At 36.8% G+C, this 80,959-nt stretch carries 91 protein-coding genes, 2 pseudogenes, 1 riboswitch and 1 other annotated feature (1 of these 95 only partly in view); of the genes and pseudogenes, 66 read left to right on the top strand and 27 right to left on the bottom strand.

Features of this window, described 5'->3' with window-relative positions:
* Positions 1-171: 171 nt before the first annotated feature.
* Positions 172-309, top strand: a complete 138-nt coding sequence (locus J4P91_RS05260; protein WP_207993155.1) for a hypothetical protein — start codon at positions 172-174, stop codon at positions 307-309.
* Positions 306-698 carry a hypothetical protein gene (locus tag J4P91_RS05255; RefSeq protein WP_207993154.1) on the top strand — a complete coding sequence of 131 codons (393 nt, stop codon included), beginning with the start codon at positions 306-308 and terminating at the stop codon, positions 696-698. The genes J4P91_RS05260 and J4P91_RS05255 overlap by 4 nt, the downstream gene beginning before the upstream one ends.
* A 215-nt stretch (positions 699-913) precedes the next feature.
* Here the strand turns inward: J4P91_RS05255 and J4P91_RS05250 are convergent, their stop codons facing one another.
* Positions 914-1,060, bottom strand: coding sequence for a YycC family protein (locus J4P91_RS05250; RefSeq protein ID WP_017150920.1), 147 nt, complete (start codon positions 1,058-1,060; stop codon positions 914-916).
* A gap of 54 nt (positions 1,061-1,114) precedes the next feature.
* On the opposite strand from J4P91_RS05250, the gene J4P91_RS05245 reads away from it, so the two are divergent.
* Complete coding sequence (locus J4P91_RS05245) at positions 1,115-1,843, top strand: glycerophosphodiester phosphodiesterase (RefSeq protein WP_207993153.1); 729 nt, start codon at positions 1,115-1,117, stop codon at positions 1,841-1,843.
* Positions 1,844-1,880: 37 nt separating this feature from the next.
* Here J4P91_RS05245 and J4P91_RS05240 read toward each other — a convergent pair whose 3' ends face one another.
* On the bottom strand, positions 1,881-2,114 hold the full coding sequence (locus J4P91_RS05240) for a DUF2627 domain-containing protein (RefSeq protein ID WP_017150922.1): 234 nt from the start codon (positions 2,112-2,114) through the stop codon (positions 1,881-1,883).
* Between the two features lie 138 nt (positions 2,115-2,252).
* On the opposite strand from J4P91_RS05240, the gene J4P91_RS05235 reads away from it, so the two are divergent.
* The 19 genes from J4P91_RS05235 (at position 2,253) to J4P91_RS05145 (ending at position 21,539) form a co-directional block, all read left to right on the top strand.
* The gene (locus tag J4P91_RS05235; protein ID WP_207993152.1) at positions 2,253-4,325 is read left to right on the top strand and encodes a sigma 54-interacting transcriptional regulator; all 2,073 of its coding nucleotides are present in this window, start codon (positions 2,253-2,255) and stop codon (positions 4,323-4,325) included.
* A gap of 195 nt (positions 4,326-4,520) precedes the next feature.
* A complete protein-coding gene (gene yqiS / locus J4P91_RS05230) occupies positions 4,521-5,420 on the top strand; it encodes a phosphate butyryltransferase (RefSeq protein WP_207993151.1) in 900 nt (299 codons plus the stop codon).
* Positions 5,421-5,454: 34 nt separating this feature from the next.
* Positions 5,455-6,555 (top strand): leucine dehydrogenase, encoded by a 1,101-nt coding sequence (locus tag J4P91_RS05225; RefSeq protein WP_207993150.1) that lies wholly within the window; start codon positions 5,455-5,457, stop codon positions 6,553-6,555.
* An 89-nt stretch (positions 6,556-6,644) separates the two neighbouring features.
* Positions 6,645-7,748 carry a butyrate kinase gene (gene buk / locus J4P91_RS05220; RefSeq protein WP_017150926.1) on the top strand — a complete coding sequence of 368 codons (1,104 nt, stop codon included), beginning with the start codon at positions 6,645-6,647 and terminating at the stop codon, positions 7,746-7,748.
* Between the two features lie 4 nt (positions 7,749-7,752).
* A complete protein-coding gene (lpdA, locus tag J4P91_RS05215; protein WP_207993149.1) occupies positions 7,753-9,174 on the top strand; it encodes a dihydrolipoyl dehydrogenase in 1,422 nt (473 codons plus the stop codon).
* A gap of 26 nt (positions 9,175-9,200) precedes the next feature.
* Complete coding sequence (gene bfmBAA, locus J4P91_RS05210; protein ID WP_017150928.1) at positions 9,201-10,202, top strand: 3-methyl-2-oxobutanoate dehydrogenase subunit alpha; 1,002 nt, start codon at positions 9,201-9,203, stop codon at positions 10,200-10,202.
* Positions 10,203-10,215: 13 nt separating this feature from the next.
* Positions 10,216-11,199, top strand: a complete 984-nt coding sequence (gene bfmBAB, locus J4P91_RS05205; protein ID WP_016133247.1) for a 3-methyl-2-oxobutanoate dehydrogenase subunit beta — start codon at positions 10,216-10,218, stop codon at positions 11,197-11,199.
* 15 nt (positions 11,200-11,214) lie between these two features.
* Positions 11,215-12,537, top strand: coding sequence for a dihydrolipoamide acetyltransferase family protein (locus tag J4P91_RS05200; RefSeq protein ID WP_207993148.1), 1,323 nt, complete (start codon positions 11,215-11,217; stop codon positions 12,535-12,537).
* A gap of 116 nt (positions 12,538-12,653) precedes the next feature.
* Positions 12,654-13,355, top strand: coding sequence for a DUF421 domain-containing protein (locus J4P91_RS05195; RefSeq protein WP_207993147.1), 702 nt, complete (start codon positions 12,654-12,656; stop codon positions 13,353-13,355).
* Between the two features lie 363 nt (positions 13,356-13,718).
* Entirely contained in the window at positions 13,719-14,897 is a 1,179-nt protein-coding gene (locus tag J4P91_RS05190; protein WP_207993146.1) for an FtsW/RodA/SpoVE family cell cycle protein, read from the top strand.
* 354 nt (positions 14,898-15,251) lie between these two features.
* Positions 15,252-15,725, top strand: a complete 474-nt coding sequence (locus J4P91_RS05185; protein WP_243763726.1) for an NUDIX hydrolase — start codon at positions 15,252-15,254, stop codon at positions 15,723-15,725.
* 120 nt (positions 15,726-15,845) lie between these two features.
* Positions 15,846-16,253: a YjdF family protein gene (locus tag J4P91_RS05180; protein WP_207993144.1), complete on the top strand. Its 408-nt coding sequence runs from the start codon at positions 15,846-15,848 to the stop codon at positions 16,251-16,253.
* A gap of 140 nt (positions 16,254-16,393) precedes the next feature.
* On the top strand, positions 16,394-16,807 hold the full coding sequence (locus J4P91_RS05175; RefSeq protein ID WP_207993162.1) for a BrxA/BrxB family bacilliredoxin: 414 nt from the start codon (positions 16,394-16,396) through the stop codon (positions 16,805-16,807).
* A gap of 397 nt (positions 16,808-17,204) precedes the next feature.
* The gene (locus J4P91_RS05170) at positions 17,205-17,984 is read left to right on the top strand and encodes a transporter substrate-binding domain-containing protein (RefSeq protein ID WP_207993143.1); all 780 of its coding nucleotides are present in this window, start codon (positions 17,205-17,207) and stop codon (positions 17,982-17,984) included.
* Positions 17,985-18,021: 37 nt separating this feature from the next.
* On the top strand, positions 18,022-18,681 hold the full coding sequence (locus J4P91_RS05165) for an amino acid ABC transporter permease (RefSeq protein ID WP_207993142.1): 660 nt from the start codon (positions 18,022-18,024) through the stop codon (positions 18,679-18,681).
* A complete protein-coding gene (locus tag J4P91_RS05160) occupies positions 18,674-19,396 on the top strand; it encodes an amino acid ABC transporter ATP-binding protein (RefSeq protein ID WP_207993141.1) in 723 nt (240 codons plus the stop codon). Before J4P91_RS05165 ends, J4P91_RS05160 begins: the two co-directional genes overlap by 8 nt.
* 100 nt (positions 19,397-19,496) lie before the next feature.
* Positions 19,497-20,465: an aromatic acid exporter family protein gene (locus tag J4P91_RS05155; RefSeq protein WP_207993140.1), complete on the top strand. Its 969-nt coding sequence runs from the start codon at positions 19,497-19,499 to the stop codon at positions 20,463-20,465.
* Positions 20,466-20,675: 210 nt separating this feature from the next.
* Positions 20,676-21,203, top strand: coding sequence for a L,D-transpeptidase (locus tag J4P91_RS05150; protein ID WP_207993139.1), 528 nt, complete (start codon positions 20,676-20,678; stop codon positions 21,201-21,203).
* Positions 21,204-21,299: 96 nt separating this feature from the next.
* Complete coding sequence (locus J4P91_RS05145; protein WP_207993138.1) at positions 21,300-21,539, top strand: DUF3894 domain-containing protein; 240 nt, start codon at positions 21,300-21,302, stop codon at positions 21,537-21,539.
* A gap of 119 nt (positions 21,540-21,658) precedes the next feature.
* On the opposite strand, the gene prli42 is transcribed toward J4P91_RS05145, so the two are convergent.
* Positions 21,659-21,751, bottom strand: coding sequence for a stressosome-associated protein Prli42 (gene prli42, locus J4P91_RS05140; RefSeq protein ID WP_153019474.1), 93 nt, complete (start codon positions 21,749-21,751; stop codon positions 21,659-21,661).
* Positions 21,752-21,951: 200 nt separating this feature from the next.
* Between prli42 and J4P91_RS05135 the strand changes: the two genes are divergently transcribed.
* Both J4P91_RS05135 and J4P91_RS05130 read left to right on the top strand, forming a co-directional pair.
* Positions 21,952-22,497, top strand: a complete 546-nt coding sequence (locus J4P91_RS05135) for a GNAT family N-acetyltransferase (RefSeq protein ID WP_026049154.1) — start codon at positions 21,952-21,954, stop codon at positions 22,495-22,497.
* A gap of 126 nt (positions 22,498-22,623) precedes the next feature.
* The gene (locus J4P91_RS05130; RefSeq protein WP_017150943.1) at positions 22,624-23,742 is read left to right on the top strand and encodes a tripeptidase T; all 1,119 of its coding nucleotides are present in this window, start codon (positions 22,624-22,626) and stop codon (positions 23,740-23,742) included.
* A gap of 55 nt (positions 23,743-23,797) precedes the next feature.
* Here the strand turns inward: J4P91_RS05130 and J4P91_RS05125 are convergent, their stop codons facing one another.
* Positions 23,798-24,001 carry a hypothetical protein gene (locus J4P91_RS05125; RefSeq protein WP_207993137.1) on the bottom strand — a complete coding sequence of 68 codons (204 nt, stop codon included), beginning with the start codon at positions 23,999-24,001 and terminating at the stop codon, positions 23,798-23,800.
* A gap of 157 nt (positions 24,002-24,158) precedes the next feature.
* Between J4P91_RS05125 and J4P91_RS05120 the strand changes: the two genes are divergently transcribed.
* Complete coding sequence (locus tag J4P91_RS05120; RefSeq protein ID WP_207993136.1) at positions 24,159-25,397, top strand: DNA polymerase IV; 1,239 nt, start codon at positions 24,159-24,161, stop codon at positions 25,395-25,397.
* A 41-nt stretch (positions 25,398-25,438) separates the two neighbouring features.
* On the opposite strand, the pseudogene J4P91_RS28750 reads toward J4P91_RS05120, so the two are convergent.
* Both J4P91_RS28750 and J4P91_RS05115 read right to left on the bottom strand, forming a co-directional pair.
* Positions 25,439-25,596, bottom strand: a pseudogene (locus J4P91_RS28750) (MgtC/SapB family protein); the annotation flags it as partial.
* 64 nt (positions 25,597-25,660) lie between these two features.
* Positions 25,661-26,179: a YhcN/YlaJ family sporulation lipoprotein gene (locus J4P91_RS05115; RefSeq protein ID WP_207993135.1), complete on the bottom strand. Its 519-nt coding sequence runs from the start codon at positions 26,177-26,179 to the stop codon at positions 25,661-25,663.
* A 115-nt stretch (positions 26,180-26,294) separates the two neighbouring features.
* Between J4P91_RS05115 and J4P91_RS05110 the strand changes: the two genes are divergently transcribed.
* Positions 26,295-26,729, top strand: a complete 435-nt coding sequence (locus tag J4P91_RS05110) for a hypothetical protein (RefSeq protein WP_207993134.1) — start codon at positions 26,295-26,297, stop codon at positions 26,727-26,729.
* Positions 26,730-26,793: 64 nt separating this feature from the next.
* On the opposite strand, the gene J4P91_RS05105 is transcribed toward J4P91_RS05110, so the two are convergent.
* Complete coding sequence (locus J4P91_RS05105; protein WP_207993133.1) at positions 26,794-27,045, bottom strand: DUF3932 family protein; 252 nt, start codon at positions 27,043-27,045, stop codon at positions 26,794-26,796.
* Between the two features lie 188 nt (positions 27,046-27,233).
* Here J4P91_RS05105 and rnz point away from each other — a divergent pair, with 188 nt between their 5' ends.
* The 4 genes and pseudogenes from rnz (at position 27,234) to sdaAA (ending at position 30,892) form a co-directional block, all read left to right on the top strand.
* Positions 27,234-28,157, top strand: a complete 924-nt coding sequence (gene rnz, locus J4P91_RS05100; RefSeq protein ID WP_017150948.1) for a ribonuclease Z — start codon at positions 27,234-27,236, stop codon at positions 28,155-28,157.
* Positions 28,158-28,538: 381 nt separating this feature from the next.
* A pseudogene (locus tag J4P91_RS05095) lies at positions 28,539-29,315 on the top strand (PTS sugar transporter subunit IIC).
* Positions 29,316-29,335: 20 nt separating this feature from the next.
* Positions 29,336-29,995 (top strand): L-serine ammonia-lyase, iron-sulfur-dependent subunit beta, encoded by a 660-nt coding sequence (sdaAB, locus tag J4P91_RS05090; RefSeq protein ID WP_207993132.1) that lies wholly within the window; start codon positions 29,336-29,338, stop codon positions 29,993-29,995.
* Positions 29,996-30,013: 18 nt separating this feature from the next.
* Complete coding sequence (gene sdaAA / locus J4P91_RS05085) at positions 30,014-30,892, top strand: L-serine ammonia-lyase, iron-sulfur-dependent, subunit alpha (protein ID WP_017150951.1); 879 nt, start codon at positions 30,014-30,016, stop codon at positions 30,890-30,892.
* Between the two features lie 53 nt (positions 30,893-30,945).
* On the opposite strand, the gene proI is transcribed toward sdaAA, so the two are convergent.
* Positions 30,946-31,785: a pyrroline-5-carboxylate reductase ProI gene (gene proI, locus J4P91_RS05080; RefSeq protein ID WP_207993131.1), complete on the bottom strand. Its 840-nt coding sequence runs from the start codon at positions 31,783-31,785 to the stop codon at positions 30,946-30,948.
* A gap of 166 nt (positions 31,786-31,951) precedes the next feature.
* Here proI and J4P91_RS05075 point away from each other — a divergent pair, with 166 nt between their 5' ends.
* Complete coding sequence (locus J4P91_RS05075) at positions 31,952-32,905, top strand: MBL fold metallo-hydrolase (protein WP_207993130.1); 954 nt, start codon at positions 31,952-31,954, stop codon at positions 32,903-32,905.
* A gap of 9 nt (positions 32,906-32,914) precedes the next feature.
* The gene (locus J4P91_RS05070; RefSeq protein WP_017150954.1) at positions 32,915-33,709 is read left to right on the top strand and encodes an SDR family oxidoreductase; all 795 of its coding nucleotides are present in this window, start codon (positions 32,915-32,917) and stop codon (positions 33,707-33,709) included.
* A gap of 29 nt (positions 33,710-33,738) precedes the next feature.
* On the opposite strand, the gene J4P91_RS05065 is transcribed toward J4P91_RS05070, so the two are convergent.
* Positions 33,739-33,924: a YqzH family protein gene (locus tag J4P91_RS05065; protein WP_207993129.1), complete on the bottom strand. Its 186-nt coding sequence runs from the start codon at positions 33,922-33,924 to the stop codon at positions 33,739-33,741.
* A gap of 225 nt (positions 33,925-34,149) precedes the next feature.
* Between J4P91_RS05065 and argC the strand changes: the two genes are divergently transcribed.
* The 6 genes from argC to J4P91_RS05035 all read left to right on the top strand — a co-directional run bounded on the left by argC (position 34,150) and on the right by J4P91_RS05035 (position 39,612).
* Positions 34,150-35,187 carry an N-acetyl-gamma-glutamyl-phosphate reductase gene (gene argC / locus J4P91_RS05060; protein ID WP_207993128.1) on the top strand — a complete coding sequence of 346 codons (1,038 nt, stop codon included), beginning with the start codon at positions 34,150-34,152 and terminating at the stop codon, positions 35,185-35,187.
* 10 nt (positions 35,188-35,197) lie between these two features.
* A complete protein-coding gene (argJ, locus tag J4P91_RS05055) occupies positions 35,198-36,424 on the top strand; it encodes a bifunctional glutamate N-acetyltransferase/amino-acid acetyltransferase ArgJ (RefSeq protein WP_243763713.1) in 1,227 nt (408 codons plus the stop codon).
* An 11-nt stretch (positions 36,425-36,435) separates the two neighbouring features.
* Positions 36,436-37,203, top strand: a complete 768-nt coding sequence (gene argB, locus J4P91_RS05050) for an acetylglutamate kinase (RefSeq protein WP_207993127.1) — start codon at positions 36,436-36,438, stop codon at positions 37,201-37,203.
* On the top strand, positions 37,200-38,360 hold the full coding sequence (locus J4P91_RS05045; protein WP_207993126.1) for an acetylornithine transaminase: 1,161 nt from the start codon (positions 37,200-37,202) through the stop codon (positions 38,358-38,360). Before argB ends, J4P91_RS05045 begins: the two co-directional genes overlap by 4 nt.
* A gap of 12 nt (positions 38,361-38,372) precedes the next feature.
* A complete protein-coding gene (gene argF, locus J4P91_RS05040; RefSeq protein ID WP_207993125.1) occupies positions 38,373-39,326 on the top strand; it encodes an ornithine carbamoyltransferase in 954 nt (317 codons plus the stop codon).
* Between the two features lie 115 nt (positions 39,327-39,441).
* Positions 39,442-39,612: a hypothetical protein gene (locus tag J4P91_RS05035; protein WP_207993124.1), complete on the top strand. Its 171-nt coding sequence runs from the start codon at positions 39,442-39,444 to the stop codon at positions 39,610-39,612.
* A 23-nt stretch (positions 39,613-39,635) separates the two neighbouring features.
* Here the strand turns inward: J4P91_RS05035 and J4P91_RS05030 are convergent, their stop codons facing one another.
* Together J4P91_RS05030 and J4P91_RS05025 are read right to left on the bottom strand one after the other, a co-directional pair.
* Complete coding sequence (locus J4P91_RS05030; RefSeq protein ID WP_207993123.1) at positions 39,636-40,082, bottom strand: MarR family winged helix-turn-helix transcriptional regulator; 447 nt, start codon at positions 40,080-40,082, stop codon at positions 39,636-39,638.
* Positions 40,083-40,157: 75 nt separating this feature from the next.
* Positions 40,158-40,925 carry a GDSL-type esterase/lipase family protein gene (locus J4P91_RS05025; protein WP_207993122.1) on the bottom strand — a complete coding sequence of 256 codons (768 nt, stop codon included), beginning with the start codon at positions 40,923-40,925 and terminating at the stop codon, positions 40,158-40,160.
* Positions 40,926-41,375: 450 nt separating this feature from the next.
* Between J4P91_RS05025 and cpdB the strand changes: the two genes are divergently transcribed.
* The gene (cpdB, locus tag J4P91_RS05020) at positions 41,376-43,748 is read left to right on the top strand and encodes a bifunctional 2',3'-cyclic-nucleotide 2'-phosphodiesterase/3'-nucleotidase (protein WP_207993121.1); all 2,373 of its coding nucleotides are present in this window, start codon (positions 41,376-41,378) and stop codon (positions 43,746-43,748) included.
* Positions 43,749-43,865: 117 nt separating this feature from the next.
* On the opposite strand, the gene nhaC is transcribed toward cpdB, so the two are convergent.
* Positions 43,866-45,236, bottom strand: a complete 1,371-nt coding sequence (gene nhaC, locus J4P91_RS05015) for a Na+/H+ antiporter NhaC (RefSeq protein WP_207993120.1) — start codon at positions 45,234-45,236, stop codon at positions 43,866-43,868.
* 256 nt (positions 45,237-45,492) lie between these two features.
* Positions 45,493-45,712 (bottom strand) — a binding site (T-box leader).
* 119 nt (positions 45,713-45,831) lie between these two features.
* On the opposite strand from nhaC, the gene J4P91_RS05010 reads away from it, so the two are divergent.
* The 8 genes from J4P91_RS05010 (at position 45,832) to J4P91_RS04975 (ending at position 52,614) form a co-directional block, all read left to right on the top strand.
* A complete protein-coding gene (locus J4P91_RS05010) occupies positions 45,832-46,212 on the top strand; it encodes a hypothetical protein (RefSeq protein WP_374192010.1) in 381 nt (126 codons plus the stop codon).
* Positions 46,213-46,289: 77 nt separating this feature from the next.
* The gene (bioA, locus tag J4P91_RS05005) at positions 46,290-47,723 is read left to right on the top strand and encodes an adenosylmethionine--8-amino-7-oxononanoate transaminase (RefSeq protein ID WP_207993118.1); all 1,434 of its coding nucleotides are present in this window, start codon (positions 46,290-46,292) and stop codon (positions 47,721-47,723) included.
* Positions 47,723-48,451, top strand: a complete 729-nt coding sequence (gene bioD, locus J4P91_RS05000; RefSeq protein WP_207993117.1) for a dethiobiotin synthase — start codon at positions 47,723-47,725, stop codon at positions 48,449-48,451. Before bioA ends, bioD begins: the two co-directional genes overlap by 1 nt.
* Complete coding sequence (bioF, locus tag J4P91_RS04995; RefSeq protein WP_207993116.1) at positions 48,417-49,604, top strand: 8-amino-7-oxononanoate synthase; 1,188 nt, start codon at positions 48,417-48,419, stop codon at positions 49,602-49,604. Before bioD ends, bioF begins: the two co-directional genes overlap by 35 nt.
* Positions 49,601-50,341, top strand: a complete 741-nt coding sequence (locus J4P91_RS04990; protein ID WP_207993115.1) for an alpha/beta fold hydrolase — start codon at positions 49,601-49,603, stop codon at positions 50,339-50,341. The genes bioF and J4P91_RS04990 overlap by 4 nt, the downstream gene beginning before the upstream one ends.
* Entirely contained in the window at positions 50,307-51,164 is an 858-nt protein-coding gene (gene bioC, locus J4P91_RS04985; protein WP_207993114.1) for a malonyl-ACP O-methyltransferase BioC, read from the top strand. Before J4P91_RS04990 ends, bioC begins: the two co-directional genes overlap by 35 nt.
* Entirely contained in the window at positions 51,118-52,116 is a 999-nt protein-coding gene (gene bioB / locus J4P91_RS04980; protein ID WP_207993113.1) for a biotin synthase, read from the top strand. Before bioC ends, bioB begins: the two co-directional genes overlap by 47 nt.
* Before the next feature lie 177 nt (positions 52,117-52,293).
* A complete protein-coding gene (locus J4P91_RS04975) occupies positions 52,294-52,614 on the top strand; it encodes a hypothetical protein (RefSeq protein WP_017150973.1) in 321 nt (106 codons plus the stop codon).
* Between the two features lie 24 nt (positions 52,615-52,638).
* Here J4P91_RS04975 and ribH read toward each other — a convergent pair whose 3' ends face one another.
* From ribH to ribD, 4 genes are read right to left on the bottom strand one after another with little or no spacing between them, the layout of a single operon-like run.
* Entirely contained in the window at positions 52,639-53,100 is a 462-nt protein-coding gene (ribH, locus tag J4P91_RS04970) for a 6,7-dimethyl-8-ribityllumazine synthase (RefSeq protein ID WP_017150974.1), read from the bottom strand.
* A 22-nt stretch (positions 53,101-53,122) separates the two neighbouring features.
* The gene (locus tag J4P91_RS04965) at positions 53,123-54,316 is read right to left on the bottom strand and encodes a bifunctional 3,4-dihydroxy-2-butanone-4-phosphate synthase/GTP cyclohydrolase II (protein WP_207993112.1); all 1,194 of its coding nucleotides are present in this window, start codon (positions 54,314-54,316) and stop codon (positions 53,123-53,125) included.
* Between the two features lie 12 nt (positions 54,317-54,328).
* Complete coding sequence (ribE, locus tag J4P91_RS04960) at positions 54,329-54,973, bottom strand: riboflavin synthase (RefSeq protein ID WP_207993111.1); 645 nt, start codon at positions 54,971-54,973, stop codon at positions 54,329-54,331.
* A complete protein-coding gene (gene ribD, locus J4P91_RS04955; protein ID WP_207993110.1) occupies positions 54,955-56,067 on the bottom strand; it encodes a bifunctional diaminohydroxyphosphoribosylaminopyrimidine deaminase/5-amino-6-(5-phosphoribosylamino)uracil reductase RibD in 1,113 nt (370 codons plus the stop codon). The genes ribE and ribD overlap by 19 nt, the downstream gene beginning before the upstream one ends.
* Before the next feature lie 309 nt (positions 56,068-56,376).
* A riboswitch (FMN riboswitch) is annotated at positions 56,377-56,521 on the bottom strand.
* Positions 56,522-56,802: 281 nt separating this feature from the next.
* Between ribD and crcB (J4P91_RS04950) the strand changes: the two genes are divergently transcribed.
* Positions 56,803-57,207, top strand: coding sequence for a fluoride efflux transporter CrcB (crcB, locus tag J4P91_RS04950; protein WP_207993109.1), 405 nt, complete (start codon positions 56,803-56,805; stop codon positions 57,205-57,207).
* Entirely contained in the window at positions 57,204-57,557 is a 354-nt protein-coding gene (gene crcB / locus J4P91_RS04945; RefSeq protein ID WP_207993108.1) for a fluoride efflux transporter CrcB, read from the top strand. Before crcB (J4P91_RS04950) ends, crcB (J4P91_RS04945) begins: the two co-directional genes overlap by 4 nt.
* Positions 57,558-57,749: 192 nt before the next feature.
* Here crcB (J4P91_RS04945) and J4P91_RS04940 read toward each other — a convergent pair whose 3' ends face one another.
* Positions 57,750-57,992 carry a CDGSH iron-sulfur domain-containing protein gene (locus J4P91_RS04940; RefSeq protein WP_207993107.1) on the bottom strand — a complete coding sequence of 81 codons (243 nt, stop codon included), beginning with the start codon at positions 57,990-57,992 and terminating at the stop codon, positions 57,750-57,752.
* Positions 57,993-58,095: 103 nt separating this feature from the next.
* On the opposite strand from J4P91_RS04940, the gene J4P91_RS04935 reads away from it, so the two are divergent.
* A complete protein-coding gene (locus J4P91_RS04935; protein ID WP_017150981.1) occupies positions 58,096-58,341 on the top strand; it encodes a DUF2552 family protein in 246 nt (81 codons plus the stop codon).
* 14 nt (positions 58,342-58,355) lie between these two features.
* On the opposite strand, the gene J4P91_RS04930 is transcribed toward J4P91_RS04935, so the two are convergent.
* The gene (locus tag J4P91_RS04930) at positions 58,356-59,279 is read right to left on the bottom strand and encodes an alpha/beta hydrolase (protein WP_207993106.1); all 924 of its coding nucleotides are present in this window, start codon (positions 59,277-59,279) and stop codon (positions 58,356-58,358) included.
* 82 nt (positions 59,280-59,361) lie between these two features.
* Here J4P91_RS04930 and J4P91_RS04925 point away from each other — a divergent pair, with 82 nt between their 5' ends.
* Positions 59,362-59,841: a GNAT family N-acetyltransferase gene (locus J4P91_RS04925; protein WP_207993105.1), complete on the top strand. Its 480-nt coding sequence runs from the start codon at positions 59,362-59,364 to the stop codon at positions 59,839-59,841.
* 146 nt (positions 59,842-59,987) lie between these two features.
* Positions 59,988-60,917, top strand: coding sequence for a LacI family DNA-binding transcriptional regulator (locus J4P91_RS04920; protein ID WP_207993104.1), 930 nt, complete (start codon positions 59,988-59,990; stop codon positions 60,915-60,917).
* Between the two features lie 182 nt (positions 60,918-61,099).
* Here the strand turns inward: J4P91_RS04920 and J4P91_RS04915 are convergent, their stop codons facing one another.
* Together J4P91_RS04915 and J4P91_RS04910 are read right to left on the bottom strand one after the other, a co-directional pair.
* Positions 61,100-62,419 carry a Na+/H+ antiporter family protein gene (locus tag J4P91_RS04915; protein WP_207993103.1) on the bottom strand — a complete coding sequence of 440 codons (1,320 nt, stop codon included), beginning with the start codon at positions 62,417-62,419 and terminating at the stop codon, positions 61,100-61,102.
* A gap of 131 nt (positions 62,420-62,550) precedes the next feature.
* Positions 62,551-63,552, bottom strand: a complete 1,002-nt coding sequence (locus J4P91_RS04910; RefSeq protein WP_207993102.1) for an alpha/beta fold hydrolase — start codon at positions 63,550-63,552, stop codon at positions 62,551-62,553.
* Between the two features lie 133 nt (positions 63,553-63,685).
* On the opposite strand from J4P91_RS04910, the gene J4P91_RS04905 reads away from it, so the two are divergent.
* The gene (locus J4P91_RS04905; protein WP_017150987.1) at positions 63,686-64,162 is read left to right on the top strand and encodes a ribbon-helix-helix domain-containing protein; all 477 of its coding nucleotides are present in this window, start codon (positions 63,686-63,688) and stop codon (positions 64,160-64,162) included.
* Between the two features lie 110 nt (positions 64,163-64,272).
* On the opposite strand, the gene J4P91_RS04900 is transcribed toward J4P91_RS04905, so the two are convergent.
* Both J4P91_RS04900 and J4P91_RS04895 read right to left on the bottom strand, forming a co-directional pair.
* Positions 64,273-64,716, bottom strand: a complete 444-nt coding sequence (locus tag J4P91_RS04900; RefSeq protein ID WP_017150988.1) for a ferritin-like domain-containing protein — start codon at positions 64,714-64,716, stop codon at positions 64,273-64,275.
* 242 nt (positions 64,717-64,958) lie between these two features.
* The gene (locus J4P91_RS04895) at positions 64,959-66,548 is read right to left on the bottom strand and encodes a bifunctional metallophosphatase/5'-nucleotidase (protein ID WP_207993101.1); all 1,590 of its coding nucleotides are present in this window, start codon (positions 66,546-66,548) and stop codon (positions 64,959-64,961) included.
* A 231-nt stretch (positions 66,549-66,779) separates the two neighbouring features.
* Between J4P91_RS04895 and J4P91_RS04890 the strand changes: the two genes are divergently transcribed.
* The 3 genes from J4P91_RS04890 (at position 66,780) to J4P91_RS04880 (ending at position 68,602) form a co-directional block, all read left to right on the top strand.
* Positions 66,780-67,031, top strand: a complete 252-nt coding sequence (locus J4P91_RS04890; RefSeq protein WP_017150990.1) for a YqkE family protein — start codon at positions 66,780-66,782, stop codon at positions 67,029-67,031.
* Positions 67,032-67,101: 70 nt separating this feature from the next.
* Complete coding sequence (locus J4P91_RS04885) at positions 67,102-67,626, top strand: GrpB family protein (RefSeq protein WP_207993100.1); 525 nt, start codon at positions 67,102-67,104, stop codon at positions 67,624-67,626.
* Positions 67,627-67,774: 148 nt separating this feature from the next.
* On the top strand, positions 67,775-68,602 hold the full coding sequence (locus J4P91_RS04880) for an aldo/keto reductase (protein ID WP_017150992.1): 828 nt from the start codon (positions 67,775-67,777) through the stop codon (positions 68,600-68,602).
* 29 nt (positions 68,603-68,631) lie between these two features.
* On the opposite strand, the gene J4P91_RS04875 is transcribed toward J4P91_RS04880, so the two are convergent.
* Together J4P91_RS04875 and mciZ are read right to left on the bottom strand one after the other, a co-directional pair.
* Positions 68,632-69,546, bottom strand: coding sequence for an aldo/keto reductase (locus J4P91_RS04875; RefSeq protein ID WP_207993099.1), 915 nt, complete (start codon positions 69,544-69,546; stop codon positions 68,632-68,634).
* A 53-nt stretch (positions 69,547-69,599) separates the two neighbouring features.
* On the bottom strand, positions 69,600-69,728 hold the full coding sequence (gene mciZ, locus J4P91_RS04870) for a Z-ring formation inhibitor MciZ (RefSeq protein WP_017150994.1): 129 nt from the start codon (positions 69,726-69,728) through the stop codon (positions 69,600-69,602).
* A gap of 74 nt (positions 69,729-69,802) precedes the next feature.
* Between mciZ and J4P91_RS04865 the strand changes: the two genes are divergently transcribed.
* Positions 69,803-70,342, top strand: a complete 540-nt coding sequence (locus J4P91_RS04865) for an NUDIX hydrolase (protein WP_207993098.1) — start codon at positions 69,803-69,805, stop codon at positions 70,340-70,342.
* A 22-nt stretch (positions 70,343-70,364) separates the two neighbouring features.
* Here the strand turns inward: J4P91_RS04865 and J4P91_RS04860 are convergent, their stop codons facing one another.
* A complete protein-coding gene (locus J4P91_RS04860) occupies positions 70,365-70,916 on the bottom strand; it encodes a GNAT family N-acetyltransferase (protein WP_207993097.1) in 552 nt (183 codons plus the stop codon).
* 124 nt (positions 70,917-71,040) lie between these two features.
* Here J4P91_RS04860 and spoIIM point away from each other — a divergent pair, with 124 nt between their 5' ends.
* The 9 genes from spoIIM to corA all read left to right on the top strand — a co-directional run bounded on the left by spoIIM (position 71,041) and on the right by corA (position 79,419).
* Positions 71,041-71,688 (top strand): stage II sporulation protein M, encoded by a 648-nt coding sequence (gene spoIIM, locus J4P91_RS04855; RefSeq protein WP_017150997.1) that lies wholly within the window; start codon positions 71,041-71,043, stop codon positions 71,686-71,688.
* 107 nt (positions 71,689-71,795) lie between these two features.
* Positions 71,796-72,251, top strand: coding sequence for a ferric iron uptake transcriptional regulator (gene fur, locus J4P91_RS04850; RefSeq protein WP_017150998.1), 456 nt, complete (start codon positions 71,796-71,798; stop codon positions 72,249-72,251).
* A 104-nt stretch (positions 72,252-72,355) separates the two neighbouring features.
* Positions 72,356-72,586: a YqzK family protein gene (locus J4P91_RS04845; protein ID WP_017150999.1), complete on the top strand. Its 231-nt coding sequence runs from the start codon at positions 72,356-72,358 to the stop codon at positions 72,584-72,586.
* Between the two features lie 6 nt (positions 72,587-72,592).
* The gene (xerD, locus tag J4P91_RS04840; RefSeq protein ID WP_017151000.1) at positions 72,593-73,483 is read left to right on the top strand and encodes a site-specific tyrosine recombinase XerD; all 891 of its coding nucleotides are present in this window, start codon (positions 72,593-72,595) and stop codon (positions 73,481-73,483) included.
* 484 nt (positions 73,484-73,967) lie between these two features.
* Positions 73,968-74,696, top strand: a complete 729-nt coding sequence (locus J4P91_RS04835) for a FixH family protein (RefSeq protein ID WP_207993096.1) — start codon at positions 73,968-73,970, stop codon at positions 74,694-74,696.
* A 367-nt stretch (positions 74,697-75,063) separates the two neighbouring features.
* Positions 75,064-76,248 carry a phosphopentomutase gene (deoB, locus tag J4P91_RS04830; protein WP_017151003.1) on the top strand — a complete coding sequence of 395 codons (1,185 nt, stop codon included), beginning with the start codon at positions 75,064-75,066 and terminating at the stop codon, positions 76,246-76,248.
* A 13-nt stretch (positions 76,249-76,261) separates the two neighbouring features.
* Complete coding sequence (locus J4P91_RS04825; protein WP_017151004.1) at positions 76,262-77,083, top strand: purine-nucleoside phosphorylase; 822 nt, start codon at positions 76,262-76,264, stop codon at positions 77,081-77,083.
* A gap of 7 nt (positions 77,084-77,090) precedes the next feature.
* Complete coding sequence (locus J4P91_RS04820; RefSeq protein WP_207993095.1) at positions 77,091-78,395, top strand: pyrimidine-nucleoside phosphorylase; 1,305 nt, start codon at positions 77,091-77,093, stop codon at positions 78,393-78,395.
* A 61-nt stretch (positions 78,396-78,456) separates the two neighbouring features.
* The gene (gene corA / locus J4P91_RS04815; protein WP_207993094.1) at positions 78,457-79,419 is read left to right on the top strand and encodes a magnesium/cobalt transporter CorA; all 963 of its coding nucleotides are present in this window, start codon (positions 78,457-78,459) and stop codon (positions 79,417-79,419) included.
* 32 nt (positions 79,420-79,451) lie between these two features.
* On the opposite strand, the gene J4P91_RS04810 is transcribed toward corA, so the two are convergent.
* Positions 79,452-80,741 (bottom strand): NCS2 family permease, encoded by a 1,290-nt coding sequence (locus J4P91_RS04810; protein ID WP_017151007.1) that lies wholly within the window; start codon positions 80,739-80,741, stop codon positions 79,452-79,454.
* A 136-nt stretch (positions 80,742-80,877) separates the two neighbouring features.
* Positions 80,878-80,959, bottom strand: partial view of an SIMPL domain-containing protein gene (locus tag J4P91_RS04805; protein WP_207993093.1) — the 3' end only. 581 nt of this gene lie beyond the right edge of the window; the window shows 82 of its 663 coding nt (coding positions 582-663); its start codon lies beyond the right edge, outside the window; the stop codon is at positions 80,878-80,880.

Here is an 80,959-nt window from a genome sequence, read left to right as displayed (position 1 = left end):
ACTTCTAATGAAAACTTTGCCATAAAAAAACTACACCTCCAATTGTTAATTGTGTCTAACAATTGGGGTGCAGTTCAATAGATAGGAGGTTTTTTATTGTGTTACGCTGGAAATAAGAGGGGGAAGAGAGGGATATTTTTAGAAAATAGAAAAAGGAGTAGGAGGACTGATATGGAATTTGTGGTTATTAATGAAAATACAGAAGAGGGATTTCAAGATTTAACGTTTAATATCACACATTATTGGAGGGAGGGTATCATGTTGTTAAAGTTTTTGGTCAATTTGAAGGAGAAATTGTTGGATTCATGATTGCTTTTAAAGATAATATGATAAGGGGTATGACTACTGCAGGGGAAATAAATTATAATGCTTTTCATCAAAACGGTATTGTATTTTATTCTTTGGGGAATGATTCTGATTATTTAGTAAACGTTATATCATATTTATATTTATCGAAAAGTAGTAATTTTAAAATGAATAATATAGTACCTTTTACGTGTTTCGCATTGGCGGGAAATCCATCGAATTTTGAAAATGAAATTCTAAAATTCAAACTGTTTTTTGATGAAGATGAGGAATTAAATCGTTATTGTGAGTTATATGTGGATATTGATTTGAGACGCAAGATTCTTGAATTGAAGGAAAAGGATGAGGGGTATAGAGAGAATATCTTAATGGCTTTAACGTTGCCAGTTTAAATAAGTTTACTATTGAGATTATAAAATAAAAAATGGTCTTCTTTCGTATTAAAAGATGTTTGTTAATGATGGGTAGCTGTGCAATCACCTTATATCACTGAGCCATTTAAACAATGAGGTTATATGTAAAATGACTCAGTGATATAATTGTAAGATGAGATAAACGAGTGGAATGACTCGAGGATAATAAAAAGCCCTGCAAAAACAGGACTATATTATTCTTCATCTTTACTTTGTTTTTCTAATTCAACTAACTTTTGAACTAAAATGTGCTGCGGCATATGCATAATTTGCTCAAGTGGAACACCAAGAGCTTTTGATAAGCGGATTGCAGTGTCCGGAGAAATTTGTAATGGTCTCATAGAAAGAAGTACCTCCTTTTTCGTATAGTATAGCATAAGATTGGGGGAGTGAGGATGACTCTTATATTTGCGCACCGCGGTGCGGCGGGGACGTATCCAGAAAATACAATGATTTCCTTTGAAGCTGCGGAATCGTTTCAGGCAGATGGGATAGAATTAGATGTACAATTTACGAAGGATGGAAAAGTTGTTGTGATTCATGATGAAACTGTCAATCGTACAACGAATGGAAAGGGTGCGGTTCGTAATTATCTGTATGAAGACTTGAGAAAATTAGATGCGAGTCACAAGTTTTCGGAAAAGGTAGGCTTTTGCCGAATTCCTTTATTAGAGGAAGTATTAGAGTGGTTGCAGTCCAATCGATTGCTTCTGAATATTGAATTTAAAAATAATAAAATTCCATATCGTGGTTTAGAAGAAGAGGTTATAACACTTGTACGAAAGTTCGGTCTTGAAGAGCGGGTTATCTTTTCTTCTTTTAATCATTACAGTATGAAAAGATGTCATATGATGGCTCCAGATATTCAAACGGCGATTTTATACCGTGAAGGTTTACATAGCCCATGGGCCTATGCGCAAAAAATGGGGGCTACTGCGGTCCATCCAAACCATCGTTACTTTCCTGATGCAATCGCTGAATTAACAATGGAAAGCGGAGTCGAGGTTCGTCCTTATACGATAAATGAAGAGACGGTCATGCGTAAATATTTCGATATGAATATATCGGCAATTATTACCGATTATCCAGAAACTGCTAGAGTGTTATTGCAAGTGAAAAAGTGAGACCTTTAATTAAGAAAGGTCTCACTTTTTTGTTTACTTACCTTCGAAAACGAGCTTGTACTTTATTTCGCTTACGATCGCGGTATAATACGAAGCTACCAAAGATATAAAAACCGATTGCAAAGCAGAATACCCCCATTAAAAATTGTAACCATAATACAGGAATTGGAGATAAAAGAATACCGAATACAGTATCTCTCATTAATTTTATACCTAGCACTGCTAATGAAATGGGAATAAGGGCTAATAGAAGAGCGAGGTAACGCTGCATAGATAACGCTCCTTTTCAGATAATTTCGTATATATTAAATGATGTTATATAGAAAGGACATTTGTCAAGTGATTGCTGAACGAGTAAGATAAAGGTGTGAAAAATTTTGCAGAGATACTTCGAGAGGAAGTGTAATGTGTGAAACAAAAAGTATTAATTATTGGAGCGGGCGAAGGTGGAAGTACGATTCTTGGTTTGCTGCAAAATTCGAATATATTTAAAGTCGTTGGCGTTATCGATATAAATCCGAATGCAAAAGGATTACAGATTGCGCAAGAACAAGGTATTGCAATTGGAGAAGATTTAGATTCGTTTCTTACGTTGGGTGTGGATGTAATTTTTGATATGAGTGGTGATTACCATTTACATAAGGTTCTATTAGCAAAAAAGCAAGAAAATACACTTCTTATACCAGGGGATGTTGCGAAAATCGTTACGAAGTTGGCACATGAGAAAGAGGGTTTAATTGAAAAGTTAAAAGAACAAACGCAGCAAGGGAATTTGATTTTAAACTCCACTCATGATGGAATGATCGTCATTGATTCAGAAGGTTATGTAAAATTATTTAATAAAAGTGCAGAACGTATAACAGGTTATAAAACAGGAGAAGCGGTAGGTAAATATATTTTAGAAGTAATCCCGACTAGTAAATTACTTCGTATTATACGAACGAAACAAATAGAAGTGAATCATGAGTTGACGTTAGGGAATGAAAAAAAGATTATTACAACTCGTATTCCTATTTTAAAAGAAGATGGAGAGGTTCAAGGAGCTTTTGCCATTTTTAAAGATATTACAGAAGTTGTAGATTTAGCAGAAGAAGTTACGGATTTAAAAGAAATCCAAACCTTATTGGAAGCGATTATTCATTCATCTGAGGAAGCGATTTCTGTTGTAGATGAGAAGGGGAGAGGTCTTGTTATAAACCCCGCTTATACGAAGTTAACAGGTCTTACAGAGGATGACATAATTGGAAAACCTGCAACGACTGATATTGTAGAGGGTGAAAGTATGCATATGAAAGTACTTCGGACGCGTAGAGCGGTACGAGGGATTCATATGAAAATCGGTCAGAAAAAACGTGATGTAATTGTAAATGTAGCACCGATTATTGTTGATGGCATATTGAAAGGTAGCGTGGGTGTTATTCGTGATGTGTCAGAAATTCAAAAGTTAACACATGAATTAAATCGGGCAAGACAAATTATTCGGACGCTAGAGGCAAAATATTCTTTTGAGGATATTGTAGGAACGTCTGATGAAATGATGGCAGCGATTGAACAAGCGAAACTTGGAGCAAATACGCCGGCAACAGTATTACTTCGCGGGGAGTCAGGGACTGGTAAAGAGTTATTTGCACATGCTATTCATAACGGGAGTAACCGGAAGTACAATAAATTTGTGCGTGTGAATTGTGCTGCTATTTCAGAGACTCTATTAGAGAGTGAATTATTTGGTTATGAAGAAGGGGCTTTCTCTGGAGCAAGAAGAGGTGGCAAACGAGGTTTCTTTGAAGAAGCAAACAATGGAAGTGTTTTTTTAGATGAGATTGGTGAGTTGTCTGCCAATACGCAAGCGAAATTATTACGTGTACTGCAGGAGAAAGAAATTGTAAAAGTAGGCGGAACGAAAGCGATTCCTATTAACGTTCGGGTTATTGCAGCGACGCATGTGAATTTAGAAAAAGCAATTTTGGAAGGTGAATTCCGGGAAGATTTATATTATCGCTTAAATAAAATTCCGATTCAAATTCCTTCTCTTCGTCAACGAAAGGAAGATATTCCAGTTATATCAGAACGATTGATTCAAAAAATTAATCAAGATTATGGTCGGAATGTAGAAGGGTTAACGGAATCGGCTATTGAATATTTGCAATCGTATGATTGGCCGGGGAATGTCAGAGAGCTTGAAAATATTTTGGGGCGAGCCATTATTTTTATGAACTATAATGAGATGTATATTGATGTGCATCATTTGCCCTCTTTGCATAAGGAAGATCAAGTGGAGTTAAAAGGAAGTAGTTTGCTACCGGAATTAGAAGAAAAGTCTCTTGAACATTTGGTCACGGAGTTTGAAGGGAACATCATACATGAATATTTAGAGAAGTTTGATGGGAATAAAACAAAGACAGCAAAAGCGTTAGGAATCTCAGTTCGAAATTTATATTACAAGTTAGAAAAGTATGACCATGCAAAAAATAGCATGCAATAAATTGCGTACCGTGCAATTTATTGCATGGTATACAAAAAACGACAATTTAAGACAGAATATTCTGCTATTTTCTAAAGTACTGATTTTACTGCGTTTTGTATGCGTTTTCATAATTGGTATGACCACTTTGAAAAGTTGGCACGGTATTTGCTTATTAAATAGACGAGGGACGACGGAAAGGGTTGATTACAAAATATGAAGTTAAAACACTTAATTGATCAAGCAGCAGGACAGCCCCAAAAAACTGTGGCTGTAGCAGTAGCTGAAGATCATGAAGTAATTGAAGCAGTTGCTAAGGCCATTCAATTACAGTTAGCTCAATTTCGTCTATATGGAAATCAAGAAAAAATTATGGGTATGCTACAAGAGCATAACTTACAAGTTTCAGAACACGTTCAAGTGATCGGCGCATCATCAAATGCTGAGGCCGCGGAACTTTCTGTTAAAGCTGTAAGAAATGGTGAAGCAGATGTACTTATGAAGGGGAACATCCCGACCGCAAGTATTTTAAAAGCAGTATTAAATAAAGAGTGGGGACTTCGCAAAGGTAGTGTGTTATCACATGTTGCAGCGTTTGAAGTTCCAAATTACGATCGCTTTATTTTTGTCACAGATGCAGCAATGAACATTGCACCTGATGTAGGGCAAAAAGCTGCTATTATACAAAATGCTGTTGAAGTTGCCCGGGCAATAGGAATCGAATTGCCGAAAGTGGCTCCAATTGCAGCGGTGGAAGTTATTAATCCAGCGATGCAAGCAACAATCGATGCAGCGATGTTAACGCAAATGAATCGTCGTGGACAAATTAAAGATTGTATCGTCGATGGACCACTTGCTTTAGATAATGCTGTATCACAAGTTGCAGCAGAGCACAAAGGCATAGTAAGTGATGTAGCAGGTAAGGCAGACATTTTACTCGTCCCAACGATTGAAGCTGGAAACGTGCTATATAAATCGCTTGTCTATTTTGCAAATGCAAATGTAGGAGCGATGATTGCTGGCGCGAAAGCACCGATTGTTTTAACATCTCGTGCTGATTCAGCAGAAACAAAAGTATATTCATTAGCTTTAGCAGTTGCGACTGCTTCTAAATAAACCAATAGGGTAAAACAATTAGGGGGAAATGACAATGACATTAGAAATCTTCGAATACTTAGAAAAATATGATTATGAGCAAGTAGTATTTTGTCAAGATAAAGAATCTGGATTAAAAGCAATCATTGCAATTCATGATACAACACTTGGGCCAGCCCTTGGTGGAACAAGAATGTGGACATATGATTCTGAAGAAGCGGCGATTGAAGATGCATTGCGTCTTGCCAAAGGGATGACGTATAAAAACGCAGCAGCTGGTTTAAACCTAGGTGGTGCAAAAACAGTTATCATCGGCGACCCACGTAAAGATAAAAGTGAAGCGATGTTCCGTGCACTAGGACGTTACATTCAAGGATTAAACGGACGTTACATTACTGCAGAAGATGTTGGTACAACTGTTGATGATATGGATATTATCCACGAAGAAACTGACTTTGTAACAGGTATTTCACCTTCATTCGGTTCTTCTGGTAACCCATCTCCAGTAACTGCTTATGGTGTTTATCGTGGTATGAAAGCAGCAGCAAAAGAAGCATTTGGCACAGATAGCCTAGAAGGTAAAGTAATTGCTGTTCAAGGTGTTGGTAACGTAGCATATCATTTATGCAAACATTTACACGCTGAAGGGGCACAACTAATCGTTACAGATATCAATAAAGAAGCGGTACAACGTGCGGTAGAAGAATTTGGTGCAACAGCAGTTGAACCAAATGAAATTTATGGTGTAGAATGTGACATTTATGCACCATGTGCATTAGGTGCAACAGTAAATGACGAAACAATTCCACAATTGAAAGCGAAAGTAATCGCAGGTTCTGCAAATAACCAATTAAAAGAAGATCGTCATGGTGACACAATTCATGAAATGGGAATTGTATATGCACCAGACTATGTAATTAATGCAGGCGGCGTAATTAACGTAGCAGATGAATTATATGGATACAATAGAGAACGTGCATTAAAACGCGTAGAGTCTATTTATGACACAATTGCAAAAGTAATTGAGATTTCAAAACGTGATGGTGTGCCAACTTATGTTGCAGCAGATCGTCTAGCTGAAGAGCGTATTGCAAGCTTAAAAAATACTCGTAGCACGTACTTACGCAACGGTCATGACATCATTAGCCGTCGCTAATTCTTTTATATACAACTTCTACAAAAGCTGTGGTTACCTCTTATGAGGTTTCCACTGCCTTTTGAATTTATAAGGTGGAGGTAGCAACATTGTCCTTAAATCGAATCCTTGTTATTAATCCGGGTAGTACATCCACAAAAATAGGTGTTTTTGATAATGAGAGACCCGTTTTAGAAGAAACTATTCGTCATGATGTGGATAAAATCGGGGAATATAAACGAATTATTGATCAATATGAATTTCGAAAAGAAACAATTTTAGAGGTTCTACATTCTCACGGCATTAATATTTCGAAATTAAACGCTGTTTGCGGACGCGGAGGATTACTTCGTCCGATTGAAGGCGGTACGTATACAGTGAACGAAGCTATGTTAGAAGATTTGAAAAATGGATATAGTGGCCATCACGCTTCAAACCTTGGAGGTATTTTGGCGTATGAAATTGCTTCTGGATTAAACATTCCAGCTTTCATTGTTGATCCAGTTGTTGTTGATGAAATGGAGCCAATCGCTCGCATTAGCGGAATCTCCGGTATGGAGCGAAAAAGTATTTTTCATGCGTTAAACCAAAAAGCAGTGGCACGTAAAGTGGCAGAAGAACTTGGTCGTAAATATGAAGATTTAAACCTATTAATTGCACACATGGGCGGAGGAATTACAGTTGGTGCTCATAAGCAAGGGAAAGTTATTGATGTAAATAATGGTTTAAATGGTGAGGGTCCATTTAGTCCAGAACGTGCTGGAACAGTGCCGGTTGGACAGTTAATAGAAATGTGTTTCTCAGGTGAGTATTACCGCGATGAAATGATGAAAAAGATTGTTGGACAAGGCGGATTAGTAAGCCTCATTGGTACAAACGATGCAATTAAGGTTGAAAACATGGTTGAAAAAGGTGATCCTGAGGCAACACTTATTTATAAAGCAATGGCATATCAAGTTGCGAAAGAAATCGGCGGAGCTAGTAGCGTTCTTCATGGGAAAATCGATGCAATCGTTTTAACAGGAGGACTCGCATATAGCAAAATTCTTGTTGATGAAATCAAAGATCGCGTGCATTGGATTGCAGATGTGATTGTGCATCCTGGAGAAGATGAATTACAGGCATTAGCAGAAGGAGCACTTCGCGTATTACGTGAAGAAGAAGATCCGAAAGAGTATGTTGTACGAGAAAAAGAAACGGTAGCTAGGGGTTGAGATAATGGCAAAAGAATATGATTTAGTCATCGTTGGCGGCGGTACTGGCGGGTATGTTGCTGCTATTCGTGCATCACAATTAGGGCTAAAAACAGCACTTGTTGAAAAAGATAATCTTGGTGGTACTTGCTTACACAAAGGCTGTATTCCTAGTAAGGCATTACTACGTAGTGCAGAAGTATATGCAACTGCGAAAAAGAGTGAAGAGTTTGGCGTTGTAGCGAGCAATGTAGAATTAAACTTTGCAAAAGTGCAAGAGCGTAAAGAAAAGATTGTAACGCAGCTTCATAAAGGCGTTCAACATTTAATGAAGCAAGGTAAAATTGATGTGTTTGAAGGTATCGGCCGAATTCTTGGACCTTCTATCTTCTCTCCAATGCCAGGAACAATTTCAGTTGAATTTGCAAATGGTGAAGAGAATGAGATGTTGATTCCGAAAAATGTTCTAATTGCAACAGGATCTCGTCCAAATTCATTACCAGGATTAGAATTAGACGGAGAGTACGTAATGTCATCGGATCATGCCCTAAAAATGGAAACGCTTCCGAAATCGATTGTTATTGTCGGTGGCGGCGTAATTGGAATTGAATGGGCATCTATGCTTGCTGACTTCGGTGTAGAAGTTACTGTATTAGAATACGCAAAACATGTCCTGCCGCTTGAAGATCAAGATGTTTCGAAAGAAATGCAGCGTCTATTAAAGAAAAAAGGTATTAAAGTGGTGACAGGTGCAAAAGTATTACCTGAAACATTGGTAAAAGATAATGGAGTAGCAATTCAAGCCGAACACAATGGTGAAAATAAAGAATTCAAGGCAGAGAAAATGCTTGTATCTGTAGGAAGACAGGCAAATACGCAAAATATCGGTTTAGAGAATACAGATATCATCGTGGAAAAAGGATACATTCAAACAAATGAATTTTACCAAACGAAAGAATCACATATTTATGCAATTGGTGATGTAATTGGCGGTTTACAACTTGCACATGTTGCTTCTCATGAAGGTATTGTAGCGGTAGAGCATATTGCTGGTAAAGAAGTTATGCCAATTGACTACTCAATGGTATCGAAATGTGTATACAGTAGTCCAGAAGTTGCTTCTGTTGGTTTAACAGAACAAGAAGCAAAAGAAAAAGGCTATAAGTTAAAAGTAGGTAAGTTCTCATTCCGTGCAATCGGAAAAGCACTTGTATACGGAGAATCAGATGGCTTTGTGAAACTTGTAGTTGATGCAGAAACAAATGATATTCTTGGTGTTCATATGATTGGCCCACATGTAACGGATATGATTTCTGAAGCGGGTCTTGCAAGAGTACTTGATGCAACACCTTGGGAAGTTGCACATACAATTCATCCGCATCCATCCTTATCTGAAGCAATTGGTGAAGCTGCATTAGCAGTAGATGGAAAAGCGTTACACGCATAAAAATGTGGATTTAGGAGGTTATGAAAATGGCAGAAGTAAAAGAAAAACGCCATGAAGAACTTGGCTTAAGTGATGAGCAAGTATTAGAAATGTATCGTACTATGTTGCTTGCGCGTAAAATCGACGAGCGTATGTGGTTATTAAACCGTGCAGGGAAAATTCCATTCGTAATTTCTTGTCAAGGGCAAGAAGCTGCACAAGTAGGCGCAGCATTTGCACTTGATCGTGAAAAAGACTATGCATTGCCATACTACCGTGATATGGGGGTTGTACTAGCGTTTGGTATGACAGCAAAAGAGCTTATGTTGTCTGGTTTTGCAAAAGCAGGAGATCCAAACTCCGGTGGCCGTCAAATGCCTGGTCACTTCGGTCAGAAGAAAAACCGTATTGTGACAGGTTCATCACCAGTTACAACGCAAGTGCCTCATGCAGTAGGTATTGCATTAGCAGGGAAGATGGAAAAGAAAGATTTAGTAACGTTTGTTACATTCGGTGAAGGTTCTTCTAACCAAGGTGACTTTCACGAAGGTGCTAACTTTGCTGGTGTACACAAATTGCCTGTTATTTTTATGTGTGAGAATAATAAATATGCGATTTCTATCCCTGTTGAAAAGCAATTAGCATGTAAAAATGTATCAGATCGTGCAATTGGTTATGGCATGCCAGGGTATACAGTAGACGGAAATGATCCGCTTGCAGTATATAAAGCTGTAAAAGAGGCGGCAGACCGTGGTCGCCGTGGAGAAGGTCCAACTTTAATCGAAACAGTATCATATCGTTTAACAGCACATTCTAGTGATGACGATGATCGTGTATATCGTGATAAAGAAGAAGTAGAGGAAGCGAAGAAAAAAGATTCCATCTTTACATTTGCTGCTTACTTAAAAGAGGTTGGCGTGTTAACAGAGGAATCTGAAAAACAAATGTTAGATGAAATTATGCATATCGTAAATGAAGCAACAGAATATGCAGAAAATGCTCCGTATGCAGCACCTGAAGATGCATTGAAGCACGTATACGCAGAATAGGGGGGAACGTTTCATGGCTGTAATGTCTTATATTGACGCGATTACATTAGCAATGCGTGAGGAAATGGAACGCGATGAGAAAGTATTTGTATTAGGAGAAGATGTTGGTAAAAAAGGTGGCGTATTTAAAGCGACAAATGGATTATATGATCAATTTGGTGAAGATCGTGCGCTTGATACACCGCTTGCAGAATCTGCAATTGCAGGGGTAGCAATTGGGGCAGCGATGTACGGAATGCGTCCAATTGCGGAAATGCAATTTGCTGATTTTATTATGCCAGCAGTAAACCAAATTGTTTCTGAGGCAGCAAAAATTCGTTACCGTTCTAACAATGACTGGACTTGTCCAATCACTGTACGTGCACCGTTTGGTGGCGGCGTTCACGGTGCATTGTATCATTCACAATCTGTGGAGGCGATGTTTGCAAACCAACCAGGTTTAAAAATTGTTATCCCTTCTACACCATATGATGCAAAAGGATTATTAAAAGCGGCAATTCGTGATGAAGATCCAGTATTATTCTTTGAACATAAACGTGCATATCGTTTAATTAAAGGCGAAGTACCAGAAGATGATTATGTATTACCAATCGGAAAAGCAGATGTAAAACGTGAAGGTGATGATATTACTGTCATCACATACGGATTATGTGTTCACTTTGCTCTTCAAGCTGCTGAAAAATTAGCGAAAGATGGCATTTCTGCTCATATTCTTGATTTACGTACTGTATATCCATTAGATAAAGAAGCGATTATTGAAGCGGCTTCTAAAACGGGTAAAGTTCTTCTTGTAACGGAAGATAATAAAGAAGGAAGTATCATGAGTGAAGTAGCAGCAATTATTGCAGAAAACTGCCTATTTGACCTTGATGCACCAATTGCGCGTCTTGCAGGTCCAGACGTTCCAGCAATGCCATATGCACCAACAATGGAAAAATTCTTTATGGTAAATCCAGATAAAGTTGAAAAAGCAATGCGTGAACTTGCGGAATTTTAATCGGGGGGACTATACATGGCTGTAGAAAATATCACAATGCCTCAGCTTGGGGAAAGTGTAACGGAAGGTACAATTAGTAAATGGCTCGTAAATATTGGCGATCACGTAAATAAATATGATCCGCTTGCAGAAGTAATGACAGATAAGGTAAATGCAGAAGTACCATCTTCTTTCACAGGAATTGTGAAAGAGTTGGTCGCTGGTGAAGGTGATACACTTGCAGTAGGTGAAGTTGTTTGTGTCATCCAAGTAGAGGGCGCAGATGAGGTAGCTGCGACAGCTGTAGAAGAGAAAACAAAAGAGGAGCCAAAGGTAGAAGTAGCTTCAGCTGAAAAAACACCAAAAGTGAAGCAAGCAACTGATGGCAAACCACGTTTCTCACCAGCTGTATTAAAACTTGCAGGTGAACATAATATCGATTTAGATGTAGTGGAAGGTACGGGAGCAAACGGCCGTATTACACGTAAAGATATTCTGAAGCTTGTGGAATCTGGAAATATTCCGGTAGTTGGTGCGAAGAAAGAAGAAGCACCTGTCTCTGCGCAGGTATCACAGGAAGCGCCAAAATCAGCTACGCCAGCACCGGTAGCACAAAAAACAGAAGCGGCCAAACCGGTTTCTGTACCGACAGTGCCTGGAGATATCGAAATTCCAGTGACTGGTGTGCGTAAAGCAATCGCGGCGAATATGCTGCGTAGTAAACATGAAGCACCACACGCATGGATGATGATTGAAGTAGATGTAACAAACCTTGTATCATACCGTAATTCAATCAAAGGTGAATTCAAAAAACGTGAAGGCTTCAATTTAACATTCTTTGCATTCTTCGTTAAAGCAGTTGCACAAGCGTTGAAAGAATACCCACAAATTAACTCAATGTGGGCTGGCGATAAAATCGTTCAGAAGAAAGATATCAATCTTTCTATTGCTGTTGCAACAGAAAATGAACTATTTGTACCAGTTATTAAACAAGCAGATGAGAAAACAATTAAGGGTATCGCTCGTGAAATTACAGAACTTGCAGGAAAAGTACGTACAAAATCATTAAAAGCGGACGAAATGCAAGGTGGTACATTCACAATTAATAACACAGGGTCATTTGGTTCTGTTCAATCTATGGGTATTATCAACCATCCACAAGCAGCTATTTTACAAGTAGAATCGATTGTAAAACGTCCAGTTATTATGGATAATGGCATGTTTGGTGCACGCGACATGGTTAACCTATGTTTATCCCTTGATCACCGTGTACTTGATGGCTTAATCTGTGGTAAATTCTTAGGACGTGTAAAAGAGATTCTTGAAAATGTATCTGAGAATAATACGTCTGTATATTAATAATAATAATATAATGAAACTTTTAAAAAGCTAATCCGTTGTAGGATTAGCTTTTTTGTATATAGAAGAAAGAGCAGCACACACTAAAAATAATATAATAGGAAAGGCGGATAGAGATGTGGGATTTCTTTTTTGAGCGGGAACATCTTTCGATTTTAGAATGGAGTTTACGTAGCGTTATTGCATATTTCTTTTTACTAGTTGTAGCAAAATTTATGGGACAGCGTTCTATTTCTCAACTCCGTTTTGTTGATTTTATTACTGCTTTAATATTAGGGAACATTTTAGCGCATCCGTTATCAGATGAGAAATTAGGAATGATTGGTTCGATGACTACAACAGTTGTTCTTATTATATTATATAGTTTAACTGCCCTTTTAAGCTTGAAATGTGAAGGCTGGAGGCGTTTTTTAGAACCAGATCCACTTATTTTGATTCAAAATGGGAATATTGTATTGAAAAATTTAAAGAAAGCTCGTATTTCTATCGACTATTTGCTTTCAGAACTTCGTATGCAAAAGATTGAGGATATAACGAAAGTGGCAGTTGCGCTATGGGAGCCCGGAGGGAATATTTCTTCTTTTTTAAAACAAGAGAATGAACCTGTAACAAAAAAAGAGGCTATGATTGAGGCGCAACCTTTTTACATGCCAGTTGTTGTGATGAAAGAGGGAAAAATAAATAAAGAAACACTTGCTTTGTTTGGAAGAACAGAGGAATGGTTGCAAGAAAAATTACAGGAACAAGATAAATATTCAAAAGCCGTACTTGTAACATTGGATCAAAACGAAAAACTGTGTTTTATTCTTGAGAAATAAGAAACGTATACTACACGGTTCTTATTTTTTAGGAGTAATTTTGACCGTTTTAGGAATTTCTCTTTTAAGTGAAGTGAGTAGGGGCTCAAAAATATAAAAAATGAATCTTACAATGAATGACAATGTGTTATGAATTTACGAAAATACATTGCTGATATATTGTATATAGATATACAATAAGAAAAGAATACTTTTTTGGCAAATCTTACTGATGAAACTGTAGTATAATATATTGTATTGTTTGAAAAAGAAAGTTATTCTATATAAGTATTTTATAGATTAATGTGCAATCAGTCGTCAAAACATGAAGAATGTTGACTCCTGGTTTTTTATTTTGCCTTAACAATGTTTCAGGAGGATGTCATGAAGAGAAGTACCAAGTTTCTAAAAAGTTTAGATGTAAAATTAATTTTAATTTTGTGTGTATTATGTATTACGAGTATAGCAGCCATATATAGTAGTCAACAAACAGGACAATATGGAAATTCAAACTTTGCAATGAAACAAGGGGTTAACTATGTAATAGGTATTGTGTTATTACTACTTGTTGCAAGTATTGATTTAGATCAACTGCAAAAATTAGCATGGCCATTCTATATTGTTGGGTTTGCTTCCATTATCATACTTAAGATTTCACCATTTAAAGCTTTAACACCTGAAATATTAGGGGCAAAAAGATGGTTTAAAGTCCCAGTTCTTGGAGCAATCCAGCCATCGGAGTTTTTTAAAATTGCATTGCTTATTTTAGTTGCGAGTTTAGCAGTGAAGCATAATGAAAAATATATGGTGCGAACATTTCAAACGGATTTAAAATTAATAGGTAAAATTATTTTAGTATCGATTCCACCGGCGTTATTTGTATATAGTCAACCTGATACAGGGATGGTTTTCCTATATGCTGCAGGAATTGCATGTATTTTGTTTATGTCAGGTATTCAAAAGAAATTAATTGCAATATGTACAGTCATTCCCGTGACTGTATTATCTACGCTAATATTTATATATGTAAAATATCCAGACATATTTTTTAACAAGTTAGTTACGCTGTTAAAGCCACACCAACAATCACGTATTTTAGGGTGGTTAGATCCATTTGAACATGCAGATCAAGGGTACCAAACCCAACAATCTATCTTAGCAGTAGGTAGTGGGGGAATGGACGGAAAAGGGTTTGGATATGGAAACGTCTATATCCCGGAAAAACATACGGATTTCATTTTTGCTACAATTGCTGAAGAAGGTGGATTTTTAATTGCAGCTTTTGTTGTAGTTATGTTCCTTCTCCTTTTATATCGAACAATTATAATTGGTTATTCGGCAGATAATCTATTTGGGACATTATTATGTGTGGGAGTAATTGGTGTTTTAACACTACAAATCTTCCAAAATGTTGGGATGATTGTTGGATTAATGCCTGTAAAAGGAATCGCGCTTCCGTTTTTATCATATGGAGGAAGTTCTTTGTTCTCGAATATGATGATGATGGGGCTCGTGTTGTCGGTACGGAAAACGTATAAAAAGTACATGTTTTCAGTTAGTTAAATCTTATTTATTAATAAAAGCTGATTCGTTCTTATGCGAATCAGCTTTTTACATATCAAACTGAAAAAACGATATAAAATCTTTCTTTTTAGGTGAGAGAGCATCCGGCCACGTATAGAAACGATCAGACCCTTTTCCTGCTCCATACCGAATGAAACCAAAAATAGAAAACGAGAGCAGATCACCTTTTGTTTTTCATAGCAGCGACGTATATGTTGAAAAATCAAAACGGATTTATATAAAAATTCCAAAATGAATATATTTAAAAAAAGTAAATAATAAAAGCATTTTACCATTTCTTGCATATGATACAATAGTGTGGACAACGAAATAAAAAAAGAAGGGTTTGTTTCGATGGGATATGTAGAAGAGTTACGAAAAATAGTTGGTCATCGCCCTTTAATTTTAGTTGGTGCTGTTGTTCTCGTATTGAATGAAGATGGACATGTTTTATTACAACAACGAACAGAACCGTACGGAAAATGGGGGTTACTTGGCGGTTTAATGGAACTTGGAGAATCACCAGAAGAAACAGCTTGCCGTGAAGTATATGAAGAGGCAGGAATTTATGTGAAGAATTTGCGACTTATAAATGTATTTTCAGGTGCTAACTATTTTATGAAATTAGCAAATGGTGATGAATTTCAAGCGGTGACGACAGCATATTATACAAACGAGTATGAAGGTGCTTTGTCTATAAATAAGGAAGAAGCAGTCGAACTTAAGTTTTTTCCGGTAACAGAGCTTCCTGATTATATTGTGGGATCACATAAAAAAATGATTGAAGCCTATGTGAAGATAGAAAAAGAAAGTAGAAATACTATATAATAGCTATAGAAATACAAAAACACAGTTCTGGTTGGTAGTCCAGACGCATACTAGTATGTCAGTAACCTTCCCCTCCGGGATGTCCAGTATTTCTAATTTTTTTCTAAGGAGGGGCTGTCGATGGAATTGACAGTATATCATGATGGTCAGTTTTTTGTAGGAATGATTGAGAATACACATAAAGGGATTTTATACGCAGCAAAGTATATTTTTGGTGCTGAGCCATCGGACGAAGAGATACTTTTATTTGTAAATAATACGATGCTAACATATTTTAATAACTTTGCCAGATGTGGTATTCAAGTGAAAGAGAAAAAACGTCCGAAAAGTATAAAACGTATTATAAGAGAATCAGCAAAAGAAATGCATACAAAGTGTTTTACGAAAGCTCAAGAAGCAATTAGTTTATCTTATGAATTGCATAAACAAGAAAAACGAGTGCAATCTAAGGAACAACGTGAAGCAGAAAAGAGGAGAAAACGTTTTATAAAAGTGCAAAAAGCAAAGAAAAAACATCGTGGTCATTAAGAAAACACGTCTTAGAATTTGCTCTAAGACGTGTTTTCTCTTATGCAAGTAAGTTTACTTGTATTTCTGAAACGGATACTGGTAAGATACAAATAGATAGATCTAGAGGAGGGAAACCCTTGATTAACTTTAACTTTTTTATGAATGACGTTGTTCGTCAAGCACGTGAGGAAATCGTAGCTGCCGGTTATACAGAATTAACAACACCAGAAGCAGTGGAGGAAGCATTCAAGAAAGATGGTACAACACTTGTAATGGTAAACTCAGTATGTGGTTGTGCAGGTGGTATTGCTCGTCCTGCTGCTGCGCATTCTGTACATTATGATAAACGTCCAGATCACCTTGTGACAGTATTTGCAGGGCAGGACAAAGAGGCAACAGCGCATGCACGTGAATATTTTGAAGGATATCCACCATCTTCTCCGTCTTTTGCATTGTTAAAAGATGGAAAAATTGTAACGATGGTTGAACGCCACGAAATTGAAGGACACGATCCGATGCAAGTTATTGCAAAATTACAATCGTATTTTGAAGAGAATTGTGAAGAGGTTTAATAGAACAAAAAAAACGGTACAGACACTGATGTGTTTGTACCGTTTTTTTTTGTATCTTGCTGATTTAGAGGGAAACGAGGAAGAGAGGTAGTAGATGAATCTCCCTTTTGTTAGAAGCTTCACATTATTGAAAGGATATGTAGAAAAATCTCACTTTAATGATTAATAGAATTTGAATTTCTTTATTCTTAGTTGCATATCATGAAAGAGAATATACATAAAAAACATATATTATGCAATGTTTTATACATTTAAAATTTGTTGAATATGGATTTAGAAGAGAATTTAATTTATTTTTATTTTAATTATTGCATAAAAATAAAAACGCTGATACAATACAGACATCGAATAAAAATTCTATAAAACTTTTGAATATACATTATTAGGGGGAAGAAACATGAAGAAGTTATTATCGATTTCATTTGCACTAATTTTAATCGTAAGCATGTTTAGTGCTTGTAGTAAGGGAGAAACAAAAGAAGCGAATACTAATAAGAAAGTACTTGTTATGGGTACTTCAGCAGACTATAAACCTTATGAATATGTGGAAGCTTCAAAGAGTGATGAAATTATCGGTTTCGATGTAGATATTGCAAAGTATATTGGTAAAGAACTTGGTTATGAAGTGAAAATAAAAGATATGGATTTTGGAGGATTATTAGCATCACTTAGCTCAGGAAAAGTTGATTTTGTTATGGCAGGTATGACACCAACTCCAGACCGGAAGAAGAATGCGGATTTTACAGATATTTATTTTGTTGCTAAAAATATGATCGTTTCGAAAAAGGATTCTGATATTAAATCATTACAAGATTTAAAAGATAAAAAAGTAGGGGTACAAACAGGTTCTATTCAAGAAGAAAAAGCAGAGGATTTCAAAAAACAAGTAGACTTCCAAGCGGAGGGTCGTGACCGTATACCAGAAATCGTTCAAGAAATTCAGGCTGGACGTTTTGATGCTGCTATATTAGAAGATACAGTTGCTAAAAATTATTTAGACAAAATGAAAGATTTACAAGGAGTTGAAATCAAGGAAGCTCCAGAAGAAGTAGGAGCAGCGATTGCTCTTCCGAAAAATAGTGATAAAACAGAGGAATTTAATAAAGTAATTAAAAAAATGCAAGAGAATGGCGAGATGGACAAATTAGTGAAGAAATGGTTTGGCAGCGAGAAATAAGCTGCCTTTCTATTTTCCGTGAGAGGAATGACAAAAGATGAACCTAGATTTTTCGGCAATTACTCCGTCGATACCATATATATTAAAGGGCCTAGAAGTTACACTGAAAATTGTAGCAGTATCTGCTTTAGTTGGTTTTATATTAGGAACGTTATTAGCGCTTTGCAAAATTGCTAGAGTAAGAGTTTTAAATATCGCTGCTGATTTATATACATCGATATTTCGTGGTACACCGCTCGTCTTACAATTAATGATTATTTATTTCGGTGTTCCGCAAATGATTGGATATGATATACCAGCCTTTTTAGCAGCGGTACTTGCATTTAGTTTAAATTCGGGTGCATATATGTCAGAGGTAATTCGTGCAGGGATTCAAGCAGTTGATAAAGGACAGACAGAAGCTGCGATGGCATTAGGTGTTCCATATGGAAAAATGATGAGAAATATTATTTTGCCACAAGCATTAAAAAATATATTACCAGCGCTTGTAAATGAATTTGCAACACTTACGAAAGAATCGGCAGTAGTGACAGTAATTGGTGCGACTGATTTAATGCGCCGCGCCTATATTGTAGGCGGTGAAACGTTTAAATATCTTGAACCACTACTATTTGTTGGACTTGTTTACTATATTTTAGTAATTATTCTTACATTTGTCGGGAAAGCAATTGAAGGGAGAATGAAGAAAAGTGATTAAAATTGAAAACCTTCATAAATCATTTGGACAAAATGAAGTATTAAAAGGAATTACGACAACAATCGAAAAGGGTGAGGTTGTTGCGATTGTTGGCCCGTCTGGGTCCGGAAAATCAACATTTTTACGTTGTATGAACGTGCTAGAAACACCTACAAGTGGTCATATTTGGATTGGGAATGATGAAGTGACCAATCCGAAAACAAATATTATGAACGTTCGTGAAAATGTTGGGATGGTGTTTCAACATTTTCACTTATTCCCACATATGACAGTATTAGAAAATATTATGTATGCGCCAGTAAATGTAAAAGGGGTAGCAAAACAAGAAGCAGAGAAAAAAGCGAAAGAACTACTTGAAAAAGTAGGACTGCTAGATAAAAAGGATGCATATCCAAATCGTCTTTCAGGAGGACAAAAGCAGCGTGTAGCCATTGCTAGAGCTTTAGCAATGGAGCCGGAAGTTATGTTATTTGATGAGCCAACTTCTGCACTTGATCCAGAGATGGTAAAAGAAGTATTAGAAGTTATGATATCTTTAGCGACTACTGGAATGACAATGGCGATTGTGACACATGAGATGGGATTTGCGAAAGAAGTAGCTGATCGTGTACTTTTCTTAGACGGTGGAAAATTAGTTGAAGACACGAACCCAGAGCAGTTTTTTACAGCTCCAACGAGCGAACGGGCACAAGAATTTTTACAAAAAATATTGTAACCTGTAAAAGTTACGTGAATAATAAGGTGAAAAGGATGACAGCATGTCATCCTTTTTTTATACTTACTGTAAATACGTTTATACATATAGGAGCAATGATATGTTTAGAATTGGATACCGTACAGTGAAAACAGCAGTTGGAACAGGGGCAGCGGTTTTTATTGCGCAGCTTTTTGGGTTAGAATTTTATAGTTCTGCAGGGATCTTAGTTATTTTATGTGTGCAAAATACGAAACGAAAATCACTTCAAGTTTCTTTGCACCGATTTTTAGCTTGTGTATTATCCATGGTATTCTCGTTTTGTATTTTTGAAACAATCGGTTATACACCCCTTGCGATTAGTTTGTTACTTCTTACTTTTATCCCGACAGCTGTTATGTTTAAAATTCAAGAAGGAATTGTAACAAGTTCCGTTATTGTTATGCATTTATATTCATTAAAACATGTTACGTGGTCAGCGATTGGGAATGAAATTGCGATTTTAACAATTGGAATTAGCGTAGCTTTATTGGTAAATATGTATATGCCAAGTGCGGAAAAGAAATTAAAAGGATATCAGGAAAAAGTAGAATGGAATTTTAAAACGATTTTATTTGAGATGGCTGCATATTTACGAAATCGGAATAGTACATGGTCTGGAAAAGAATTAATTGAAACAGAGGACATTTTGAAGCAAGCAAAAGAGTTATCTTTCAAAAAACTTGAAAATCAATTTATGCGAGAAGATGATTATTATTATCGATATTTTGATATGCGTATGCAACAATTTGAAATTTTAGAGCGGATTATGCCCCTCGCAGCTTCACTATCGTGGTCGTATGAGCAGGCAGGTATGATTGCGGAAGTGATTGAAAACGTGGGGAATTCGATTCGTCCTGAAAGTACCGGTCTCATTTCACTTAGACAATTACAAGAAATGCGAGAGATTTTTAGAGAAATGCCTCTTCCTGAAACACGTGAAGAATTTGAAATGCGTGCGAAGCTTGTTCAACTTGTTTATGAAATGGAGCAATATTTACTCATTAAAAGTCGTTTTAAAGGGAAGGATAATGTGAAAGAACTTATATAAATCCAAATTTAAAAAACAACATTAAACCATTCTTTTTAGGTGGGTGAGAGCATCCGGCCATGCATAGAAGCGGTCAGTGCCTGTTTTAGCCCCATGCAGTGTGAAAACAAAAAGAGGAAATAAGTGGATAATTGTTTTTGTTTTCATAGCCGTAGCTAATATGTCGAAAAATCAAAATGGATTTATATATAAAGAGGAAAGGAATGGATTATGTCGTATTTTCTATCCTTGCTATTATGTTTTTCTCTTTCACCGATTTGGCCTCTTGGAGATAACCCGCGCGCTGGAGATCCATTTATTATTGTAAATAAGCAGACGAACAAGCTTGCTTACATTAATGATGGTAAAATCCAAAAAGTCTTTCCTGTAGCGACAGGAAAAACAAACGCATTAACGCCAGAGGGGACATTTGATGTTGTAATGAAAGCAAAAAATCCTTACTATATTGCGAAGAATATCCCTGGTGGATCACCAAAAAATCCTCTTGGATCTAGATGGATTGGGTTTAACGCGCGAGGTACGGATGGAAGCAAATATGGTATTCACGGCACAAATCAGCCAAGCTCAATTGGAAAATATATTTCGCAAGGGTGTATTCGGATGAAAAAACAAGATGTGGAATATTTATTTGATCGCATTCCGATTGGAACAAAGGTGTCGATTGTGAAATCAAAAAAAACGTTCCAGCAACTTGCAAAAGAAAAAGGGGCTATTGCTTATGAAAAGGTCAACCTATAAGTTGGCTTTTTCTTTTCTTCTAAGTTGTCTTGACATGTGTACATAACCATGCGTTAATGAGAATATACAAAGATAATAGGAAAAGGAGTTGCTTGTATGTATTTGAATGCAAGGCTTTCTTATATGCAATTTTGTATTGGTTTTCTATTCGTTGTTACCTTCATATTGGCAACTTTTAATATATGTTCTTTTCTCATATCAATTGTATTCATGGCACTTCTGAATGTAACCTTTGTTATAGGAGCGTTTCAGCAGAAACATTATACTAGCTTTGTGATGGCCCTTGTGATGGCTTTTTCATTTAGTATCGTAGCGATTGTACTAATAATAAAATAAAATACATATCATTCATTAAAATGAATGTGATTGAGCAGGCTGTTTATTTTCTATTCAGGAGAATAAACAGCCTGTTTATATATGTACGTAGGAAAAAAAAGACGAGCACGTCGTCTTTTTTACCAAAACATACTTGCTCCAGCAAGCAATGTTGTTACAAGCATTGAAATTAGCATAACGTATATCACAACTTTTTGTGCTTTTTTATTCATACTGTGCCTCCTTGCAATCATTACAACTTTATTGTAACGAGAAACGAAAGTATGGACAAGGGGAGGGTAAGGACAAAATTCGAGAAGTGTATATAAAATATAACAGGAAAACTCAAAATACATAGAGAATATAAAAGGATGGACACAAGTTTTTTCGGTGCCTTTTTAAAAAGTTTTGCAAGATGAAGAATGGAGATACGATGATGAAAATATATGAAACAGAGCGTTTGCAATTAAGAGAAATTGACGAGTCGTATGCAGAGCAAGTTCTTCAATATTACGACAAAAATCGTGAGTTTTTAAAGGCGTGGGAAGAATATCGACCAGATGATTTTTTTACACTGGACTATCAAAAGAAACGATTGCAAAAAGATAGAAAAGAGTTTAAGGAAGGGAAAATTATTCGATTATGGATTTTTAAGAAAGGCGATAATAAGAATATTATTGGGTGTATTTCTTTCAATTTAATCGTGAGGGGTATTTATCAATCTTGCGTTTTAGGTTACAAATTAGATAAAGATGAATTGAATAAAGGATATACGACAGAAGCGCTTAGAAAAGCAATTGATGTCGCTTTTCAAGAATTTCACTTACACCGCATTGAAGCTCCAATTATGCCTCGTAATTTAGCATCTATTCAAGTTGTAACGAAGATTGGATTTCAATATGAAGGGGTGTCCCGGAAAATGTTAATGGTGAATGGGATTTGGGAAGATCATATGCGCTGGGTCCTTTTAAATGAGTAGAAGAAAGCAGATGGTTATCTAGATGTGTGAACTATCTGTTTTTTATCTTGTCTTTCGAAACTTTTGCGAAATTCTGTTATAATTAACAATGTTACATACATAATGCAATGCAGGAGGCGCATTTTCATGATTAATCAAGAACGTTTAGTAAATGAATTTATGGAACTTGTTCAAGTAGATTCTGAAACAAAATATGAAGCAGAAATTTGTAAAGTGTTAACAGAGAAATTTACTGCTTTAGGTGTTGAAGTATTTGAAGATGACACAATGGGTGTAACTGGACATGGAGCAGGTAACTTAATTTGTACTTTACCAGCAACGAAAGAAGGAGTAGAGACAATTTATTTCACTTCTCATATGGATACAGTAGTTCCTGGTAAAGGAATTAAACCTTCTATTAAAGATGGTTATATCGTATCAGATGGTACTACAATTTTAGGATCAGACGATAAAGCTGGATTAGCATCTATGTTTGAAGCAATCCGCGTTTTAAAAGAAAAAAATATCCCTCATGGGAAAATTGAATTTATTATTACAGTTGGCGAAGAATCAGGTCTTGTTGGTGCGAAAGCATTAGACCGTGAACGTATTACAGCAAAATATGGTTATGCATTAGATAGCGATGGAAAAGTGGGCGAAATTGTAGTTGCAGCACCAACACAAGCAAAAGTAAATGCGATTATTCGCGGAAAAACAGCTCACGCTGGTGTAGCACCTGAAAAAGGTATATCTGCAATTACAATCGCAGCAAAAGCAATTGCAAAAATGCCACTTGGTCGTATTGATTCTGAAACAACTGCAAATATCGGTCGTTTCGAAGGTGGTACACAAACAAATATCGTTTGTGACCATGTACAAATCTTTGCGGAGGCTCGTTCTTTAGTAAATGAAAAAATGCAAGAACAAGTTGCAAAAATGAAAGAAGCATTTGAAACAACTGCAAAAGAAATGGGCGGTCAAGCAGATGTTGAAGTAAAAGTTATGTACCCGGGATTTAAATTTGCTGATGGTGATCATGTTGTAGAAGTTGCAAAACGTGCTGCTGAGAAAATTGGTCGTACGCCTTCTCTTCACCAAAGTGGTGGCGGAAGTGACGCAAACGTAATTGCTGGACATGGTATTCCAACAGTAAACTTAGCAGTCGGTTATGAAGAAATTCATACAACAAATGAGAAGATTCCTGTTGAAGAATTAGCCAAAACAGCTGAACTAGTTGTGGCAATTATTGAAGAAGTAGCGAAATAATTGTAAGTTATATAAAAAAGAACGTGTAAACTATAATGGGTTTACACGTTCTTTTTTATTTAGATTCAATTGCTTTCACAAGGCGAATGAGCCAATATAAAAAAATCCATGGGAGTATATATGTTGTGGCGACGCGCACTACGTGAGGGAGAAGTGCAAAGGTAATATTAATATTAAAAATTGGAAGTAACAAATAATTAATAGCAATGATTAATATAATAACGAGGAATGTGTAATTGAGTTTACTATGGTTTTTCATAATCACCAATCCTTTTACAAAATTATCCATCGTTAATATAAGTATATCAAAAATATGATAGGAAAGAACATGGTTTTTGTAATTGAAAAGCTCCACTGTTTTTATTGAATTTGATATAATGAAACGAAGAACAAATGTTCTTTTGGAGGTGAGAAGTTTGAGAGAAATGTATCCAAAAAATGGGCGTGTTATCTTGCATGTTGATATGAATTGTTTTTTTGCATCGGTTGAAATTGCACATGATCCGTCCTTAAAAGGAAAGCCATTAGCAATTGCAGGAAATGAAAAAGAGCGAAAAGGAATCATTGTAACATGCAGTTATGAAGCAAGGGAACACGGAGTACGAACAACAATGCCACTTTGGGAAGCAAAACGGTTATGCCCAGAATTAATTGTGAAGCATCCGAATTTTAAATTATATCGAGAGGCATCATTCGAGATGTTTCAAATTCTGTCACGATTTACTGAAAAGATACAGCCGGTTTCTATAGATGAAGGTTATTTGGATATAACAGATTGTTATGGATTAGGTTCGCCTCTTGAGATTGCTAAGATGATTCAGCAAGCATTATTAACAGAATTACAGCTGCCATGCAGCATTGGAATAGCTCCTAATCTTTTTCTCGCGAAGACTGCGTCAGATATGAAAAAGCCACTCGGTATTACCGTGTTTCGGAAACGAGATATTCAGGAATTACTTTGGCCACGTCCTGTTGAAGCGATGCATGGAATTGGTCAGAAAACAGCAGGAAAATTAAAAGAAATTCATATACATACAATTGGGCAGTTAGCAAATGGAGAGGAGCATGTAATTCGTGCTAAAATAGGGAAGCATGGCGTAGATTTACAAAAACGGGCAAAAGGTATGGACGAAAGAGAAGTCGTTCCAAATCAAATGGGACAACACAAAAGTATTGGAAATTCGGCAACATTTTCAAAAGATATGGATGAAGAGAAGGAATTGCTCGATATGTTAGAGCGCTTATCGAAATCAGTTAGTAAAAGGCTACAAAAGCGGACCCTTGTCACCTATAATATTCAAGTTATGATTAAATATCATGATCGGCGTACAATAACGCGGAGTAAACAATTGAAAAATGCAATTTGGGAAGAACGTGATATCTTTCAAGCTGCTTCACGTTTATGGAAGCATCATTGGGATGGCGATCCGATTCGGTTGCTTGGTGTTACAGCTACGGAACTAGAATGGAAGACAGAATCAATTAAACAACTAGATTTATTTTCATTTGAAGAAGATGCGAAAGAAGAGCCACTATTAGCTGTCATTGACCAGATTAATGATAAATATGGTACTCCTGTTTTACAAAAAGGAAGTCAGCTGTTTCGAAAGCAGGAGAAATCATTTCAGCAAAAGTTGCAGAATAAATTTATGTAAAAAGTGTCATGGTAATTCAGTATCCATGACACTTTTTATGTTTAGCCCGCTTCTAAGTCTAGTGAAGTTTTCCATCCAGCAGAGGTACCCCCAGATTCTAAAAGCATTCGACTTACTACTTTTTCGATTAAGGTGGTTGAGTTGCTTGAATAGATACCTTTTCGTTGGAATCAACACCTTTACTCAATACTTTCGTTAGTTTTTCGATAATTCGAATAAGTGCTTCTTCACTTCAAATCCTTTTGGAATGAAGTCAGGATTTTTTATCGAGCGTTAGGAAAAACTCTCCGAACTGCCTCGTTAAATTCTTCAAATAATCCTTCTACTGGTTCGTCCTTATTCACTTTTTCTGTATAATCTCTCATTCGGTTTACAAAATCGGGGTTGGCGGATACAAAGACGTTTCGAATATCTGCATCTGTTGCTCTTACTTGATCTGCGATTTTATTTTCTAATTGATTTGTTAGGTTATCTCCGTTACGTAAAACAACGGCAACATAGGCGTTTCTATTTGTCACAATAACATTCGCACGTTCAACTTCTTCTAGTTCAACAATTCGGTCAGCTGCTTTATCGGCTACTTCTAATCGTGTTTGATTATTATTGATACCATTCGTATCATTTCTAACTCTTCTTACATCAGCGTTGTTACCTTCGTATCTAACATTTCGTACATCGTTGTTATCTCGATTGTTCAGTGCTTTATCATTTTGATTCCCCGCACATCCAAATAGCGAAATAATTGCCATAGACAAGATTGAAAATACTTTTATTTTTTTCAATGTTATACCTCCTTCATGATGTTACGTTCTTAAAATGACCATTTAGATGTTTATTATGCGTAGTGAAAATGAGATGATATAATTTTTATCAAATTAGCTTGGGAGGAAGCAGAGTATGAATCAACATAATCTCGTTCATAGAATACAAAATCTTTGTAATAAGGCCATTGAATATGCGAAAGCTTTTGACAAAACTTTTAATTATTCCGAGGAAAACATTAAAGAGTTGGAAGAAATTTTAGATTATTATGCGAATGATTTGCGTGATAAGGAAGCAAGCGGAAATGAAGAAGAGATACCGACAGAAAATCAAATTTATACGATGACTTTAATTTGGGGAAGTTATTTAGGTGAAGTTCTAAAAAGGCATATAGCACAAGAGGCAGAGTGGATTCAAGGAAAAGTTTTTAATGGTAAAGAAGTTTTACATTTGCAAGTAGGAGAGTGGAAAGTGTTCCCTATTGATAAAGTATATAAACGGTTTGTAAATGGGCGAGAGGATAATGTGGTATCGTTCTATGATATAACGAAAGAATATATGTTAAAGTAACGAGATTTGTATATTTATAAAAACAAAAAAGCATCGATTTTCGATGCTTCTTTATTTTTATAGATTATGAGATAGAAGGATATTCGTAAATCACAATCTCTGAATTGTTTGTTGTTGAAATACGTTGTGCATAATATGTGATAGAGGAAGAGATATATTCCGGTAACGTTTGATTTGTATGCAATGTTGTGTATTCATGGATTAACTCTTTTAAAGTCGTCCACTCTAGTTGCGCTGGGTGATCAGAAACGAAAGAACTTACCCAGCGATCAAATGAAGATAAAAAATCAGTTTGTAAACGAAATACTTCTTTCATAGTTAAACGCTCCCTTTATTTATAATACAATTATTTTACTACAAAACACGAACGATTGCTATTTTTTTGTCGTTAATATTCGTGTAATATAGTCGTCTAGATGAGTAGTTCGTGGAAATTCATTTGCCATTTGAAATAACATTCCGTAAGATGAAAGATAGATTATATAAAGAGCTGGAGGAAAGAAAGTGGAATTTGTATTTTTAGGAACTGGTGCAGGCGTCCCTTCAAAAGGAAGGAATGTCTCGGCAATTGCTTTGCAGTTGTTAGAAGAACGAGGTGAAACGTGGCTATTTGACTGTGGTGAAGCAACGCAACATCAAATTTTACATACATCTGTGCGCCCGCGTCGCATTGAAAAAATTTTTATTACACATTTACATGGTGATCATATTTTTGGTTTACCTGGTTTATTAGGAAGTCGTTCCTTTCAAGGAGGAACAACTCCATTAACAGTATACGGCCCACAAGGGATTAAGCAATTCATTGAAGTAGCATTATCAGTGAGTACAACGCATGTTAAATATCCACTTGAAATTGTTGAAATTACAGAGGAAGGCATTGTTTTTGAAGACACTCAATTTTCTGTAGAAACGAAGCGATTATCACATGGGATTGAATGTTTTGGATATCGAATTGTTGAGAAAGATATACAAGGACACCTTCTTGTTGAGAAGCTGTTAGAAGAAGGTGTGAAGCCAGGTCCAGTCTTTAAACGTTTAAAAGATGGTGAGACAGTTGAGTTAGATGATGGAAGAGTTTTACACGGGAACGACTTTATCGGTCCACCTCAAAAAGGAAGAATTATTACGATTTTAGGAGACACACGTTATTGCGAAGCCAGTCGCCAGCTAGCACAAGATGCAGATGTACTTGTGCACGAAGCGACATTTGCAGCAGAAGATGAAGGACAAGCACATGATTATTTTCATTCTACAACAGAACAGGCAGCTCGTATTGCATTGCAAGCCAATGTGAAACGGTTAATTTTAACCCATATTAGTTCTCGTTATCAAGGAGACACTTATAAGGATTTATTAAAAGAAGCACAATCGCTGTTTACAAACACAGAAATCGCAATGGACTTAAAACATTTTCCAGTAGAACGGTAACATTTTAAAAACAATGGCAACGTAATCTTGCCATTGTTTTATTTGTAATAAAAAATTATCTCTATATAAATAGATGGAGCTGTTATTATTTGATAGCTATATAAGATGATACAGAAACTTTAAAGATTTTGAATATGTAGGAAAAAAATACAAAGTATTGGTTGTTTTAAAAAACTGTTATATAAGTAAATTTATATATTATTAGTACAAGAGAGATAAATAGTTTTGAATTCAGAAATTTTAAAATTCAACAAAAGTAAGCGTTTCATAAAAAACAGGCTATAATGAGGGCACATTACAATTCATCGTAAGTTACAACATGTGTTTTAGCCATTTTTCGTAACGAAACGAAATTGACTAAATGGGAGAGGGCATCATGGAATTATTAAGGGAACGATACTGTTATTATTTGTACTAAGTCTTTTTTCACTCTTTAGTTTCAAAGCACCAAATGGGATGAAAGCAATGGGAGCTTTAGCAAGTGCTGCTGTCGCGAGTTTCTTAGTTGAAGCATTTCAGCTATACGTTGGTGGAGATTTAATGGGCATACTGTTTTTAAAAAAAGTTGGAGAATCTGCAGGTAGTCTTGGTGGGGTAGCTGGTGCAACTCTTGTTGCATAAGCAATGGGGGTATCACCGGTTTATGCTATGCTTGTAGGGGCTTCTGTGTTAAAATTTTGATTGCTACCAGGATTTATTGCTGGTTATCTTATATCGTTTTTAGTAAAGCAAATTGAAAAACGTGTACCAAAAGGATTAGATTTAATTGCGTGTATTGTAATCGCGGCACCATTAACAAGGTTGATTGCACAAGGAATAGATCCAATTGTCACTGCAACATTGAAGCAAATTGTTGGAGTTATTACAACTGCGGCTGATACAAATCCGATTGTTATGGGGATTATATTAGGTGGAGTTATTACAGTTGTTGCGACAGCACCGCCAATTGCCGGACTTATGGTGATGTATGGCTTTAATGATCCGATGAAAGTAACGCTATGTTTCTTATGTATTATGGTCTCTGGAATTATTTCAGGATATATTGGCTCACTTCTATTCAAAAATTATCCAATTCGTACAGCGGCGCAAATTCGTGGTACGGAGGAAAGGCAACAGAATCGGCAGCTTAATAGAATAGTAGTAAGCAATTTTTCATAAAAGATTTAGGGGGAATCATGATGAAATATCGCTCAGTATTTGATATTATCGGTCCAGTTATGATTGGACCGTCTAGTTCACATACAGCAGGTGCAGCAAGAATGGGGCAAGTTGCTCGTCAACTTTTCCGTCATGAACCAGAAAGAGTTACGATCTCGTTATATGGCTCGTTTGCAAAAACATATCGTGGTCATGGTACGGATGTAGCATTGATTGGTGGAATACTAGGATTTGAAACAGATGATACACGTATCCCAAGTGCGCTAGAAATTGCAAAAGAGCGTGGGATTGAAGTGGACTTTATTGAAGAGGAAGCGAATGCGCCACATCCAAATACAGCGAGAATTCGTTTGTATAAAGGAGAAGAGGAGATTGAAGTGGTTGCTTGTTCAATTGGTGGCGGTAAGATTGAAGTGGTGGAATTAAATGGATTTGATTTACAACTATCAGGAACAAGTCCGGCACTCCTTATCGTGAATAATGATCGCTTTGGAGCAATCGCATCTGTAGCTTCTATACTTGCGAAACATGAAATTAACATTAGTACAATGAGCGTTTCACGTAAGGAAAAAGGAAGAAGAGCGCTTATGGTTATTGAAACGGACGAATTATTGGCAGATGAAGTGATTGAAGAAATAAAAGGACAATCAAACATTTGTCAAGTAACTATTATGGACTAATTGCAGGGGGGACGCATCATGTTTCGGAACGCAGCGGAACTAGTGGCACAAGCTAAAGAACAGAATGTAAAAATTGCAGAAATTATGATTCAATGTGAAATGGAGACAAGAAGTATCTCTCGTGAAGAAGTACTTGCAGGCATGGAGAAAAACTTAGTCGTGATGGAACAAGCCGTAGAGCGTGGCATTAAAGGTGTGAAATCACCAACTGGTTTAACTGGTGGTGATGCGGTGAAAGTACAAGAGTATATGAAGAGCGGAAAAGGCTTATCTGGACATACAATTTTGGATGCAGTGAGCAAAGCGGTTGCAACAAATGAAGTAAATGCAGCCATGGGGATTATTTGTGCAACACCAACAGCTGGATCGGCTGGAACTGTACCAGGCGTACTGTTTGCGCTCAAAGAAAAATTACAGCCAACACGGGAAGAAATGATTGAATTTCTATTTACAGCGGGAGCATTTGGGATGGTTGTTGCTAATAATGCTTGTATTTCAGGTGCAGCTGGAGGTTGTCAAGCTGAGGTTGGTTCAGCAAGTGGAATGGCAGCTGCGGCAGCTGTTGAAATGGCTGGTGGAACACAAGAACAAGCAGCAACAGCGATGGCGATTGCTTTAAAAAATATGTTAGGATTAGTATGTGATCCGGTTGCTGGACTTGTAGAAGTCCCTTGTGTAAAACGTAATGCAGCGGGTGCTTCAAATGCAATGATTGCAGCAGATTTATCACTAGCTGGTGTAACGAGTACAATTCCATGCGATGAAGTTATTGAAGCGATGTTTAGAATTGGGCAAACAATGCCAGTTGCACTTCGTGAGACAGCAGAAGGTGGACTAGCAGCAACACCAACAGGCCGTCGTCTCCAAGAAGAGATTTTTGGAAAGAGTAGCAAATAAGAGAATATAGTTGTGATAAAAGGAGCTCAGATTTATTTTCTGAGCTCCTTTTATTATTTTTCTTTTGTTAATTGTTCTAATGTTTTTCCGAGTTCATGAGATCGTTTTGTAGCTTGTGTAATACATGCAACGAGTGCTTGTTGAAAATTAAAACTCTGTAAAATTTCGATGCCAGCTTCTGTCGTTCCACCAGGAGAGGTAATTTCTTTTCGTAAGATAGAAGGGTGCTTTGTATTAGCCTTAAGCATTTCAGCTGCACCGATCATTGTTTGTAAAATAAGTGATTTAGCCACAGACTCTTCTAAGCCGATTTGTTTTGCAGCTTCTTCCATTGCTTCAACTACGTAATACACGTAGGCAGGACCACTTCCTGATAATGCAGTAACAGCATGCATATGCTCTTCTTCCACCACTGAAACAAGGCCGATTGTTTCAAATAAAGATTTAGCAATATGAATATGCTGCTCTGTTGCATGCAAGGATGGAGATATAGCTGTAGCAGATTTTAAAATAGCTGCTGAAGTATTTGGCATTGCACGGATAATCGGAACATTTTTTTGAAGCAAGCTTGTAATAGAACTTGTAGAAACACCAGCTAATAATGAAATAACGAGTTGATTATTCGTTATATATTTTTTTATAGGTTGAAGTGCTTCTACGACGTCTTTTGGCTTCATTGCAAGAAAAATAATATCCGCATGAGTAAGTAGCTCCTCTTTGTTATGTGTTCCCTTGACACCGTATTTTGTATGTAATTCCTGTAATCTTGTTTCATTGGAGCGGTTACTTACTGTAATTTGTTCACCCTTTACGACATTCGCATCTAATAAACCAGCGATGATTGCTTCAGCTATAGATCCAGCACCTAGAAAGGAAATGTTTTGAATAGACATGATGCGCCTCCTTTATTTTTTGTAAGAAAAACTTATAAATTTACATACATTCGTTTTATTATAGAAAACACCTTCTTTTTGTCTGAAAATAATGACAAATTTTTATAGAAGTTGTAAACTGAAGAGGGATTCATTTTTGAACCGGAGAGAGACGGGGGGCATAAACATGGTAGCAATTCATCGAATGGAGATTCCTGTTCCATTTGCAGTTGAGACAGTTAATGTGTTTTTAGTAGAGGGAGAATCATTAACATTAATTGATACAGGGACAAATACAAAAGAGGCAAAGTCGGCATTAGAAAAACAATTAAGGACTTTAGGATACAAGATAGTAGACATTGAAACAGTAGTGATTACACATCATCATGCTGATCATTGTGGGCTTTTAAACACATTTTCTGAGAAGACGAATATTGTGGGCCATCCTTGGAATGAGCCATGGATTACGCAGGATTCTCAATTTTTGAAACGTTATCAGCAATTTTTTCAAGAAGCCGCATTACAGTTCGGAGTTCCGGAAGCATTTTTGAAAAATGAAGCATTACTTACAACGAAAACACTTAAATATTCCTGTAATAGATCGTTAACACATACTGTACGAGAGGGAGACGGTATTGAATTTTTACCTGAATTCACAGTTATTGAAACACCAGGGCATGCTTCGACTCATATTTCGTTATACAGGGAGCGAGATGGGTTGTTAATTGGTGGGGATGCTTTAATTAGTCATATTTCTTCGAATCCGATATTAGAACCGCCATATGAAGGGCAGACTGAGCGAGCACGCCCTTTACTACAATATAATCAAACATTAAAACGTTTAAGTAACATGAAGATTTCACGCATTTTATCAGGTCATGGAGAAGATATTGTGAATGTGAACGAGCTGATAGAAGGAAGGTTGCAAAAGCAAGAAACACGTGCGTTTAAAGTATTAGAATTATTAAAAGAAAAACCGATGACAGCCTTTGAAGTATGTGTGAAATTATTTCCTGTATTATATAAAGAGCAATTGCCACTTACGATTTCAGAAACAGTTGGACAATTAGACTTTTTAGCATATAATCAACAAGTGATGATTGATGAATCGTCGCCACAATTGATTTATTATGCAAAGTAGGTGACAGCGATGACAGGACGTTTACAAGAAAAAGTAATCGTCATTACAGGAGCTTCTAGTGGAATTGGAGAACAAGTTGCGATGCAAGTTGCAGCAGAGGGCGCGATTCCTGTATTGATAGCACGGACAGAAGACAAACTACGAGTATTAGCAGAGAAGATTAAAACGACTTACAATACGCCTTGTTATTATTATGTATTAGATGTAAGTGAAGAAGCAGAAGTTGATACTGTTTTTGCAAAAGTGTTAAAAGATGCAGGACAGATTGATATATTGGTAAATAATGCGGGTTTTGGTATTTTCAAAACGTTTGAAGAAGCGTCCATGGCTGAAGTGAAAGATATGTTTCAGGTCAATGTATTTGGATTAGTAGCTTGTACGAAAGCTGTATTACCTCATATGTTAGAGAGCAATAGTGGACAAATCGTTAATGTTGCTTCTTTAGCAGGGAAAATTGCCACGCCAAAATCTAGTGCATATGCAGCGAGTAAACATGCAGTATTAGGATTTACGAATAGCTTACGTATGGAGCTCTCAAATACAAATATTCACGTGACAGCAATTAATCCAGGGCCAATTGACACAAACTTTTTTGATATTGCTGATCAATCAGGTACATATGTGAAAAATATGGGACGTTACATGTTAAAGCCGACATACGTAGCAGAGCAAATTGTAAAAGCAATGCAAACGAAAAAGCGTGAAGTGAATTTACCAAAATGGATGAGTGTTGGACCAAAACTTTTTGCGTTATTTCCAAGTGTTTTTGAACGTATAGCAGGTAAATCATTAAGTAAAAAATAGGAGATTTCCAAATGGAAATCTCCTGTTTTTTATTTTCCCGTAATATATTCATAAACAATATCCTCAATTGCTTCATATACATCGATATCAGATTCCGAACCAAGCATTGTTTGGATACTTTGAATTAAAACTTCCTGATCCTCTTTTGAAACAGGTTTACATTGATATTGCTGAAAACTTTTCATCAACATCTTCTCGATTAATTTTTCATCCATGTTTTTCCCCGCTTGCATGTATAAATGTATTGTTTTTATTGTACTTGAAGTATATAAAAAATACTAGTGTACATCATCTTCGTATAAAAATTCATACGTATATATTGTTTTTCTAGAAAAATTACGAATTTAAAACTTTTAAAATTAATAAATATTTAATTGACTCTATAAATATACAATATTATAATCATACTTAATTTAAAGAATTGAAATAAGGAGGAACATATGAAAGTCGCGATTATTGGAGCAACTGGATATGGAGGAATTGAGTTAATAAGGTTGTTACATCATCATCCATATTTTTCGATAGCATCTCTTCATTCTTTTTCACAAGTAGGAGAACAGATAACAAATGCATATCCGCACTTACGAAATGTTATTGTCAATACGTTACAAGAAATCGACGTAGATGTGATAGCGAAGGAGGCTAGTATTGTATTTTTAGCGACACCGGCAGGGGTTTCGGCTGAGCTGACGCCACGCTTGCTAGCGGCTGGTTTAAAAGTTATTGATTTATCAGGTGATTTTCGTATGTTGAATCCTTATGCATATGAAACATGGTATAAAAAGCCCGCTGCAAAGGAAGAAATTCTTCAAAAGGCCGTGTACGGATTAAGTGAATGGAAAAAGCTAGCGATTCAAGAAACAGAATTGGTTGCAAATCCAGGATGCTTTGCAACAGCAGCTCTATTAGCAGCAGCCCCGTTAATGCAGGGCGGGATGATAGAGGAAGACTCACTTATTATCGATGCGAAATCAGGGGTGTCAGGAGCGGGAAAGACACCGACAACAATGACTCATTTTCCAGAGCTATATGATAATTTCCATATTTATAAGGTGAATGAGCATCAGCATGTTCCAGAGATTGAACAAATGCTTACCGAATGGAATAAACAGGCAAAACCAATTACATTTAGCACACATTTAATTCCGATATCGAGAGGGATTATGGTTACTCTCTATGCAAAAGCAAAACGAGATATCCATGCACAGATATTACAGAAGTTATATGAAGAAACGTATTGTCATGCCCCTTTTGTTCGGATCCGTTCTAAAGGAGAGTTTCCAAGTCCAAAAGAAGTAAGGGGTTCAAATTATTGTGATATTGGAGCGGCTTATGATGAACGAACAGGACGTATTACAGTTGTTTCCGTTATCGACAATATGATGAAAGGAGCAGCTGGGCAAGCAATTCAAAATGCAAACTTATTAGCAAGGATAGAGGAAACAGCGGGATTACAATATATACCACTTTATCCATAAGGAGGGGAGAATGGTGATTAAAACAGATTGTATTCTAAAAGTAGAGGGCGGTTCCATCGTATCACCAAAAGGTTTTTCAGCAAATGGTGTTGAAGCTGGCGTGAAAAAAGAGAAGAAGGATATGGGAGTAATTGTGTGCGATGTTCCTGCTAATTGTGGAGCTGTATATACAACAAATCAATTTCAAGCTGCGCCAGTACAAGTTACAAAAGAAAGTATAGCTATGGAAGGAAAACTACAAGCAATTATTGTAAATAGCGGAAATGCAAATGCTTGTACGGGTGTACAGGGATTACAAGATGCGTATGAAATGAGAAGGTTGGCTGCGAAACAATTCCATGTAAAAGAAAATCATGTGGCAGTTGCTTCAACAGGTGTCATTGGACTGCCTTTGCCGATGGAGGTGATTCGGGATGGAATTCCATCTCTTGTACCATCGAAAGAAAAAGAGAAAGCAGACTCCTTTTATGAAGCGATATTAACAACGGATCTTATGACAAAGCACTCGTGTTATCAGTTAATGATTGAAGGGAAAGAAGTGACGATTGCAGGGGCAGCAAAAGGTTCTGGTATGATTCATCCGAATATGGCGACGATGCTTAGCTTTATTACAACAGATGTAAATATAGAACAAGAAGCACTTCAGCTAGCATTATCACAAGTTACGAATCATACATTTAACCAAATTACAGTGGATGGAGATACATCTACAAATGATATGGTGGTTGTAATGGCAAGCGGGTTATCAGGAACAACTGCTATTCATACCAATCATGTGGAGTGGGAGAAATTTATGGTTGCTTTGCAAAAGGTATGTGAGGACTTAGCGAAGCAAATTGCTAAAGATGGTGAAGGTGCTACTAAGTTAGTTGAAGTGAATGTATATGGGGCACGAACAGTAGAAGAAGGGAATAAGGTTGCAAAACAAATTGTTGGTTCAAGTCTTGTGAAAACAGCAATGTATGGTGAAGATGCAAATTGGGGCCGCATTATTAGTGCGATTGGTCAAAGTAGAGTTGCTATTGAACCTACTGCTGTTGATATTGCTGTTCAGTCTATTTCTGTTTTACAAAGCAGCGAGCCACAAGCATTCTCTCAAAAGGAAATGAAACAAAAATTAAAGCAATCTGAAATTGTGATTGACGTTCATTTGCACCTTGGAGGGGAGAAAGGGAGAGCTTGGGGCTGCGACTTAAGTTATGAATATGTGAAAATAAATGCTTGTTATCGTACGTAAGGAGAGAAGAGATGAGCGAGTATATTATAGTAAAATGCGGTGGTAGCATGTTAGATCGTTTAGATCATGTATTTTTAAAATGTATAGAGCAACTGAAGAAAAAATATCAAGTTATTGTTGTTCATGGTGGTGGACCAGAAATTGACGCAAAGCTAAAGCAATTTAATATTTCAGTTGAAAAGAAAAATGGGTTACGTGTGACGACAAAAGAAGTGATGAATGTTGTTCAAATGGTTTTATGCGGAAGTACGAATAAAAAAGTGGTGATGAATTTTCAAAAGCATGGCTTGCATGCAATCGGAATCTCTGGTTGTGATGGGAATTTACTTCAAGTTCAGCCCCTTGATATGGATATTGGATATGTTGGAGAAGTTAGCGGTGTAGAGACTTCACTACTAAAAGGGTTACTAGATTTGAATTATATTCCGGTTATTGCTCCGATTGGGATAAGGGGAGACCAGGTATATAATATAAATGCAGATACTGCTGCAGCAGGGATTGCAGCGGCGCTGGGGGCGAAAGAACTACTCTTTATTACGGATGTAGACGGTGTATTGTGTGAAGGAGAATTGTTAAACAAAACGGATGAAATAGAGCTTTTACAGCTTATAGAAGAAGGAGTTATTACAGGGGGGATGATTCCGAAAGTACAGGCGGCTCTTACCTCCATACAGATGGGAGTTCAGCATGTCAGCATTGTAAATGGTGCAAAACATTTTGTAGGAACATCAGGTGAGTGGATTGGAACGACAGTAACAAAAGGGGTGAATATTGTATGAGCAGTCATATATTTCCGACATACGGGAGACGTGGTATTGAAATTGTTCAAGGGACGGGAGCGAAGGTTATAGATGAAAGTGGGAAAAAGTATTTAGATTTTACTTCTGGAATTGCTGTATGCAATTTAGGACATTGTCATCCTGTACTTGTAGAAGCAATGACAAAGCAATTACAAGAAATTTGGCATATATCAAATCTTTTTCCGCACAAGATACAAGAAAAGGTAGCTGCATTGCTAACAGAAGGACGGGAGTTAGATTACGTGTTCTTTTGTAATAGCGGAGCAGAAGCGAATGAAGCAGCGCTTAAGCTAGCGCGTAAGCATACAGGGAAATCTCTTGTTTTAACATTCCAGCAATCTTTCCATGGTAGAACGTTTGGGACAATGAGTGCAACTGGACAAGAAAAAGTAAAAACGGGATTCGGGCCACTTCTTCCGTCTTTTTTACATATTCCCTTTAATGATATAGAAGCGTTCAGGGAGGCAATGAATGAAGAAGTGGCGGCAGTTATGGTGGAAGTTGTTCAAGGAGAGGGTGGCGTCTTACCTGCTGACATTTCCTTTTTGCAAGAGATAGAGCAGTTATGTAGACAATATGGAGCCCTTTATATGATCGACGAGGTGCAAACAGGGATGGGAAGAACGGGAACATTATTTGCTTATGAACAGACTGGAACATCCCCGGATATTGTTACAGCGGCAAAGGCGCTTGGAAATGGTATTCCAGTTGGGGCAATGCTTGGAAAGAAAAAGCTTACGTCTGCTTTTTCAGCGGGGACTCATGGTTCTACATTTGGTGGAAATTATATTGCAATGACAGCAGCAAAAGAAGTGTTGCAAATTATGAAGCAACCATCTTTTTTGCAAGAAGTTAAGGTAAAGGGAGAATATTTATTACAAAAGCTAAAAAAAGAATTACATGATATTGAATGGATTACTGATATTCGCGGGAAAGGACTTATGATTGGAGTCGTTTGTAAGTGTGACGTCACGCCAATTATAGCCCAATTAGAAAAAGAGGGACTTCTTGTATTGCAAGCCGGAACGAATGTTTTACGACTTTTACCACCACTCATTGTAACGAATGAAGAAATAGATGAAGCGATAAATATGATGAAAAGAGTGATTTGTACACAAAAATCACCAATATTATAAGGGGGAAATGCTATGTCAACTGTACAAGTACCGAAATTACAAACGAAGGACCTTTTAACATTAGAAGAACTGACGCAAGAGGAGATCATTACGTTAATTGAATTTGCAATGTATTTAAAAAAAGAGAAACACGTCCCTTTATTAGAAGGAAAAATATTAGGGTTAATTTTTGATAAACATTCAACTCGTACGCGTGTTTCTTTCGAAGCAGGAATGGTACAACTTGGTGGACATGGAATGTTTCTAAGTGGAAAAGAAATGCAGCTTGGCAGAGGCGAAAGTGTTTCAGACACGGCAAAAGTATTATCTCATTATATTGATGGAATTATGATTCGTACATTCTCACACGCGGATGTAGAGGAGCTCGCGAAAGAAGCAAATATTCCTGTTATCAATGGATTAACAGATGATCATCATCCGTGTCAGGCATTAGCAGATTTGATGACAATTTATGAAGAAGTTCATACATTTAAAGGAATTAAACTTGCTTACGTAGGGGATGGAAATAATGTATGTCACTCTTTACTGCTAGCAAGTGCAAAAGTCGGTATGCATATGACAGTAGCGACGCCCCCAGGATATGAACCGAATGAACAAATTGTAAAGCGTGCGCTAGAAATTGCAAATGAGACGGGAGCAAATATTGAAGTCTTGAATGATCCGGAGTTGGCAGTGAAAGATGCTGACTTTATCTATACGGATGTTTGGATGAGTATGGGGCAAGAAGATACAGAAGAGAAATATAAATTATTTCAACCGTTTCAAGTGAACGGAAAACTTGTTCAGCATGCGAAAGCAACGTATCGTTTCTTACATTGTTTACCTGCTCATCGTGAAGAAGAAGTAACAGGAGAAATTATAGATGGACCTTCTTCCGTTGTTTTTGAGCAAGCAGGGAATCGATTGCACGCTCAAAAAGCATTATTGGTAAGTTTATTTCAAAATGTGAAAAAACTTTCTAAATAGAGAGGGTTTCCATATATTATTTACTAAAAGACATATAAATCGCTTGTACAAATATAAAGAATGTCACATTCATTTTCTACCTTGAATATGTTTAAGGAAAAGGAGGAGAAGATAAATGTATTATTACTATGTACCTAAAGGATATCCATATGTGAATTATTATCCCGCTTATGCACGGCAACAGTTTGAATCATATCAGCCGCCGCAGCCTTCTCAGGAACGAAAGCCTTACTTAATGACATGGCCGTATTCAAATGTGTATTATGGAAACTATTATGAATCATAAAGCTGCTTCTTTTGGAAGCAGCTTTACACGTTTGTTTTCAAAATTAAGCTTTGAATGGTTTGAAGCGAGTGAATGAGTTGTTCACGATCGCTTTCAGATAATGTTTGAAAGTTTTCTTTTAGTTTGTCTAAAATAAATTGTTGATACTGACTTACTAATGATTTCCCTTCAGCCGTAAGAGAAATTAAAATGACCCGTCGATCTTTTTCGCTGTAATGACGCTCTATGAGTTCTTCCTGAATCAATTTATTTAATAGAGGTGTCATGTTTGGCCTTGAAATCGCCAATCGCTTTCCGATTTCTGACACTGCTAATGTGCCACGTTCATGCAATAGCAGTAACACCTGTGTATGTGACGGTGGCATGTGCCTTTGTGAAGAAAATTCTCCAGGAAGCATAAATTTGCGATAAAAAAGAGGCACTAACGAAAGAAGATGATCAACAATACGTTCCCACTCACGTGATTCCATATAAAGGCCCCCTTCCATTATCATTGTAACAAAAAAAGGTACCGTATAAAAATAGAATTGTTTGTTTTTACCTTACTATTTGTAGGATAATACTTGTTTAGTAAATGCGTCAGCGATAATTTCATAGCCTTTATCATTTGGATGTACTTGATCGTACAGTAATTCTTTTTTATCATTCGGTATTAGCTTTCGAACAGGCAAAACAATAGATGGAGGGTTTGCTTTAGAAATAGAATAAATCGAATCATTCCAGCCATCTAAAAACATATCGGCATAAGAAGCGATTGAATCATCGAGTTGTAAAGGGTTATAAAGTTCAGATAAAATAAGTAAAGCATTTGGATTGATTGTTCGAATAGTGGTTACGATGTTTCTTACATCAGTTTCAAAATGATTTTTTTCTTTGTTTAACATTTTTATACCATCCATAACCCCTACATTACGATTTAAGCGAAATAAATTATTTCCGCCAATACTAATAGTAATTAAATTTGCTTTTTTTATTTTTTGCTTAACTTCTTCTGATTGCACCTTCTGAACAAGACGATCCGTTGTTAACCCATTTATACCGAGGTTTTCCACTGTAATGGGTTTATGAATTTGTCCCTCTATTTGATTAGAGGCTAGCTCCGCATATCCTCCTTGTGTAGAGCCATATCCTTTTGCAAGAGAATCACCTAACACAAGATGATAAAAAGAATCATTCGTTTGCTTATCAATCCAATGAAGAGTAGATGCTGTAGTTTTTTCTTTTGGTTCTTTTGTCTCATCGTTCTTTTCGAAATACGAATAAGAAATGATTAGAAGGAGGAGACAAAGTATAGTTAAGATGACTTTTTTCATAAATTCATCCTCCTTGTAATTGGTTATTGTATCATATTCAGCAGTATAAGCAATGGAAGGTTATAGTATATTTTTATGGAAATTTTACAGTAACTTTACAGAAAATTTGTAGAAGTATGTCAAAAAATATTGACGATATGAAAGTAGGTTCGATATGATAATGTCAGATAACGTAAAACTTCCATCAGTGGGGATTGTCTCCATCTCTCACTGATGAAAAGCTTTCACTAATCGGGCTTTTACGGGCAGTTGATCCCCACCTAACTTTTTTGCTTCTACTGAATTTTGAGGTGAGGTTCTTACTGTCCAAGAATAGCGAGATAAGTAAAGGTACGTCACTCTAATATAAAGAAAGAAGAGAATCGAGGTAGAGAGACTACCTTATTAGAGTTTGATGAGAAACTCATTTTATTTGGTTTTGAAGGGACAATTTTATAAGGGGGATTTTTTGTGAAGAAGTCAAAGAAAGTGTTAGCCGGAGCGACGCTTGCACTAGGGGTTATGGCTCCGCAAGTGTTGCCAACAATCGCCCATGCAGAGGGACAAGCAGAGGAGAGTACAGTTAAATTACGAATCTTGGAAACTTCTGATATTCATGTTAACTTAATGAATTACGACTATTATCAAACAAAAACGGATAATAAAGTCGGCCTTGTTCAAACTGCAACTCTTGTTAACAAAGCACGCGAGGAAGCAAAGAACTCTGTGTTATTTGATGATGGGGATGCGATACAAGGAACGCCGCTTGGGGATTACGTGGCGCAAAAAGGTTTGGATGGAGACTATGTTCACCCTTTATATCGTTTAATGAATTTAATGAAGTATGACGTCATTTCTCTTGGGAATCACGAGTTTAACTATGGTTTGGACTACTTAAATAAGGCGATTAGCAAAACACAGTTCCCAGTTATTAATTCAAATGTATATAAAGACGATGGCGATAATAATGAAGAGAATGATGAAAACTACTTTAAACCATACCATATTTTTGAAAAAGAAGTAGAAGATGAAGCTGGGCAAAAACAAAAAGTGAAAATTGGAGTAATGGGCTTTGTACCACCACAAGTTATGGGATGGGATAAAGCGAATTTAGAAGGAAAAGTAAAAGCGAAAGACATTGTGCAAACGGCGAAGAAAATGGCTCCAAAAATGAAAGCCGAGGGTGCGGATATCATTGTTGCATTAGCACACTCTGGCGTCGATAAAAGTGGTTACAATGCTGGGATGGAAAATGCATCGTATTATTTAGCAACAGAAGTTCCTGACGTTGATGCAGTGTTAATGGGACATTCGCATACGGTAGTAACAGATAAGTTTAACGGTGTTCCAGTTGTGATGCCTGGTGTTTTCGGAAGTAATCTAGGTATTATTGATATGCAGCTGAAAAGAGTAAACGGAAAGTGGGAAGTGCAAAAGGATAAATCTGTTCCAACTGTTCGCCCAATTGCTGATAGTAAAGGAAATGCATTAGTAGAATCTGATAAGAGATTAGTTGATGAAATAAAAGATGATCATGAAGCGACGATTAAATATGTAAATACACCTGTTGGTAAAACGACAGCACCAATTAATAGTTATTTTTCACTTGTACAAGATGACCCATCCGTTCAACTCGTGACGAACGCTCAGAAATGGTATGTAGAAAAGTTATTTGCAGAAAATGGACAGTACAGCAAATATAAAGGAATTCCTGTGTTATCAGCAGGTGCGCCATTTAAAGCGGGTGGACGAAATGGAGCAACTTATTATACTGATATCCCAGCAGGTACATTAGCGATTAAAAACGTTGCTGATTTATATGTATATCCAAATACATTATATGCTGTAAAAGTAAATGGTGCACAAGTAAAAGAATGGCTTGAAATGTCTGCAGGTCAGTTCAATCAAATTGATCCAGCTAAAGCAGAAGAACAGTCATTAGTAAATGTAAACTATCCTACATATAACTTTGATATTTTAGATGGCGTGAAATACGAAATTGATGTTACACAGCCAGCAAAGTATGACAGAGATGGAAAAGTAGTAAACCAAAATGCAAATCGTATTGTGAATATAACATATGATGGGAAACCGATAGCTGATAATCAAGAGTTTATTGTTGCTACAAATAACTATCGTGGCAGTAGTCAAACATTCCCTGGTGTAAGTAAAGGTGAAGTTGTGTATCAATCTCAAGATGAAACGCGTCAAATCATTGCGAAATATATGCAAGAAACGCCTGTTATTAATCCGGCAGCAGATCAAAACTGGGTGTTCAAAACAATCGCCGCTGAAAAATTAAATACTACATTTGACTCTTCACCGAATGCACAGAAGTATATTACGAAAGATGGGAAAATCTCATATGTTGGTCCGTCTGAAAATGAGTTTGCGAAATATGCAATTGATTTAACGAAAAAGAACGATGAGGATAAACCAACAATACCACCAACAACAGGTGAAGGAAGTGGTGAGGACAAACCAACAACACCGCCAACAACAGGTGAAGGAAATGGTGAGGACAAACCAACACCACCACCAACAACAGGTGAAGGAAACGATGGAGGCAAACCAACAACACCGTCAACGACAGATGAAGGAAACGATGGAGACAAACCAACAACACCGCCAACGACAGATGAAGGAAACGGTGGGAACAAACCAACAACTTCTGACAAAGATGTACAAGAACCTACAAAAGTAAGTGGAGACAAAGAAACAAACAAAATGGAACGTGATCTTCCGAAAACAGGAGGAAATGTCTTTTCTACAATTGGAGCGGGACTGGCATTTGTCGGAGCAGGTATGTTCATGCTATTTAGAAGAAAAAAAGCAAATCGATAAAATGAGAATTCTATTGGTGGGGATTTTCTGTATTCTCTACTGATGGTTAGCACTCACAAATCGAGGTAAAGTAAAAGAGGATTACCGTTATCGGCAATCCTCTTTTATATATCTAATTTAAACAGTAACAGGCTTTTCTTTCTGCCAGGAAAGACCAAATCCTGTAAATCCAACGATAATTGTAACGATCGGACAAGCTAAGCAGAAGATGGAGTATGGAACGTAATCAAATGTTGGAACACTTAGTACATTTGCTAAGAAGACGCCACTTACGCCCCATGGTACAAGAGGGTTAATCACTGTACCCGCATCTTCTAGTACACGTGATAAGTTACGGCGCTTTAAGCCGACTTCATCGTATTTGTTAGCAAATGCTTGTCCTGTTAATACTATAGATAAGTATTGTTCACCAAGCAAGAAATTAACGCCAATTGCTGTTGATGCAGTAGAAATAATTAAGCGTGTACTTGTCTTAACAAAATTAGAAATAATGTTCATAAGCTGAGTGATTATGCCCATCCCTTGTAGTAATCCACCCATAGAAAGGGCAAGGAAAATAAGTGCAATTGACATAAGCATACTTTGTAAGCCGCCGCGTGATAATAAGCTATCAATATCTTTTATGCCTGTCTTAGCAACATAGCCATCTTGCATAATTTTCATCAAATCAGCAAGTGATGTACCCGGTTTGAAAATAAAGAGAATGATAATGCCAGCTACAATTCCAGCAAGTAAAGTTGGAACAGCCGGTACTTTTTTAAATGCGCATACGAATAGTAATAGGATCGGAATAAGTGTGACGATTGAAATGATTGTATTCTTTTCTAGCGCATTTGTAAAAGTAGAGAAATCAACATTTCCTGAAGAACCACTTCCTAAAATGAAGAAAGCGATAAAGGCAATAATGAAAGCAGGAATTGTTGTCCAAAGCATGTTACGAATATGCTCAAATAGATCCACTCCTGTTACAGCAGGAGCTAAGTTTGTTGTATCCGATAAAGGAGACATCTTATCCCCGAAGAAAGCTCCAGAAACAATTGCCCCAGCAATAAGCGCTGGATCGTATCCAAGAGCAGTGCCCATTCCCATAAAGGCAAGCCCTACTGTTGCTGCTGTTGTAAAGGCGCTGCCAATACTTGTTCCAACAATTGCACAAACAACAAAGACTGTTGGAATGAAAACCTTTGGAGATACAAGCCCGAAGCCGTATACCATTAATGTGGGAATCGTCCCAGCTGCAATCCAAACGCTAATTAATACACCAACAAGTAAGAAAATGAAAATGGATGGAATACCAGCTGAAATGCTACTGATCATTCCCTTTTCCATATTAGACCAAGAGATTTTTTTTATAAATCCAAATGCTAATAATACAATAATGCCAAATAAAATTGGAATGTGTGGTGATGTTCCTAATTGAATAACACTGAAGCCAATGCAGAAAAAGATGAAAAATGTTAAAAGAATAGATTCGATTTTTGAAATCATTGTTTGCCCCTCCTAATAATCTAAAATAGTTCTTTTTTATATAAAATTCGCCAATATTGTATATTTCCTTCTAAGATTTAGAATTTTTTGACAAATTATCGGTAATTGTTTAGCATCATAAAAAAACGTCCCTGCATATATATATGCAGGGACGAAAAAATCGCGGTACCACCCTAGCTTGTGAAATGAACGTAGCACAAAATAAAGGGTCGTATAATATGCACCAACAGAAAATAAAAAACGCCCCTGCAATACATGCAGGGACGAAAAAATCGCGGTACCACCCTAAATTGTGAAATCGTTCATTTCACCACTCTGTAGAAATAACGGTCCATAACCGTCTTTTACTAATCCAAATGTTTCGTAAAAGAAGCTCCAGGGGGTAATTCATAATTCGCTCTGTACTGGTTCGCACCGACCACCAGCTCTCTGAAATCAAAAAACGAAATACTACTAAATCCTATCATTGCCGATTCATATGATGTTAGTTAAATTTTTATCATATATCTATCTCATATGTCAACATATATGTTCATAATTTTTTCAAGGAAAATAATAACAGAATGTTTTTTTAATTCTTCATTTGTGCGTTATAATGAAAACAGAAAGGAGGGAAGCAATGAAGAAAAAAATATTTCTTTTTACAACGTTACTTACAGTCGTTGGTAGTGCTGGAATTTATACAGCGTTTGCATCATCTCCTGATCAACCAAAACAAAAGATCATACAAAAAGCAGAAGTAAAAGAATTGGAGAAGGTCAAAGAGGAAAAGAACAAGAAAGAAACAGCCGCTAAGCTTGGCGTTTCTCTGGAAGGGAAAACAGAGAAAGAAATTCAAAAAGAGTTAAATACGGCAAGGTTTGAAAAGCGTCATGAGCTGCTTATAGAACATGCAAAACAACTTGGAATTGATACTGAAGGAAAAAAGGATGAAGAGATTATTTTAGAAATCGGAAAGATTCAACATGGAAGATAAAGCGACTTATCATATGATAAGTCGTTCTTTTTTAAGAACATTATTATCCGAAAAAAATTGACAGCATTTCGTTTTTAATGTTAACTATATTTATACAAAAGTTAACATTAGGGGTGACAATTGTGACTGTTAGTCGTAATACAAGTGAAAAAAGAGCTTATACATATGAAGAATTGGCTGAAAAAAACAAAGCATATGTATGGCATCCATTTACACAAATGAAAGATTATTTAGCCGAAGATCCCGTTATCATTGAACGAGGAGAAGGGCGTAAATTATATGACGTAAACGGAAATGGTTATTGGGATGGTGTTTCATCAATTTGGCTTAATGTTCATGGACATCATGTGCCAGAATTGGATGACGCGATTCGTGAACAGTTAAATAAAGTTGCACATTCTACTATGTTAGGACTTGCCAATGTACCATCGATTTTACTTGCAGAAAAGGTCATTGAAGTTGTTCCAGAAGGCTTGAAAAAAGTATTTTATTCAGATTCTGGTTCTACAGCTGTTGAAATTGCAATCAAGATGGCTTTTCAATATTGGCAGCATAAAGGAAAACCTAAAAAACAAAAGTTTATCACATTAAAAGAAGCATATCATGGAGATACAATTGGGGCTGTTTCAGTGGGAGCGATTGACTTGTTTCACCAAGTGTACAGTTCGCTTTTATTTGATGCAATCAAAATGCCATATCCATATACATACCGTTCTCCTTATGGAAGCGACAAAGAACAAATTGTTCAAAAGCATTTAGAAGAAATGGAAGAGTTATTAAAAGAAAAACATGATGAAGTTGCAGCGATTATTGTAGAGCCGTTAATGCAAGGTGCAGGCGGTATGATTACAATGCCGAAAGGATATTTGAAAGGCCTTCGTGATTTATGTACCACTTATAATGTTTTATTTATTACAGATGAGGTGGCGACGGGGTTTGGTCGTACTGGAAAAATGTTTGCTTGTGAACATGAAAATGTTACACCTGATATTTTAACAGCTGGAAAAGGCTTAACTGGTGGGTATTTACCAGTGGCTATTACTGTGACAACAGATGAAATTTATGATGCTTTTTTAGGTGACTATGAAGAGCAGAAAACATTTTTCCATGGCCATAGTTATACTGGAAATCCATTAGGCTGCGCTGTTGCAATTGCCAATTTAGAACTTTATGAAAAAACAAATCTAGTAAAAGATGTTGCATATAAAGCAGAATATGTAGGGAAACAATTGGAAGCACTTTACGAATACAAGCATGTTGGAGATATTCGTCAATGTGGATTGATGGTAGGAATTGAACTTGTGAAAAATAAAGAAACGAAAGAGCCGTTTGAGTGGACAGAGCGAGTTGGTGTGGAAGTGTGTAAGCGATCAAGAGAGTTAGGAATGATTTTACGTCCGCTTGGTAACACGATTGTATTTATGCCACCGCTAGCATCTAAGGTAGATGAGATTGATGAAATGCTGGGCATTTTATATCAAGCAATTGCAGATGTTACGGAGGGAGAATAATGAGCGGTTTTTTTATAACAGCAACCGATACGGAAGTTGGAAAAACAGTTGTTACAGGTGCGCTAGCAGGAGTGTTTAGAAATCGTGGATATAACATAGGTGTGTATAAACCATTGCAAAGTGGTCATATCGATTCGAACCCAGATGGTGATGCAGCTAGATTGAAAGTTGCATCAGGAGTAACGACTGAGACGGATAGAATTTGCCCTTACTCTATTGAAGAACCTCTCGCGCCAAGACTGGCAATGCAGCGAGCAGGAAGAACTGTGAAGCTAGCACAAATTACGGCTCATTATAATGAGTTAATGACAGAGTTTGATAGCTTGCTTGTAGAAGGAGCAGGGGGGCTTGCTGTTCCATATACAGAAGATGCATTAGTGGTTGATTTTGCAAAGGAATTAAAATTACCACTTATTATTGTCGCGCGTCCGGCGCTAGGTACGGTTAATCATACCGTTTTAACAATTGCTTATGCGAAAGCAAATGGTTTAGCGGTTGCAGGTGTTATTTTATCTGGCTGTAAAGAATGTGAGAAAGAACGTGTGCAAGAAAATCAAGAAATGATTGAGGAGTTAAGCGGTGTACCAGTTGTGGGTTTACTACCGGAACTTCAAGAAAAATTTACGCGTGATGAACTATTAAGAGCAGCAGAAGAGAATATTGCGATTTCAAATTTAGAGGAGCTCATCAAACATGGATCAAACGTGGAACCTACACTTTCATTCTAGTTTAAATCGTCTGAAGGAGAAAGCCCAATATCGACATGTAGTCGTGACGGAGCAAGCTGAAGGACCATGGCTTATTAGGAACGGAAAACGTATGTTGAATTTAGCTTCGAATAACTATCTAGGTTTGGCAGGAGATAAGCGATTAAAAGAAGCATCTATTGTAGCGACAAAACAATACGGAGTAGGGGCTACGGCGTCACGGCTTGTGGTAGGAAATTATTCACTATATGAAGAGGTAGAACAGAGCGTTTGTGATTGGAAAGAAACTGAAAAAGCAATCATTGTGAACAGTGGATATTCGGCAAATGTAGGTGCAATCTCTTCTTTAGTAGGTCGTCATGACATCGTTTTTAGCGATAAGTTAAATCATGCCAGCATTGTCGATGGAATTATGCTCAGTGGTGCGGAACATACAAGATATCGACATAATGATTTGGAACATTTGGAAACATTACTGCGAATGGCGCCTTCCGCAAAGCGGAAGTTGATCGTTACAGATACGATTTTCAGCATGGATGGAGATGTTGCTCATTTAAAAGAGTTGATTATGCTGAAAGAAAAATATGGAGCGTTATTGATGATTGATGAAGCGCATGCAGGAGGAATATATGGCAAGTATGGTGCGGGCTTAGCTCACATCGAACAAGGACTTTCTCAGAAAATTGATATTCATATGGGGACATTTAGTAAAGCGTTAGGTTGTTATGGAGCTTATTTAGCAGGTGATGCAATTTGTATTGATTATATGAAAAATACGATGAGAAGCTTCATATTCACAACAGCATTACCACCAGGGACGCTTGGTGCAATGAAACGTGCAATTGAAATTGTTAAGGAAGATGAGGAAAGACGGCGGCAACTCTTAGAAAATGGAGCGTATTTCCGCAATAATTTGAAAGAAGCTGGCTTTCATATTGGTGATAGTTCAACGCATATTGTACCAGTTATTGTAGCATCGAATGAATATGCGATGCGTTTTAGCGAAAAATTGCAGGAAGCAGGAATTGCTGCAATTGCTATCAGACCACCCACTGTTCCGCACAATAGTTCGCGAATTCGATTTGCAGTTACATCTGAACATACAAAAGCTGACTTACAATGGGCTACTAGGCACATCATTCGAATTGGTAAAGAAGAGGGGGTACTGAGATGAAACAGCCCAAGCTTATTTTCATTCCCGGATGGGGGATGGAAAAACAAGTATGGGATTCATTACTTCCATATTTTCAGGAATATTCTGTCCGGCATGTTGAATGGAGTGGTGTAAAAGAGTTTGGCGAGTATGCAGAACGAGTAGTAGAGGTTACGGAAGGGCAGGATGTGATTTTGATTGGATGGTCACTTGGTGCATTAGCTGCTCTTCAAGCATGTGATAGAGTGCGGACAAAAGGGCTGATTTTAATAGGTGGTACGGCAAAGTTTACAGTAGATGAAAATTACGAGAGTGGATGGAAACCTTCTTTTGTAGAGCGGATGAAAAGAAGTTTGGTGAAGCAAAAGGATTTCACATTGAACCGCTTTTATAAAAGTATGTTTACAAAAAAAGAGATAAAAGATAGTGAACAATTCGAAGGCCTTGCAGAGCGTTTTCAAGGTGATTCCATTGAATCTTTACAGCTGGGACTTAATTATTTAATAGAGGTGGATATGAGAAGTCAGTTAAAGCACGTAAAGATGCCGATATTACTTCTTCATGGAGAACAGGATGCGATATGCCCACTATCTGCTGCTCGCTATATACAAGAAAATACGAATGGGACGCTTAAAGTAATAAATGGAGCTGGGCATGCACTTTGCGTAACTAATTTTGAATATTGCGCCAATGAAATGATCCAGTTTGTAGAGGGGATACAAAATGATCAACAAAACGTTATTGCAAAAACGATTTAATGGGGCAGCTGTATCCTATGATCAATATGCAAGTGTACAAAAAAAGATGGCGCAACAATTGCTTTCTATAATGAAAAAACACTACCACAAAATGTCGTCCATCCGCATTTTAGAACTCGGATGTGGAACAGGATATTTGACTGAGCAATTAGTCGTTGCTTTTCCAAATGCAAAAATTACAGCAATTGATTTTGCTGAAAGTATGATTGCTGTTGCTAAAACGAGAAATCATGTAGAATCTGTGACATTTAGGTGCGAAGATATTGAACATCTTACATTAAGTGAGTCATTTGATGTCATTATCTCAAGCGCAACATTTCAATGGCTAAACGATTTGCAAACAACGCTGAAAAGTTTATATCGTTATTTGTTTGAAGATGGTTTGTTGTTATTTTCAACGTTTGGGGAGCAAACGTTTCAAGAACTTCATACAGCATTTCAAAGTGCTAAAGAAGAAAAAAATATACAAAATAGTGTATCTGTGGGACAACGTTTTGTAACGAGAGAACAGCTGCAAGATGTATGTGAAAGTGTAACAGGGGATGTTCATATTTTTGAAACATGTTACATAGAGAAGTTTGCTACAGTTCGTGGATTCCTACAATCGATTCGAAAAGTGGGAGCGACGAATAGCAATGCAGAATCTTACTGTCAAAGTCCTTCTATCTTTCGCACCATGCTTAGCATATACGAAAGAGATTTCACGGAAGAAGGAAAAATTGTAACAACGTACCATGCTTTATTTGCGTATATTGAAAAAGAGGGGAAGAGAAGAAATGAAACAAGTACAAACAAAAACAGATTGGAAGAAAATTGCATATGAAGTAGTAGAGGGCAGAGGTATAACGAAAGAAGAAGCAGTAGCAATTTTAGAAGCTGACGATACAGAAGTATTAGAAATTATGAACGCAGCTTATATCATTCGTCATCATTACTTTGGTAAAAAAGTTAAATTAAATATGATTATTAATACGAAATCTGGATTATGTCCAGAAGATTGTGGATATTGCTCGCAGTCTATCGTTTCAGAAGCACCAATCGATAAGTATGCATGGTTAACGCAAGAAAAAATCGTAGAGGGAGCTCACGAAGCAATTCGCCGTAAAGCAGGTACATACTGCATTGTTGCATCTGGGCGTCGTCCAACGGATAAAGAAGTAAATCATGTCATTGGTGCCGTAAAAGAAATTCGTGAAACAACAGATTTAAAAATTTGCTGCTGCTTAGGGTTTTTAAATGAAGATCAAGCAGGACGCTTAGCAGAAGCCGGTGTTCACCGTTATAACCATAACTTAAATACACATGTAAATAATTATGATAGTATTTGTTCAACGCATACATACGATGATCGCGTTGATACAGTAGAAAAAGCGAAGCAAGCCGGTATTTCTCCATGTTCGGGTGCGATTTTCGGAATGGGAGAAACGAAAGAGCAGCGCGTTGAAATTGCTTTTGAATTACAACGTTTAGATGCTGATTCTATTCCATGTAATTTCCTTGTCGCCGTAAAAGGAACGCCGCTTGAAGGGCAGAAAGAATTAACACCAGTAGAATGTTTAAAAGTATTAGCAATGATGCGTTTTGTTAATCCATCAAAAGAAATCCGTATTTCTGGCGGTCGCGAAATTAATTTACGTTCTGTACAGCCAATTGGCTTATTTGCAGCAAATTCGGTCTTCGTTGGTGACTATTTAACAACAGCAGGACAAGAGCCGACATCTGATTGGGGTATGATTGAAGATTTAGGATTTGAAATAGAAGAATGTGCACTGTAAAGATTGAAAAGAAAGCTCCTTTTGGTGCTTTCTTTTTTTGTAAACAAAATGTAATGAAATACCTTCAAGCCTTTAAAATAGTAGAGTTTCAGTAAAAAAATAAATTGTGTGGACGAATTTTCCACCCAGTAATTGTACATAGTAAAAGTGTAATTTATCTTGGGTGGAGGATCTTACATGCACAAATATATACTAGCTATTATGACTTTTTTAATTTTATTAAAGGCGATTAGTGCTGATCCAGTTAAGGCAGCTGAAAATCCGGAACAGAAAGAAATGCAGCAAAGAATTGAACAACATTTTCGAACGAAGGCTGAGCATTTTGGGATTGAGACAGAGGGAAAAGACTTAAAGGAAGTGCGGAAAGAACTTCATATTGTAGAGGAAGAAAAAAGGAGAGAAAATGTGTGGAGAACCGCTCAAAATCTTCGTATTAAAACAGAAGGAAAAACGATGGATGAATTGATAAAAGATGTACGGAAAAAAGTAGAAAAATAAAAAAAGAGGCCGAAGCCTCTTTTTTTATGCCCAGTGCTTTGATAATTGCGCCATTTCAATAGCGGCAACTGCGGATTCATAGCCTTTGTTGCCAGCTTTTGTACCAGCACGCTCGATTGCTTGCTCGATTGTTTCAGTCGTTAATACACCGAAAATAACTGGGATGTCTGTTTGTAATGATAAAGAAGCAACACCTTTTGCAACTTCATTACAAACATAATCATAATGAGTTGTAGCACCGCGAATGACTGTTCCTAGTGTAATGACAGCATCGTATTTTCCGCTGTTTGCCATTTTTTTTGCGATTAATGGGATTTCAAATGCGCCTGGAACCCATGCGACGTCAATATCGCTTTCTTCTACACCATGGCGCTTTAATCCGTCTAACGCACCGCCTAATAGTTTACTCGTAATAAATTCATTAAAGCGTCCAACAACAACTCCAACTTTTAATCCTGTACCAACTAAATGACCTTCAAATACCATATTATATCTCTCCCTTTATATATTATAAGCTTAATAAGTGACCTAATTTTTCTAATTTTGTTTGTAGATATGCCTTGTTTTCTTCTTTTGTTGGCATTTGCAACGGTACGCGTTCGACAACTTCTAAATCATAACCTTGCAAGCCTGCGATTTTTCTCGGATTATTCGTTAATAAACGCAATTGCTGTAAACCTAAATCTTTTAAGATTTGGGCACCAATGCCATAATCACGAAGATCGGCAGGGAATCCTAGTTTTTCATTTGCCTCAACAGTATCTAATCCTTCTTCTTGTAACTTGTATGCACGGAGCTTATTTAACAGCCCAATTCCGCGACCTTCTTGGCGCATATAAAGAAGAACACCTTTTCCTTCTCGTTCAATTTGAGCGAGAGCAGCATGGAGCTGCGGACCGCAGTCACAGCGGCATGAGCCGAAAACATCGCCAGTTAAACATTCAGAATGAACGCGCACGAGAACGGGTTCACCTGTCGAAATATCCCCTTTCACAAGAGCGATATGTTCTTTTTGATCTAAAGAATTTGAGTAGCCGATTGCATGAAATGTACCGAAATCTGTCGGTAATGTAATTTCAATTTCCCTTGTTACGAGCGTTTCATGATGGCGGCGATAAGCGATTAAATCTTCAATCGTAATCATTTTTATATCAAATTGCTTTGCAACTTGTACTAAGTCAGGAACACGCGCCATCGTGCCATCTTCTTTTATAATTTCACAAATAACTCCTGCTGGTTCCGTGCCGCATAATTTTGCTAAATCAACAGCTGCTTCTGTATGACCTGCGCGGCGCAGTACTCCGCCTTCCTTGGCGATTAAAGGAAAGATATGACCTGGGCGATTAAAATCTGTTCCTTTTGACGCTGGATTTAATAACTCACGCACAGTTGTCGCACGTTCGTAAGCACTAATACCTGTTGTTGTAGAAATGTGATCAATGCTTACTGTGAACGCGGTATGATGAGAATCTGTATTATGAGAAACCATAGGCTCTAACTGTAAGCGGTCTGCATATTGCTCGGTAATCGGTACACAGACAAGGCCACGGCCATGTGTAATCATAAAATTAATTGTTTCTGGTGTAATGTTCTCTGCTAAAGCGATGAAGTCTCCTTCGTTTTCACGGCTTTCATCATCACATACAATAACGACTTTTCCTTGTTTTAAATCTTCTAGTGCTTCTTCAATACGATGAAACATTGTGCTTCCCCCTTATAGAAATCCGTTTTCTTGTAAAAAGCTTTCTGTAACTGAAGTGCTTTGCTTCGAAGGCTTTGAAATAAAACGCTCAATATATTTTCCAATCATGTCACATTCAATGTTCACGATGTCTCCAGCTACTTTTTCACCAATAATAGATTCGCTTACTGTGTGCGGAATGAGTGAAATGGTAATGGAAGATTCATCTATATCAAATATCGTTAAGCTTGTGCCATCAACAGCCACCGATCCTTTGTGTAAACAATAACGGAGTAAATCATCTGGAATTTCAATTTTGTAATATATCGCATTGTAGTGCTGTTTCTTACTTACAATGGTTCCAATTCCATCAATATGCCCTGTGACGAAATGTCCACCAAAGCGCCCGTTTGCAGCCATTGCTCGTTCTAAATTTACTTTAGAACGGGTGCCGAGCATACGTAATGATGTCGCGCGCATTGTTTCAGGCATGGCATCAACAGTAAAAGAAGACGTTGTAAAAGAAGTGACGGTTAAACAGATCCCATTTACAGCAATACTGTCTCCTAGTTTTACGTCTGACAAGATTGTATTTGCTTCAATTGTCAGTTTCATTGCTTCTCCGCTTTGCCTGATATTCGAAACAGTTCCAAGCTCTTCTACAATTCCTGTAAACATGTAAGCACCTCATTTCGCACACTAGCAACGATTTTTATATCGTCGCCAATTTGTTTCATCTCTTGAATTTGCAAGGAAAGTGCATCTTGCAGTTTCATAAAGCCGGTGCCACCAAACATAGTTGGGGCATCTTTTCCGCCAATTAATTTTGGACTTATATAGGTCACGATTTCATTGAAACACTTTGTTTCTAAAAAGCTCGCGTGAACGGATTGCCCACCTTCAACAAAGAGTGAAAGGATTTGTTTTTCACCGAGAAGGAGGAGGAGTTCACGGATTTCAATTTGACTCGTTTTCATTTGAAGTACAGATACGGCCTGTGATTCATATGCTGCTATTTTTTCTTTATTTACGTTTTTTCCGACAACAATCCATGTTGGTGCCATTCCGTCTGTAATGACATGAGAGGACCGCGGAGTTCGTAAATGTGTATCTAAAATAATTCGAATCGGATGCTTGCCGCCGTTTGGAAGACGTGTTGTTAAAGAGGGATTATCAGCTATAACAGTATTCACCCCGACAAGGATGGCATCGTGCGTATGCCGATATTGGTGAACATCTGTGCGAGCGGCCTCACCTGTAATCCATTTGCTATCCCCAGTAGTAGTAGCTATTTTCCCATCTAAACTCATCGCTGTTTTTATTGTTACAAACGGTAGTTTCGTTTTCATATAGTGGAAAAAGTATCGATTTAATGTTGTGGCTTCCTCTTCAAGAACACCAGTAGTTACGCTAATACCTGCTTCTTGCAAACGTTTTGCACCATTACCTGAAACGAGCGGATTGCAATCGAGTGTAGCAATTACGACACGCTTCACCTTTTTTTCAATGAGTAGATCACAGCACGGTGGAGTTTTTCCAAAGTGACTGCACGGTTCTAACGTTACATATACAGTGGAGCCATTTGCCTTATCACCAGCCATACGAAGAGCGTGAACTTCAGCGTGTTCTTCCCCTGCGCGCAGATGCGCTCCCATTCCAATGATGTTTCCATCTTTTACAACAACAGCACCGACCATTGGATTTGGACTTGTTTGCCCTGCAGTACTGTGTGCTAACTGTAAGGCAATCCTCATATATTCTTGGTCTGTCATTCTTTTCACCTCTCCTAAGAAAAATCAAAAAACCCCAAGGATAATAGTATCCTTAGGGTTTGGGAGACGTGATTTCTAGAAATATAGTTCGAATACGAAAGTATAAGAAAGAAACCTAACGATGATTGATATTTTTGCACGAGAAAAAAACCTAGCAAACTATCAATTTTTTCATACGCTAGTCGTATCTTTTTATTTCAGCATAGAAAGATAGGTATATGAAAGAAAACATATACAGTCATTCAAAATGAATCAGTAAAAATGTGTATGCCAAAATAAAAGTGTATTCGCTATATAAGCACTAGAAAACATATCCTTCTCCCATCCAGACTATACTGTCGGCCCTAGAATCTCACTAGATCCACCGTTTTCAAGCTTGAAAACGGGTCACGGACTTAGAAGTGTGCACTTCATCACCGCCGGTTGGGAATTTCACCCGACCCCGAAGGATGCTGTTTGCTCACATTATAGCACAAAAAAGAAAAAAGGATAGTAAAAAGTATTCGAATGTGAAGAATTGTATGAAAATGAAGGAGAGGAATTAGTTTTGTTATACTATATAAATACAAATTGAAAAACAGATAGAAAACCTTTTCCTTTTAGGTGGAGAGAGCGTCTGATCATGGATAGAGGCGGTCTACTTTTGTTTTCATAGCCGCGGTTTAAATGTTGGAAGATCAAAAAGGATATATAGTATGAGAAAGATTTCAGTATATACATAAATGAGGTGGAAATATGAAATATATTGCAGTAGGAATCGGTGGTATTGTTGGAGCTTTAGCGCGGTATGGATTAGGACAATGGATTGGTACTCCTTCAGTCGATTCTTTTCCGCTCGCAACATGGTTAGCGAATATGATTGGTAGTTTTTTATTGGTATTTTTAACGATGTATTTGTTTCGGATGAAACATGTTTCACAGGCGGTAATGAGTAGTGTTGGAACAGGGATGATTGGTTCTTTTACTACTTTTTCAACATTTAGCGTAGAGACGTTGAAATTCATGCAGCATGAAGCATTTTTTATGGCATTTTATTATGTGAGTACAAGTATAGTTGGAGGATTGCTCTTATCTTTATTTGGATTTTATCTTGGAAATGCATTATATGAAAAAAGCATGAAGAAAGAAGGGGCACTATGAATATTTTACTTATAGGGATTGGCGGCTTTTTCGGAGCAATTGCTAGATTCTCTATTAGTAATGCGATGAAAGAAAAGTACGGAAGTTTATTTCCATATGGCACATTATTTGTAAATATAGTAGGTTCATTCTTACTAGGTTTATTATATGGAGCTGATGTGAGTAGTACATGGCTATTATTATGCGGAACAGGATTTATGGGAGCATTTACTACTTTTTCAACATGTAAGCTTGAAATTGTTCAATTGTTACATAAGCGAGAAGGGCAAAAGGCGATATTGTATTTAATAATGAGTTACATGCTAGGCATTTTCGCGGCGTTTTTTGGGTTTTATATAGGACGTATATAAAGTGAAACTTTAATCAGTGGGGGGGCTTCATCCCCCACTGATTATTAGCCCTCACCAATCGGGCTTTTACGGGCAGCCCGCCCCCCCACCTAACTTCTTTACTTTCGCTGAATTTTGAGGTGGGGGTCTTACTGCCCGCAAATAGCGGGATAAAAAAGCACACACAAGTCATTGTGCGTGCTCCTTATAGCATTATTCTCCCTTTGGTGCTCGAACGACAGATTCAAATTTTCCTTTATGCGAAGCGTCGCAATAAGGCATATTTTTTGATAAACCGCAGCGACATAAAGAAAATGCAGGTTTTGCAGGAAAAACATTCCCTTGTGAGTCGATTAATTCCACATCCCCTGTAATGCGAAATGAACCATTATCATTCACTTTAATTTGAACTTTTGCCAACGTTATTCCTCCTTCCCAAACGCTTATGTTCATCATATAATTACAGGAAGCACTTGACAATAAAAAACAGTACTTTGTATGTAGAGGAAGAGAGTGTTATAATAACGTTTATAATTGAAATACAGTAAGGTGAAGAAACATGAATAAACAATTACGTACACTACAAAATATTGCAAATGAGCGCACTTGGGCATCGTTTTTAAATGATAATCATCCATATAGTTTACTTCATTGGTCGATTGCAGGTGTGGGACAAGAACCAAAAGATGTGTGGCTACTTCAAGACGAAGTGACATTTCAAACGACAGAATTTCAAACGCTTGATGAGGCGGTAACATGGATTTCTGAAAATATGGAACAAGTTACAGATGTGCTAGCGCAATAACATGAAAAACAGGCTTATGCAAGCCTGTTTTTTGTTTCTTTCACATATGTTTTTAAGAATTGATCAATGGCAGCTTCATACTCTTGTTTGTTTTCGTTATAAGAGCAAGCGTGTGCCCCGTGTTCCGCAATAAAGAGTTGTTTATTATTTTCTTTTGCTTCATACAGGGCTTTTGTCATATCACATAAAATATAGTCATCGTCTTTACTATGAATAAAAAGGACTGGATTATTTATGTTTTTAACACAATCGAGCGGAGAAACTTCACGTATTGTATAACCGTCCCGTACTTTTAAAAAGGCGTTTGCTAATGGTAGTAGCGGCCATTTTGGTAAATGGAATTCGACTTTTAAGCGATGTTGTAGCTGGCCGTAAAAGTCAGAGAATGGACAATCCGCAATATAAAAATCAGCGCCGTCTTCTACCATTCCTGCATATTGAAGGAGTGTCGCAGCTCCCATCGATTCTCCATGAATGCCAAGTGTAATATTTGTTCCAAAACGGTCTTTTAGCCAATCAACTACCGTCTTTAAATCATATTTTTCGTAATAGCCATAACTTGTCGTTTTACCACCTGTTTTACCATGGCGACGGTGATCATAAATAAATACGTTATATCCTCTGTTTAAAAATAAATTTGCATATTTGACAGAGTTTATTTTATTTACTGTTACACCGTGGCAAAAAATCATAAACTTATTAGAGTTGCCTGCAGAAATGTAATAGCCGTGAATGTCATATTTAAATTGAGATGGAATACGAACCTCTTCTTTTGGAATGACGTTAAAATCTTCTAAGCGAAAATGCTTTTTCGTTTCACGCTCTAAAATTTCTTCTTCTGTTTTTTTCTTTAAGTACATTACTCTATTGGTAAAGAAAATACCGATACCAATTAATGCTCCTAGTATGGTTAGCAATGCTGTAAAAAAACGTTTCATACCTTACCTCATCCTCCAAATATCTCTACATATGATACACTTATATTGTATCATAATGATGTGAAAAGGGAGATAGTCGGACATGATTCAAATACAAAAAATTACAGTGGAAATGAGAGAAACAATTGCGCTGTTTATGCGTGAAAATTGGGGAAGCACACTGATGGTTTCACGTGGAAGGGCACACCATTTAGATCAATTACCGGGTTTTGTTGCAACTGAAGATAACAGAATAGTAGGAATTATTACATATGAAATGAAAGAAAATAACTGTGAGATTGTTTCATTAGATAGCCTTAAGGAGAAAAAGGGAATTGGAACGAAACTTGTAGAGTGTATAATTGATATTGCAAAAAAACAATGTTGTAAAAAGGTATGGCTAATTACAACAAATGATAATACGAATGCACTTCGCTTCTATCAGAAACGTGGCTTTATGATGACCAATTTATATACGGATGCGGTCAAAGAAGCGAGGAAGATAAAGCGAGAAATTCCGCTTATTGGATATGATAACATCGCGATTTTACATGAAATTCAACTAGAAAAACTGAATATATAAAACCAATCTTTACATATGTAAAAGATGAAAAGGTAATAAATATTTTCTGTAACAATTTTCAGAAATATAAAACAATAACCTTGACGAATGATTTACTTTGTTTTAGGTTTAAATTGTAAGCTATTACCATATTAAGGGGTGACGATGTGGCAACCATACGTGATGTTGCAAAATTGGCCGGTGTTTCAGTCGCAACCGTTTCACGAGTTATTAATGAAAAAGGGTATGTTCATGAGGATACAGTAAAACAAGTAAAACTGGCAATTGAAGAGTTACAGTATAAACCAAATGCCGTAGCAAAGGCGTTATTTAAAAAATCTTCGACAATGATTGCTATATTAGTATCAAATTTAGAAGATCCATCCTATATAACATTGCTTCGTTCAGTAGAAGAGACTGCATATAAAGAGGGATATCAAATTGTTATTTGTAATATAGAAAATAAGAGTGGTTATATAGATATACTGATGCAAAATAATATTGCTGGTGTTATTATGACGAACGACATATTCAAGCGCATGGAGAATATTCCTATTCCATTTGTCGTATTTGATGAAGCCGACGCACTTTCTACATATTACGAAAGTGCTAGAAAGGCAGTTGTTTTACTAAAAGAAAAAGGTTGTCATTTTCTTGCTTATATGGGGGAAGAGACAGAAGATGAGGCAATGGAAGAACATGTATCTGGATTTTTAGATGCAGTTTGGGAAGAGGGTCTTGCTTATCGAGAAGAAAGAATAGAAGGAACTGAAGAAAAACAGGTCATTGAATTATTACGAAAGTATCCATATATTGACGGTATTGTGGCTTCTAGTGATGCTGTTGCAATTGCAGTCGTTCGTGCAGCAAGTTGTCTTGGTATTCGTATACCTGAGCATTTGCAAGTAATTGGTTTTAAGGGAAGTTTACAAGGAGAATGGGTTACGCCATCTTTAACAACGATTGGAAGTCCTTTCGAAAAACAAGGAGTAGTAGCTGTACAAAGATTGGTAGGAAAAATAAAAAAGAAACAAGTAAAACTTGAGGAAGTGCAGCAAGAAGAGTTTCTATTAATTGAACGAGAATCGACAAAGTAAAAGGTGCGTCCAATAAACGCACCTTTTTTTATCCCACTATTTGTGGGCAGTAAGACCCCCGCCTCAAAATTCATCAAAAACAAAGAAGTTAGGCGGGGGACGGGCTACCCGTAAAAGCCCGATTGTTGAGAGCTAATAAGCATTGGGGGATGAAGAAAATCCACAATGATTAAAGTTTCACTTTATAATGTTATGGCAGCAATAAAGCCGAATATAAGTAACGGAATATTGTAGTGAAGAAAAGTTGGGACACATGTATCCCATATATGATGATGCCTGCCATCTGCATTTAAACCTGAGGTAGGTCCTAGCGTACTATCGGATGCTGGAGAACCAGCATCACCTAATGCACCAGCTGTACCGATAATGGCAATGGTTGCCATCGGGCTAAAGCCAAGCTGGATACATAACGGAACGAAGATTGTTGTTAAAATCGGAATGGTGGAAAAGGAAGAACCGATTCCCATTGTAACGAGCAGACCGATAATAAGCATAAGAAATGCAGCAAGTGGCTTACTGTTTCCAATTAGATCAGCACTTGTTTGAACAAGTGATTCAACATGTCCTGTTTTCCGAAGAACTGCTCCGAAACCAGCTGCAGAAATCATAACGAAACCGATAAATGACATCATGCGCATACCGCTTGTTAAAATTGCATCAGCTTCTTTTAGTGGAAGACTACCACTAATGGATAATACAATAATCCCTGCCAATGCACCAAAAATCATTGATTCTGTTGCTAATTGCACACTTAATGTTGCGATAATAGATAACAATCCGAACGTAATGCTTCTTTTAGTGTAAGGAGCTATTTCATCAGATGGAGCATGAATCGGTTCGGTGTGATATGTACGTGGTTTACGATACGTAATAAAAACAGCGATACATAGCCCAATAATCATTCCTATTGCTGGAATTGTCATTGCTTTTGGAATGAGCGCTACATCAAATGTAAGTCCGCTTTGCTGTGCATTTGTTTGTAATACGTCATGATAAATTTTTCCGAATCCAGCTGGAACCCACATGTAAGGAGTAATTAATCCGAATGTAATAAGACATGTGACAAGCCTACGGTCTACTTTCAGCTCATTTAGTACTTTTAAAAGCGCTGGAATTAGGATAGGGATAAAAGCAATATGAACCGGGATAACATTTTGTGAAAAACAAGCCATTGCCAAAATGATAAATAAAATGAGTATTTTTGAATAGGTTTGCTTTTGTGTGTCCTTTTCGTTATCAACTAAATTCAGTGCAGTATGAATCATAGCGTCGGGAAGACCTGTTTTGGAAAGAGAAATAGCAAATCCTCCGAGCATGGCATAACTTAAAGCGATTGGAGCACTGTTTCCAAGACCTGTGGTAAAAGTATTGATTGTTTCTGAAATTCCAAGTCCGCCAATTAGTCCACCTGTTAAGGCACCGACGATAATTGCGACAATGACTTGGACACGTAATAAACTAAGCAGTAACATCACTGCTACTGCGACGAGTACAGCATTCATAATAAATGTAATCTCCCTGATCTTTTTCTGTTTTTGCAACTTATCTTATATAGATATATATACGAACTGAGTAAAGTTGCGACATGTAATTATAAAATGTTTTCTATGAAATGTAAAAGGTATAACGACTGTTACCTATGCTGAAAAGATAACTCTTGTTTGATAGAGCATATAGATTTTGCAAACAGTTCAGGTTCTTCTAAATTTGGTGAATGAGCAGAGTTTGGGAACCAAATCATTTTCTTGATGGGTGCTTGAATCGTATCACAATATTGTTGAACGAGTGCATAGGGTGTTTGATAGTCGAAACGACCAGAGCAGAAATAAACAGGTACGGAAAGTTTTGAAATTGTAGAAAAGAAATCTATTGTGAGCATTTCCTCCCATAATGACCCAGATTTCATATTTCCTGCGAGAAATCTCACCCAATCTAGCCATGTATATTCTGAAGAAAATAATCCTTTTCGAATGAAAGAAAAAGAAGTTCCATTTTGAACTGCTCCTCCAAATGTACCAAGCCACTTTCTTTGAATAATAAGACGCCGCATATCTAGAAAAGGAGGTTTTCCAAGCTTTGTTAAAGAGGTCAATGCACGCTCGTGTCCATGTTTTTTTGCAGAGTGAATTAAATGTTGGTAGAGCAATTCTTCGTTTTGTTTCATATGTACAATCTGACCTATACCAATATAAGCTTCGATATAGTCTGGATATTTATTTGCAATTTGTAAACCGATAATACTTCCCCAAGAATGTCCAGCGAGAAATAGTTTCTGTTTTTTGAAGCGAAAAAGAAGGTATTTTATTACTTCAAGTGCATCTGAAACAAATTGTTCAATTGTGAAGGGTACTTTTATATCCCGCCAAGAAAAGGATTTTCCTGACCCTCTTTGATCCCAATTGACAACAATAAAGTGTTTTTCTAAGTCTTTTTGAAAATGGCGAATGAATCCGATTTGTGCCATACCAGGGCCGCCGTGACAGCATAATAAAATAGGTTGATTTACGTCTTGACCACGAATAAGGAGAGATTGTTTACGACTGTTAATCGTAACGCTTTCTATCGTAGCGACGCTATTTGAAATTGGATTCTTTAATTCGTTGTAAAATTTTGGAGTGTAGCTACGAAAAAGCATATAAAAAACCTCCTTTTCTCTAATGGTATGTATCGCACGGATGTACTATTTTGCATATACTGTTAAGAAATTATTGTATCATAACATGTAGGCTATATTTCAACTATGAGAGCTCAGAGAGAAGGGGAAGAAAGTGACAGTTGGAGAAATTATAGATCGCTTAAACAAACGTGAACCGCTTGCTATTATTGCCAAACGCCTCGACATGAGCCCATATGCATTGTCAAAAAAGTTAAGGGTGCTTGGATATGAATACGATGGCGAACAGAAGAGACGAATATTCATTGGAGAGGGAGAAGAACCGCGTCATTTATATCTTCAAGAAGCTACTGCACTTCAATATGTAAAAACAGATTATCAGGTTTTGATTTATGAACAGTTGCAAAATATTTATGAATTGTTACGAAAAAGAGAAGGGTGTATTCTGTCAACAGCAAAGAATAGTACAGAAAAAAAGAAACGTACTTTTTCAATATGTGCAGAAGTTTCGGAACGTTTAGATAACATATCTGTTACAAAAGGAATTCATAAATCTCGAATTGTAGAAGAAGCGTTAAAAGAATTTTTACAAAGATACGAAGTGAGCGATGACTCGTATCCAGATAAATAAAAGAAAGGATACAATGTTTGATATAAGGGCATGTATCCTTTTGCTTATAGCTAGTATGAACGATAATAAGGATTAACAAGGTGTTAGGATAAACCTCGATTGATTTCATCTTATCCTTTTACTTTAAAAAAATAATATAGAAACCAAACGGCGTGATTTTGCTCATCTGCTGCCGCTCTACGAAATACCTCTTTAGTATATTGATTTGTGGTATCATCTGCAATTTCTAAGTAAAAATCAACTGTTCGTTGCTCATCTTGTAGCGCGAATTCTAATCCATTTACATAAGAGTCCGGACATTGTTCATTGATTGTTGGCTGAGGTTGTCTACCGGTTAAACTAATATAAATCTGTACAAATTGCTGGAAATGTTTTATTTCGTCTTGTCGGATTTCGAGTATTTGATTGCGCTCATTACCTTGTGGAGCTAAATTAGCTAATTTAGCATAGCAATTTATTGCACTATACTCTCCATTAATTGCTTTTTCAATATCGCGAATTAGCTTTTCGTTTTGTCTGTATACCAAATTGTAATCATTTGAATAAGAATACATATGTTTACCTCCTAGTTTCTGCTCGTATATCCTACGAGAAATCCAGATACTGAGTGCATATCCTTTAAAATGTGATTTAGGATAAAGTGGATTTTTATTGCATGTCCTTACGCCATAGAAACTAATAAAAAACCCCGTATTTTAATGGAATACAGGGTTTTTATCATAAGATTAATTTTAAAAAAATCATAATTTAATAATATAATTTCTCTCTTTTTTTATAAGTTTATTTAAAAAGAAAGTTAATTAACTCTTTGAATTCGCCCATCAATAATAGGTTGAATCGGCTCTTTTACTTGTTTTACATAATCCACTAACGCTTCAAAATCATTTGGTCCTGTTTCCGCATCTTTTCCATTTTTAAAGGAGACAAATCCATCACCGCCTGAAGCTAGAAAGGCATTTGCAACGACGCTGTAAGTTTTAGAGGCAACAAGTTCTTCTCCATTTGTTAAGTGGATATTTGTAACTTTTTCACCATCGGGTTTATTTGCATCCCAAGTGTACTGGATACCTGAGATTTGAAGCATTCTTGTTATGTCTTTTTGCCATTGTTGATTTAAAATATCACGAATATCTTGACCTGTTAAATTAACTTTGATTAATTGATTTCCGAATGGTTGAATGCCATATAATTCTCCCCATGTAATATCACCAGCATCTAAGTCATTGCGAATGCCACCAGGATTCATGAGAGCAATTTGCGTGTTCATGGTCGCACGCTGAGCGTCTGCAACTAAATTTCCAAGAGTGGATTCACCAGCGGCATTTTGTTTACGATCTATTGGAGCGGTAGATTTTCCAACAACTTGATTTACAAGAGGAGCAATTTTTTCTTGATACTGATCCATTTTCTTTTTCACTTTTTGGTCGGGCTTTATTCCTTCATGGTAGGTTGTAACAACTTCTGCTTTTTTGTAGGCAATATCTTTTGTTTTACGATCAATCTTTACATCAACATCAGCGAAAGCCATTCCATAGGAATTTGCTTGTACGACAAGTTTGTTATTAACGGTTCCATTTACATAAGTGTGACTATGACCACCGAAAATGACATCGACTTCTGGGTCAGTATCATTTGCTAAGCGCACGATGTCGCCATTTGTTACGCCGTTATCATCTGTTGTACCTCCATTATGTGCAAGAACAACGATAGATTTAACACCTAGTTTTTTTAGTTGTTTTACGGACGTGTTAATTGCTTCAACTTCATCTGTAATTTGTACATTTTTTAGCATAGTAGGCATAACAACGTTAGGAACATCTGTTGTTACAACACCGATAAAACCGATAGGAACCCCTTGTACCATTTTTACAGTAAATGGTGGTAGAAATAAGCGTCCAGTTGATTTATTGTAGAAATTTGCAGCAACGTAAGGGAATTTTGCTCCTTTGAAATTCCCTGTTTTTTCATGGTATCCACCATAAATGAGACGATGCATTTCATCAATTCCTTCGTCAAATTCATGATTTCCAATGGTTCCAACATCAAATCCTAAATCATTTAAAATTTCAATTGTTGGTTCGTCTTGTAGTAGTGCTGAAACTGGAGGACTTGCTCCGACAATATCACCAGCATGAACCATTAGTGTATTCGGATTTTGCTTTTCACGATCACGTAAATAAGCAGCTAAGTACTCGGCTCCCCCTGCTTCTTTGTTGTTAATTTTCTTTACAGTGTCTAATTGCCCATGAAGATCGTTAATGCCAAGCATCTGTACGTCTATGTAGCGATTTTTTTCTGTGGGCGCTTGAGATGGAGGTGCAGCAAATACACTTGAAAAAGTAATTGTACTTAATGCTAGGGCAACCGGAATGATTTTTTTCCACATACGTTTTCTCTCCCTTTTTATAATCTGACATCATACGACATAATTTTAATAGATTGAGAGAGTTATTGCTATAAAAATTCTATTTATTATAAAAATTAATAACATTTTATCTTTCTCTTAACATCTTTACAAAATATACATAATATAAAAATCAAAAGTGAATGGTCCGTTTTTATTGTCGAGAGGGAGTCATTTCCCCTATAATGGAGAAAAAAGTAAAAGGTGAGCAGTATGAAGAAAAAGAAACAAAGACAAACGCAAATGAATCAGACAGATAAGGAATCCATTACAATTGGTGATCAATTAAATGCGTCATTAATGGATCAATTGAAAAGTAAGAAGAAAGAATTACAAGTAAGAGCGGAGCAAAAAGAAATAGAAGAGCAAGAAAGAAAGCGTAAAGAGCAAAAGGAACGCGAAAAGAATAAATCATTTGAAGAACTGTTAAGTGAAAGTAATCTCACTTGGAAAGACTTTAAATAATGTAAAAAAATCATCAGTGGAATTGCCCTGATGATTTTTTTTACGATTTGATGAGAGAAGGGGAAATGGGATGAGAAAAATAGTAGTAGTGCCATATGAAAATCATTGGGTTGAGAAATTTCAAATAGAAGCAAAACGTTTAAAGGAAGCGATGTCAGAACCTGTGAAAGTACACCATATTGGTAGCACATCAGTACCGGGACTCGCAGCAAAGCCAATTGTTGATATGATTATGGAAGTAGAGGATATTGAGAGAGTAGACAATTGGAATGAGCGTTTTGAAAAACTTGGTTATATTGTAAAAGGTGAAAATGGCATTTCGGGTCGTCGATTTTTTATTCATGGAACGGAAGAAAAACGTTCTTATCATTTACATGTGTTTGAAACAGGAAATCCGGAAATTACACGTCATTTAGCGTTTCGTGATTATATGATGGAGCATTGTGAAGAGGCGGAAGCTTATGCGTCATTAAAGAAAGACTTGGCAGAAAAATTCACATATGATGGAGAACAATATACAGAAGGAAAGAATGATTTTGTGCGTGGTATTGATGAGAAAGCAAAAGAATGGTTAGAAAATAACGTGAGCGACTAAGCACACGTTATTTTTATAAAATTATTATGTAAACTGTATATATTTTTTGACTTTTTTCGTAAATCTTGTTCAAATAAAGTGGTGGTTATAAAAATATGATGGCACCTGCTAGAAAATTTGCAGGAGAGAAGAAGGAGGAGCAACGATCATGTATATTCCAACAACTACACTTCATAATGGCGTGAAAATGCCGATGCTTGGTTTAGGTGTATATAAAGCAAAAGAGGGAGAAGAAGTAAAGCAAGCAGTAAAAACAGCTTTAGAAGTTGGATATCGCTCTATTGATACAGCGACTGTATATGAAAATGAAAGCGGTGTCGGAGAAGCGATTCGTGAATCAGGGATCGCACGTGAAGAATTATTTATTACGACAAAAGTATGGAATGACGATCAAGGATATGAAACGACACTTCAAGCGTTTGAGAAAAGTCTAAAGAAATTACAAATGGATTATGTGGATTTATATTTAATACACTGGCCAATAAGAGGGAAATACATAGATACATATCGCGCTCTTGAGAAATTATATGAAGAAGGAAAAGTGCGTGCAATTGGCGTTTCGAATTTTCATCAGCACCATTTAGAACAGCTCCTGCCAAATTGTAATGTGAAGCCGATGGTGAACCAAGTAGAACTTCATCCGATGCTTGCACAATTTGAATTACGTGATTTTTGTCAAAATGAACAAATTCAAATGGAAGCATGGAGCCCACTAATGAGAGGCGGCGAAGTATTTCAACATCCAATTATTCAAGAAATTGCTAGAAAATATGAAAAAACGCCTGCTCAAATTATTTTACGCTGGGATATTCAAAGTGGTATTGTAACAATCCCTAAATCTGTTACACCATCTCGCATTCAAGAGAACTTTACGATTTTTGATTTTTCATTAACAGAAGAAGAAATCAAGCAAATTGATACGCTGGATCGTAATTTGCATGTAGGTACAAATCCTGATAAATACGATACGTTGTAAAAAAACGCTACCGAAAATGGTAGCGTTTTTTAACGGTGTAATGCGTATGTAGTATATTTAACAGCTGATTGAATTTGTTTATATTCTTCAGTTGTTAACGGAGATTGATTGTTAGCTTGTACATTTTCTCGTAGTTGCCGGGTGGAGCTAGCACCAGGAATAACAGCTGCAACAACTGGGTCATGCAAACAATATTGAAGAGCTGTTTCAGTTAACGAACGCGCCTTTGTAATTTCTTTTACAGTAGCTAATGTGTTTGTTAACTCGTCATGAGAATAAGAAAGATAGTCTTTTTCTTTCACTTTTTCTATCTTTCTTTCATTGTTGTCAGTTAATAATCCTTTTGCGAGTGGTCCGCGAGCAATCACGCTGACTTGATTGTCTCGTAAGAATGAAAACCATTCTTCTGGCCGGCGATTTAATAGACTGTATTCCATTAATACGCTGACAATGTTAGAACGTTTTGCATATTCACGAATAACATTTGGACGGATAGAAGAGATACCGTAATGACGAATCGCACCTTCTTGTTTTAATTCTTCAAATGCTTCGATTGTTTCATCGATAGGATCTTCTATTGTCCCGCCGTGTAGTTGATATAAATCAATATAATCTGTTTGCAGGCGGCGTAAACTTTCTTTTACCTCTGCTTTTATATAAGATTTAGAAGGGTCCCAAGACCAACCATTTTTTTCTTCTGTCCAGCGATTTCCTACTTTCGTTGTAAGAACAATTTGATCGCGTTTTCCTTTAAGAGCTTTTCCAACAAATTCTTCATTTAATCCATAATTGTATAAGTCTGCCGTATCAAAAAAATTAATTCCTAAATCCATTGCTTCATGGATGATGCGGATCGCCTCATGTTCATCGATGCCAAGAGACATACAACCGAGTCCCATTTCAGTAACATATAAATCCGAGTTTCCTAATTGTCGTTTTTTCATCGGTCAACCTCCTTACTTATATTGTACGAAAGCAGAAGAAGGTTGACAAACGTTTACTTTTTGCTTGCGGTAATCCAGTCTTGCACAGTTGCGTACTCTTTTCCATATTGTTTTAGTTTATTACGAATTTGCCAAGCCTTTCCGACCAATGTGATGCGATTCGGTAAAATATATACTTTCATTTTTATCACGCTCCTTTCAGTGTGGTAAAATGTATGAAGAACGATTAGGAAATAGAATAGGGAGATGAAATATTGTGAGTAATCTTGCAGAGAGAACGGTTGCAACTGAACCAATTTTTGATGGGAAAGTTATTAAAGTTCGTGTTGATGAAGTAGTATTGCCAAATGGAGAAGTGAGTAAACGTGAAATTGTAAATCATCCTGGTGCGGTTGCTATTATCGCCGTTACAGATGAAGAGAAAATCGTGCTTGTTGAGCAGTACCGTAAAGCATTAGAAAAAGAGATTGTCGAAATTCCTGCTGGAAAATTAGAGCCTGGGGAAAAGCCAGAGATAACAGCGATTCGTGAATTAGAAGAAGAAACAGGATATGTATGTAACAAAATGGAATTCATCACATCATTTTATACATCACCAGGTTTTGCCGATGAGATTTTATATGTATACAAAGCAACAGGATTAAAGAAAAAAGAAAATAAAGCAGCTTTAGATGAGGATGAATTTGTGGAATTGATGGAAGTTTCATTAGAAGAAGCAGTTGAACTGATGAAAAATCAACGTATCCATGATGCAAAGACGATGTTCGCTGTGCAATATTTGCAATTACAAAAATAAACACTCGCCTAAGGCGAGTGTTTTAATTAATTTTTGCATATACGCGTGTGTCACGTAAACTGCCATCTGGAGCAAGAAGATCGTTTTCTAGTGTACCTTCTAAAATAAATTCAAGACGTTCTGCTAAAGCACATGCATTTACATTTGTAGCATCACAGCGAATTTCAAGTCGTTTAGCACCAAGCTTATCAAAAGCAAACTGGACAGCGCCTTTAACTGCTTCTGTCATATAACCTTGTTTTGTATAAGCGCTATGTAACCAGAAACGAAGTGAAAACTTTGGAATATCCCAGTTTTCTGGATGAAGGGTAAGAGCTCCAATAAATGTACCAGATATTTTATCGTATAAGTGAAAAGCTAATGTTTCACGAAGTAAAAATTGTCCGTGAGCTTCTCGAACTGTTTCCTCAGCACTTTCTTCTGTTTCAGATGTAATGGATATCCAAGGCTGTAAATCTTCTAAAGAAGCTTGAACTGCTTCATATACTTCTGTTCCATCTCCTGGAAATGGTTTGCGTACTTGCAGGCGCTCAGTTTGAAATAATGTTGGAAAATCTAATAATAATGGTTTCAAGCAAAATCCCTCCTATTCTCTACTTTTAAGTTTAGCAAAGTAGAGCGGAATTTCAATGTTAATTCGTCATACTTTTTTCTTTCTTTCATACATTTTAGTAAGAGTGTGAACGGAGGGAAGAAAAATGTTACGAAAAACTTGGCAAAATCGTATAATTTCTCATATACAAGAGAATTCTTCGCTTTATATATTTAATTCTGTTTTGTTGTTGATGGGTGTGGTGTTTGGTGCCATTCTTGTAAATAGCCTAGAGGTGAATCAAAAACAAGACCTATCTTTTTATTTGAGTCGATTTTTTGGACAAGTTTCCAAAGGAGAATTTGCAATTGCGAGTGACATGTTTCGAGAAAGTTACTTTTCGCAATTAAAATATATTGGATTTATTTGGCTATTAGGTATTTCAATTATTGGATTGCCACTTATTTTTATTTTATTATTTTTAAAAGGAGTGGTTGTTGGATTTACAGTAGGTTTTTTAGTTAGTCAGCACGGATGGAATGGACTGTTGTTAGCATTTGTATCTGTGTTGCCACAAAATTTAATTATTATTCCAACGTTTCTTGTAATGACGACAATTGCTGCAAGTTTTTCTTTACGTATGATTAGGCATCAATTTATTCGGAAAATTACCGAGCCACTACTACCGTTATTAATCCGCTACACTTGCTTCTTTCTTGTTATTGGCGTTGTATTAGCAATTTCTTCTAGCATTGAAGCATATGCGTCACCAGTGTTAATGAAAGAAGTCGTGGGAATTATCAATAAAAAATAAATACTACATGAGAATAATTATCAACTTATTTTGATTGTTTTTTCTTTTGACAGAAGCCCTTCTTCTGATATAATGGTGTAAGAGTGGCGAGGAGGGAGTAGTACCGAATGGAAGAGAGAATTGAACGAATTAAGAAGCAATTGCATGCAGCGAGCTATAAGTTAACACCACAACGTGAAGCAACGGTTCGTGTGCTGCTAGAAAATGAAGAAGATCATTTAAGCGCAGAAGATGTTTACCTCCTTGTAAAAGAAAAGTCGCCAGAGATCGGACTAGCAACCGTCTATCGAACTTTAGAGTTATTATCTGAGTTAAAAGTTGTTGATAAAATTAACTTCGGAGACGGTGTTTCACGCTATGACTTACGTCAAGAAGGTGCACAGCGTTTCCATCATCATTTAATTTGTACACAATGCGGTGCTGTACAAGAAATTCAAGAGGATTTACTTGGTGAAGTGGAGAAAAAAGTAGAACGAGATTGGAGCTTTAAGGTAAAAGACCATCGTTTAACTTTCCATGGGATTTGTAAAAATTGTCAAGAAAATGAAACGAATGAAAAATAACCTTTTCCTATTTAGCTAGGAAGAGGTTTTTTATTTAAGTTTAGGTATAAATCGCAGAAAGCTTGGCATATGTTGTAATAACATATATTTTGGAGGAGTTTACAATGCGCCGAGCTTTAAGATTAACTTTTGATGGGATGAAAGTATTTTTATTATTTACAGGTTGTACGATTTTGTTTTATTTCGCTATACTATGGATAAATGAAGAATATGAAAGTTATCATCGTTATGAAAAACCAAAAGAAGAGACAGTAGAAAAAGTATCAGGGAATGAGGAACCAGCAAAAGATGCTTTTGTAAATAGAATAATTTTTTTCTATGAAAATGGGGAGTAGTGTAGATTGGAAGATCAATTAAAAGATTTTATTCATTATATGATTGTTGAAAAAGGCTTAGCGAAAAATACAGTTGTATCCTATGAGCGTGATTTAAAAAGTTATGTGAAGTATTTACAAAATGTCGAGCAAATAAAAACATTTCATGAAGTGACAAGGATGCACATTGTGAATTTTTTGCAGTATTTAAAAGAGAATGGAAAATCATCAAAAACTTTGGCACGCCACATTGCTTCTATTCGTTCGTTTCATCAGTTTTTACTTCGTGAACGAGTGGTAGAACATGATCCATCTGTACATATTGAAACACCTCAAGGCGAGCGGAAATTACCGAAAGTATTGTCAGTGAGTGAAGTAGAGGCATTGCTTCAAACGCCCAAAGCGACAAGTGCATTCGGTATTCGTGATAAGGCTATGCTAGAGTTATTGTATGCAACAGGGCTCCGTGTTTCCGAATTAATTGCACTAAATTTAGAGGATGTTCATTTGACAATGGGATTTGTTCGCTGCATCGGAAAAGGGAATAAAGAAAGAATTATCCCATTAGGGAGTTTAGCGACAGAAGCGATTCAACGTTATATTGAAAAGGGCAGAAGAGAACTGATGGGAAAAAAAACAGTCGATGCACTTTTTTTGAATCATCATGGTAATCGATTGTCTCGTCAAGGTTTTTGGAAGATTTTAAAACGGCTAGCAAAAGAAGCGAATATAGAAAAAGAGCTTACGCCGCATACATTACGCCATTCGTTTGCGACTCATTTATTAGAAAATGGAGCGGATTTGCGTGCTGTACAAGAAATGCTTGGGCATGCAGATATTTCAACAACGCAAATTTATACGCACGTTTCAAAAACTAGATTAAAAGATGTATATAAACAGTTTCACCCGAGAGCATAGTGATTATGCTCTTTTTATTTTATCCAGCTATTTGTGGGCGGCAGGACTTCCACCTTAAGATTCAGAGAGAAGCAAGGAAGATAGGTGGGGGGAGAACTGCCTGTAAAAGTTTAATTGATGAGAGCTTTCCATCTGTTGCTTAGTCTATATAGATCTATTTTTATTTTCAAACAGATAAGTCGCTGCTATGAAAATAAAAGGAGGTCTCCACTTGTTTTCTCCTTTTGTTTTAACTTGGCATGGGGCAGGAAGAGGGTCTGACCGCTCTCTCCCATCTAAAAGGAAAGGTTTTATGTAGGTTTTTCACTTTGGATTTATAAAGTTGGCTAACAAATCTAGTAATTATAGAATGTATATTGAAAATGAAAAGGGTAAGTGCTTCACAAAAACTTCACAAACATTTCGTACATTGTTTTCAGCAGAGGACTGGAATATGAACTGGTATATCCTCTATACTAAATAAAGTATAAAGGAGGAAATCATAATGAAAAAAATTGTAATCACTTTATTTATCGCGATGCTAGCATTAGCTGGTTGTAATACAAAGAAAGATGAGCCTGCGAAAAAAGAGAAACTTGAAGAAGTGAAAGTAGCGGTTCAAACAAATCCGAAAGAAATTAAGCCAAATGAAAAAACAGAAGTACAGGCGCTTGTTACACAAGGGAAGGAAAAAGTAACGGACGCTGACGATGTGAAGTTTGAAATTTGGAAAGATGGCGAAGAAAAACATGAAATGTTAGACGGTAAGCATAAAGGAAAAGGTGTTTATGCTGTAGAGAAAACATTCCCATCTGATGGTGTGTACCATGTTATTGCACATACAAATGCACATGAAATGCATGTTATGCCAGAAGTAAAAGTAGCTGTGGGAAATGCAAAAGTTGAGGATGCAAAGAAAGAAAATGGCGGTCATGGCGATCACAAAAGCGATACAATGATTCACCTTATGGCTGATGATGTAAAAGTAAATGCTGAATCAACAATGAAAGTACATTTAAAACAAAAAGAAGAAGCATTAACTGGTGCTGAAGTACAGCTTGAGGTTTGGAAAGATGGCGTTGAAAAGCATGAATTTATTCCAGCAAAAGAAGGGAATAAAGGCGAGTATGTCAGCAAACATACGTTTAAAGAAACTGGTGCTTATAAAGTGAAGGTTCATGTGAGAAAAGGTGAGCTCCACGAACATAAAGAAGAAACAGTAGAAGTCAAATAAGCAGCAACTCTTTGGAGTTGCTTTTTTATTTTGATATTTTGAAATAAGTCATAATTTTATTAGCGCTTCGTAGCGGAATGGATTACAATAGAAAGTGTGAGGAAAATAAGAATTTCTACGAAAATGTATTAAAAAGAAAGCGCAAACATGTTATGATATTAATATGAGATGTCTGACATCTGACTTAGAAAAAACAGGAAACTTGTTACTTTATGTGAAAGTACCATGAAGTAGGTTGGAGAATGACGAAAAAGAAGTGCTTTTTGTTAGTGGGAAATAAAGAGAATTCTCACTGATAACAGTTTCACTTTACAGCGTTTTGAACATACTACAAGAAGTAGAACTGAACATATAGGAGGTTGCAGTTATGAATAAATATAAACGTATTTTCCTAGTCGTAATGGACTCTGTAGGAATCGGAGAAGCACCGGATGCTGAAAAATTTGGTGATGTAGGTTCTGATACAATCGGCCATATTGCTGAACATATGAATGGATTACAAATGCCAAACATGGTGAAATTAGGCCTTGGTAATATTCGTGAAATGAAAGGGATTTCTAAAGTAGAAAAACCACTAGGTTATTATACAAAAATGCAAGAAAAATCTACTGGTAAAGATACAATGACAGGACACTGGGAAATCATGGGTCTTTACATTGATACGCCATTCCAAGTATTCCCAGAAGGTTTTCCGAAAGAATTGCTTGATGAGTTAGAAGAAAAGACAGGACGAAAAATTATCGGTAATAAACCAGCTTCAGGAACTGAAATTCTTGATGAACTTGGTAAAGAGCAAATGGAAACAGGATCTCTAATCGTGTACACATCAGCTGATAGCGTATTACAAATCGCAGCTCATGAAGAAGTTGTACCGCTTGAAGAACTCTACAAAATTTGTAAAATTGCGCGTGAGTTAACGTTAGATGAGAAATATATGGTAGGTCGCGTGATTGCTCGTCCATTCGTTGGAGAGCCTGGAAACTTCACACGTACACCAAACCGTCATGACTATGCATTAAAACCATTTGGACGTACAGTAATGAACGAATTAAAAGATAGCGATTATGATGTAATTGCAATCGGTAAAATCTCTGATATATATGATGGAGAAGGGGTAACAGAATCACTTCGTACAAAGTCTAATATGGACGGAATGGACAAGCTTATTGATACATTAAATATGGACTTTACAGGTTTAAGTTTCTTAAATCTTGTTGACTTTGATGCACTATTTGGTCATCGCCGCGATCCTCAAGGATATGGAGAAGCATTGCAAGAATATGATGCACGTCTTCCAGAAGTATTTGAAAAACTACAAGAAGATGACTTGCTTATTATTACAGCAGATCATGGTAATGATCCAATTCACCATGGTACTGACCATACACGTGAATATGTACCATTATTAGCATATAGCCCAAGCATGAAAGACGGCGGAGAAGAATTAGAACTTCGTCAAACATTTGCTGATATTGGTGCAACAGTAGCAGAAAACTTCGGTGTAACAATGCCAAAATACGGAACAAGTTTCTTAAACGACTTAAAGAAATAAGGAGGACAATATAATGAATCGTGAACTTATTACAAAATCAGCATCATACTTAAAAGAGAAATTCCAAGAAACACCACAAGTAGGACTTATCCTTGGGTCTGGACTAGGTGTATTAGCAGATGAAATCGAAAATGCAGTAACAGTACCATATAGTGAAATTCCTGAATTTCCGGTGTCAACTGTAGAAGGGCATGCTGGTCAACTTGTATTTGGTACACTCCAAGGTGTAACAGTAGTTGCGATGCAAGGACGTTTCCATTTCTACGAAGGATATGACATGCAAAAAGTAACATTCCCAGTTCGTGTTATGAAAGAACTAGGTGTAGAAACAGTTGTTGTAACAAACGCAGCTGGTGGTGTTAATACATCGTTTGAACCAGGAGATCTTATGTTAATCTCAGACCATATTAACTTCATGGGTACGAACCCATTAATCGGACCAAATGATTCTGAAATGGGCGTACGTTTCCCTGATATGTCTACATCATATACTAAAGAGCTTCGCGAAATGGCGAAACAAGTTGCAGCAGATTTAAACATTAAAGTACAAGAAGGTGTATACGTTGGAATGACAGGTCCTGTATACGAAACACCTGCTGAAATTCGTATGCTTCGTACACTTGGCGGAGATGCAGTTGGAATGTCAACTGTACCGGAAGTGATCGTAGCACGTCACGCTGGTATGAAAGTACTTGGTATTTCTTGTATTTCCAATATGGCAGCTGGTATTTTAGATCAACCACTTCATCATGATGAAGTAATTGAAACGACAGAGCGTGTTAAAACTAATTTCTTAGCATTAGTAAAAGCAATCGTAAAACAAATGAAGGGGTGAGTTCACAATGAGAATGGTGGACCTAATTGCAAAAAAACGTGATGGACATGCATTAACGACAGAAGAAGTGAACTTTATTGTAGAAGGCTATACAGATGGTGATATTCCAGATTATCAAATGAGCTCACTTGCAATGGCGATTTTCTTCCAAGATATGAATGAACAAGAGCGTGCTGATTTAACGATGGCAATGGTGAATAGCGGCGATACAATTGACTTATCAGCGATTGAAGGGGTAAAAGTAGATAAGCATTCAACAGGCGGTGTTGGTGATACAACTACGCTTGTGTTAGGTCCGTTAGTAGCGGCTTTAGATGTACCAGTTGCCAAAATGTCTGGCCGTGGCTTAGGGCATACAGGTGGTACAATTGATAAATTAGAAGCAGTACCAGGATTCCATGTGGAAATTGAAAATGACGAATTTATTCGTCTTGTAAATGAAAATAAAATTGCTGTTATTGGGCAAAGCGGAAACTTAACACCTGCTGATAAAAAGTTATATGCACTTCGCGATGTAACTGCGACAGTAAACTCTATCCCACTTATTGCAAGCTCTATTATGAGTAAAAAAATTGCTGCAGGTGCAGATGCAATTGTGCTTGATGTAAAAACAGGTGCAGGTGCATTTATGAAAACAGATGAAGATGCAAAACGTTTAGCAGAAGCAATGGTGCGTATCGGTAATAAGGTTGATCGTAAAACGATGGCAGTTATTTCAGATATGAGCCAACCTCTTGGTGAAGCAATCGGAAACGCATTAGAGGTAAAAGAAGCAATCGATACATTGCAAGGTAAAGGACCAAAAGACTTAGAAGAACTATGTTTAACACTTGGAAGTCAAATGGTATACCTTGCTGGAAAAGCTTCTTCTTTAGAAGATGCGCGTGAGAAGTTAATTGAAGTAATGAACAATGGAAAAGCGTTAGAAGCATTTAAAACGTTCTTAGCAGCGCAAGGTGGGGATGCTTCTGTTGTTGATGATCCTTCTAAGCTTCCGCAAGCACAATATAAAATTGAAGTAGAAGCGAAAGAAGATGGATATGTATCTGAAATTGTTGCAGATGAAATTGGAACAGCAGCAATGCTTTTAGGCGCGGGACGTGCAACGAAAGAATCTGAAATTGATTTAGCAGTTGGACTTATGCTTCGTAAAAAAGTAGGCGATAGTGTGAAAAAAGGTGACTCACTTGTTACAATTTACGCAAACCGCGAAAATGTAGAAGATGTAAAAGCAAAAATTTATGAGAACATGAAAATTATGAAAGACCATGTTGATGCACCGAAATTAGTGCATGGCATTGTAATGAAATAAACAAAAAAAGCTAAGGAGCCTTCTCCTTGGCTTTTTTTGTTGTTTTTTGTTTATAATAATAATGGGTGAAATTATGATTAGAATTTGCGCAGTAACGAAAGAAGATGAAGTATTATATGATGTTTCATTAGAAGAAACAAAGAGAGAAGATATTGTATGGTATTGGCTTGATTTATATAAGCCAACAAAAGAAGAGTATACATACATTTTACAAGATCATTTTAAGTTCCATCCCCTTGCAATTGAAGATTGTGTAGAGTATGTACAGAGGCCAAAAGTTGATTTCTATGATGGATATAACTTTTTAGTTCTCCATGCATTTGGAGAAGATGGATTAGAGCCGCATGAGATTGATTTATTTGTTGGTGATCGTTATATTGTCTCTTTCCATTTCTCACATAATAATGCGATTGAAAGAGTGTGGAAAACGCTAGGTGAGAGGAAACGTATCAAGAAAAGTCCTCTGCATGTAGCACATACAATCATTGACCAAATTGTTGATGATTATTTTGCACCTGTTTACTATATCGAAGATCATTTAAATGCAATTGATGATAATTTAACAGGGGATACAGCTGGGACTGTACTAGAAGAAGTATTCGATATTCGTGCGGACCTATCTAAGCTTAGACGTACGATTATACCGATGCGTGACCTCTTGTATCGTATTTTAAATTCAACTCGGTTTTACGGTGTAAGCGATCATGAAATATATTTTAAAGATATTCATGATCATTTGCTAAAGCTTTCAGAAATGATTGAAGCAAGTCGAGAATTAACAGCAGATATTCGGGATAGTTATTTTTCATTGAACTCTCATCATATGAACAATATTATGAAAACATTAACGGTTTTTTCGACCATTTTCATGCCATTAACATTTATTGCTGGTGTATATGGAATGAACTTCGATAATATGCCAGAATTAAAGTGGGAGTATGGTTATTTTATTTGTTTAGCAGTTATGGCCTTTATAGGTGGAGGCATGATGGTTTGGTTTTATAAAAAAGGATGGTTTAAATAAAAAAATGCCGGGGAGTTCCCCAGCATTTTTTTCTAGCCAAGAGCGTGTAACACGAACATGGCTAAGAATAGGCATGTAATAATATACATAGATGGTGCGACTTCTTTATGCTTTCCAAGAGCAATCTTTAAAATTGGGTAAGCGATAAATCCGAACGCAATACCATCAGCGATGCTATATGTGAGCGGAATCATAACGATGATTAAAAATGCTGGAAATCCTTCTGAAAAGTCGTTTAGAGGGATTTGTTGAATGTTTGTAATCATCAGACCGCCAATAATGATTAAGATTGGTGCAATGGCACTATCAGGAATTAATTTTACAAACGGCAGAGCAAACAGTGATGCAAAGAATAACATCCCTGTAATGATAGACGTCAGACCTGTCTTGCCGCCTGCAGTAATACCTGCGGCACTTTCTACTGTTGAAACGGTAGGACTTGTGCCAAATAGACCACATGTCATTGCTGAAATTGCATTTGCTTGATAAGCACGTGGGAATTTACGATCATCTTCTAATAATCCGTGCAGTAGTCCCATGTTCTCAAAAATAAGCACCATGCTTAAGGAGAATGTTGCAATCCAAAACGGTAAGGAAGAAAGTTTCCCAAATGACATAGCTCCAAATACATCTCCATAGTTGGCTAATGAAAATGAACTGTTTCCTACTTGGTTTGTATCAACAAGACCAAATAGCCATGCAATACCAGTTCCAATTGCAATCGTCCATAAAAAGTTTCCACGTACGTTCCGAATAAATAACACAAGTGCCACAATAAGAGTAAGCAATGTTGCGAGAACAACAGGATTACTTAGTTTGCCTAATGCAACAGCAGTGTTCGGATGCGAAACGACTAGACCACCTTTTTGCAAGCCAATGAAAGCTAAGAATAAACCGATGCCGACAGTAATTGCTTCTTTTAACGATTTTGGAATCGATAGTGAGAGCACGCGAGCAATCGGTGTAAACGCGGCAATTGCAAAAATAATACCAGCGATAAAGACGGCTGCTAGTGCTTCTTGCCAAGTTAATCCAAGCGTATGCACAGCAGTGTAGGTGAAGAATGCATTTACACCCATACCTGGTACAAGAATAGCAGGTGCATTTGCCCAAAATGCCATCACTAGACATCCGACAAATGAACTGAAAACAGTTGCCAAAATTCCTGCTTCAAGCGGAATGCCGGCATCTGATAAAATGGACGCATTCACAATCATAATATAGACGATTGTGAAAAATGATGTCACTCCAGCCAATATTTCTTGTTTTGGTGATGTGTGGTGTAGGTCTAATTTAAACGTTCTTTCAAGTATTCCTTTCATGTTAAACCTTCTTTTTCATATCCCTCTCCCACCCGTGATATCCCTTTTGTAAAGAGCTCACCGTCCTTTATTATATCAGAACATAATCTTTTTACAATAAATAAAATGAGAACGGTTACTTAAAAGTTAACTGGTGCTACAAGTATGTGAAAATGGCACGAACATTAGAGATGATTTCTAGTTCCCCAGATTGAATTGGAGGAGCGGCTTGTGCGTGT

Origin of the sequence: Bacillus sp. XF8 (genome assembly GCF_017498755.1) — a bacterium.
GTDB classification, from domain to species: domain Bacteria; phylum Bacillota; class Bacilli; order Bacillales; family Bacillaceae_G; genus Bacillus_A; species Bacillus_A bingmayongensis.
This window is presented reverse-complemented; position numbering and strand designations above follow the sequence as displayed.

Excerpts from the sequence above, each read along its gene's own strand:
- J4P91_RS05260 (WP_207993155.1), top strand. The coding sequence starts at position 172 with ATGGAATTTGTGGTTATTAATGAAAATACAGAAGAGGGATTTCAAGAT.
- J4P91_RS05255 (WP_207993154.1), top strand. The coding sequence starts at position 306 with ATGATTGCTTTTAAAGATAATATGATAAGGGGTATGACTACTGCAGGG.
- J4P91_RS05250 (WP_017150920.1), bottom strand. The coding sequence starts at position 1,060 with ATGAGACCATTACAAATTTCTCCGGACACTGCAATCCGCTTATCAAAA.
- J4P91_RS05245 (WP_207993153.1), top strand. The coding sequence starts at position 1,115 with ATGACTCTTATATTTGCGCACCGCGGTGCGGCGGGGACGTATCCAGAA.
- J4P91_RS05240 (WP_017150922.1), bottom strand. The coding sequence starts at position 2,114 with ATGCAGCGTTACCTCGCTCTTCTATTAGCCCTTATTCCCATTTCATTA.
- yqiS (WP_207993151.1), top strand. The coding sequence starts at position 4,521 with ATGAAGTTAAAACACTTAATTGATCAAGCAGCAGGACAGCCCCAAAAA.
- J4P91_RS05225 (WP_207993150.1), top strand. The coding sequence starts at position 5,455 with ATGACATTAGAAATCTTCGAATACTTAGAAAAATATGATTATGAGCAA.
- lpdA (WP_207993149.1), top strand. The coding sequence starts at position 7,753 with ATGGCAAAAGAATATGATTTAGTCATCGTTGGCGGCGGTACTGGCGGG.
- bfmBAA (WP_017150928.1), top strand. The coding sequence starts at position 9,201 with ATGGCAGAAGTAAAAGAAAAACGCCATGAAGAACTTGGCTTAAGTGAT.
- bfmBAB (WP_016133247.1), top strand. The coding sequence starts at position 10,216 with ATGGCTGTAATGTCTTATATTGACGCGATTACATTAGCAATGCGTGAG.
- J4P91_RS05200 (WP_207993148.1), top strand. The coding sequence starts at position 11,215 with ATGGCTGTAGAAAATATCACAATGCCTCAGCTTGGGGAAAGTGTAACG.
- J4P91_RS05195 (WP_207993147.1), top strand. The coding sequence starts at position 12,654 with ATGTGGGATTTCTTTTTTGAGCGGGAACATCTTTCGATTTTAGAATGG.
- J4P91_RS05190 (WP_207993146.1), top strand. The coding sequence starts at position 13,719 with ATGAAGAGAAGTACCAAGTTTCTAAAAAGTTTAGATGTAAAATTAATT.
- J4P91_RS05185 (WP_243763726.1), top strand. The coding sequence starts at position 15,252 with ATGGGATATGTAGAAGAGTTACGAAAAATAGTTGGTCATCGCCCTTTA.
- J4P91_RS05180 (WP_207993144.1), top strand. The coding sequence starts at position 15,846 with ATGGAATTGACAGTATATCATGATGGTCAGTTTTTTGTAGGAATGATT.
- J4P91_RS05175 (WP_207993162.1), top strand. The coding sequence starts at position 16,394 with ATGAATGACGTTGTTCGTCAAGCACGTGAGGAAATCGTAGCTGCCGGT.
- J4P91_RS05170 (WP_207993143.1), top strand. The coding sequence starts at position 17,205 with ATGAAGAAGTTATTATCGATTTCATTTGCACTAATTTTAATCGTAAGC.
- J4P91_RS05165 (WP_207993142.1), top strand. The coding sequence starts at position 18,022 with ATGAACCTAGATTTTTCGGCAATTACTCCGTCGATACCATATATATTA.
- J4P91_RS05155 (WP_207993140.1), top strand. The coding sequence starts at position 19,497 with ATGTTTAGAATTGGATACCGTACAGTGAAAACAGCAGTTGGAACAGGG.
- J4P91_RS05150 (WP_207993139.1), top strand. The coding sequence starts at position 20,676 with ATGTCGTATTTTCTATCCTTGCTATTATGTTTTTCTCTTTCACCGATT.
- J4P91_RS05145 (WP_207993138.1), top strand. The coding sequence starts at position 21,300 with ATGTATTTGAATGCAAGGCTTTCTTATATGCAATTTTGTATTGGTTTT.
- prli42 (WP_153019474.1), bottom strand. The coding sequence starts at position 21,751 with ATGAATAAAAAAGCACAAAAAGTTGTGATATACGTTATGCTAATTTCA.
- J4P91_RS05135 (WP_026049154.1), top strand. The coding sequence starts at position 21,952 with ATGATGAAAATATATGAAACAGAGCGTTTGCAATTAAGAGAAATTGAC.
- J4P91_RS05130 (WP_017150943.1), top strand. The coding sequence starts at position 22,624 with ATGATTAATCAAGAACGTTTAGTAAATGAATTTATGGAACTTGTTCAA.
- J4P91_RS05125 (WP_207993137.1), bottom strand. The coding sequence starts at position 24,001 with ATGAAAAACCATAGTAAACTCAATTACACATTCCTCGTTATTATATTA.
- J4P91_RS05110 (WP_207993134.1), top strand. The coding sequence starts at position 26,295 with ATGAATCAACATAATCTCGTTCATAGAATACAAAATCTTTGTAATAAG.
- J4P91_RS05105 (WP_207993133.1), bottom strand. The coding sequence starts at position 27,045 with ATGAAAGAAGTATTTCGTTTACAAACTGATTTTTTATCTTCATTTGAT.
- sdaAB (WP_207993132.1), top strand. The coding sequence starts at position 29,336 with ATGAAATATCGCTCAGTATTTGATATTATCGGTCCAGTTATGATTGGA.
- sdaAA (WP_017150951.1), top strand. The coding sequence starts at position 30,014 with ATGTTTCGGAACGCAGCGGAACTAGTGGCACAAGCTAAAGAACAGAAT.
- proI (WP_207993131.1), bottom strand. The coding sequence starts at position 31,785 with ATGTCTATTCAAAACATTTCCTTTCTAGGTGCTGGATCTATAGCTGAA.
- J4P91_RS05075 (WP_207993130.1), top strand. The coding sequence starts at position 31,952 with ATGGTAGCAATTCATCGAATGGAGATTCCTGTTCCATTTGCAGTTGAG.
- J4P91_RS05070 (WP_017150954.1), top strand. The coding sequence starts at position 32,915 with ATGACAGGACGTTTACAAGAAAAAGTAATCGTCATTACAGGAGCTTCT.
- J4P91_RS05065 (WP_207993129.1), bottom strand. The coding sequence starts at position 33,924 with ATGGATGAAAAATTAATCGAGAAGATGTTGATGAAAAGTTTTCAGCAA.
- argC (WP_207993128.1), top strand. The coding sequence starts at position 34,150 with ATGAAAGTCGCGATTATTGGAGCAACTGGATATGGAGGAATTGAGTTA.
- argJ (WP_243763713.1), top strand. The coding sequence starts at position 35,198 with ATGGTGATTAAAACAGATTGTATTCTAAAAGTAGAGGGCGGTTCCATC.
- argB (WP_207993127.1), top strand. The coding sequence starts at position 36,436 with ATGAGCGAGTATATTATAGTAAAATGCGGTGGTAGCATGTTAGATCGT.
- J4P91_RS05045 (WP_207993126.1), top strand. The coding sequence starts at position 37,200 with ATGAGCAGTCATATATTTCCGACATACGGGAGACGTGGTATTGAAATT.
- argF (WP_207993125.1), top strand. The coding sequence starts at position 38,373 with ATGTCAACTGTACAAGTACCGAAATTACAAACGAAGGACCTTTTAACA.
- J4P91_RS05035 (WP_207993124.1), top strand. The coding sequence starts at position 39,442 with ATGTATTATTACTATGTACCTAAAGGATATCCATATGTGAATTATTAT.
- J4P91_RS05030 (WP_207993123.1), bottom strand. The coding sequence starts at position 40,082 with ATGGAATCACGTGAGTGGGAACGTATTGTTGATCATCTTCTTTCGTTA.
- J4P91_RS05025 (WP_207993122.1), bottom strand. The coding sequence starts at position 40,925 with ATGAAAAAAGTCATCTTAACTATACTTTGTCTCCTCCTTCTAATCATT.
- nhaC (WP_207993120.1), bottom strand. The coding sequence starts at position 45,236 with ATGATTTCAAAAATCGAATCTATTCTTTTAACATTTTTCATCTTTTTC.
- J4P91_RS05010 (WP_374192010.1), top strand. The coding sequence starts at position 45,832 with ATGAAAACAGAAAGGAGGGAAGCAATGAAGAAAAAAATATTTCTTTTT.
- bioA (WP_207993118.1), top strand. The coding sequence starts at position 46,290 with ATGTTAACTATATTTATACAAAAGTTAACATTAGGGGTGACAATTGTG.
- bioD (WP_207993117.1), top strand. The coding sequence starts at position 47,723 with ATGAGCGGTTTTTTTATAACAGCAACCGATACGGAAGTTGGAAAAACA.
- bioF (WP_207993116.1), top strand. The coding sequence starts at position 48,417 with ATGGATCAAACGTGGAACCTACACTTTCATTCTAGTTTAAATCGTCTG.
- J4P91_RS04990 (WP_207993115.1), top strand. The coding sequence starts at position 49,601 with ATGAAACAGCCCAAGCTTATTTTCATTCCCGGATGGGGGATGGAAAAA.
- bioC (WP_207993114.1), top strand. The coding sequence starts at position 50,307 with ATGATCAACAAAACGTTATTGCAAAAACGATTTAATGGGGCAGCTGTA.
- bioB (WP_207993113.1), top strand. The coding sequence starts at position 51,118 with ATGAAACAAGTACAAACAAAAACAGATTGGAAGAAAATTGCATATGAA.
- J4P91_RS04975 (WP_017150973.1), top strand. The coding sequence starts at position 52,294 with ATGCACAAATATATACTAGCTATTATGACTTTTTTAATTTTATTAAAG.
- ribH (WP_017150974.1), bottom strand. The coding sequence starts at position 53,100 with ATGGTATTTGAAGGTCATTTAGTTGGTACAGGATTAAAAGTTGGAGTT.
- J4P91_RS04965 (WP_207993112.1), bottom strand. The coding sequence starts at position 54,316 with ATGTTTCATCGTATTGAAGAAGCACTAGAAGATTTAAAACAAGGAAAA.
- ribE (WP_207993111.1), bottom strand. The coding sequence starts at position 54,973 with ATGTTTACAGGAATTGTAGAAGAGCTTGGAACTGTTTCGAATATCAGG.
- ribD (WP_207993110.1), bottom strand. The coding sequence starts at position 56,067 with ATGACAGACCAAGAATATATGAGGATTGCCTTACAGTTAGCACACAGT.
- crcB (WP_207993109.1), top strand. The coding sequence starts at position 56,803 with ATGAAATATATTGCAGTAGGAATCGGTGGTATTGTTGGAGCTTTAGCG.
- crcB (WP_207993108.1), top strand. The coding sequence starts at position 57,204 with ATGAATATTTTACTTATAGGGATTGGCGGCTTTTTCGGAGCAATTGCT.
- J4P91_RS04940 (WP_207993107.1), bottom strand. The coding sequence starts at position 57,992 with ATGATGAACATAAGCGTTTGGGAAGGAGGAATAACGTTGGCAAAAGTT.
- J4P91_RS04935 (WP_017150981.1), top strand. The coding sequence starts at position 58,096 with ATGAATAAACAATTACGTACACTACAAAATATTGCAAATGAGCGCACT.
- J4P91_RS04930 (WP_207993106.1), bottom strand. The coding sequence starts at position 59,279 with ATGAAACGTTTTTTTACAGCATTGCTAACCATACTAGGAGCATTAATT.
- J4P91_RS04925 (WP_207993105.1), top strand. The coding sequence starts at position 59,362 with ATGATTCAAATACAAAAAATTACAGTGGAAATGAGAGAAACAATTGCG.
- J4P91_RS04915 (WP_207993103.1), bottom strand. The coding sequence starts at position 62,419 with ATGAATGCTGTACTCGTCGCAGTAGCAGTGATGTTACTGCTTAGTTTA.
- J4P91_RS04910 (WP_207993102.1), bottom strand. The coding sequence starts at position 63,552 with ATGCTTTTTCGTAGCTACACTCCAAAATTTTACAACGAATTAAAGAAT.
- J4P91_RS04900 (WP_017150988.1), bottom strand. The coding sequence starts at position 64,716 with ATGTATTCTTATTCAAATGATTACAATTTGGTATACAGACAAAACGAA.
- J4P91_RS04895 (WP_207993101.1), bottom strand. The coding sequence starts at position 66,548 with ATGTGGAAAAAAATCATTCCGGTTGCCCTAGCATTAAGTACAATTACT.
- J4P91_RS04890 (WP_017150990.1), top strand. The coding sequence starts at position 66,780 with ATGAAGAAAAAGAAACAAAGACAAACGCAAATGAATCAGACAGATAAG.
- J4P91_RS04885 (WP_207993100.1), top strand. The coding sequence starts at position 67,102 with ATGAGAAAAATAGTAGTAGTGCCATATGAAAATCATTGGGTTGAGAAA.
- J4P91_RS04880 (WP_017150992.1), top strand. The coding sequence starts at position 67,775 with ATGTATATTCCAACAACTACACTTCATAATGGCGTGAAAATGCCGATG.
- J4P91_RS04875 (WP_207993099.1), bottom strand. The coding sequence starts at position 69,546 with ATGAAAAAACGACAATTAGGAAACTCGGATTTATATGTTACTGAAATG.
- mciZ (WP_017150994.1), bottom strand. The coding sequence starts at position 69,728 with ATGAAAGTATATATTTTACCGAATCGCATCACATTGGTCGGAAAGGCT.
- spoIIM (WP_017150997.1), top strand. The coding sequence starts at position 71,041 with ATGTTACGAAAAACTTGGCAAAATCGTATAATTTCTCATATACAAGAG.
- fur (WP_017150998.1), top strand. The coding sequence starts at position 71,796 with ATGGAAGAGAGAATTGAACGAATTAAGAAGCAATTGCATGCAGCGAGC.
- J4P91_RS04845 (WP_017150999.1), top strand. The coding sequence starts at position 72,356 with ATGCGCCGAGCTTTAAGATTAACTTTTGATGGGATGAAAGTATTTTTA.
- J4P91_RS04835 (WP_207993096.1), top strand. The coding sequence starts at position 73,968 with ATGAAAAAAATTGTAATCACTTTATTTATCGCGATGCTAGCATTAGCT.
- deoB (WP_017151003.1), top strand. The coding sequence starts at position 75,064 with ATGAATAAATATAAACGTATTTTCCTAGTCGTAATGGACTCTGTAGGA.
- J4P91_RS04825 (WP_017151004.1), top strand. The coding sequence starts at position 76,262 with ATGAATCGTGAACTTATTACAAAATCAGCATCATACTTAAAAGAGAAA.
- J4P91_RS04820 (WP_207993095.1), top strand. The coding sequence starts at position 77,091 with ATGAGAATGGTGGACCTAATTGCAAAAAAACGTGATGGACATGCATTA.
- corA (WP_207993094.1), top strand. The coding sequence starts at position 78,457 with ATGGGTGAAATTATGATTAGAATTTGCGCAGTAACGAAAGAAGATGAA.
- J4P91_RS04810 (WP_017151007.1), bottom strand. The coding sequence starts at position 80,741 with ATGAAAGGAATACTTGAAAGAACGTTTAAATTAGACCTACACCACACA.